105 protein-coding genes, 1 pseudogene and 1 riboswitch (1 of these 107 only partly in view) are annotated in these 113,265 nt (G+C 70.6%); of the genes and pseudogenes, 59 read left to right on the plus strand and 47 right to left on the minus strand.

The genetic code is table 11. The features are described from left to right. Positions 1–122 precede the first annotated feature (122 nt). On the minus strand, positions 123–2,306 hold the full coding sequence (locus ACTWQA_RS18090; RefSeq protein WP_443160360.1) for an MMPL family transporter: 2,184 nt from the start codon (positions 2,304–2,306) through the stop codon (positions 123–125). Between the two features lie 93 nt (positions 2,307–2,399). Here ACTWQA_RS18090 and ACTWQA_RS18095 point away from each other — a divergent pair, with 93 nt between their 5' ends. Continuing rightward, positions 2,400–2,993: a TetR/AcrR family transcriptional regulator gene (locus ACTWQA_RS18095; protein WP_443160361.1), complete on the plus strand. Its 594-nt coding sequence runs from the start codon at positions 2,400–2,402 to the stop codon at positions 2,991–2,993. Between the two features lie 37 nt (positions 2,994–3,030). Here ACTWQA_RS18095 and ACTWQA_RS18100 read toward each other — a convergent pair whose 3' ends face one another. Together ACTWQA_RS18100 and ACTWQA_RS18105 are read right to left on the minus strand one after the other, a co-directional pair. After that, entirely contained in the window at positions 3,031–4,053 is a 1,023-nt protein-coding gene (locus ACTWQA_RS18100; RefSeq protein WP_443160362.1) for an alkaline phosphatase PhoX, read from the minus strand. A gap of 262 nt (positions 4,054–4,315) precedes the next feature. Beyond that, positions 4,316–4,783: a Dps family protein gene (locus tag ACTWQA_RS18105; RefSeq protein ID WP_443160363.1), complete on the minus strand. Its 468-nt coding sequence runs from the start codon at positions 4,781–4,783 to the stop codon at positions 4,316–4,318. Between the two features lie 120 nt (positions 4,784–4,903). Between ACTWQA_RS18105 and ACTWQA_RS18110 the strand changes: the two genes are divergently transcribed. The 5 genes from ACTWQA_RS18110 to mmuM all read left to right on the plus strand — a co-directional run bounded on the left by ACTWQA_RS18110 (position 4,904) and on the right by mmuM (position 10,582). Next, positions 4,904–5,725: a helix-turn-helix domain-containing protein gene (locus ACTWQA_RS18110; protein WP_443160364.1), complete on the plus strand. Its 822-nt coding sequence runs from the start codon at positions 4,904–4,906 to the stop codon at positions 5,723–5,725. Beyond that, complete coding sequence (locus tag ACTWQA_RS18115) at positions 5,722–8,139, plus strand: VIT domain-containing protein (RefSeq protein WP_443160365.1); 2,418 nt, start codon at positions 5,722–5,724, stop codon at positions 8,137–8,139. The genes ACTWQA_RS18110 and ACTWQA_RS18115 overlap by 4 nt, the downstream gene beginning before the upstream one ends. Before the next feature lie 445 nt (positions 8,140–8,584). Further along, complete coding sequence (locus ACTWQA_RS18120; protein ID WP_443160366.1) at positions 8,585–8,788, plus strand: hypothetical protein; 204 nt, start codon at positions 8,585–8,587, stop codon at positions 8,786–8,788. Between the two features lie 97 nt (positions 8,789–8,885). Further along, positions 8,886–9,719, plus strand: a complete 834-nt coding sequence (otsB, locus tag ACTWQA_RS18125) for a trehalose-phosphatase (protein ID WP_443160367.1) — start codon at positions 8,886–8,888, stop codon at positions 9,717–9,719. After that, positions 9,716–10,582 (plus strand): homocysteine S-methyltransferase, encoded by an 867-nt coding sequence (gene mmuM, locus ACTWQA_RS18130; protein WP_443160368.1) that lies wholly within the window; start codon positions 9,716–9,718, stop codon positions 10,580–10,582. The genes otsB and mmuM overlap by 4 nt, the downstream gene beginning before the upstream one ends. Before the next feature lie 97 nt (positions 10,583–10,679). Here mmuM and ACTWQA_RS18135 read toward each other — a convergent pair whose 3' ends face one another. Further along, positions 10,680–11,108, minus strand: a complete 429-nt coding sequence (locus ACTWQA_RS18135; protein WP_443160369.1) for a DoxX family protein — start codon at positions 11,106–11,108, stop codon at positions 10,680–10,682. 91 nt (positions 11,109–11,199) lie between these two features. On the opposite strand from ACTWQA_RS18135, the gene ACTWQA_RS18140 reads away from it, so the two are divergent. Further along, entirely contained in the window at positions 11,200–11,667 is a 468-nt protein-coding gene (locus ACTWQA_RS18140) for a MarR family winged helix-turn-helix transcriptional regulator (RefSeq protein ID WP_443160370.1), read from the plus strand. Here ACTWQA_RS18140 and ACTWQA_RS18145 read toward each other — a convergent pair. Beyond that, complete coding sequence (locus tag ACTWQA_RS18145; RefSeq protein WP_443160371.1) at positions 11,664–12,368, minus strand: lysophospholipid acyltransferase family protein; 705 nt, start codon at positions 12,366–12,368, stop codon at positions 11,664–11,666. The genes ACTWQA_RS18140 and ACTWQA_RS18145 overlap by 4 nt on opposite strands. A gap of 169 nt (positions 12,369–12,537) precedes the next feature. Here ACTWQA_RS18145 and ACTWQA_RS18150 point away from each other — a divergent pair, with 169 nt between their 5' ends. Both ACTWQA_RS18150 and ACTWQA_RS18155 read left to right on the plus strand, forming a co-directional pair. Then, positions 12,538–13,296 (plus strand): alpha/beta hydrolase, encoded by a 759-nt coding sequence (locus ACTWQA_RS18150; RefSeq protein WP_443160372.1) that lies wholly within the window; start codon positions 12,538–12,540, stop codon positions 13,294–13,296. Between the two features lie 46 nt (positions 13,297–13,342). Then, positions 13,343–13,804, plus strand: coding sequence for a hypothetical protein (locus ACTWQA_RS18155; RefSeq protein ID WP_443160373.1), 462 nt, complete (start codon positions 13,343–13,345; stop codon positions 13,802–13,804). A 21-nt stretch (positions 13,805–13,825) separates the two neighbouring features. Here ACTWQA_RS18155 and ACTWQA_RS18160 read toward each other — a convergent pair whose 3' ends face one another. The 7 genes from ACTWQA_RS18160 to ACTWQA_RS18190 are packed head-to-tail and all read right to left on the minus strand — an operon-like array spanning position 13,826 to position 19,504. After that, a complete protein-coding gene (locus ACTWQA_RS18160; RefSeq protein ID WP_443160374.1) occupies positions 13,826–14,938 on the minus strand; it encodes a hypothetical protein in 1,113 nt (370 codons plus the stop codon). Positions 14,939–14,976: 38 nt separating this feature from the next. Beyond that, on the minus strand, positions 14,977–15,672 hold the full coding sequence (locus tag ACTWQA_RS18165) for an endonuclease/exonuclease/phosphatase family protein (RefSeq protein ID WP_443160375.1): 696 nt from the start codon (positions 15,670–15,672) through the stop codon (positions 14,977–14,979). A gap of 6 nt (positions 15,673–15,678) precedes the next feature. Beyond that, positions 15,679–16,611 (minus strand): ROK family glucokinase, encoded by a 933-nt coding sequence (locus ACTWQA_RS18170; RefSeq protein ID WP_443160376.1) that lies wholly within the window; start codon positions 16,609–16,611, stop codon positions 15,679–15,681. Positions 16,612–16,657: 46 nt separating this feature from the next. Then, a complete protein-coding gene (locus ACTWQA_RS18175) occupies positions 16,658–17,056 on the minus strand; it encodes a DUF5304 family protein (protein ID WP_305919912.1) in 399 nt (132 codons plus the stop codon). Positions 17,057–17,086: 30 nt separating this feature from the next. Continuing rightward, positions 17,087–18,238, minus strand: coding sequence for an ArsA family ATPase (locus ACTWQA_RS18180; RefSeq protein WP_443160377.1), 1,152 nt, complete (start codon positions 18,236–18,238; stop codon positions 17,087–17,089). A gap of 1 nt (position 18,239) precedes the next feature. Further along, the gene (locus tag ACTWQA_RS18185; RefSeq protein WP_327583261.1) at positions 18,240–18,677 is read right to left on the minus strand and encodes an SRPBCC family protein; all 438 of its coding nucleotides are present in this window, start codon (positions 18,675–18,677) and stop codon (positions 18,240–18,242) included. A 59-nt stretch (positions 18,678–18,736) separates the two neighbouring features. Next, positions 18,737–19,504 (minus strand): metallophosphoesterase family protein, encoded by a 768-nt coding sequence (locus ACTWQA_RS18190; RefSeq protein WP_443160378.1) that lies wholly within the window; start codon positions 19,502–19,504, stop codon positions 18,737–18,739. Positions 19,505–19,632: 128 nt separating this feature from the next. On the opposite strand from ACTWQA_RS18190, the gene ACTWQA_RS18195 reads away from it, so the two are divergent. Then, the gene (locus ACTWQA_RS18195) at positions 19,633–21,381 is read left to right on the plus strand and encodes an AMP-dependent synthetase/ligase (protein ID WP_443160379.1); all 1,749 of its coding nucleotides are present in this window, start codon (positions 19,633–19,635) and stop codon (positions 21,379–21,381) included. A gap of 237 nt (positions 21,382–21,618) precedes the next feature. Here the strand turns inward: ACTWQA_RS18195 and ACTWQA_RS18200 are convergent. After that, positions 21,619–22,737, minus strand: a pseudogene (locus ACTWQA_RS18200) (ATP-binding cassette domain-containing protein); the annotation flags it as partial. 243 nt (positions 22,738–22,980) lie between these two features. After that, positions 22,981–23,751: a DeoR/GlpR family DNA-binding transcription regulator gene (locus tag ACTWQA_RS18205; protein WP_305919906.1), complete on the minus strand. Its 771-nt coding sequence runs from the start codon at positions 23,749–23,751 to the stop codon at positions 22,981–22,983. 184 nt (positions 23,752–23,935) lie between these two features. Between ACTWQA_RS18205 and ACTWQA_RS18210 the strand changes: the two genes are divergently transcribed. From ACTWQA_RS18210 to ACTWQA_RS18220, 3 genes are read left to right on the plus strand one after another with little or no spacing between them, the layout of a single operon-like run. Next, positions 23,936–25,225 carry an ABC transporter substrate-binding protein gene (locus ACTWQA_RS18210; RefSeq protein ID WP_443160380.1) on the plus strand — a complete coding sequence of 430 codons (1,290 nt, stop codon included), beginning with the start codon at positions 23,936–23,938 and terminating at the stop codon, positions 25,223–25,225. Next, complete coding sequence (locus ACTWQA_RS18215) at positions 25,225–26,100, plus strand: carbohydrate ABC transporter permease (RefSeq protein ID WP_327583267.1); 876 nt, start codon at positions 25,225–25,227, stop codon at positions 26,098–26,100. The genes ACTWQA_RS18210 and ACTWQA_RS18215 overlap by 1 nt, the downstream gene beginning before the upstream one ends. Beyond that, a complete protein-coding gene (locus tag ACTWQA_RS18220) occupies positions 26,097–27,014 on the plus strand; it encodes a carbohydrate ABC transporter permease (protein WP_327583268.1) in 918 nt (305 codons plus the stop codon). The genes ACTWQA_RS18215 and ACTWQA_RS18220 overlap by 4 nt, the downstream gene beginning before the upstream one ends. Here the strand turns inward: ACTWQA_RS18220 and ACTWQA_RS18225 are convergent. The 5 genes from ACTWQA_RS18225 to ACTWQA_RS18245 form a co-directional block, all read right to left on the minus strand. After that, entirely contained in the window at positions 27,011–28,096 is a 1,086-nt protein-coding gene (locus tag ACTWQA_RS18225; protein ID WP_443160381.1) for a glycosyltransferase family 4 protein, read from the minus strand. The two genes, ACTWQA_RS18220 and ACTWQA_RS18225, sit on opposite strands and share 4 nt — an antisense overlap. After that, positions 28,093–29,511: a M48 family metallopeptidase gene (locus ACTWQA_RS18230; protein ID WP_443160382.1), complete on the minus strand. Its 1,419-nt coding sequence runs from the start codon at positions 29,509–29,511 to the stop codon at positions 28,093–28,095. Before ACTWQA_RS18230 ends, ACTWQA_RS18225 begins: the two co-directional genes overlap by 4 nt. A gap of 13 nt (positions 29,512–29,524) precedes the next feature. After that, positions 29,525–30,337 (minus strand): hypothetical protein, encoded by an 813-nt coding sequence (locus ACTWQA_RS18235; protein ID WP_443160383.1) that lies wholly within the window; start codon positions 30,335–30,337, stop codon positions 29,525–29,527. A gap of 289 nt (positions 30,338–30,626) precedes the next feature. Then, positions 30,627–31,136 carry a C40 family peptidase gene (locus ACTWQA_RS18240; protein ID WP_443160384.1) on the minus strand — a complete coding sequence of 170 codons (510 nt, stop codon included), beginning with the start codon at positions 31,134–31,136 and terminating at the stop codon, positions 30,627–30,629. 73 nt (positions 31,137–31,209) lie between these two features. Then, positions 31,210–31,366: riboswitch (cyclic di-AMP (ydaO/yuaA leader) on the minus strand. Positions 31,367–31,652: 286 nt separating this feature from the next. Then, on the minus strand, positions 31,653–32,405 hold the full coding sequence (locus ACTWQA_RS18245) for a class I SAM-dependent methyltransferase (protein ID WP_443160385.1): 753 nt from the start codon (positions 32,403–32,405) through the stop codon (positions 31,653–31,655). A 71-nt stretch (positions 32,406–32,476) separates the two neighbouring features. Between ACTWQA_RS18245 and ACTWQA_RS18250 the strand changes: the two genes are divergently transcribed. Beyond that, positions 32,477–33,397, plus strand: coding sequence for a LysR family transcriptional regulator (locus tag ACTWQA_RS18250; protein WP_443160386.1), 921 nt, complete (start codon positions 32,477–32,479; stop codon positions 33,395–33,397). 47 nt (positions 33,398–33,444) lie between these two features. On the opposite strand, the gene ACTWQA_RS18255 is transcribed toward ACTWQA_RS18250, so the two are convergent. Both ACTWQA_RS18255 and ACTWQA_RS18260 read right to left on the minus strand, forming a co-directional pair. Beyond that, positions 33,445–34,392, minus strand: a complete 948-nt coding sequence (locus tag ACTWQA_RS18255; RefSeq protein WP_443160387.1) for an NlpC/P60 family protein — start codon at positions 34,390–34,392, stop codon at positions 33,445–33,447. 111 nt (positions 34,393–34,503) lie between these two features. Beyond that, on the minus strand, positions 34,504–35,826 hold the full coding sequence (locus ACTWQA_RS18260; RefSeq protein WP_443160388.1) for an NYN domain-containing protein: 1,323 nt from the start codon (positions 35,824–35,826) through the stop codon (positions 34,504–34,506). Positions 35,827–35,970: 144 nt separating this feature from the next. Between ACTWQA_RS18260 and ACTWQA_RS18265 the strand changes: the two genes are divergently transcribed. Beyond that, positions 35,971–37,032 (plus strand): phosphotransferase family protein, encoded by a 1,062-nt coding sequence (locus ACTWQA_RS18265; protein ID WP_443160389.1) that lies wholly within the window; start codon positions 35,971–35,973, stop codon positions 37,030–37,032. Here ACTWQA_RS18265 and ACTWQA_RS18270 read toward each other — a convergent pair. Further along, the gene (locus ACTWQA_RS18270) at positions 37,022–37,678 is read right to left on the minus strand and encodes a response regulator (RefSeq protein ID WP_443160390.1); all 657 of its coding nucleotides are present in this window, start codon (positions 37,676–37,678) and stop codon (positions 37,022–37,024) included. The genes ACTWQA_RS18265 and ACTWQA_RS18270 overlap by 11 nt on opposite strands. Then, positions 37,675–38,913: a sensor histidine kinase gene (locus ACTWQA_RS18275; RefSeq protein WP_443160391.1), complete on the minus strand. Its 1,239-nt coding sequence runs from the start codon at positions 38,911–38,913 to the stop codon at positions 37,675–37,677. Before ACTWQA_RS18275 ends, ACTWQA_RS18270 begins: the two co-directional genes overlap by 4 nt. A gap of 110 nt (positions 38,914–39,023) precedes the next feature. Between ACTWQA_RS18275 and ACTWQA_RS18280 the strand changes: the two genes are divergently transcribed. From ACTWQA_RS18280 to ACTWQA_RS18290, 3 genes are read left to right on the plus strand one after another with little or no spacing between them, the layout of a single operon-like run. Continuing rightward, positions 39,024–39,251, plus strand: coding sequence for a hypothetical protein (locus tag ACTWQA_RS18280; protein ID WP_305919891.1), 228 nt, complete (start codon positions 39,024–39,026; stop codon positions 39,249–39,251). Beyond that, on the plus strand, positions 39,248–39,739 hold the full coding sequence (locus ACTWQA_RS18285) for a PH domain-containing protein (RefSeq protein WP_443160392.1): 492 nt from the start codon (positions 39,248–39,250) through the stop codon (positions 39,737–39,739). Before ACTWQA_RS18280 ends, ACTWQA_RS18285 begins: the two co-directional genes overlap by 4 nt. Beyond that, positions 39,736–41,274: a PH domain-containing protein gene (locus ACTWQA_RS18290; protein WP_443160393.1), complete on the plus strand. Its 1,539-nt coding sequence runs from the start codon at positions 39,736–39,738 to the stop codon at positions 41,272–41,274. The genes ACTWQA_RS18285 and ACTWQA_RS18290 overlap by 4 nt, the downstream gene beginning before the upstream one ends. A 190-nt stretch (positions 41,275–41,464) precedes the next feature. Here ACTWQA_RS18290 and ACTWQA_RS18295 read toward each other — a convergent pair whose 3' ends face one another. The 3 genes from ACTWQA_RS18295 to ACTWQA_RS18305 all read right to left on the minus strand — a co-directional run bounded on the left by ACTWQA_RS18295 (position 41,465) and on the right by ACTWQA_RS18305 (position 46,017). Next, positions 41,465–43,018 carry a hypothetical protein gene (locus ACTWQA_RS18295; RefSeq protein WP_443160394.1) on the minus strand — a complete coding sequence of 518 codons (1,554 nt, stop codon included), beginning with the start codon at positions 43,016–43,018 and terminating at the stop codon, positions 41,465–41,467. Positions 43,019–43,100: 82 nt separating this feature from the next. Then, positions 43,101–44,528 (minus strand): serine/threonine-protein kinase, encoded by a 1,428-nt coding sequence (locus ACTWQA_RS18300; protein WP_443160395.1) that lies wholly within the window; start codon positions 44,526–44,528, stop codon positions 43,101–43,103. Beyond that, positions 44,518–46,017 (minus strand): serine/threonine-protein kinase, encoded by a 1,500-nt coding sequence (locus tag ACTWQA_RS18305; protein WP_443160396.1) that lies wholly within the window; start codon positions 46,015–46,017, stop codon positions 44,518–44,520. Before ACTWQA_RS18305 ends, ACTWQA_RS18300 begins: the two co-directional genes overlap by 11 nt. Positions 46,018–46,092: 75 nt before the next feature. Between ACTWQA_RS18305 and ACTWQA_RS18310 the strand changes: the two genes are divergently transcribed. Both ACTWQA_RS18310 and ACTWQA_RS18315 read left to right on the plus strand, forming a co-directional pair. Then, positions 46,093–47,817, plus strand: a complete 1,725-nt coding sequence (locus ACTWQA_RS18310) for a DEDD exonuclease domain-containing protein (protein WP_443160397.1) — start codon at positions 46,093–46,095, stop codon at positions 47,815–47,817. A 17-nt stretch (positions 47,818–47,834) separates the two neighbouring features. Further along, positions 47,835–48,122 (plus strand): Lrp/AsnC family transcriptional regulator, encoded by a 288-nt coding sequence (locus ACTWQA_RS18315; RefSeq protein WP_305919884.1) that lies wholly within the window; start codon positions 47,835–47,837, stop codon positions 48,120–48,122. Positions 48,123–48,375: 253 nt separating this feature from the next. On the opposite strand, the gene qcrB is transcribed toward ACTWQA_RS18315, so the two are convergent. Genes qcrB through ctaE form a run of 4 tightly spaced genes read right to left on the minus strand, consistent with a single transcriptional unit; the run spans position 48,376 to position 52,617 of the window. Further along, positions 48,376–50,025, minus strand: a complete 1,650-nt coding sequence (gene qcrB / locus ACTWQA_RS18320) for a cytochrome bc1 complex cytochrome b subunit (protein ID WP_443160398.1) — start codon at positions 50,023–50,025, stop codon at positions 48,376–48,378. Continuing rightward, positions 50,022–51,137 (minus strand): cytochrome bc1 complex Rieske iron-sulfur subunit, encoded by a 1,116-nt coding sequence (qcrA, locus tag ACTWQA_RS18325; protein ID WP_443160399.1) that lies wholly within the window; start codon positions 51,135–51,137, stop codon positions 50,022–50,024. The genes qcrB and qcrA overlap by 4 nt, the downstream gene beginning before the upstream one ends. Next, positions 51,134–51,946: a cytochrome bc1 complex diheme cytochrome c subunit gene (qcrC, locus tag ACTWQA_RS18330; protein WP_305919881.1), complete on the minus strand. Its 813-nt coding sequence runs from the start codon at positions 51,944–51,946 to the stop codon at positions 51,134–51,136. The genes qcrA and qcrC overlap by 4 nt, the downstream gene beginning before the upstream one ends. A 14-nt stretch (positions 51,947–51,960) precedes the next feature. Then, positions 51,961–52,617, minus strand: a complete 657-nt coding sequence (gene ctaE, locus ACTWQA_RS18335; RefSeq protein ID WP_443160400.1) for an aa3-type cytochrome oxidase subunit III — start codon at positions 52,615–52,617, stop codon at positions 51,961–51,963. A gap of 208 nt (positions 52,618–52,825) precedes the next feature. Here ctaE and ACTWQA_RS18340 point away from each other — a divergent pair, with 208 nt between their 5' ends. Together ACTWQA_RS18340 and trpD are read left to right on the plus strand one after the other, a co-directional pair. Next, positions 52,826–53,224 (plus strand): hypothetical protein, encoded by a 399-nt coding sequence (locus ACTWQA_RS18340; protein ID WP_127940564.1) that lies wholly within the window; start codon positions 52,826–52,828, stop codon positions 53,222–53,224. Between the two features lie 7 nt (positions 53,225–53,231). After that, positions 53,232–54,278: an anthranilate phosphoribosyltransferase gene (trpD, locus tag ACTWQA_RS18345; RefSeq protein WP_305919879.1), complete on the plus strand. Its 1,047-nt coding sequence runs from the start codon at positions 53,232–53,234 to the stop codon at positions 54,276–54,278. Positions 54,279–54,342: 64 nt separating this feature from the next. Here the strand turns inward: trpD and ACTWQA_RS18350 are convergent, their stop codons facing one another. From ACTWQA_RS18350 to ctaC, 4 genes are all read right to left on the minus strand, one after another. Beyond that, positions 54,343–55,536, minus strand: coding sequence for an Ig-like domain-containing protein (locus ACTWQA_RS18350; RefSeq protein ID WP_443160401.1), 1,194 nt, complete (start codon positions 55,534–55,536; stop codon positions 54,343–54,345). 151 nt (positions 55,537–55,687) lie between these two features. Beyond that, complete coding sequence (locus tag ACTWQA_RS18355) at positions 55,688–56,101, minus strand: cytochrome c oxidase subunit 4 (protein ID WP_443160402.1); 414 nt, start codon at positions 56,099–56,101, stop codon at positions 55,688–55,690. Beyond that, positions 56,101–57,765, minus strand: coding sequence for an aa3-type cytochrome oxidase subunit I (gene ctaD / locus ACTWQA_RS18360; protein WP_443160403.1), 1,665 nt, complete (start codon positions 57,763–57,765; stop codon positions 56,101–56,103). Before ctaD ends, ACTWQA_RS18355 begins: the two co-directional genes overlap by 1 nt. Further along, positions 57,762–58,589 carry an aa3-type cytochrome oxidase subunit II gene (gene ctaC / locus ACTWQA_RS18365; RefSeq protein WP_443160404.1) on the minus strand — a complete coding sequence of 276 codons (828 nt, stop codon included), beginning with the start codon at positions 58,587–58,589 and terminating at the stop codon, positions 57,762–57,764. The genes ctaD and ctaC overlap by 4 nt, the downstream gene beginning before the upstream one ends. A gap of 160 nt (positions 58,590–58,749) precedes the next feature. Between ctaC and ACTWQA_RS18370 the strand changes: the two genes are divergently transcribed. Together ACTWQA_RS18370 and ACTWQA_RS18375 are read left to right on the plus strand one after the other, a co-directional pair. Continuing rightward, positions 58,750–59,883 carry a cysteine desulfurase family protein gene (locus ACTWQA_RS18370; protein WP_371825850.1) on the plus strand — a complete coding sequence of 378 codons (1,134 nt, stop codon included), beginning with the start codon at positions 58,750–58,752 and terminating at the stop codon, positions 59,881–59,883. Continuing rightward, positions 59,880–60,125, plus strand: coding sequence for a sulfurtransferase TusA family protein (locus ACTWQA_RS18375; RefSeq protein WP_043638353.1), 246 nt, complete (start codon positions 59,880–59,882; stop codon positions 60,123–60,125). The genes ACTWQA_RS18370 and ACTWQA_RS18375 overlap by 4 nt, the downstream gene beginning before the upstream one ends. A gap of 119 nt (positions 60,126–60,244) precedes the next feature. Here the strand turns inward: ACTWQA_RS18375 and ACTWQA_RS18380 are convergent, their stop codons facing one another. Next, a complete protein-coding gene (locus ACTWQA_RS18380; protein WP_443160405.1) occupies positions 60,245–61,231 on the minus strand; it encodes a carbohydrate kinase family protein in 987 nt (328 codons plus the stop codon). Between the two features lie 116 nt (positions 61,232–61,347). After that, positions 61,348–61,701, minus strand: coding sequence for an iron-sulfur cluster insertion protein ErpA (gene erpA / locus ACTWQA_RS18385; protein WP_443160406.1), 354 nt, complete (start codon positions 61,699–61,701; stop codon positions 61,348–61,350). Between the two features lie 168 nt (positions 61,702–61,869). Here erpA and nadA point away from each other — a divergent pair, with 168 nt between their 5' ends. Both nadA and ACTWQA_RS18395 read left to right on the plus strand, forming a co-directional pair. Next, the gene (nadA, locus tag ACTWQA_RS18390) at positions 61,870–63,027 is read left to right on the plus strand and encodes a quinolinate synthase NadA (RefSeq protein WP_443160407.1); all 1,158 of its coding nucleotides are present in this window, start codon (positions 61,870–61,872) and stop codon (positions 63,025–63,027) included. Positions 63,028–63,262: 235 nt separating this feature from the next. Further along, a complete protein-coding gene (locus tag ACTWQA_RS18395; protein ID WP_443160408.1) occupies positions 63,263–63,922 on the plus strand; it encodes a rhomboid family intramembrane serine protease in 660 nt (219 codons plus the stop codon). A gap of 372 nt (positions 63,923–64,294) precedes the next feature. Here the strand turns inward: ACTWQA_RS18395 and ACTWQA_RS18400 are convergent, their stop codons facing one another. Then, positions 64,295–64,921: an alpha/beta fold hydrolase gene (locus ACTWQA_RS18400; protein ID WP_443160409.1), complete on the minus strand. Its 627-nt coding sequence runs from the start codon at positions 64,919–64,921 to the stop codon at positions 64,295–64,297. Between the two features lie 93 nt (positions 64,922–65,014). On the opposite strand from ACTWQA_RS18400, the gene ACTWQA_RS18405 reads away from it, so the two are divergent. The 9 genes from ACTWQA_RS18405 to ACTWQA_RS18445 all read left to right on the plus strand — a co-directional run bounded on the left by ACTWQA_RS18405 (position 65,015) and on the right by ACTWQA_RS18445 (position 76,590). After that, a complete protein-coding gene (locus tag ACTWQA_RS18405; protein WP_443160410.1) occupies positions 65,015–65,416 on the plus strand; it encodes a winged helix-turn-helix transcriptional regulator in 402 nt (133 codons plus the stop codon). Positions 65,417–65,608: 192 nt separating this feature from the next. Further along, complete coding sequence (locus tag ACTWQA_RS18410; RefSeq protein WP_443160411.1) at positions 65,609–66,976, plus strand: ATP-binding protein; 1,368 nt, start codon at positions 65,609–65,611, stop codon at positions 66,974–66,976. Positions 66,977–67,142: 166 nt separating this feature from the next. Next, positions 67,143–68,438 (plus strand): Dyp-type peroxidase, encoded by a 1,296-nt coding sequence (locus tag ACTWQA_RS18415; protein ID WP_443160412.1) that lies wholly within the window; start codon positions 67,143–67,145, stop codon positions 68,436–68,438. Between the two features lie 13 nt (positions 68,439–68,451). Continuing rightward, positions 68,452–70,071, plus strand: a complete 1,620-nt coding sequence (locus ACTWQA_RS18420; protein ID WP_443160413.1) for an FAD-binding oxidoreductase — start codon at positions 68,452–68,454, stop codon at positions 70,069–70,071. 120 nt (positions 70,072–70,191) lie between these two features. Continuing rightward, a complete protein-coding gene (locus tag ACTWQA_RS18425) occupies positions 70,192–70,884 on the plus strand; it encodes an EthD domain-containing protein (RefSeq protein ID WP_443160414.1) in 693 nt (230 codons plus the stop codon). Continuing rightward, positions 70,884–72,377, plus strand: a complete 1,494-nt coding sequence (locus ACTWQA_RS18430; RefSeq protein ID WP_443160415.1) for a GMC family oxidoreductase — start codon at positions 70,884–70,886, stop codon at positions 72,375–72,377. Before ACTWQA_RS18425 ends, ACTWQA_RS18430 begins: the two co-directional genes overlap by 1 nt. A gap of 13 nt (positions 72,378–72,390) precedes the next feature. Next, positions 72,391–73,983, plus strand: coding sequence for a GMC family oxidoreductase (locus tag ACTWQA_RS18435; protein WP_443160416.1), 1,593 nt, complete (start codon positions 72,391–72,393; stop codon positions 73,981–73,983). Positions 73,984–74,086: 103 nt separating this feature from the next. After that, entirely contained in the window at positions 74,087–75,163 is a 1,077-nt protein-coding gene (locus ACTWQA_RS18440) for an IS701 family transposase (RefSeq protein WP_443160417.1), read from the plus strand. Then, the gene (locus ACTWQA_RS18445; protein WP_443160418.1) at positions 75,142–76,590 is read left to right on the plus strand and encodes an ATP-binding protein; all 1,449 of its coding nucleotides are present in this window, start codon (positions 75,142–75,144) and stop codon (positions 76,588–76,590) included. Before ACTWQA_RS18440 ends, ACTWQA_RS18445 begins: the two co-directional genes overlap by 22 nt. Here the strand turns inward: ACTWQA_RS18445 and ACTWQA_RS18450 are convergent. Beyond that, the gene (locus ACTWQA_RS18450; protein WP_443160419.1) at positions 76,575–78,203 is read right to left on the minus strand and encodes an FAD-dependent oxidoreductase; all 1,629 of its coding nucleotides are present in this window, start codon (positions 78,201–78,203) and stop codon (positions 76,575–76,577) included. The two genes, ACTWQA_RS18445 and ACTWQA_RS18450, sit on opposite strands and share 16 nt — an antisense overlap. A gap of 151 nt (positions 78,204–78,354) precedes the next feature. Between ACTWQA_RS18450 and ACTWQA_RS18455 the strand changes: the two genes are divergently transcribed. The 8 genes from ACTWQA_RS18455 to ACTWQA_RS18490 are packed head-to-tail and all read left to right on the plus strand — an operon-like array spanning position 78,355 to position 87,521. Continuing rightward, a complete protein-coding gene (locus tag ACTWQA_RS18455) occupies positions 78,355–79,179 on the plus strand; it encodes a type 1 glutamine amidotransferase domain-containing protein (RefSeq protein WP_443160420.1) in 825 nt (274 codons plus the stop codon). A gap of 3 nt (positions 79,180–79,182) precedes the next feature. Beyond that, a complete protein-coding gene (locus ACTWQA_RS18460) occupies positions 79,183–80,772 on the plus strand; it encodes a thiamine pyrophosphate-binding protein (protein WP_443160421.1) in 1,590 nt (529 codons plus the stop codon). Between the two features lie 10 nt (positions 80,773–80,782). Continuing rightward, positions 80,783–83,179, plus strand: coding sequence for an AGE family epimerase/isomerase (locus ACTWQA_RS18465; protein ID WP_443160422.1), 2,397 nt, complete (start codon positions 80,783–80,785; stop codon positions 83,177–83,179). A 1-nt stretch (position 83,180) separates the two neighbouring features. After that, positions 83,181–83,522, plus strand: coding sequence for an STAS domain-containing protein (locus ACTWQA_RS18470; protein ID WP_305919858.1), 342 nt, complete (start codon positions 83,181–83,183; stop codon positions 83,520–83,522). Beyond that, on the plus strand, positions 83,519–85,534 hold the full coding sequence (locus tag ACTWQA_RS18475) for a glycogen debranching protein (RefSeq protein ID WP_443160423.1): 2,016 nt from the start codon (positions 83,519–83,521) through the stop codon (positions 85,532–85,534). Before ACTWQA_RS18470 ends, ACTWQA_RS18475 begins: the two co-directional genes overlap by 4 nt. A 16-nt stretch (positions 85,535–85,550) precedes the next feature. Further along, positions 85,551–85,856: an anti-sigma factor antagonist gene (locus ACTWQA_RS18480; RefSeq protein WP_443160424.1), complete on the plus strand. Its 306-nt coding sequence runs from the start codon at positions 85,551–85,553 to the stop codon at positions 85,854–85,856. Next, complete coding sequence (locus ACTWQA_RS18485; RefSeq protein ID WP_305920061.1) at positions 85,856–86,326, plus strand: ATP-binding protein; 471 nt, start codon at positions 85,856–85,858, stop codon at positions 86,324–86,326. Before ACTWQA_RS18480 ends, ACTWQA_RS18485 begins: the two co-directional genes overlap by 1 nt. Then, complete coding sequence (locus ACTWQA_RS18490) at positions 86,292–87,521, plus strand: PP2C family protein-serine/threonine phosphatase (protein WP_443160425.1); 1,230 nt, start codon at positions 86,292–86,294, stop codon at positions 87,519–87,521. Before ACTWQA_RS18485 ends, ACTWQA_RS18490 begins: the two co-directional genes overlap by 35 nt. Positions 87,522–87,547: 26 nt before the next feature. Here ACTWQA_RS18490 and ACTWQA_RS18495 read toward each other — a convergent pair whose 3' ends face one another. Further along, positions 87,548–88,876 carry a hypothetical protein gene (locus ACTWQA_RS18495; protein WP_443160426.1) on the minus strand — a complete coding sequence of 443 codons (1,329 nt, stop codon included), beginning with the start codon at positions 88,874–88,876 and terminating at the stop codon, positions 87,548–87,550. 174 nt (positions 88,877–89,050) lie between these two features. On the opposite strand from ACTWQA_RS18495, the gene ACTWQA_RS18500 reads away from it, so the two are divergent. The 11 genes from ACTWQA_RS18500 to ACTWQA_RS18550 all read left to right on the plus strand — a co-directional run bounded on the left by ACTWQA_RS18500 (position 89,051) and on the right by ACTWQA_RS18550 (position 100,994). Beyond that, entirely contained in the window at positions 89,051–89,860 is an 810-nt protein-coding gene (locus ACTWQA_RS18500) for a helix-turn-helix transcriptional regulator (protein WP_443160427.1), read from the plus strand. A 165-nt stretch (positions 89,861–90,025) separates the two neighbouring features. Then, positions 90,026–93,019 (plus strand): type I polyketide synthase, encoded by a 2,994-nt coding sequence (locus tag ACTWQA_RS18505; protein ID WP_443160428.1) that lies wholly within the window; start codon positions 90,026–90,028, stop codon positions 93,017–93,019. Positions 93,020–93,161: 142 nt separating this feature from the next. Continuing rightward, positions 93,162–94,097 (plus strand): hypothetical protein, encoded by a 936-nt coding sequence (locus tag ACTWQA_RS18510; RefSeq protein WP_443160429.1) that lies wholly within the window; start codon positions 93,162–93,164, stop codon positions 94,095–94,097. Positions 94,098–94,298: 201 nt separating this feature from the next. Next, positions 94,299–95,297: an alcohol dehydrogenase catalytic domain-containing protein gene (locus ACTWQA_RS18515; RefSeq protein ID WP_443160430.1), complete on the plus strand. Its 999-nt coding sequence runs from the start codon at positions 94,299–94,301 to the stop codon at positions 95,295–95,297. Between the two features lie 13 nt (positions 95,298–95,310). Next, on the plus strand, positions 95,311–96,594 hold the full coding sequence (locus ACTWQA_RS18520; RefSeq protein WP_443160431.1) for a ferritin-like domain-containing protein: 1,284 nt from the start codon (positions 95,311–95,313) through the stop codon (positions 96,592–96,594). A 195-nt stretch (positions 96,595–96,789) separates the two neighbouring features. After that, positions 96,790–97,365: a hypothetical protein gene (locus ACTWQA_RS18525; RefSeq protein WP_443160432.1), complete on the plus strand. Its 576-nt coding sequence runs from the start codon at positions 96,790–96,792 to the stop codon at positions 97,363–97,365. After that, positions 97,362–98,471: an NAD(P)-dependent alcohol dehydrogenase gene (locus ACTWQA_RS18530; RefSeq protein ID WP_305919847.1), complete on the plus strand. Its 1,110-nt coding sequence runs from the start codon at positions 97,362–97,364 to the stop codon at positions 98,469–98,471. The genes ACTWQA_RS18525 and ACTWQA_RS18530 overlap by 4 nt, the downstream gene beginning before the upstream one ends. Before the next feature lie 18 nt (positions 98,472–98,489). Continuing rightward, the gene (locus ACTWQA_RS18535; RefSeq protein ID WP_443160433.1) at positions 98,490–99,485 is read left to right on the plus strand and encodes an alpha/beta fold hydrolase; all 996 of its coding nucleotides are present in this window, start codon (positions 98,490–98,492) and stop codon (positions 99,483–99,485) included. Positions 99,486–99,487: 2 nt separating this feature from the next. After that, on the plus strand, positions 99,488–99,790 hold the full coding sequence (locus tag ACTWQA_RS18540) for a Nif11-like leader peptide family natural product precursor (protein ID WP_443160434.1): 303 nt from the start codon (positions 99,488–99,490) through the stop codon (positions 99,788–99,790). Further along, positions 99,787–100,107, plus strand: coding sequence for a Nif11 family protein (locus ACTWQA_RS18545; RefSeq protein WP_443160435.1), 321 nt, complete (start codon positions 99,787–99,789; stop codon positions 100,105–100,107). The genes ACTWQA_RS18540 and ACTWQA_RS18545 overlap by 4 nt, the downstream gene beginning before the upstream one ends. Then, positions 100,104–100,994, plus strand: a complete 891-nt coding sequence (locus tag ACTWQA_RS18550) for an alpha/beta fold hydrolase (RefSeq protein WP_443160436.1) — start codon at positions 100,104–100,106, stop codon at positions 100,992–100,994. Before ACTWQA_RS18545 ends, ACTWQA_RS18550 begins: the two co-directional genes overlap by 4 nt. 57 nt (positions 100,995–101,051) lie before the next feature. On the opposite strand, the gene ACTWQA_RS18555 is transcribed toward ACTWQA_RS18550, so the two are convergent. The 5 genes from ACTWQA_RS18555 to ACTWQA_RS18575 form a co-directional block, all read right to left on the minus strand. Further along, positions 101,052–101,654 (minus strand): SIMPL domain-containing protein, encoded by a 603-nt coding sequence (locus ACTWQA_RS18555; protein WP_443160437.1) that lies wholly within the window; start codon positions 101,652–101,654, stop codon positions 101,052–101,054. A gap of 61 nt (positions 101,655–101,715) precedes the next feature. Next, positions 101,716–103,797: a protein kinase domain-containing protein gene (locus tag ACTWQA_RS18560; protein WP_443160438.1), complete on the minus strand. Its 2,082-nt coding sequence runs from the start codon at positions 103,795–103,797 to the stop codon at positions 101,716–101,718. Positions 103,798–103,913: 116 nt separating this feature from the next. Beyond that, positions 103,914–105,263 (minus strand): alpha/beta fold hydrolase, encoded by a 1,350-nt coding sequence (locus ACTWQA_RS18565; protein ID WP_443160439.1) that lies wholly within the window; start codon positions 105,261–105,263, stop codon positions 103,914–103,916. Positions 105,264–105,480: 217 nt separating this feature from the next. Next, positions 105,481–105,759: a PspA-associated protein PspAA gene (gene pspAA, locus ACTWQA_RS18570; RefSeq protein WP_443160440.1), complete on the minus strand. Its 279-nt coding sequence runs from the start codon at positions 105,757–105,759 to the stop codon at positions 105,481–105,483. Further along, positions 105,756–106,580: a PspA/IM30 family protein gene (locus ACTWQA_RS18575; RefSeq protein ID WP_443160441.1), complete on the minus strand. Its 825-nt coding sequence runs from the start codon at positions 106,578–106,580 to the stop codon at positions 105,756–105,758. Before ACTWQA_RS18575 ends, pspAA begins: the two co-directional genes overlap by 4 nt. 152 nt (positions 106,581–106,732) lie before the next feature. Here ACTWQA_RS18575 and ACTWQA_RS18580 point away from each other — a divergent pair, with 152 nt between their 5' ends. Beyond that, positions 106,733–107,317 (plus strand): DUF3043 domain-containing protein, encoded by a 585-nt coding sequence (locus ACTWQA_RS18580; protein WP_443160442.1) that lies wholly within the window; start codon positions 106,733–106,735, stop codon positions 107,315–107,317. 15 nt (positions 107,318–107,332) lie between these two features. On the opposite strand, the gene ACTWQA_RS18585 is transcribed toward ACTWQA_RS18580, so the two are convergent. Further along, the gene (locus ACTWQA_RS18585; protein ID WP_443160443.1) at positions 107,333–108,346 is read right to left on the minus strand and encodes an SMI1/KNR4 family protein; all 1,014 of its coding nucleotides are present in this window, start codon (positions 108,344–108,346) and stop codon (positions 107,333–107,335) included. 57 nt (positions 108,347–108,403) lie between these two features. On the opposite strand from ACTWQA_RS18585, the gene ACTWQA_RS18590 reads away from it, so the two are divergent. Further along, complete coding sequence (locus tag ACTWQA_RS18590) at positions 108,404–109,402, plus strand: aldo/keto reductase family protein (protein ID WP_443160444.1); 999 nt, start codon at positions 108,404–108,406, stop codon at positions 109,400–109,402. A gap of 65 nt (positions 109,403–109,467) precedes the next feature. Here ACTWQA_RS18590 and ACTWQA_RS18595 read toward each other — a convergent pair whose 3' ends face one another. Continuing rightward, positions 109,468–109,674, minus strand: coding sequence for a hypothetical protein (locus tag ACTWQA_RS18595; protein WP_305919833.1), 207 nt, complete (start codon positions 109,672–109,674; stop codon positions 109,468–109,470). An 82-nt stretch (positions 109,675–109,756) separates the two neighbouring features. Here ACTWQA_RS18595 and ACTWQA_RS18600 point away from each other — a divergent pair, with 82 nt between their 5' ends. Both ACTWQA_RS18600 and ACTWQA_RS18605 read left to right on the plus strand, forming a co-directional pair. Beyond that, entirely contained in the window at positions 109,757–110,455 is a 699-nt protein-coding gene (locus ACTWQA_RS18600) for an SCO2322 family protein (protein ID WP_443160445.1), read from the plus strand. A 105-nt stretch (positions 110,456–110,560) separates the two neighbouring features. Further along, on the plus strand, positions 110,561–111,616 hold the full coding sequence (locus ACTWQA_RS18605; protein WP_443160446.1) for a bifunctional adenosylcobinamide kinase/adenosylcobinamide-phosphate guanylyltransferase: 1,056 nt from the start codon (positions 110,561–110,563) through the stop codon (positions 111,614–111,616). Positions 111,617–111,654: 38 nt separating this feature from the next. Here the strand turns inward: ACTWQA_RS18605 and ACTWQA_RS18610 are convergent, their stop codons facing one another. Then, positions 111,655–112,455: an ABC transporter ATP-binding protein gene (locus ACTWQA_RS18610; protein WP_443160447.1), complete on the minus strand. Its 801-nt coding sequence runs from the start codon at positions 112,453–112,455 to the stop codon at positions 111,655–111,657. 33 nt (positions 112,456–112,488) lie between these two features. On the opposite strand from ACTWQA_RS18610, the gene ACTWQA_RS18615 reads away from it, so the two are divergent. Continuing rightward, positions 112,489–113,265, plus strand: partial view of an adenosylcobinamide-GDP ribazoletransferase gene (locus tag ACTWQA_RS18615; protein ID WP_443160448.1) — the 5' portion only. 171 nt of this gene lie beyond the right edge of the window; 777 of the gene's 948 nt are visible here — the first part of the coding sequence; its start codon is at positions 112,489–112,491; its stop codon lies beyond the right edge, outside the window.

A 113,265-nucleotide genomic window follows, 5' to 3' on the forward strand; every position in this document is an offset into this window, starting at 1 on the left:
CGCGATCGACGACCTCGCCCAACAGGCAGGCCTCGCCGCCTAAACCCCGCCTAAACCAGCCCGTTCGAGCTCATTCGAACAAACTCCGGCTCACCATGACCGCCTCCGGGCGGCTAAGCCTTCTAGCCGGCCACACCGCTTTCGCCGCGCCGAGACCTCTCGGGCCACCAGTTGAGGGGTCCGGCCAGGCGCATGAGAGCCGGCACGAGCACCGCCCTGATCACGGTGGCGTCCACCAGCACGGCCACGGCCATGCCGACGCCCAGCATCTGCACGAACGTCACCTGCGCGGTGGCGTACGCGGCGAAGGTGAGCGCCAGGATGCCGCCGGCCGCCGTGATCAGGGGCGCGCCCCGCTGCAGGCCGGTGGCCACGGCCTCCTCGGTGTCGCCGGTCCTGTCGTACTCCTCCTTGATGCGCGACAGCAGGAACACCTCGTAGTCCATGGACAGGCCGTAGGCCACGCAGAGCATGAGGATGGGGATGCTCGGGTCGAGCGTGCCCGTCGGGGTGAAGCCGAGCAGGCCTGACAGGTTGCCGTCCTGGAAGATCCAGACGATGGCGCCGAACATGACGCCGAGGCTGAGGACGTTCAACAGGGTCGCCTTGATCGGAAGGATCAGACTGCGCGTCATGAGGAGCAGGACGACGAACGTCACGCCCAGCATGAGCGCGAGCACCAGCGGCAGCCGGTCCACGACCGAGGCGCGGTAGTCGGACAGCTCGGCGGGGTAGCCGCCGACCAGCACGCCGAAGGGCGCTTCCACCGCGCGGACGGCCTCGACGAGCCGTACAGGGTCGTCGGCCAGCGCCGCGGCGGACGGGACCACCGACAGCCACGTGCCCTCCCCCTGGAACCTGGACGGGTCCCCGTCGCCCACCCGCTGGCCGTTCGCGAACGACCCGGCGGCGGAGTCGACCTGGGCCACGCCGGGCAGCCTGGACAGGCTCGCCGCGTACGCCGTGACCTCGCCCACCGCGGCCTCACGCGAGACCAGCTGGATGGCGTCGGTCTCCTCAGCGGGGAACTCCTGGCGGATGACCTCCTGAGTCTGCCGGGAGGGCGCCTCCAGCGGCAGGATGCGGTCGTCGGCCACACCGAAGCGCAGGCCCAGGAACGGCGAGGCGAGCACCAGCAGCAGCGCGGTCGCCACTCCCCCGAACACCAGCGGCCGGCGCATCACGCGGGTGGCCAGCGCATGCCAGAATCCCGCCGCCCGCTCCGGCCGCTCCCGCTTGGGCAGCATCGTGCCGCCGATGGAGGCGAGCACGGCAGGCAGCACCAGCACCGCCGCGACCAGGCCGCCGATGACGACGGCGATGCCGGAGTAGGCGAAGGAGCGCAGGAAGTCGAACGGCAGCGCGAACAACACCGCGAGCGACGCGGCCACGGTCGCGCCGCTGAACAACACCGTCCGGCCCGCGTGCTCGACCGCCCCGGCGACGGCCGCCGCCCGGTCCTTGCCGTTTCGTGTCTCCTCGCGGAAGCGCTGGATCACGAACAGGCAGTAGTCGATGCCGAGGCCGAGCCCCATGGCCAGGGTGAGGTTCAGGGCGAACGTCGAAATCTCGGTGAATGTCAGGACGGCACTCAGGAGGGCCAGTCCGATCACCATCGCGAACAGCCCGGCCAGGATCGGCACCAGGGCCGCCATCGCGCGCCGCTGGTAGAGCCAGAGCAGCACGAACGCCAGCGGGAAGATGACGAGCTCGGCCCGGACGAAGTCCTGCCTGGCCAGCGGCACGGTCTCGCGGAAGACCTCCTCCCCTCCCCCGGCCCGCACCCGCAGCAGGTCCGTGCCCCGGGTGATCTCGGGGACCAGCCTGGGCAGCACCCGCGCCCGCACATGATCGGCGTCCCCCGGAATGCGGACGACGATCAGCGCGTGCCTGCCGTCCTCACTGCGCATCGTGGCCGGCTTGCCGCGAGTCCAGTACGAGGCCGCCTCGGCGACGTCGGCCTCGCGTCCGACCCGGGCGGTCAGCTCCCTGCCCGCAGCCTCGATGGCCGGATCGTCCACCGTGCCGCTCTTCGCGGTCACCAGGAAGATCATGTCGGGGCTTCCCGTGCCGAACCGCTCGGCCAGCTCGGCCTGCGCCCGGTCGGACTCCGAGCCCGGGGCCTCGAATCTGGCCAGCGACAGCCGGGGCACCGCGCCCGCGGCGAGGACTCCGGCGGCGATCAGTCCGAGCAGGGCCAGCGTGAGGACAAGCCTGCGGCGGCGTACCAGGAGGAAGCCGAGCCTGCGCAGCGGCGGGCCCGTGGTCGCCGCGGCGGCGGGCCGCAGGCGCGTGTCCACCGTCATGGGAACTCCGATCAAAACTCGGTAAACTACTCGTGTTTGCTGTTCCCAACCAGAAATACAAGTAAATGCTCGCATTTGTCAACGAGGTGCCGCATGGCTGAACGCACGGTGCGCCGGCAGGCGCGCGGCCTGAAGCGCATGGAGGAGATCCTCGACGCCGCCGAGCTGGTGATCGCCGAGGTCGGCTTCCCGGACCTGACGACGAACCAGGTCGCCGCGCGGGCGGGGATGTCGCCGGGGTCGCTGTATCAGTTCTTCCGCAACAAGGAGGAGATCCTGGACGGGCTGGTGTCCCGCTACACCGACGACCGCCAGGAGTTCTGGGCCGCCCGCCTGGCCGAGGTCACGCCGGACGTCCCGCTGGAGGTGCTGGTCGGGCAGCTCGTGGACGAGAGCGTGCGGTTCAAGAGCCGCTCACCGGCCTACTGGTCGCTGCTGTACGGATCCGCCACCGGCGACCGGTTCGCCGCGGCCTCACAGCGGCTGCACGAGGACATCTCCCGGCAGCTCGCGGCCATGCTGCGCCGTCTCAGGCCCGAGCTCGCCGAGGACCGGGCCCGGCTCATGGGCACGATGGTGTTGTCCATGGTGAAGACGGTGATGCCGATGATCACCACGGCCACACCCGAGCACAGCGCCGAACTGGTGGACGAGCTCAAGCTCATGCTCGTCCGCTATTTGACCTAGCCGCGGGAGGCGCCGGTTACGTGTGGCCCTCCCCGAGCTAGCCGCGGAAGGGGCCCGTCACTTCGAATGTGTGGCCCTCCGCGCGGCCGCGCCTGGCCGAGAAGTAGAGCCGGTCGCCGCGCGGCGAGAACGCCAGCCCGGTCAGCTCGGCCCCCTCGTGCCCCTCCAGCCGGAGGAACGGCGTGACCGCGCGGTCCGGCGCGATGACGTCGATCTGCATCGTCTCCCTGGCGACATAGAGGTCGCCGGACGGCGCGGCGGTGATGGCGCGCACGCCCTCGCAGAGCCGGTCGAGTGTGGAGGTCTGCGCGTCATAGGCCCACAGGCCCGTGTCGCCCTTGGTGGTGAAGTAGCAGACCCCGCCCGCGTAGTGGCAGGCATCGCCGCCGTCGAAGTGGCGGGCGTCCTCGACCTGGTGGCGGGTCTCCTGGAGCAGCGCCGCCGGCGACGGCACCACCCGCCAGCGACCGGAGGAGCACAGCACCTCCAGCGTGCCCTCGGTCAGATCGCCCCAGTCGCCCGGCCTGAACCGATAGAAGCAGCCGTCGGGCTCGTCCTCGGTCATGTAGACCACGGCGCGCTCGGGGTCGCAGGCCGCGGCCTCGTGTTTGAAGCGGCCCATGGACAGGCGCGGGCGGGCGGCGCGGGCGCCGTAGGGGTCGCACTCGAAGACACGGCCGCGGTGGCCGAGCTCGCACGACAACCAGCTGTGCCAGGGCGTGGCGCCACCCGCGCAGTTGAGGTCGGTGCCCGACAGGATGCGGTAGGCGTCGCCGACGCTGCCGTCGGCGCGGAACCGCAGCGCGGAGGCGCCGCCGAGCAGGGGCAGCTCGGAGTTGGACACGTAGATCCAGCCGTCGCCGTCGGGGAAGCAGGCGCCGCCGTCGGGCGCCGCGTGCCAGGTGAGGCCGGCGATCTTGTGACCCGAGCGGGCCACGACCCGGCCGGTGAACCCCGAGGGCAGCGCGAGTCCGCCGGCGCCCGGCAGGCCGAGCGGTCCGTAGGGGCTGGCGCCGCCCGGCAAGAGCGGGCCCGTGCGGAGGAGAGTCTTGTGGGACATCGTGGGGCCTCCCTCTAGGTGCCACGCTAGTCGACCGCACCGACATGAATGGGAGGGACTCGCGACATCAAACTCTGCGCAAACCCCATGGGCCCGTCCCGCGATCATCAGGTTGCGGTGACGTTGCCCCTTCCTGCCGGGTCAGCCGTACGGCGTGCGGGAGCGACTCCTCGTCGAGCGGTCCGATCACCTGACCGCGTGCCGCTTACGGCATACGAAAGCCCGGGGCCGATGCGGCTCCCGGACTCCCGTCGTGCCTTGGTCACCTCATGGCCTGGAACATCCAGTGCTGCTTGTCGATGTCCTGCGCCACGGAGATGAGCAGGTCCTGGCTGACCGGGTCGGGCTGGTCGGTGGCCCGGACACGCTCGTGCATGCGCCTGCTGATGCCGTCCAGGACGTCGATGATCGTCGCGAGGACCTTTCCGTCCTCCACCCAGCCGCTCTCCAGCTGCGCGAGCTTGGTCGACTTGGCGACCGTGGCGGCCCGGCCGTCCGGGTTGGCCCCGAGGGCGACCGCACGCTCGGCGATGGTGTCCATGTGCGTCCGCGCCATGTCCGTGACCTTGTCGAGCTGGAGGTGGATGGAGCGGAAGTGCGAGCCGATCAGGTTCCAGTGTGCCTGCTTGGCGACCAGTGACAGGTCTATGAGATCGACCAGGGCGCCCTGCAGGGCGTCCGTGACCGTGTTCTTGGCGTCTCCCGATAGCGGACCAGTGATCTTCGCCATGTTGTAATTCCTCCCCGTTCGATGAGCTTTGTCCGCTTATTTCCGTATAGGCATCCTCATGCCCAAACTTCCGAGCCCTTAACGTTGACACTGTAATAATGACAGTGTCATTGTGGAGGTATGAGCGACACCTGGACCATCGGCGAGCTGGCCGAGCACGCGGCCCGCGCGCTGCGCGCCGGCGCCGCGCCGGCCAACGGCCGGGTCCGTGACGTGCCAGGAGAGCGGCTGATCAGGTGGTATACGACCATCGGCCTCGTCGACCCGCCCCTGACCCGACGCGGCCGGATCGCCCAGTACGGACGGCGGCACCTGCTGCAACTGCTGGCCATCAAGCGACTGCAGGCGGCCGGCCACTCGATCGCCGAGATCCAGGCGGCCCTGGCGGGCGCCACGGATCGGATGCTCGAGGACACGGCGAGTGCTGCGCGTGCCATGGGTCTGGAGGACGCGGACGGCTCAGTTCGTGACGAAGCGGGGCGCGAGCGGTTCTGGACCGAGCGGCCCGACGGGGACGGCGTGCATCGTGCAGCCGAGGCGCCGCCCTATGCCGCCGCGCCCGGCCAGGGGAGCGCCGGCGCCGTCATGCCCGGCAGCGGTGCGGATGCCGTCATGCCCGGCAGCGGTGCAGATCTCGCCCTGCCCCACGGCCGCGTGGGCGTCGAGGCGGCAGGTAATCCCGATGTTGAGAGGCAATCCTCGAGGCGAACGCGTCCCGGGATGTCCGGGTGGCGGACGGGAGAGCGCGCCGACGTGGCCGGGCGGCGGACGGGAGCGGAGGGGCGCGGCGGCGCCGGGGCGGTGGTCGCCGGGGTCAGGTTGGGTGATGGGGTGAGGCTGGTGCTGGATGGCGGGCGCGCCCTGTCCGAGGAGGACGTTCAGGCGGTGCTGGCGGCGGCGGGACCGCTGCTCGCGGTGCTCGAAGAAAGGGAGCTGATATGAAGATCACTTCGTTGGAGCCCGCCCGGTGCCTGCCGGTGCCGGACGCCGGGTTCGGCGCGCTGCTGACCGAGCGCGGCAACCTGCCGCTGGAGAGCGTGGACGTGAGCGCGGACATCTCGGGCCTCATCGCCGGGGTCGAGGTCACGCAGGGGTTCAGGAACCCGTTCGACGTCACGCTGGAGGCCACGTACGTCTTCCCGCTGCCCGACCGGGCGGCCGTGACCGCGTTCCGGATGGAGGCCGACGACCGGGTGGTCGAGGGCGTGCTGAAGGAGCGCGGCCAGGCCAGGGCGGACTACGACCGCGCCCTGCGAGAGGGCAGGCGGGCCGCCATCGCCGAGGAGGACCGGCCGGACGTGTTCACGATCCGGGTGGGCAACATCCTGCCCGGCGAGCAGGTCTCGGTCAGGCTGACGATGAGCCAGCCGCTGCCGTACGAGGACGGGGCGGCCACGTTCCGCTTCCCGCTGGTGGTGGCGCCGCGTTACATCCCGGGCACGCCCATCGACGGCCGGCCCGCGGGTGACGGCGTCGTGCCCGACACCGACGCCGTGCCGGACGCGTCCAGGATCAGCCCGCCCGTGCTGCTGCCCGGCTTCCCCAACCCGGTGCGCCTGTCGCTCGCCGCGACCGTGGACGCCGCCGGTCTGGAGCTGCGTGAGCTGGCCTCCAGCCTGCACGTGGTCGAGGAGGAGGGCCACACGGTGCGGCTGCGTCCGGGAGAGCGGCTGGACCGGGACTTCATCCTGCGGATGTCGTTCGACGCCTCCACATCGTTGCAGCTCGACAGCCCGGCCGGGCAAGGGGGGACGTTCGCGCTCACCGTCGTGCCGCCGCCGCTGCAGGCCACGCGCACGCCGCGGGATCTGGTGGTGCTGCTCGACCGCTCGGGCAGCATGGGCGGCTGGAAGATGGTGGCCGCGCGCCGGGCCGCCGCGCGCATCGTCGACACGCTGACACCGCAGGACCGCTTCGCGGTGCTGACGTTCGACTCAGTGGTGGAGCGGGCGTTCGAGGGGCTCGTGGAGGCGTCGGACCGCAACCGGTACCGCGCCGTGGAGCACCTCGCCCGGGTCGACGCCCGCGGCGGCACCGAGCTGCTCGAGCCGCTGCGCCAGGCCATCGCCCTGCTGGGCGCCCCGGCCGAGCGGGAGCGGGTCGTGGTGCTGGTCACCGACGGCCAGGTGGGCAACGAGGACCAGATCCTGGAGCAGGCGGGCGGCGCGCTGTCGGCCATGCGCGTGCACACGGTCGGCATCGACCGTGCCGTGAACGCCGGCTTCCTCGGCAGGCTCGCCGGGCTCGGCGCGGGCCGGTGTGAGCTGGTCGAGTCGGAGGACCGGCTCGACGCGGCCATGGACCACATCCACCGCAGGATCGGCGCGCCCCTGGTGACCGACCTCTCGCTCAAGGGGCTGGAGGTAGAGCCCGGTACGGTCACGCATCTCGGGTCGATCTTCCCGGGTGTCCCGCTGCGCGTGTACGGGCGCTACCGCGAAGGGTCCTCGGTGACCGTACGCGGGATGGCCACCGGCGGCCCGTGGGAGGAGCAGGTCACGGGCGTCACAGTCGACAATCCGGCCGTCCGCGCCGTGTGGGCCCGCGCGCACCTGCGGGAGCTCGAGGACCGTTATGCCATGGGCGAGCACGAGCTGGAGTCGCGCATCGTCCGCACGTCGCTCGAGCACGGCGTGCTCTGCCGCTTCACCGCGTACGTGGCGGTCGACACCAGGCAGGTCGCCGACGGCGGGCCCGAGCACCGCGTCATCCAGCCGGTCGAGCCGCCGAGCGGCTGGGAGCCGCCGCAGGCCGCGCCGATGATGGGCGGCGGCTTCACAGCGCACGCCGCGATGATGGCCATGCCCGCGGCCGCGCCGCGGATGCGGCGGCCTGAGCCTGGGTTCGGCGCCGCCGAGATGGCCGGTGACGACGAGGGGTTCCTGGCCCGTGGCGGCGGGCCCAAGCCCGGTCCCCGGCCCAGTCAGCCTGGGCGGCTCGGGGGCGGGCCGAGGTTCGCTCCGGGGCCGCGTCCCGCGGGCCGGCTGGAGTCGGTCCGGCCGCAGCTGGTGGCCGAGCTGGATCGGCTCACGGCGCTGCCTGCGCCCGATCTGCTGTACCTGGCCGACCTGGGGTCGCGGCTGGCGGCGCTCGCGGAATACCTGGGCGGCGACGAGCAGCTGGTGAGGCTGGCTCGCGAGCTGGAAGCGGCCGAGCGGCCGGGCGCTGACGCCCAGGCGCTGCACGACCACGCCATCGCGGTCCTCAGGGCCCTGATCGGCGGCTCCGCACCGCCGCCCCGACCCACGCCGGGCCGCGGACACCTCGGCGACGAGGGCGGGCAACCCGGTGGTGGGCATCCCGGTGGCCCGCTGCCCGGCGGCGACCGTCGCACGCCCTTCTGGAAGCGTCACTGACCGCCCGCTCCGGCCCTGCCCAGGCATCGGGCGGGGCCGGGGCTGCAGCGCCCCGCTGTCGTCCGCCCACGGCCCGGCGCTCACCAGCCGCCCCTCCTCCTTGAGCCGCCGCAGGTGCTCCCGGTGTGCGGGGCGGGCCGTGAGCCGTCGTGGGTCGCCGTCGAAGGCCAGTTGCAACACGTATCTCGCCATGTCCCCGCACGCTAGGGGGCGATGGGGCCCTCGCTCTGCATCGCGGGGCACCGGCGGGGTGTATACGGGGATACATGACGTATACGCTGGCCGATCTGCCGATGTTGGGTGGGCTTGGCGAGGAGCGGCTGCGGGCGCTGGCGGCCCTGACCCGGCGCAGGCGCTATCCGGCCGGGCAGGTCACCGAGGGCGACCCGGCCGATCAGCTGATCGTGTTGCTCGGCGGCCGGGTGAAGGCGGGCCGCGTACGGCGGTGCTCGAGCTCGTCGCCACCGAGCCGTCCGTCGCGGCGCGGCTGCTGCGCACGCTGGCCGCGACCGTGCGCGACCTCGACGACCGGCTCACCGACGCGACGGTGCGTGACGTGCCGGCACGCGTGGCCACCTGGCTGGTACGCCGGATCACGGACGGCCGGGTGCCGCTGCACGCCGGCCAGGCAGGGCTGGGCGCTGAATGACGACCCCGCCCTCGCCCGCGAAGCCGCCGTCTGAACCGCGGCCGAATATCGGACGAGCGTCTATCCGAGCCGGTCAGGCTGTTCTATCGTCACGACCATGGCGACCCCTCGCGCCCCGCTCCGCTTCGCCGAAGCAGTGTCGGCCACCGTTTCCGAGAGCAGGAAATCCGGCTTCTTCTTCGACTTCGACGGCACGATCGCCCCGATCATGCGAGATCCCGGCGCCGTGCTCCCCGTTCCGGGGGCGGTGGAGCGCTTGCAGGCGCTGACGAGCCTGGTCGGCAGGGTCGCCGTGGTCTCGGCCCGCCCGGCCGCGTTCCTGTGCGAGCGGTTCTCGCGCGCGCCGCAGGTCGCCCTGTTCGGCCTCTACGGGATGCAGACCGTCGTCGACGGCCGGGTGCACACCGATGCGGCGGCCGAGCCGTGGGCCCCGATCATGCGCCGGTTGGCCGCGGACGCCGCCCGCGATCTGCCGGGCGAGGTCCTGATCGAGGACAAGGCGCTGGTGGTGTCGCTGCACTACCGCGCGGTCCCGGCGCTGCGTGGCGCGGTGGAGCGGTGGGCCTCGGGCAAGGCGGCGGAGCTGGGCCTGCGCGAGCAGCACGGCCGCATGGTGGTGGAGCTCCGGCCGCCGGTGGAGTGCGACAAGGGTACGGTCATCGCCCAGGAGGCGGAGACGCTGACCCGCGCCTGGTATTTCGGCGACGACATCTCCGACGGCCGCGCGTTCGACGCGTTGCGCTGCAGGGAGGAGCGGGATCCCGGGTTCATGGGCGTCCGGGTCGCGGTGGCCAACCGGGAGACGGGCGACGAGCTGGCGCGCCGGGCCGACTTCACGCTGGACTCCCCCGAAGACGCGCCGGTCCTGCTCGAGCAGGTGATCAGCGCCTTTCCCGGCCATCCTCCGCCTGCTCTTACCCTGGATGGGTGACCACACTTGTCCTGGACGGGGGCCTGTCCACCCACCTCGAACGGCTCGGCGCCGACCTCAGCGACGACCTCTGGTCGGCGCGGTTGCTGCTGGAGCAGCCGGAGCTGATCCGGCAGGCGCACGCCGACTACTTCACCGCGGGGGCCGACGTGGCCATCACCGCGAGCTACCAGGCCACGATCCCGGGCTTCATGCGGCGCGGCCTGGGAGCGGCACAGGCGGAGGCGCTGATCAGGCTGTCGGTGGTGCTGGCCGGGCAGGCGCGCGACCAGGCCGGCCGCGGGCTGGTGGCGGCCTCGGTCGGCCCGTACGGCGCGTTCCTGGCCAACGGCGCTGAATACACCGGCGACTACGACCTCGACGAGGACGGCCTCTACTCCTGGCACCTGCCGCGCTGGGAGATCCTGGCCACGGCCGGCGCCGACCTGCTGGCCTGCGAGACGATTCCGTCCTATCTGGAGGCGCGGGCTCTGGCCAGGCTGCTGGAGCGCACGCCGGGGGTCAAGGCGTGGGTGAGCTTCTCCTGCCGGGACGGCGAGCGGCTCAACGACGGCACGCCGATCCGTGAGGCGGCCGCCCTGTTCAGCGGGAATCCGCAGGTGGTGGCCGTCGGCGCGAATTGCACGGCGCCCCGCCACATCCCCGGGCTCATCGCGTGCCTGTCCGGCGGGCTGCCCGTCGTGGTCTACCCCAACTCGGGTGAGAGCTGGGACGCCGGGCATCGGCGCTGGCTGGGCCTGGCCGATCCGGTGGAGTTCGGGCAGGCCGCCAAGGAGTGGCAGCTGGCGGGCGCGTCGCTGATCGGCGGCTGCTGCCGGACGACTCCCGAGCACATCACGCAGATCCGCGCCCATCTGTCGTAGGACGCAGCCGGGGCCGGTCCGAGGGACCGGCCTACGACGCCGACCCCGCGCACGCCTGGCTCTGGAAGCGGGTGCGCGGGGTCCTCGGCGGCCGAAGTCAGACGGAGACCGACTCGGCGGTGCGGCGGCGGCCGAAGACGCGGTCGAGCGCCAGCGCGCCGCCGCCGGTGAAGCCGATGGCCAGGCTCGCCGCGGCCAGCGCCAGGACGAGCTCATAGCCACCTTCGGCGGCGCCGAAGCCGTTGGCGGCGTGGACGAAGACGATCGCGCCGATCATGTCGAGGGCCAGCAGCGTGCCGACGATCGGCAGCGCGGCGCCGAGGATCAGCGCCAGGCCGCCGGCCACCTCCAGCACCGCGACGGCCGGAGCGGCCACGCCGGCCAGCGGGATGCCGATGGACTCGAAGAACTTGGTCGTGCCCGCGATGCCCATGGTCGCGAACTTCTGGTAGCCGTGCACGAGGAAGATCACCCCGAGGGCGATTCTCGCGAGCAGCAGGACGACGGGACGGGCCTGGTCGACCATGCGACCTCCTAGTGAGATAGTTGTTCAGTTTTGAACGAGAGCACTGTAGCAGGGAAAGTTAAAATCTGAACAAACGCGGTAGACTGTGCCGGTGACGGAACCCCGATGGCTCGACTCGATGGAGATGGCGGCCTGGCGCGCCTTCCTGTCGACTTCCCACTTGCTCGACAGGCGCATTGAAGAGCAGCTCAAGGCCGCGGCGGGGCTGACGCACCCGCAGTTCGAGATCCTGGTGCGGCTCGCCGAGGCCCCCGGCCGCCAGGAGCGGATGACGGAGCTGGCCAAGGGTGTCGTGGTGTCGAAGAGCGCGCTGACGTACCAGATCACTCAGCTGGAGAAGGCGGGGCTGGTGGAGCGTGCCACGTGTCCGTCGGACGAGCGCGGTGTGCTGGCGGTGATCACCGAGGCGGGCCTGCGGTGCCTGGAGCGGGTGGCGCCGGGGCACGTGGAGGTCGTCAGGAGATATCTGATCGACCGGCTCAGCCGGGAGGAGCTGCACACGATGACGGCCGCCCTGCGGAAGACGGAGGAGGCACTACGCTCCTCGGACGGCCGCTAGTCCCTGGCGGCGGCGCGGGCGGCGCGCTCCATCTCGACACGGGCGCTGGCGGCGTATTTGTCGACGTATTCCTGCTCGGACAGCTCCATCAGCGCATACATGATCTCGTCGGTCACCGCGCGCAGCACCAGGCGGTCGTCCTCCATCCCGTAGTAGCGGGAGAAGTCGAGCGGCTTGCCGAACCGGACGCCCGGCCGGATCCCGAGCTTGGGGAACACCCGCCCCGGCGGCATCATCTCGTACGTGTTGATCATCGCCCACGGGATGACCGGGGCCCGCGACTCCAGGGCCAGCCGGGCCACACCGGTCTTGCCCTTGTAGAGCCGGCCGTCGGGCGAGCGGGTGCCCTCCGGGTAGATGCCCAGGACGTTGCCCTCGCGCAGGATGCGCAGGCCGGTGCGGAGCGCCGCCTCGCTGGCCTTGCCCCCGGAGCGGTCGATCGGCACGGTGCCGACGCCGCTGAAGAACAGCCGGGTGAAGAAGCCCTTCACGCCGCGGCCGGTGAAGTAGTCGGACTTGCCGAGCGAGATGACCTTGCGGCGCAGCTGGAGCGGGCCGAAGAAATGATCGGCGAACGACAGGTGGTTGCCGGCCAGGATCGCCGGCCCTTCCTTCGGCACGTTTTCCGCGCCCTCCGTCCACGGCCTGAACACAAGGTGGAGGATCGGCCCCAAGATGGCCTTGACCACCCAGTAGAACACCGCGGCACCTCTTCTCCAGCACGTCGTCGGCAGGCAGAGTCATCTTCCCATCTCGACGGCCATGCTCCTACACCAGCGCTCGCACAATCACCCCTGAACGTGCGACGATCGGGCCGTTCCTGGATGAACGCCCCGGTCCCCCGGAATGAAATCGCATGGAGGAGCTGTTATGCCGCTCATGCCAGGCGCGGAGCCCTACAACCATGACGCAGGCGAGGTCGGCGTGCTGCTCTGCCATGGGTTCACGGGCACCCCGCAATCGTTACGACCCTGGGGCCAGTTCCTGGCCGGGCACGGGGTCAGCGTTTCGCTGCCCCGCCAGCCGGGGCACGGCACCAGATGGCAGGAGATGAACCGCACGCGGTGGGAGGACTGGTACGCCGAGGTGGAGAAGGCGTTCGCGGACCTGCAGGGCCGCTGTGCGGACGTGTTCGTGGCGGGGTTGTCGCTGGGCGGCTGCCTGGCGCTGCGGCTGGCCGAGGTGCACGGCCCGGCGATCAGGGGCCTGGTGCTGGTCAACCCGTCCATCGCCAACGACGTGCCGCTGATGAAGCTGGCGCCGCTGCTGAAGTGGTTCGTGCCGTCCGTGCCCGGCGTCGCCAATGACGTCAAGAAGCCCGGCGTGACCGAGCTGGCCTACTCCCGCACCCCGGTGAAGGCGGCCGCGTCGCTGCCGGGACTGTGGTCGCTGGTGCAGGCCGACCTGGTGAAGGTGACGCAGCCGCTGCTGGTCTTCCATAGCGTGGACGACCATGTGGTGAAGCCGACGAGTGTGGCGATCATTCGCCAAAGGGTCCCGCAGGCCACGATCGAGGAGCTTACCGATAGCTACCATGTTGCGACGCTCGACAATGATGCCGACAGGATCTTTGCCGGTAGCCTCGACTTCATCCGGACACATGCCTCGGTACCCTTGCAGAGGGACTGATCGCACCCAGGGGGAAGTCGCGATCGCTGCGGAGAGGCCCATCTAGGTGACGCCCCAGAGTGACGAGGACGAGGTCTGGCGGCAGATCGTCGCGTCCTTCAACGACACAGCCGAGCGCGACTCGGCCGACCAGCCATGGCCGGACAGCGAAAACGTCCCTGCTGAGCCCACCCGGCGGGTGGTCAAGCCCTCGGAGGAGCTCGAGGAGGATCTCGACGAGCCCGAGGACAAGCAGGACGACGACGAGGAAGAAGAAGGGGAGGGGCACTTCGTGCCGCCTCCGCCCCCGCCGTTGCCGAAGCTCGACCTGCCGGCCAAGCTGGCGTGGGTGGCGCTGTTCGGCGGCCCGGCCTACCTCCTGGTCGCGGCGATGGCGAGCTGGCAGATGGACGGGTGGGCGCTGTTCACGGCGGTGGCGGCGTTCATCGGCGGGTTCGTGGCCCTGGTGGTGCGCATGGGCGACGGCCCGCCGAACGACTCCGGCTGGGACGACGGCGCGGTCCTTTAGGACCCGCTCTCCATCGCCCCTTTAGGACTTGCCCTCCATCGCCTTGGGTGCGAACGACTCCACGACGTCGGTGTAGCGGTCGCGGGTGTCGACCGCGTGCCCGACCGCCCACACCGTGCTCTTGCCCGCGAGATAGGCCACGGCCTGCAGACGCACGGTGCTCCTGCCCCGCTCGGCCTCGCCGCGGATGATCTCGCACGCGGCCTTCTCGCAGCGCATCATGAACGGCTCGGCCGCCCGCGCCGGGTCATAGCCGGCCATCCAGTAGCGGCCCTTGCCGTCGCCGGTCACGCCGTAGAGGCGGGCGTCTGACTCGGGCAGCGCCAGCTGCTTCCACCGCTTGCCGTTCCAGGTGAGCACGAGCGGGGAGATGTCGCCCGGGCCCCGGTAGACGCCGCCGACGGCCACCGCCCGCTTGGCGCTGTCGGCCTGGACGTCGCGCAGGTAGCCGCCGGGGATGGAGGGCAGCGGCATCGACTTCCACGAGCCACCCGAGTAGTGCACGACCAGCGGCTCGGTGCCGGTGTCGCCGACGGCGAACCCGCCCGCCACCGCGTAGAGAGCGCCTTCTTCCTTGGTCTGCTGGGCGCTCCAGGTGTTGCCCTGCCCGGTGAGGATGAGCCCCTGCTTGTCGCGGCTGCCGACCGCCACCACCTTGCCCTGCTTGGCGTCGACGCCGGCGAGCCAGTCGCCGGCCCGCAGCCCCGGCGGCCTGACCCGGTCGAATCCGGCCAGGTCGCCGTGCGCGAGGTAGGGCAGCCCGTCGTGCCCGTCGCCGACCGCCCACACGTCGGACGACCCGGCGGCGGCCAGGCTGCGCAGGTTGCCCGCGGCCGTGGCGTCGCGGATGGCCACCTCGGTCCACCGGGCGCCGTTCCAGTGGCGGATGGTGCCACGGTTCTTCCACACGTCCCAGATCTCCTGCTGCCCGACCGCCCAGACGTCGCTGGAGGACAGCGCCAGCACGTCGGAGAGCGAGCCGTCGGCCTGCAGGCGCACGCTGGTCGACTGCTGCCACGCCTCGATCGTGGTGGGGCGGCGAGGATCGGCATGCGCGGCGAGCGTGACCTGCGGCAAGGCCACGGACGTCGCCAAGATCAAGGAGAGCGCACGCCGCTGAGAGCGACGAGTCATGGTGCAAATGCTACGGGCTGACCGGCCCCTCTTGCCCTTTAGTGCCCAAGTCGCAACTCTGCGATAACAGGAAGATGGTCACTGGCCCCGGCCAGATCGGCGATCTCGGCGTCCACTCCCCCGCACGACACCACACGCGCCTCGCGCGCGGCGAACACCCCGTCGATGCGTACGGCGGGCCGCGCCGCCGGGAACGTCAGCCCGTCGCCCTTGGGCGCCACCGCGTAGCAGTCGGCCAGCCGCCCGGCCAGATACCGCCAGGCCGGCTGGTGCGGCTGCTCGTTGACGTCGCCGCCGAGCACGATCGCCGCGCCGAACGGGGCGGCCGCCCGCTCCATCAGCGCCACCGCCTCGGCCGCGTGGTGCACCCTGGCCGGGTCGTTGAGGTCGAGGTGGAGCGAGCCGACGGCCAGCCGCGCCCCGTCGGCCTCGACGACGGCCACGGCCAACCCGCGTAGCTCCAGTCCGAGGAAGGCCCGCAGCGCGTGGCTCTCGGCCCGCAGCACCCGGACGCGCCGGCCGACGAGCACGGCCACGCCGCCGAGCCTGCCGGGGGTGGCCAGGCGCAGCCCCGCGGCGGCGGCCAGCGCCCGGCGTCTGGCCCGCCAGCGGTAGAACCTGGGGGCCTCCTGCACGCACAGCACGTCGGCGCGCATGGCGGTGATGACCCTGGTCAGCGCGGGCGCGCTGTCGCGCAGCCCGTGCACGTTGTAGGTGCCGACCCTGATCGTCACGCGGCCCTAGCGCAGCCTGGCCAGGTCGGCGGCGCCCACCACCCCGGCCGAGGCGCCGAGCTCGGCCAGCCTGATCTCGGCGAGCGGCCGGTGCCCGTGCCCGGTGAGCCGCTCGGCGTAGGTCACGCGGGCCTGGTCGATGAACAGGTCGGCGGCCATGGAGAAGCCGCCGCCGACGATGAAGCAGCCGGGGTCGAGCACGGCCGCCAGGTCGGCCATCCCCTGGCCGAGCCAGTCGGCAAAGGCGGCGAACGCGGCCAGCGAGACCTGGTCGCCCAGCCGCGCCGCCTCGGTGACCTCCTCGCCCTCGATCTTGCCGCCGGCCAGCCCGAGCAGGATCTCCGCCTGCTCCGGCCGGGCCGCGGCCAATTCCCTGGCCTCCTTGACGAGGCCCTGGCCGCTGGCATATTGCTCCCAGCAGCCGACGTTGCCGCAGCCGCACGGCCGCCCGCCGGGCTGGACCTGCATGTGGCCGAACTCGGCGCCCGCTCCCCAGCGGCCGCGGTAGAGCGCGCCGTCGAAGACGAGCCCGCCGCCGATGCCGGTGCCGAGCGTGATGCAGACCACGTGGGACTGGCCGCGCCCGGCGCCGAACCTGGTCTCGCCCCAGGCCATGGCGTTGGCGTCGTTCTCGATCACGACCGGCAGGCCGACCAGGCCGCTGATCTTCTTCTGCAGCGGCTCATCGCGCCAGGCGAGGTTGGGCGCGAAGCGCACCATCGACCGGGTCTCGTCGACGAACCCGGCCGCGCCCACCCCGACGGCCTCGATCTCCCGGTCCGCGGACAGCTCGCGAACGACGTCAGCCACCGTCTCGGCCACCACGTCAGGGCGGTCGGCGGCGGTGGGCCGCAACGTATGGGCGACGATCTTCCCTTGGTCGTCGACCACACCCGCGGCGACCTTGGTCCCGCCGATGTCGACACCGATCGTGAGCATGCCCCTGTGTCACTCCTCTTATCGCCCGGGAGCTCCGCTCCCGTTGTCATCCCAGATCTATGTGTTCCACGTCCTCGCGACGATCACGATTATCGCGCTCCCGCTGCTGTGTGCCAGGGGCGGGCCTGCTCAGCACGTCCAGCGCCCCGCGGAACGCGGCGAACAGCTCCCCGCCCGCGGCCATGAGGTGCCCGGTCACGTCGGCGCCCGACTCGCGCCGTGCCGCGATCGCCCGGCAGAGCGGGCAGGCGCGGCAGATGTATTCGTCGTGGGGCTCGGACACCGCTTCTTCCCACACGTCCCGGTCCCTGCGCCCACCGCCGGTGAACGAGTTGAGCACCGTCTTGCCGACCTGGCGCGTGGCGCGTCCCTGGATCGACTCGAACAGCTTGCGTGCCTCGTCGGCGACGGTCCCGATCGGGTCTCTGTCGTTGCTCTCCGTCATCTGGCCCTCCCTGCGTGCCGGGTCCCCGCGTTATGGGGTCCCCGAAATGAACCGTACTCGGAGCACGCCGTCGCGGAGCGCGGCTGCGCTGATCTTCCTGCGGGCCAGCGCCGCGGGCAGCGCCAGGATCCTCCGGTACGGCCCCGCGGTGATGATCAGCTCGTCCCCCTTGCGCGCCAGGTCCACGTCGCCGCGGTCCGCGCCGGGCAGGGCCAGGGTCAGCTCGTCGGCGCTCATCCGCAGCGGCGGGTCGACGGCGGGGGCGGTGAACGGGTCGTGCTCGCCGTAGAGCTTGGCTCCCACCGCGGCCAGCGCGTCCTTGCCGACGGGCTCGGCGGGCAGGTAGGGGACGATGTGGATGGGCAGCGGGGCGAACGACTGCTCCGCCTCGGCCAGCAGTCGCGACTGCGCCGCCACCCACTGGGCGCGCCACGCGTCGGCGTCGTCCGAGGGGAAGACCCGGTTGGCGATCACCGCGTCGACGCGGTAGCCGTAAAGGTTGAGCGAGGTGAGGGTGCGCCTGGCCTCGGCCAGCACCACCGACTCCGGGGTGAGCACGAGCCGCACGGAGGCGCGGTCGCCGGTGAGCAGCTCGCGCACCTCCATGAGGCCACGGTGGAAACGCTCGGCGGCGTTCATGACGCCTTCGCCGGGCGCGCTGACGTGGGCAACGCTGCGCACGAACGGCGAGACCAGCCGCACGAGCTTGCGTCCGACCGGCATGAGCCTGCCGACGTGCCAGTCGAGCGCCTCGGGCAGGGCCAGCAGGCGCAGCGTCTCGGCGGTCGGCGCGCAGTCGACGACGATCACGTCCCAGCGGCCCTCGCGGGCGTGCTCGCGCAGCTCCAGCAGGGCGATGACCTCCTCGGCGCCCGGCAGCACCGTGATCTCCTCGGAGGTGATCTCGTCCAGGCCCAGCTCGCCCAGCAGGCCGCGGGCGTAGTCCTGCAGCTCGCCCCAGTGGCGCTCCAGCGTCTTCTGCGTGTCGACCTGGTGCAGGTGGAGGCCCGGCGCGACCTCGCCCGGCTCGACGGCGAGCGCGTCGGCCAGCGAGTGTGCCGTGTCGGTGGAGACGATGAGCGTCTTGAGGCCGCGCCGCGCGGCGAGCGTGGCCGTCGCGGCGGCAGCCGTGGTCTTGCCGACGCCGCCCTTGCCGGTGAAGAGCAGGACCCGCGGGGTCACCTCAGCGGCCTTCTACGCGCTTCTTGAGACCCTTGAGTGCGGTGTCCACGATCACCTTCTCCGCCTTGCGCTTGATCATGCCGATCATGGGCACGCTCAGATCGACTGTCAGCTCATATGTCACATCGGTGCCACTGCCCTTGTCGGTGAGCTGGTAACTCCCTCTGAGGTCGGAGACCATCTTCCCCGGCTCGACCACCTGCCAGCTCACGCTCTGGTCGTCCTGCCAGGTGTAGCCGAGGGTGTAGGTGTCGCTGATCATCCCGGCGTCGAGGACGAACCGCACCGTCCGCGGCCTGCCGTCGTCGCCGGTGCTGAGGACCTCCGCGTTCTTGATCGACCCGGCCCATTCGGGGTAGGACGGGAAGTCCGCGATGACCGCCATGACGTCGGCGCGCCCGGCGTCGATGGTGGTGCTGGAAGTGGTGCGATCAGCCATGCGACCACGGTAGTGCACAATCCGCTCCTGGCGGTGGAGCGGCCTCCGCGACCTGCTGGTCACCATTCGATGACGAAGGGGACGCCCCTTCCGCGGAAGTGCCCGACGTTCAGGCACTCGGTGCGGCCGACGCGGATCCGGTCGTGGAGGGGGTTGTGCACGTGGCCGAACAGGGCGTAGCGCGGCTGGGTGCGCCTGATCGCCTCCAGCGTGGCCTCGCTGCCGCGCTCGAACCTCCTGGCGACCACGTCGTACAGCAACTCGGGCACGGCGGGCGGGATGTGGCAGCACAGCACGTCCACCTCGCCGATGGCCTCGACCTTGGCGGCGTACTCCTCGTCGCTGATCTCGTAGGGGGTGCGGTAGGGGGTCCTGAGCCCGCCCCCCACGAAGCCGAACCGCAGCCCGCCGATCTCCGCCACCTGCCCGTCGAGCACGTGGTGGCCGGGCTGCGCGAACTCCGGCCACAGACGTGGGATGTCCACGTTGCCATAGGTGAGGTAGGCGGGCGCCGGCATGGCCGCGAAGAGGGCGGCGTACTGGGCGCGGACGTTGCGCTCGATGTGCTCGCGCGGGTCGCCGTCGAGCGTGGCCCACAGCGCCGCCGACATTTCCCTGGCCTCGTCGAACCGCTTGGCCGTGCGCAGCGCGACGTACTCGGCGGCCCTCTGCGCGCCGAACAGGGCGGGGAAGATGCCCTGCGCGTGGTCGGCGTAGTCGATGAAGAGGATCAGGTCGCCCAGGCAGATCAGCGCGTCCGCGCCGTCACCCGCTCTGGCCAGCGCGTCGGCTCTGCCGTGGACGTCGCTCACCACATGGATCCTCATGGTGGGAAATCCTATGAGCGACGGCTGCTAGCGTGATGAATGCCCTTCATAACGCCTCAATGACAGGGCTACCGACGCGTAACTTAACGCGGTAGCGTCACGGCGTCACCCGAAGAGGAGTTGAGTTCGTGCGCGAGTACAGCGTCCCGGTCCTGGTCGACGTGCCCGCCTCGGCGAGCCTGGCCGACACCGTCTTCCGACGGGCCGAGCAGGAGCCCGGCGCCGTCATCATGCGCCGCAAGAGCGACGCGGGGTGGCCGGTGGTCACCGCGTCGGAGTTCCGCGACCAGGTGGTCGCAGTGGCCAAGGGCCTGATCGCGGCAGGCGTCGAGCACGGCGACAGGGTGGCGCTGATGTCGCGCACCCGCTACGAGTGGACGCTCGTCGACTACGCGATCTGGTCCATCGGGGCGGTCACCGTGCCGATCTACGAGACCTCGTCGGCCGATCAGGTCGGCTGGATCATGTCCGACAGCGAGGCCAAGGCGGCCTTCGTCGAGCTGGAGGGGCACGAGGAGACCGTACGCGCGGCGGTGCCCGGCCTGAAGGCGCTCTGGCGGATCGACGGCACACCGGAGGCCGGTGCCGTCACGGACGCCGACGTGGACGAGCGGCGCGCCCGGGTGACGGGCGGCGACCTGGCCACGATCGTCTACACCTCCGGCACCACGGGCCGGCCCAAGGGCTGCCGCATCACCCACGACAACCTGCTGTTCACCGCGCTCAACGTGCTGCGGGGGCCGCTGGAGCCGCTGTTCGCCCGCAAGGACCCAGCCGCGCTGCTGTTCCTGCCGCTGGCGCACATCTTCGCGCGGATGATCCAGGTGGTGCTGCTCGAGGCGGGCGCGGTCATCGCGCACACGCCGAACATGAAGAACGTCGCCCCGGACCTGCAGGACTTCCAGCCCACGTTCCTGCTGGGCGTGCCGCGGGTGTTCGAGAAGGTCTACAACGCGGCCGAGCAGAAGGCCATCGCGGGCGGCAAGGGCAAGATCTTCGCCCGCGCCGTGGACGTGGCGGTGGCCTGGAGCCGCGCGGAGAGCTCGGGCGGCGCGCCGCTGGGGCTGCGGCTGCAGCGGGCGGTGTTCGACAAGCTGGTCTACGGCAAGCTGCGGGCCGCCACCGGCGGGCGGCTGTCGGCCGCCGTGTCCGGCGGCTCGGCGCTGGGCGAGCGGCTCGGCCACTTCTTCAGGGGCGTCGGCATCGAGGTCTTCGAGGGCTACGGCCTGACCGAGACCTCCGCCCCGTGCTCGGTCAACATGCCGGGCGCCAACAAGATCGGCACCGTGGGCAAGCCGCTGCCCGGCGTCACGCTGCGCATCGCCGACGACGGCGAGGTCCTGGCCAAGGGCAGAAACGTCTTCGCCGGCTACTGGAAGAACGACGAGGCCACGGCCGAGGTGATCGACGACGGCGGCTGGTTCCACACGGGTGACGTGGGCGAGCTGGACGCCGACGGCTACCTGCGCATCACGGGACGCAAGAAGGAGATCCTGGTGACCGCGGCGGGCAAGAACGTCGCACCGGGGCCGCTGGAGGACGCGCTGCGCGCCCACCCGCTGGTCTCGCAGGCCATGATCATCGGCGATGGCCGGCCGTTCGTGGCGGCCCTCGTCACACTGGATCCCGAGGCCTTGCCCGCCGGGTCGTCGGTGTCGGAGCTGCGGGCGGACCCGAAGATGCAGGCGGAGATCCAGGAGGCGGTGGACCGGGCGAACCAGTCGGTGTCGAAGGCCGAGCAGATCAAGAAGTTCTTGATCCTGGACCGGGACATCACCGAGGACAGCGGGCATCTGACGCCGACGCTGAAGGTCAAGCGCGGCCTCGTCATGCGCGACTTCGCCAAGGAGATCGACGAGCTCTACAGCAGCCGTTAGGGCAGGTCGGGCGGCCTCGGGAGCGGCAGCGCGCCGGGGAAGCCGTCCGGGAGGGCGCCGGGACCGGGGCTCCGCCTCGCGTACCGCGTTGAGCCGGTGCGAGATCAGCAGGCTCGTCCGGTCGGCCCGGTAGCGGCGCATCCGCTGGTGCACGTCGTGCTCCGCCTCCAGCCCCGAGCTGGGCTCGTCCAGGATCATGAAGTCGGCGTGGTCCCGCAGGAACGCCCTGGCCAGCGCCACCCGCTGCCACTGGCCACCGGACAGCGTGACGCCCGTCGACGGCTGCTTGCCACGCTTGAGGGTGAAGACGAACATCCTCGTCAGCGCCGTGTCGTAGCCGTCGGGCAGCGCCCTGATCGCCTCGTCCACGCCGGCGTGGACGGCCGCCCGCTTGATGCGGTCGAGGTCGTCGAGCACCCTCAGGTCGCCGACCGCGATGTTGTCGCGGGCGCTGAAGTCGTACGTCATGTGGTCCTGGAACACCGCGCCGAGCCGGGCCTGCAGCTCGGCCGGATCCAGCTCGCGCAGGTCCACGCCGTCCCAGTGGATGGACCCGCGCGTCGGGTCGTACAAGCGGCACAGCAGCTTGGCGAGGGTGCTCTTGCCGGCGCCGTTGAGCCCGACGACGACCGCCTTGCCGTACGGGAGGGTGAGCGTGACGCCCCGCAGGGTCCACGGCAGGTCGTCGGCGTAGCGGAACCACACGTCGCGCAGCTCGATGCCCTGCCGCAGCGGCGGCGTGGGGCGGGGGTCGGCAGCGACGGGCAGGTCGGGCTCGATGTGCACGACGTCGGCGTAGTGGCCGAACAGCAGCAACTGGTGGTGCGTGGAGGCGATGCCGCGCACCAGCGACGACAGCCCGCCCTGCAGCCCGGCCACGGCGGCGATGAACATCGACACGTCGCCGACCGTCAGCGTGCCACTGCCGGCGGCGAGCACCGCCCAGACCAGGCCGCCGCCGGCGATCAGTGCGCCCAGCAGCTCGAGGCCGCTCTCGATGAGCAGGTCCCTGCGCTCCAGGGTCCGGTTGGCCACGTCGGCGGTGCGGCGCTCGGCCAGCATCCGTGCACGCATGAACGCGCCGAGCCCGAACAGCCGCACCTCCTTGGCCGCCTCGACGCTGCTGAGCAGGTGGGAGTAGAAGAACTCGCGGCGCTGCACGGGCGCGAGCTCCAGCATCAGCTTGGCCCGCCTCCTGGCCAGTGCGATCTGCGCGATCAGCGCCGGGATGCCCGCGACCATGACGACGCCGGCCATCACCGGGGAGAGCAGCACGACGGAGCCGATGAACCCGCCGATGGTGAGCATGGTGCTGCCCAGTCCGAAGGCGCTGCCGACGAAGACGGGCGCCATCATGCCGCCTTGCGAGGCCAGCCGGAGCCGGTCCAGGAACGCGGGCGTCTCGAACGGGCCGAGGCCGATGATGCGCTCGAGGGCAACGTACAGCCGGTCGAGGGCGTAGGTCGACACGCGCCTGCCCAGCTCCGTCCCAACGTACGCGCCGAGCTGGGGCAACGCGGCGATCACCACGCCGACGGCCACCAGCGGCACGAGGAGGGCGGCCAGCTCCGCGACCGTGGCGCGTCGAGCTCATGACCGTCAGGCTACGTCCGCGATGACGAGTTCGCCGACCTGCTCCGACAGCGCCTCCCGCGCCGAGCGGGGCAGCCCGGCGTCGGAGACGAGCACGTCGGCCTCGCCGAGCTTGGCGATGGTGCTGATGCCGACCGTTCCCCACTTGGTGTGGTCGGCGAGCACGACCAGCCGGCCGGCGGCCTCCACGAGCGCGCGGTCGGTCTCCGCCTCCATCATGTTCGGGGTGGTGAAGCCGGCCCGGACGGTCATGCCGTGCACGCCGAGGAAGAGCAGGTCCACGTTGAGCTGGCGGATCGCCGTCACGGCGACCGGTCCGACCAGGGCGTCGGAGGGGGTGCGCACGCCACCGGTGAGCACGACCGTCTGGTCGGTCCGTCCCGAGCGCTGGAAGACGTCGGCGACGCGCACCGAGTTCGTCACGATGGTCAGGGCGGGGACGGCGGCCAGGCGGTGGGCGAGCGCCCACGTGGTGGTGCCCGCCGACAGCGCGACCGCGGTGCCCGCGTCCACCAGGGCGGCGGCGTGCCGGGCGATGGCCCGTTTCTCCTCCTCCTGGCGTACGGACTTGGCGGCGAAGCCGGGCTCGTCGGTGGAGCCGACAGCGGTGGCGCCGCCGTGTACCTTGGCCAGCAGGCCGCGCTCGGCCAGCATCTCCAGGTCGCGGCGGATGGTGATGTCGGAGACGCCGAACGCGCGCACCAGCTCGATCACCCGGACGCCGCCGTGCTGCCTGACGAGCTCGACAATCGCCTGCTGTCGCTGCGGGGCGAGCATCGCACCACCAGATCCCAACAGATTCCGTCATCGTTCTCGATCGCATGATGACACGATCGTGACGTCGGGACTGTGGCTGATTCGTCATGAAACCGGGCGTTGACAGTCCGAAATATGAGCTTTTCGATGAATGAAGGTGAGCGAACTCGGGGGAATCTGAAGGGTCCGGCTAGGAGGAACCCCCATGGCCCAACGACTGCCGATATCCCGCCGCAATCTGCTGCTCGGAGCCGCCGCGCTCGGCGTCCCCGCCGCGCTCGTCGGATGCGGATCCGACACCCCCTCCCCCGCCCCCGGCGGCGGTACGGCCGCAGGCAACCTCGGCACGGTCACCATCGGCTCGAACGCCTCCGACGAGATCCCGAAGAAGTCCCTCGACACCCAGGTCAAGGCCTTCACCCAGGCCACGGTAAAGATCAACACCGTCGACCACAACACGTTCCAGGAGAACATCAACCGTTACCTCAGGGGCACGCCCGACGACGTGTTCACCTGGTTCGCGGGCTACCGCATGCAGTTCTTCGCCGAGCAGGGGCTGGCCATCGACATCTCGGACGTGTGGCGGGAGATCGGCGGCGACTACACGCAGGCGTTCAAGGACCAGTCGACGGGCGTCGACGGCAAGCAGTACTTCATCCCGTCCACGTACTATCCGTGGGCGGTCTTCTACCGCAAGAGCGTCTGGCAGGAGAAGGGGTACGAGCCGCCCGCGACGCTGGACGAGTTCACCGCGCTGGCCAAGAAGATGAAGGCCGACGGGATCATCCCCATCGCGTTCGCCGACAAGGACGGCTGGCCGGCCATGGGCACGTTCGACATCCTCAACATGCGCACGAACGGCTACGACTTCCACATCTCGCTGATGGGCGGCAAGGAGTCGTGGACGGACCCGAGGGTCAGGCAGGTGTTCGACACCTGGCGGGGGCTGATGGAGTATCACCAGCCCGCGGCGCTGGGGCGTACGTGGCAGGAGGCCGGGCAGTCGCTGGCGCAGAAGAAGACCGGGATGTATGTGCTCGGCATGTTCGTCGCCCAGCAGTTCCCCGAGGCCGACCGCGACGACCTCGACTTCTTCACCTTCCCGGAGATCAACCCGCAGTATGGCACCGACTCGATCGACGCCCCCATCGACGGCTACATGATCTCCGCCAAGGCCAAGAACGTGGACGGCGCCAAGGCCCTGCTCAAGCACCTGGCCCAGGCCTCTTCGCAGAACATCGCCACCAAGCTGGACCCGGGCACGCTCGCGGCCAGCTCCAAGGCCGACACCTCCGGCTACAGCGCCCTGCAGAAGCGCGGCGCCGAGCTGGTGTCGAAGGCCACGCACATCGCGCAGTTCCTCGACCGCGACACGCGGCCGGACTTCGCCTCCACCGTGATGATCCCGTCGCTGCAGTCGTTCGTGAGCAAGCCCAACGAGATCGACTCCCTGCTGGCGAGCATCGAGAAGCAGAAGGCCAACATCTTCCGCTGATGGCTGTCAAGACCCGTCGCTACTCCGCCCGCGACGTGACCGTTCTGGTCATCGGGCTGGGGATGGCCGTCATCGTCAACGTGGGCTTCATCTGGGGGCCCACGCTGGCCTCCGCCGGGCTGTCCGCCACCGACTGGGGCGGCATCGGGCCCATCGAGTGGATCGGCGGACAGAACTACCACGACCTGGCCGCCGAGTATCCGCCGTTCTGGTCGGCCATCCGCAACAACGTGTTGTGGCTGGCCTTCCTCGGGCTGGTCGCGACGCCGTTCGGCCTGTTCTGCGCGGTGCTGCTGGATCGGCGGCTGCGGCTGTCGCGGGTCTACCAGAGCGCGCTCTACATGCCGGTCGTGTTGTCCCTGGCCGTCGTCGGCTTCATCGCGCAGCTGGTCTACTCCTCCGACTACGGCGTGCTGAACGCGGTGACCGGGCTGAGCGTGGACTGGCTCGGCGACAGCTCGATCAACATCTGGGTCGTCGTGGTCGCGGCCGCGTGGCGGCACGTCGGCTACGTCATGATCATCTATCTGGCGGGGCTGAAGGCGGTCGATCCGGCACTGAAGGAGGCGGCGGCCATCGACGGGGCCAACGAGCGGCAGGCGTTCTTCCGCGTGGTGTTCCCGACGCTGCGGCCGATCAACGTGATCGTGCTGGTGATCACGGTGATCGAGGCGCTGCGGGCGTTCGACATCGTCTACGCCATCAACAAGGGCAGGAACGGGCTCGAACTGCTGTCCGTGCTGGTCACCGAGAACATCGTGGGCGAGGCCAGCAGGATCGGGTTCGGCTCGGCGATCGCCGTGGTGCTGCTGGTGATCTCGCTGGGGTTCATCGTCACGTACCTGTCGCAGCTGTTCAAGGGGGAGGAGCGATGACGCTCACCGCACCGGCCGCCGCTCCCCCGGCCGAGTCGCAGCGGTCGCCGTCACGGCGGCCGGTCCGGCCGTTGCGGATCCTGCTGCACGCGTTCCTGGTGCTGGTGGCGCTGGGGTGGCTGCTGCCGCTCGTCTTGGCGGTGTACGCGTCGCTGCGTCCGTACGAGGAGACCGCCCGGCTCGGCTACTTCTCACTGCCCGAGCACCTCACGCTCGACTACTACGGACAGGCGTGGAGCCAGGCCGAGCTGCCCCGCTACTACCTCAACACGTTGATCATCGTGATCCCCGGCGTGCTGATCACGTTGTTCATGGCGTCGTTCACGGCGTTCGCGATCGCACGGCTGCGCATCCCCGGCCGCAAGACGCTGCTGATCGTGTTCACCGCCGGAAACCTGCTGCCGCCGCAGGTCCTCATCACCCCGCTCTACACCCTCTACACGCTCATCCCGCTGCCCGCGTGGCTGTCGGACTCGCAGTCGCTCTACGACTCCTACCTCGGGCTGATCCTCATCCACGTGGCCTTCCAGTTCGGCTTCTGCGTCTTCGTCATGGCCAACTTCATGCGCACGATCCCCGAGGAGATCAGCGAGGCGGCGCTGGTGGACGGGGCCGGGGTGTGGAAACGCTACTGGCGGCTGACGTTGCCGCTGTGCCGGCCGGTGCTGGCGGCGCTGTCCACGCTGCAGTTCACCTGGATGTACAACGACTTCCTGTGGGCGCTGGTGCTGATGTCGTCGGGCGACAAGCTGCCCGTCACCTCGGCGCTGAACAACCTGCGCGGCCAGTTCTTCACCGACTACAACCTGCTGGCCGCCGGGTCGATGCTGGTGGCGCTGCCGACGCTGATCGTGTTCCAGATGTTGCACAAGCAGTTCGTGGCCGGGCTCACGCTCGGCTCCACCAAAGGTTAGAGGAGGCTCTGGAAGCGGGCCGCGACGTGGTCCCACGACCAATCGCCGGCGATCCAGTCGCGGCCGCCCGCGCCCATCTTGCGGGCCTTGTCCGGGTCACTCAGCAGCTCGACGATCGCCTGCGCGATCTCCTCCGGGTCCGTGCCGTCCACCACGAGCCCGGTCTCGCCGTGCTTGACCGCGTCGGGGGCGCCGCCCGACGCGCCGGCTACCACCGGCAGGCCGGTGGCCGACGCCTCCAGGAACACGATCCCGAGCCCTTCCACGTCCACCCCGCCCCACCGGGTACGGCAGGGCATCGCGAACACGTCGGCGGCCGCGTAATAGCCGGGCAGGCTCGCGGCCGGCACCGTACCGGTGAACCTGATCGACTCGTCCCCGGCCGCCAGCCGCTCCAGCGTGCGCCGGTAGGGTCCGCCGCCCACCAGCAGCAGGACGGCGTCGGGCACCGCCCGCAGCACCCGGGGCCAGGCCCTGATGAGCTGGTCCTGGCCCTTGCGTGGCACCAGCCGGGACACGCATGCCACGACCGGCCTGCCCTGCAGGCCCAGCTCGGCCTTGGGCGTGCCGGGGTGGAACAGGCCGGCGTCGACGCCCGGCGCGAGCCGTACGAGCTTGGCCGGCGGGATGGCCGCGACGAGCCGCCGCCGCGTGTACTCCCCCAGATACGTGACCACGTCGGCGTGCTCGCCGATCCTGCGCAGCACGGCGCGGAAGCCAGGTGCGCTCGCCCACGACGCCTCGTGGCCGTGGGTGAGCATCACCACGCGCCGCGCGCCCGCCCTGCGCACGTGCGGCGCGAGCAGGCCGAGCGGCGCCGCCGCCCCGAACACGACGGTGCCCGCCTCGTGCTCGGCCACCAGCCGGGCCGCGCGGCGTGCCACGGCCGGGGTCGGCAGCATGAGCCGTGTCGGATGCCGCACCACCCGGAACGGCTGCCGCCGGTCGAACTCGGCGCAGCCCGGCCAGGCGGGTGCGTAGACGGCCACTCCCGGTGTGCGCAGCGCGAGCCCGTGCACGAACGACTGGATGCCGCCCGGCCTGGGCGGGAAGTCGTTCGTGACGATGACCACATGGGTCACGGCACCGGGATGCCGTTCAGCTTCGCCCATGCGCGGGCCATGGCGATGCGCTCGGGGCTGGTGGGATGGGAGGCATAGAGCACATATTCCACCGCATCCGGCGACAAGTCGGAAATATTGGTTACTGCCAGACGTTTCTGCATTTTTATGAATGTGGCGGGATCTCTGGTGAGGTCGAGGGCGTGGACGTCGGCCCGGGCCTCGACGCGGCGGCTGACCAGGTTCTCCGCCGGTCCCAGGAGCAGTGAGCCCAGGGTCATCAGGCCCAGCACCGCGCCCACCGCGCGAGGGTCGGCGATCGAGGTGACGCCGGTGCGGCGGCGTACCGGATCGAACACCAGGAACAGCAGCACGGCGCCCAGCCCGGCGCCCAGGCCGCCGATGAGCGTACCGGTGAGCACGTCGTTGTCCTTGGCGTGGCCCAGCTCGTGCGCCACGACCAGCTCCACCTCCGGCTGCGGGGCCTTGAGCAGCGTGTCGTAGACGACGATGCGGCGCGTGGCGCCGAAGCCGGACACGTAGGCGTTGAGCGCCGTCGTCCGGCGCGAGGCGTCGGCCACCAGCACGTCCTTAACCGGCACGCCGTCGCGTTCGGCCATGGCCAGCAGGTTCGTGCGCAGCGGGCCCTGCGGCATGGACCTGAAGTCGTTGAACAGCGGCTCGAACAGCACCGGATACACGAACGACGCCACCACTGTCAGCGCGAACGCCCCGACGGCCGCCGGGATCCACCAGCGCCGCACCTTGCGGGCCAAGGCCACGAGCACGACCAGCATCAGGCAGAGGATGGCCGTCTGCACGCCCATGTTCTTGAGCCGGTCGCCGGCCCAGGACGCCCAGTCCTGGGTGGACAGGCCGAAGGCGCGCAGCAGCGTCTCGAACCACATCCCGAGCGGCCAGCGGATCAGCTCGGTGAGCGCGGTGATGACGACGACGCCCAGGATCACCCGCAGCCACCAGGGGCCCCTCAGCCAGCCCACGGCCTTCGCGCCGATCGGGGTGGCCACCAGGAGGCCCGCGATGATGATCGACAGGGCCAGTGACAGGTAGCTCGGGAGGGTGGTGGCCGCGTCGAACGCCTGCGCTCTGGCGATCTGGGCGGCGGTGAAGTCGCGGGCCGGGTCGGGCGGGCCCCCGGCCAGCACCCGCCAGGGGGTGGCGAAGGCGGCCACGGCCAGGATCACCACCCCCAGCGCCACGGCCGCGACCGCCGCCTCTCGCCGCAACCGCCTCCCGTCCGCATCCGGAGCCCCGCCCTTGCCGGCACGCCGATCGCCGCCCACGGCCCGGCCGCCGTCGCCGCCGCCACCCGGGCTCCGAGCGTCGCCGACGGCGGTGGGATCGCCGGTCGAGACCTCGGTTCGGGGCTTCCTCGTCCCTGGTCCTGCGTCGTCCGTGTCGTGCCGTTCGCTCATCGGCCTCCCCCTCTTACGTGAGCTGCTCCCGGACGTACACGCGCCACCGTGCCGTCAGCGTCGCCACGGACAGCCCCAGCGAGGAGAGCGCCCGATCGACGCCGGACGCCTGGGCATCACGGTAGAACCTCACCAGGGTCTCCTCACCGAACCGGTCGGCGAGGAAGCGACACGCCAGCCACGCCTCCTGGTACGCCCGTGCGAGCCGCACGGGATCCCGGCCATCCGCCGCGAACGCCGCAGGCCCGGGCAATTCGCTCGGCACTCGCCCGGCCCGCACCTCGTCGGCCAGCTCGGCGGCGGCCGTCCGCACGGGCAGCCCCGCGTCCCGGTAGCCCACGTAGTCGGCGAACCCCTCGTAGAGCCAGACGGGCAGGTCGCCGGTGCCCGCCACGACGTGGGTGAGCTCGTGCGCGAGCACCACGTCCTTCCCCGTGGAGTTGAGCCTGGCGAAGACCTCCGGGACGACGATCACCCGGCCGCCGTCGGCCACCGCGGCCAGCCCGTCGACCCGCTCGACCCCGGCCAGCCCTGCCGCCTCGCGGGCGGACCCAGGCACGACGACGAGCGGCCGCACAGGCCTGCCGAGGACGTCCAACACCCGGCGTCCCGCCGTGTCAGCCCGCCGCGCCAGCTCGTCGAGCGTGCCGGGCGGGGTGTGGTGGCCGACGACGAGGGAACGCCCTGCGCGGGCCAGGACGACGCCGTCGCGCCACAGATCACGTGCTTCCGGGGGAAGAAGGGGGGACTCGGGGACCGGGGCGCTGGCGGGGGCGAGGAGCAGGAGTCCGGCCACCACGGCTCGTCGACTCACCTGCTCGGACACGATGTCCGATCGTAGCCGGGCCGGATCATAGCCGGGCCCGACCGTCACCGGGCCCGACCGTCACCGGGCCGATCGTCGCCGGGCCCCGATGTGCCACGGCAGGCGGCCCACATCGCGTCGTAACGGCGGCCCGCTTGTGAAGGGATCAGACACCGTCTCCCTGGAGGGCCATCAGCCCCGTACGGCGGGTGGGGGACGGTGGCTCGCCGTACAAGAAAGAGGGTGTGCATGAAGAACAAAAAGCGGGTGTGCATGGAGAAAGGGCCCCGATGGGATCGGAGCCCTTTCCTCACAAGCCGGGACGGACAGCGCCGACGAAAGACGCCTTGCGCCAGCTGCTCAGCTTGTCGATACGCACCCGCTCGCCTGTCCGCGGGGAGTGGAGCATCTTGCCGTTGCCGACGTAGATGCCCACGTGACCGAGCCCTCTGAAGAACATCAGGTCGCCTGGCTGGAGATTCTTCCAGGAGACCTTCTTCCTGATGCCGGCGAACTGGCTGGCCGCCACGCGGGGGATCTTCACACCGGCCTTCTTCCAGGCGTACTGGGTCAGGCCGGAGCAGTCGAACGAACCAGGGCCCGTGGCACCGTACCGGTAAGGGTCACCGATCTGGTCCTTGGCCACGGCGACGGCCTTGAGGGCCTTCGCCTCCTGCCGGGCGATCCTGAGAGCCTTGGCCGACGTCGCGGAGCTAACCGCCGTATTGGCCTTGGTCGTGGAGGCACCGGCTGAATCGCTGGTCGTCGCCGCCTGCGCCGTCGGGGCATGGAGGATCAGACCTCCGGCCGTCACGGTCATGGTGAGCGCTACGCCACTCAGGGCAATGCGGGACAGACGGGGGTTCTGCGGGGAGGTAGACAGGATTTCTCCTTGGGTCTTCCACGAACGCCTACCGGGTTAGCTGACGGATTCGGGCCTGGAAGTCGCCCTACAGCGCGATACGCGCCGATTCACCCCTGATCCCGGGAAGGGATCGATGGTTCCCCGGCTCCGTGCTCCTGGCTGCACGGACTCGGCAGGTCGCCGTCCGGTGTCGTGTTCGACAAGGGGACGTACGGCGGCGACCGGCGGATCTCTATCTGGCTCACATCGGGGGACCGATGCGGATTCGCGGCGACATGGCTTGTCGCTGCGACGCCAGAAGCTACGCCGAAACGTCAAGGATCGGCAAAGCGCCAGTCAGGTTGTAAAGATCCAACAACTGGTTCTGTCAGGTCCGAAACCCCTGTTGGAACGCCAGGTTCAGTTATGGAAATGTGACCCTTCTCACAAACTGCGGCACACTGTCGTGTAAGGTCCCAATTGTCACTTTCGTCACATGCTTCGCGCCGTCATCCTGAAGCCGGTGGGCGGGAGCGTTCCCGCGGCAATACGGTCCCGTTCGATGCGCCATAGCTCGTTGAGGACGTCGGTGCTGCCATTCGTCACCTTTCCGCCGATATATCGCGACAAGTACGGTTCTTGCCGCATGCTCGTGACCTGGAACCGTTCGGCAAGGGCGGCGAGCATGACGTCCGCGGGGGCGTGATCCCCATGCGCCTCGCGCCATCGCTCGAGCGGGTCACGTCCGGGACCGCCGGGCTCGCGGGTGACATCCGCCACTCCCGCGGCGGCAAGCAACGATCCGGCATCGTAGAACCAGGTGGCTGCGGCCCGGTCGGCCCAATCCCACCCGAACTCGTCCACCACCAGCAGCCCGCCCGGCCGGAGCAGCGACCGCACGCGGTCCAGCGCCGCCTGGAGCGGATGCACGTGGTGCAGCGAGAGCGACATGACGACCGCATCGAACAACGATCCACCGTCGTAGTGGCGCGCGAGCGCCGGGTCGTTGTCGGCCGAGTCGGGATAGGTCACGACATCGGCCTGCACCGCCGGCACCCCGGCCGCCCGCGCCGCTCCGACGGCCTCCGGCGAGATGTCGATCGCGGTGACCAAGTGACCGCGCCGCATCAACTCGGAGGCCAGCGCGCCCCGCCCGCAGCCGACGTCGAGGATCCGCTGCGGCTGCCGGGAAAGCACCTGACTCAGCCACGCGTACTGGTGGTTGTCCACCGTTTCTGTCTCCATGCGACCGAGCATGACCGCTCGCAGCCATGCACACCACTGCAGGTTCGGCATGGAAGCCATAAGCTCTATGCATGCTTGATGTGTGGTCGCTGAAGGTGCTGGTGGAGGTGGGGAGGCTGGGATCGTTCTCGGCGGCGGCCGAGGAGCTGTCGATGACGCAGCCCGCCGTGTCCCGGCAGATCGCCACGCTGGAGCGGCACACCCGCGTTCGGCTGTTCGAACGGCTGCCGCGTGGCGTCCGGCCGACGGACGCCGGGCGGGCGGCACTGGAGCAGGCCGATGAGGTGCTGCGGGGGTTGAGGCTGTTCGAAACGCGGATGCGGGCCTTCGCGACGGCGGAGGCGGGGCGGGTCCGGGTGTCGGCCTTCCCGAGCGCCGCGACCAGCTACCTTCCCGACCGGTTCCGTTCGTTCGCGGCCAGGCACCCGGACGTGGAGCTCTCCCTCACGGTCCGCTCCGGCGAACACGACCGGTGCGCCGCCGTCCTGGACGGTGAGACCGACATCGCCCTCCTGACCTCCTGGGACATGAGCGGCCCTTCGGGAACCGCGGGCATGCCCGGGGTGGCGCTGACACCGCTGCACGAGGACGAGCTGCTGGTCGCACTGGCGGTCAGCCATCCGCTGGCGAAGCGAAGCCGGGTGCGGCTGCGGGATCTCGCGGCGGATCCGTGGATCGACGGCACCCATCCCGACTGCCTCGGTCCCATCGCCCAGCTCGCGGCGGCTCTGGGCCGGGCGCCACGGATCAGTCACGTGTGCGACGACTGGAACGGCAGGCAGGGGTTGGTCGCCGCCGGGGTGGGGGTGATGCTCTATCCGTCGATCGCGGGCTACTCGACCGCTCGCCCGGACATCCGGCTCCTGCGCCCCTCACCGCCCCTGCCGTCGCGCACCATCCTCGCCGCCACCCTGCCCCCGACCGACCGCCCTCCGGCCGTCTCCGCCTTCCTGAGCACGCTCACCTCCCGGCCCACCGACCCGGTGCGGTAGACGGAGAAGATGCTGCGGCGGCGAGGGCGTGATGGGCAGGCGCCGCCTTACGGGCGGACGGCGCCGGCGAGGGTGCGGCCGTAGTCGGAGAGCTGGACGACCTTGATGACGTCACCGGTCTGCGGCGCGTGCACGATCTCCCCGTTCCCGGCATAGATGCTGACGTGCCCCAGCCCTTCGCTGAAGATGAGGTCACCGGGCTGGAGGTCGTCCAGAGACACCTTGCGGTCGGCCCCCCACGCCCACTGCTGCCACGTCGTGCGGGGAAGCGACACCCCTCCGGCCTGCCACGCCGCCTGCGTCAGCCCCGAGCAGTCGAACCCGCCGGGCCCCGTACCCCCGTAGACATACGGCTTGCCGACCTGCGCGTACGCGAACCGCAGCACCGCCGCCGCGTTCCCCGACGCCGATCCTGTGTACTTGATGCCGGCGCTGCTGGGATTTCCAGGATTGTAGGCGCCCAGCTTCTTCAGGAGCTTCTTCTGCTCGGCGATCAGCTTGAGGATCTCCGAGCGCTCCTCCTCCACCCCGTCGCGTTCCCTGTCCGCCGCTTCCAGCGCCTCCTGCGCCTTGTCACGCTCGGCCTTCAGCCCGCGGTTCTCCCGGTCGAAAGCGGCGAGCTTCTGCGCCCGCTCTTGCGACATCTGCCCCGCGACCGCCAGCCGCGACAGGAAGTCCTCGGGATTGCCCGCGCCGATCAGCCCGGGAAGGGAGATGACGTCGCCACCGAGCCGGTAGCTGTCCACGGCCATGTTGATCACCTGGGCCCGCAGGTCGGCGACCGTCTCCAGCTTGCGCTTGTAGCTGTCGTTCAGCTTGACGTAGGTGCTCTTGGCCTTCTTGTAGCGTTCCGTCGCCGTGTTGTACTGGTCGACGACCTTGTCGGCCTTGTCGTTGAGCTTCTCGAGCTTGGCCTTCGCCTGGCTGATCGTGGGCTTGGGATCAGCGACGGCGGCTCCCATGGGGGACAGCACCAGCCCGAACGCGATACCCACGGACACCGGCACCCGGCCAAACCTCACTGTGTCGCCTCCCAGGGATAACACCTGGGGCGAAATAGTACAGAAGTGGCGGCTGGGGTTACCCCCAAACAGTCAATTCGTAACCTAGGCCCGGCCCAGCCGGCGCAGCAGCAAGGCAGACGGAACGGGTCTGGCTCCCATCCGCCTGACGGACTCGGCCACCTCGCGGTCCGACGACACCACGGCCATGGCCCGGCCGGGCGGCTCCGCGCGTACGAGCTGGCGGATCAGGTCGTCCGCGGTCTCCCCCGGCGCGCTGAACAGCACCCGCACCCCGCGCGGCGCGACCACCTGGACGGGGGCGTTGAGCTCGGCGCCGTCGAACACCACGGTCACCTCGACCCTGGTCTGCGCGACCAGCCCGCCGAGCCCGGTCATCAGCCGGTTGCGCTGGTCGGCGAGCGTGAGCGTGCCGTAGCCGGTCTTCGTGACGTTGTAACCGTCGATGACCAGGTGCACCTGCGGCACCGCCAGCAGCTGGTCGAGCAGCTGCGGGTCGTCGTCGGCGAGGGCGCGCGCGGGCACCGCGCGCACGCCGGGCCGCTCGCCCGTGACGGCGGCGACCGAGTCCGCGGGCCGGCTGATCGTCGTGGGCAGGGCGAGCTCCCTGCGCAGCCCCGCCGAGGCGTCCTGCAGCGCGTCGAGCAGCACCCTGATGCGGGCGTCCTCGATGCTCCTGCCCTCGCGGGCGGCCCGGCGCGAGGCCTCCAGCTGCTTCTCGACGTCGGCCAGCCGCTCACGCAACCGCCGCAGCTCGGACTCGCCGGCGCTGCCCGCGGCCACGGCGGCCGACCTGGCGTCCTCGGCCGCGCGCTCCATTTCCTCGGCCCGCGCGACCGCGGCCTTGGCGCGCTCGCGGGCGTCGTGGAGTTTGCGCCGCAGGTCGGAATTCTCGGCGCGGGCGAGCTTGACCTGCTCGCGCAGCCGATCGGCCTCCTCCTTGGCGGCGCTCTTCTGTGCGGCGAGCTGCTCACGCAGCCGCGAGACCGCCTCTTCGCGCTCCGACCCCTCGGCCGCCGCGGCCGACTGCTCCAGGTCGGTGCGGGCGAGCTCGATCATCTCCTCCCAGCCGGGCGGCCGGATGAGGTAAGCCGCCGCGGCCACGAGCACGGGATCGGCGGCCGGCGGCACCTGGCCCTCGGCCAGGGAGGCCACCAGCTCGGGCCATCCGGCGGCCACCGACTCGGCGACCAGCTCGCGGAACTTCTTGTCGTTCTCCAGCTGCGCGGCGATGGGCGCGCTGCCGAGTTTGGCCCGCTTACGCGGGTCGAATTTGGCGATGCCGCGCAACGGCGGTGGAATGGAGGCACCGGGCATCGTCCCGAGGACTTGAGCCGCCAGGTCGACGACATTGAGCCGCACCTGCTCGGGAAGCGGGCGAGACAGGCCTTCACCCGCTGAACTCATCCCACTTGTCCCTTCGTGACATGCCCTTTCAGACAAGGGTACGGCTGCCGCGTACCTGACCGTAACGGCCACCTGCATATGGACGAGCGCTTGGTTGGGGGTGTACGACTGTGCCGGGGCGCCTGTTGAGCCGGGAGGCCGGTCATGACCGAGCAGATGCGTACGTCCACCCGCGACCTGGAACAACTACGTGATCAGCTGACCGCCTGGCTCCGCGGCAGGGTCGGCAGGGACGCCTCGGTGTCCGGACTGTCCAGACCGACGAGTAACGGCATGTCGAGCGAGACCCTGTTCTTCACCGCCGCCTGGGATGAGCAGCGAACGCGCTGCGTAGCACGGCTCGCACCGGCGGCAGAATCCGTTCCGGTCTTCCCTTCGTACGATGTGCGGGCGCAGTTCGACGTGATGCGCCTGGCCAGGGAAATAGCTGGAATTCCAGCGCCCAGGACCCTCTGGCTCGAGCCGGATCCCGGCCCGCTCGGCACGCCGTTCTTCGTCATGGAATGCGCCGAGGGCGAGGTGCCGCCGGACGTGATGCCGTACACGTTCGGCGGGTGGCTGTGCGACGCCGCACCCGAGGACCAGCGCAGGCTGCAGGACGCCAGCGTCGGGATCGTGGCGGCGCTGCACCAGGCGCCGTTCACGTCGCGGGAGTTGTCCGTGATCGGGACCGGCGGGCTGCGGGCGCACGTCGAGGCGCAGCAGGCGTACTACCAGTGGGCGCACGGCAAGCGGCGCATCCCCCTGCTGGAGCGGGCCTTCGGCTGGCTGGAGTCGCACTGGCCGGAGGATCCCGGGCCCGACGTGCTGTGCTGGGGCGACGCCAGGATCGGCAACCTGATGTTCCAGGACTTCACCCCGGTCGCGGTCCTCGACTGGGAGATGGCCGCCTTGGGGCCGCGTGAGCTGGATCTGTCCTGGATGATCTTCCTGCACCGGTTCTTCCAGGACCTCACCGTCAGCGCGGGCTTCCCCGGTATGCCTGGATTCATGCGGCGTGACGACGTATGCCAGAAATATCGGGAGCTGACCGGCTACCAGCCCCGCGACATGGACTTCTACGAGATGTATGCCGCCCTCCGGCACGGGATCATCATGGCCCGGGTGTGGCAGCGCAGGATCCACTTCGGCGAGCAGCCCGACCCGGCCGACCCCGACGACCTGGTCCTGCACCGGGCCACGATCGAGCAGCTGCTCAGTCGTTAGCGTCGTAGACCAGCAGCGCCACCTGGACCCGGTTGTTGAGGTCCAGCTTGGTCAGGATCCGCGAGACGTGCGCCTTGACCGTGGGCACGCTCATGTAGAGCTCCCGCGCGATCTCGGCGTTGGACCTGCCCCGGCCCACGGCCAGCGCCACCTCGCGCTCGCGCTCGCTGAGCCGGCCGAGCAGCTTCCTGGCCCGGTCCGTACGCTGCCCCGCGCCGCCGTCCGACACGTGCGTGATCAGCTGCCGGGTCACCGCCGGCGACAGGATCGGCTCCCCCGCGGCCACCTTCCTGATGGCCTGGACGAGGTCGCCGGGCGCGATGTCCTTCAGCAGGAACCCGGCCGCCCCCGCCCGCAACGCCCGCAGCACCTGCGCGTCGGCGTGGAACGTGGTCAGCACCACCACCTCGGGCGGCGACGACGTGCCCCGCAGCGCCTCGGTGGCGGTGAGACCGTCGACGCCCGGCATGCGGATGTCCATCAGCACCACATCGGGCCGGTGCTCGGCCACCATCGGCGGCACCTCGGAACCGTCGCCGGCCTCGGCCACGATCTCGATGTCGGCCACGCCGCCCAGGATCATCGACAGCCCGGCCCGCACCATGGCGTCGTCGTCCACGATCAACAGCCGGATCGGCCCCGTCATGCGTCCTCCAAGGTCGTCTCCACCGGCCACGGCAGCCAGGCGCGTACCACGAACTCCCCCTCGGGCGTCGGGCCGTGCTCGAGTGTGCCGCCGGCGAGCTCCGCCCGCTCCGTCAGCCCGATGAGTCCCGCCCTCGCCCCGGGCAGGCGCAGGGGGCGGCGGGACCACAGCGGGTTGCATACCTCCGCCGACAGCCCCTTGCCGCGCGTGCCCGCCACGGTCACGGTCACCGGCGCGCCGCCCGCGTGTTTGCGCGCGTTGGTGAGCGTCTCCTGGACGATGCGGTAGACGTTGCGGCCCAACCCTTCCGGCACGTCGTCCGCCCGCAGGTCGAGCCGCACGTCCATGCCCGCCTGCCGGCACTCCTCGACCAGCGTCGGCAGGTCGGCCAGAGTGGGCTGCGGACGGTCCGGCACGGTGTCGTCCCCCGTATCGTCCGCGCCCGGTCGCGCGTGCCGCAGCACGCCGATCACCTCACGCAGATCCTGCAGCGCCAGGTGGGCGTTGGTCCTGATGGCCCCGGCCGCCTTGGCGATCTCGCCGGGGGGCGCGTCGGGCCGGAACTCCAGCGCGCCGGCGTGCAGGCTGAGCATCGAGATGCGGTGCGCGAGCACATCGTGCATCTCCCTGGCGATCCGCTCGCGTTCGAGCCGCTTGGCCTCCTCGGCGGCGCTGTCGGCGCGCTGCCTGAGCGACCAGATGAGCTGCCGCCTGGCCCTGATCACGATGCCCCACGCGTACACGGTCAGCACGAGGGCCACGCCGATCAGGCCCCATGTCAGCGGGTCGATGTCCTCCTGTGGCCGGAGGGCGACGTACGGCACCAGGGTGATGAGGGCCAGCAGCGTGATCGGCCCGGAGATCTTGAACGGCCGGTGCACCGCCACGGTGAACAACGCCACGATGGACGCGCCGCCGACGAGCTCCAGATAGGACGACAGCACCCCGGTCACCAGCGCGAGCGCAACCGGCCAGCGGCGCCGCAACCAGACCGCGACGCACGCCAGGGCCCCCGTCACCTGCTCGATCGCGATGACCGGCTCCGGCTGCTTCTCGATCTCCGGCAGCCCCAGGAGCGTGATGCCGCAGGCGATCAGGAACATCGTGATGTCGACGATCCAGTCGCGCAGCGAGCGCCGCACCCGGCGGCCCTCGCGGCCGTCGCCGAGCAGCACGGACGGCAGCGCCCACCGGTATTCGGGGACGTGACCGTCCTCGCCTCGCACTGCCGTCACGTACACCGAGGTTAGGCCCTCCATCGGCGCGGTGACACCGACCAAAGTCGATGCCTGCCGAGACCTCCGGCCGACGCGGGCGCCGCCGGCCGGACAGGACGCTTGTGCGTATGGAAGCGGTATTGAAGGTGTTCGGCTGGCTGCTGCTCCTGCAAGGGGTGGCCGGCCTGGTGAACGCCGTGCTCGGGTGGTGGCGGTGGGCCGAGAGCCTGATCGTGGTCAACCATGTGGCGTTCCTCGACGGGTACGAGGTGTTCGCGGGCGTCGTGATCGGCGTGCTCGGCTTCGTGTTGCTGGCGGTCGCCGACTCGGCGAAGAAGGCGGAGGCGGGCGAATGAGCCCGACGTCGCTGCGGCCGCCACGCCACCAGGCCGATCCGCGGGCGATCCCGTGGTGGACCGTGCAGTGGCTGATCCTCATGGTGCCGGTCGCCGCCGGGGCGGTGGTGTCGTACTGGGTGTTCACCGACCGGCCGGTCTGGCTGGGGATGGTGGTCGCGGCGTTCGCCGTGGGCTGCCTGGTGCTCGCGGTGGTCGCGCCGCGGGCCTCCTACCGGGTGGAGCGGTGGGAGGTCACCGACGAGGCGGTCTACACGCGCAAGGGCTGGCTGACGCACACCTGGAAGGTGGCGCCGATGTCACGGATCCAGCGGATCGACACCGCGCGGGGGCCGGTGCAGCGATGGTTCGGGCTGGCGGACGTCACGGTCACCACGGCGTCGTCGGCGGGCGCCGTCAAGATCGAGGCTCTGGACCACGCGCTGGCCGCCGACCTGGCCGAACGCCTGACTGCCATCACTCAGGCCACCCCCGGTGACGCCACATGAGCGAGATCTCCGTACGGCGCGCGCAGGATGCGAGCCGAAGCCAGGACTGGCAGCGACTGGCGCGCCGCAGCCTGGGGGCGTCGGCGGTCAAGTCATCGGCGTTCGTGGTGCCCGCCGTGCTCGGGCTCGTCCGGTTCCTCACCACCCGGGATTGGCCGGTCGCCGGCGTCGTGGCGGTGTGTGCGGGGGCCGCGGTGCTGATCGTCGCCGGGGTGCTGGCGTACGACGTGATCAGGTTGCGCACGACCCGCTGGCGCCTGACCGGCGACCGGCTCGAACTGCGCTCGGGCATCGCCGTGCGGCAGCGCCGCTCGATCCCGCGCGATCGGGTGCGGAGCGTGGACCTGCGGGCCGATCCGGTGCTGCGAGCGTTCGGGCTGACCGCGGTCAAGGTGGGCACGGGCGAGCGCTCGGCCGGGGACGACGAGCTCCGCCTGGATCCGCTGACCAGGCACGACGCCGAGACGTTGCGCCGTGCGCTGCTGCCCGGCGCCGTCGCGGGGCCGCAGGCGGACGCGCCTCTGGCGGAGCTCAAGTGGTCGTGGATCACCTACGCGCCGCTGTCAGTGTGGACGTTCACGGGCGCGGCGGTCGTGCTGGGCCTGGCCTACAAAGGGCTCAACACGATCGGCGTCAAGGTGCTCACCACGGAGGTCGCCGAGGGACTGTGGAGCTGGGTGACCGCGCGGCCGCTGGTGACCGTCCCGCTGCTGATCGTCGCGAACGCCGCCGTAGGGGTGCTGGGGGCCGTACTGCTGTTCGCCGAGTCGTGGGGGCGTTACCGGCTGGAACGTGAGCCGGGGCGGCTCCGGCTACGCCGCGGCCTGCTGACCGCCCGGTCGCTCACGATGGAGGAGCGTCGCCTGCGGGGTGTGGAGATCAGCGAGCCGCTGCTGCTCCGGCTGGGCGGCGGGGCGCGCGTCAAGGCCATCGCCACCGGGCTCGGCAAGGCCGGCGAGAACGAGACCGAGGACGTCGCCGCCCTGACCCCGCCACTCCCCCGCGCCGTCGCCGGCCACCTCGCCGCCGAGATCGCGCGCACGAACCTCCCCGCCCCGGCGGGGCTCGCGGCACATCCTAGGGCGGCCAGGCGCAGGCGGATCAGGCGGGCTCTGGTGACCGTGCTCGTTCTGGCGGCAGGCGCGGCCGCCGTGTCGTCGCTGGTGCCGTGGGCGTGGGTGCGGGCCTGGGTCTGGGCGGCGCCCGCCGTGGCTCTGCCGCTCGGGTTATGGCTGGCCGCGGAGAGCGCCAGGAGCCTCGGGCATGCGCTCGGCGGACGGCACCTGATCACGCGGACCGGCGCCGTGGTCCGGCGTACGGTGGCGCTCGACCGCGCCGGCATCTCCGGCTGGACCATCACCGAGTCGCTCTTCCAGCGGCGCCACGGCCTGTTGACGGTGTCGGCCACCACCGCCGCCGGCGACGGGCGCTACGACGTCGTGGACGTCGGCCGCGGCGACGGTCTGGACCTGGCCTCGCGCGCGGTGCCGGGCCTGCTGGAGCCCTTCCTGGACCGCACAGCACGCAACGCGTGACGGAAAAGAAGCGAGCCGCGTGATCCCTTTGGTTTGCCCATGCCCCTGTACTGGACAAACGCGGATCGCGCGGCTCAAGTGCTTGCAGACATAACGGTATTTGTCTCACTTGCAACCCGGTTGCAGCCTCATTAACCGCTGACGCGGATCACGGGTCAGGAGGACGATCGGCGAGGGGCGCCGCCCCCGCCTAGCTGCCGGCCGGCTGCTTGTCCAGCTCCGCCATGTACGCCCTGGCCAGGGTGAGCGCGCCGCCCAGCGCGTCCTTCTCGGTCATGAGCTTGACCTTGGGCGAGTTCGTCGCCTCACCCTCGGGCCGCTGGTGCCCCGAGTAGTCGACCCGCACGACGACGGCGCCCTTGCGCATCAGCACCGTCCCAGAAGAGGCCGAGACCTCGCCCCGCCCCCTGGTCTGGACGAACTGCCGGTATGCCTGCTCACCCAGCCCTTCGACGTCGGCGACCTTGCTCCAGGTGATGCCACCCATCGAACTCTCCGCCATATGGCGGTCGCCGCCGCGCTGGCTGGCGTAGTAGCCCTTGGCCGAGGCCTCGTCGACGCCGCCCGCCCGGTTGGTGAACCGGTGCACGGTGATCAGCGCGCTGCGGATCTTGATGATCCCCTCGCCGCCGGACAGATTCTTGTTGAGCCAGCGGCACTCGGTCTGGTTGTCGGCCCCGATCGTGGTGCCGCGGGCCCGCGTTTCCGGATCGGGCACCAGCCGGGTGGCCACCTCCGTCAAGGCGCCGCAGTCGGCGGGGAACGAGGGCAGGACGGACGGCGAGGGCGTCGGCGGAGCGCTCGTCGCGCTCGGGGTCTGCGACGGCTCCGGCTGGGCCAGCACGTCGGGGTTCTTCGCCTGCCAGGCGGCCGCGCCCTTGGCGAAGTGCGCGATCAGGCCGCTCACCTCGCGGATCGCGTTTTCCTCGGTGATCGCCTGCACGGTGTCGTTGGACAGCATCTGCGCGTCCTTGCGCTGCTGACTCGCCTGGTATCGGAGCTCGATCGTCATGTCACCGACCCGGGCGTGCGCCTTGCCGAAGGCGTACCAGCTCAGCTTCTTGTCCCGGGTCCAGGTGTATTGGGCGAATGCGCCCTCGCCCACGCCCGGGATGTCCTTGACCGGGGAGTTGTACATTTTCTCGCCGGGGTCCAGGGTCGGCTTGGCGGTCTCGGCGTATTTGCCGCCGCCGTAGTCGATCTCGTAGGAGTTCTGGGCGAGCGACCTGCCGGTCCTGGCGCCCTCACCCTTCCACTGATCGATCTTGACGTCGATCTCCCGCTCGCGCCGGAACTCCCCGAACGAAATGTTTCGGTTCACCCAGTTGCAGGAGAACGTCACCGTGGTGTCGGACTCTCTGGAGGACTTGGTCACGGTCGCCTCGGGCACGAGCCGGTCGACCTCCTCCTTGGGCAGCATGGCGCACACGTCCGGCCCCTTCGCTCCGCCCGCCGCGGACTGGGACGACGACGGCTGCCCGGTCTTGGCGGGAAACCACGAGCCGGAGACCTTGCCGTACACCAGATAGGCGCCCACACCGCCGGCCGCGACCAACACCACCAGCGCGGCGGCCAGCGTGGGCAGCAGCCAGGCCGGCCGACGCCGCGTCGGCGGCGGAGGCGGGAACGACGGCGGCAGGTACGGCGCACTCGGCATGGTCGGAGGCGGTCCCTGCGGCTCGAACGGCCTGCCCGGCACCTGGTAGGGGGTGGTCGGCGGCTGGTGCTCGCTACCGGGATTCACGAAGACTCCTGGGGTTGCCCTGACTTGCGGGAGAACATGCTAGTCACGCCCCTTGCAAGGTGCTTGCGGCCCATGGTCGGCATCACTTCGGGATGGCCGCGGCCACCAGGCGGGCGGCGGCGATGGCCGTCTCCTTGTCCGCCGGCTTCGAGGCCGGCACGTCCTCGCGATGCCAGACCACTTCGCCCAGCAGGTTACTCGTCCGGAAGAGCACGATGCTGTCGGATCGGCCGCTTTCCGCGGAGTTCAGATAGAAAGTGAACGAGCTCTGGATGAACGCCGACTCCCCCGCGCCCTTGACGTCGGTGACGTCCCCCCGGTTCTCTCTGCCGTTCGTGCCCTCCGCGGCGGCGCGCGTGACCTTCTCGCTGGCGAAGCGCCGCTCGGCCACTTGAGGGCCGCCGAGATCGCCGTCGGGACGCTCCGCCCAGACCCGCACGATGAGGCGGCGTTGGGGCTTGTCGCGAATGACCCACTCGCACTCGCCCGCCCTGCTCGCACCACGCTTGGGCGTGCCCTTCACGAGCCGGGCGGCCTGGGCGTCGCTCACGAGCTTGCACGGGTCGGGCGCCTGGGCGAATCTGCCGGTCTCCGGCTCGACGCGGAGCGCGGCGGCGGCGTACCAGCCGCCCGCGCCCAGCGTCACGACGGCGGCGAGCACAGCGACGGCCGGCCACCAGCGGCGGCGCCGGGGTGCCGTGGTGGCAGGCTGGGCGCCCAGCGCCTGGCGGATCTGCGGCGCGGTGGGCCGCGCGGCGGGGTCCTTGGCGAGCATGGCCATCAGCAGGCCGCCCAGGTGACGGCCCGCCCGCATCGGGAACGGCGGCTCGTGGAGCAGCACCGCCGCCGCCACCGCGGCCGGCAGATCCCGCTCGAACGGCGCCCGGCCCTCCACTGCGGTGTACAGGCTCGCGCCGAGCGACCACAGGTCGGACGCCGGGCCCGAAGGCTGCTCATTGAGCCGCTCGGGGGCCATGTAGCCGGGCGAGCCGCCGCTGCCGAACTGGCCCCGCCCGCCCATCGGGGCCGCGATGCCGAAGTCGGTGAGCATGGCCGAGCCGTCGGAGTCGAGCAGGATGTTCGCGGGCTTGACGTCCTGGTGCAGCATGCCGTGCGCGTGCGCGACCTCCAGCGCCGACAGCACCTGCAGCCCCACCCTGGCCACGAACTCGGGCGGCAACGGCCCCCGCTCCTTGATCAGCTTGTCGAGCGAACGGCCGGTGACCAGGTCCATGATGATCCACGGCTGGTCGCCTTCGAGCACCACGTCGTGGACCAGGACGATGGCCGGGTCGCGCAGCCGCCCCGCCGACCTGGCCTCGTGGATGGCCCGGTCGGTGAACTGCGCACGCTCGGCCGGGTTGAGTCCCTCCGGCACGCGCACCTGTTTGACGGCGACCTGCCGGTCCAGGATCTCGTCGATGGCCCGCCACACGGTGCCCGCGCCGCCCTGTCCGAGCCGCTCGATCAGCCGGTAACGGCCTGCCAGCAGGTAGAGGTCATGCGGCATGGCGCAACGCCTGCTCGCTCGCCTGTGCCGCTTTCAGGGCCGACTGCTTGATGTCCTCGTCGGTGGGCCGGTCGGCGATGGTGGAGTATTCGACGCTCACCACGAGGTTGGCCAGCCGGTAGTAGACGTAGGCCGAGAGCATCCGCCCGGTCGGGCCCGTCAGCTCGAAGGCGAACGCCTCCTCCCCCACGCCGGTGATCTGGCGCACCGGCGTGCGTTTGGCCTTCATGGAGTCCTTCACCCCGATCTCCGGCCATTTCCACTGCAGCTCGTCGAACTTCGACCAGTAGCGCTTCTGGTTCTGGAACAGCCTGCGGGCGCTGACCGGGGTCATCGACCAGGGGTCCACCGTGTCGGAGTCCTTCTGCACCTGCAGGCCCACGCCGGTGCGGGAGATCGGCCAGCCGCACTTCGGGCCCACGCTGTCGGCGCCCGGCTGGCCCTTGGGCGGGCTCTGCGTGCGCAGGAGCAGGCCGACCTCCTCCCGGTTGATCAGCGTGCACACGTCCATCGGGACGGTGAACGCCGCCGGCGCCCCGCTGTCCATGCTCCTCAGAACGAAGAAGCCACCGGCCGCCACGACCACGACGGCGGCCGCCGCGGCGATCCACGCCACGGACCGGCCGCGCTTCCTGACCGGACTGGGCGCGGTCGTCTCCTGGCCGGCCGACACATGGGGCAGCGGACCGCCGGCGGCGACCTGCCTGAGCGCGGCCACGATCATGCGCGGGTCCGGCCGGGCCTCCGGGTGCTGCGCCATCATGGCGCTGATCAGCGGCCCCAGCGGGCCGGGCGCGACGGGCGGCGGCTGTGTCAGCGTGTCGCGTACGCGCTGGGCCGCCGACCCCTCGTAGGCGGCGGCGCCCGTCACCGCGGTGTAGAGCGTGGCCCCGAGCGACCACAGATCGCTGGCCGGGCCGCCGGGGTGGCCCTCCAGCCGCTCGGGCGCGATGAACCCGGGGGAACCGATCATCAGCCCCTGCTCGGTGAGCGTGGCCTGGCCCTCCTGCCGGGCGATGCCGAAGTCGGTGAGCACCACCCTGCCGCTCTCGGTCAGGAACACGTTGCCGGGCTTGACGTCGCGATGCTGCATGCCCTGCGCGTGCGCGACGGACAGCGCCTCCAGCACGTCCGCCCCGACCCGCGCGGCGTAGTCGGACGGCATGGGCCCGAACTCGCGCACGGTGTCGGCGAGCGTGCGGCCCCGCAGCAGCTCCATGACCAGCCACGGCCGCTCGTGCTCGACCACCACGTCGTGCAGGGCCACGATGCCCGGGTGGCGCAGCCGGGCGGTGGCCTGCGCCTCGCGCACGGACCGCTTCACCGAGTCGGCCCGCTCCTTGGGCGACATGCCCTCGGGCAGCATGAGCTCCTTGACCGCGACGTCGCGGTCAAGCATCTCATCCCTGGCCAGCCACACCGTTCCCATGCCACCAGCGCCGAGGGGGCGCTGGAGTGCGTAGCGGCCGGCAAGTCTTCCCGTGGACACAAAGGGAAGGGTAACTAATGATCAAGGGGGTTGGTTATTCGATCCTGTCGGTCGGTCTCTCTATGGTCTTGGTTCGTGGACGCGGTACAAGGCACTCTCGACGAACTCGGCACTCCGCTCAACGAGGTCATGTTCGTCGTGTTCGACCTGGAGACGACCGGCGGCGCCCCCAATGAGGACGCCATCACCGAGATCGGGGCAGTCAAGGTGCGGGCGGGCGAGGTGCTGGGCGAGTTCTCCACGCTGATCGATCCCGGGGGGCCGATACCGCCGTTCATCTCCGTGCTGACCGGGATCACCGACGCCATGGTCATGGCCGCGCCGCGGATCGAGGCGGTGCTGCCGAGCTTCCTGGAGTTCATCCGCGGGGCCGTGCTGGTGGCGCACAACGCCGGGTTCGACACCCGTTTCCTCAAGGCGGCCTGTGCCGCGCACGGCTATCCCCCGCCCGCCAACCCGGTCGTCGACACCGTGGACCTGGCGCGGCGCGTGCTGACCCGCGACGAGACGCCCAACGCCAAGCTGGCCACGCTGGCCAGATTCTTCCGCAGCCCGGTCGAGCCGTGCCACCGGGCCCTGCAGGACGCCAGGGCCACCGTGGACGTGCTGCACGGGCTGATCGGGCGGGCCGGCTCGTTCCAGGTGCACACGCTGGAGGAGCTGAAGTCGTTCGTCCGCGCCCCCACGCCCGAGCAGCAGCGCAAGCGCCACCTGGCCGAGTCCGTGCCGCACGCGCCCGGCGTCTACCTCTTCGAGGACGAGCGGGGCGAGGTCCTCTACATCGGCAAGAGCACCAACCTGCGCAACCGCGTGCGCTCCTACTTCACCGCCAGCGAGACCCGGCCGCGCATCCGCGAGATGATCGGCATCGCCGAGCGGGTGCGCCACATCGTCTGCTCCACCTCCCTGGAGGCCGAGGTCAGGGAGCTGCGCCTGATCGGCGGCGCCAAGCCCCGCTACAACCGGCGTTCCCGCTTCCCCGAGAAGGTGCTCTGGCTCAAGCTCACCGCCGAGCCCTTTCCCCGCCTGTCGATCGTGCGCGAACTGAAGGACGACGAGGCCACCTACCTCGGCCCGTTCACCAGTGCCCGGCTGGCCGACGACGCCCGCATCGCGCTGCACGAGGCCGTGCCACTACGCCAGTGCACCCAGCCGATCAGCCTGCGCACCCGGCGCGCGGCCTGTGTGCTGCACGAGATGGGCCGCTGCGGCGCGCCGTGCGAGGGCCGGGAGAGCCCGGAGGAATACGCCGTCCACGTCGAGAGCGCCCGCCGCGCCATGACGCTCGACGCCACGCCCGTCTTCACCGCCGTTCAGGCCCGCATGGAGCGCCTGTCGGTCGAGCAGCGCTACGAGGAGGCGTCCGTGGACCGCGACCGGCTGGCCGCGTTCGTCCGCACGGCGGCCCGCATGCAGCGGCTGAGCTCCCTCACCCGCATCCCGCAATTGGTCGCCGCCAGCCCGGCGTTCGGCGGCGGCTGGGACGTCCACGTCGTCAGATTCGGCAGGCTCGCCGCCGCCGGTGTCCTGCAGAAGGGCGTCCACCCCGCCCCTTTCGTGGCCTCCCTGACGGCCACGGCCGAGGTCGTCATCCCCGGTCCTGGCCCGGTCCACGCCGCCAGCGCCGAGGAGACCGAGTGCATCCTGCGCTGGCTGGAATCGCCGGGCGTGCGGCTGGTGGAGGTGGACGGCGTGTGGAGCCTGCCCGCCCGGGGCGCCGCCCGCCACAAGGCCCGCATCGACCTCGCCTACCGCCATCTCGACCAGGGACGTGGCCGCGAGGGGCGGCCTTTGCGGTAACCCGCTAGAGTTGCTCCATGGTCACGGCTATCGTCCACATCAACGCCGAGGTAGACCGGATCACGGAGGTCGCCGAGACGATCGCCGAGATCGACGGCGTCAGCGAGGTCTACTCCATCACCGGCGAATACGACCTCCTCGCCATGGTCCGCGTCCCGGCCTATGAACAAATCGCCGAGGTCGTCCCAGGAAAGATCAACAAGGTCCAGGGCGTCCTGCACACGGAAACGCACATCGCCTTCCGCGCCTTCAGCAAACACGACCTGGACGCGGCCTTCTCCATCGGCTTCCCGGAAGCCGACTGACCGCCTGCCTCCTGGTGCCGCATTGACCACGGAGCAGGCCCAGAACGCGCTCCGTCACGGCGAGCAACCCGTGAGCCTTCACGACCGGCCATGACGGGCGGCAAGGGGCTACGGCGCGTGCGGTGACGCTGGGCTACCGTAAAAGAAGATCATGAGCGTCTACGGCGCGTGCGGTTGGGCGACCGTAAAGATGAAAAACACCGGCCCCGGACGGAAAGATCCGTCCGGGGCCGGTGTCATCAGCGGGCTGATGTCATCGGGTGAGCGTGTGATCGTCGCCGCCGCTGATGGCGGCGTGCTCTTCTTCGTGCTCGTGGCCCTCGTCCAGCGGGATCTTCTCCCCGCCGTACGCCTTGGACATGCGTGCGCGCAGCTTGCCGAGCGGCCCGCGCATGCCCTTGGGCGGGATGCCGGCGGTGTCCTCGGCCACCGGCAGCATCAGCACCGGCTCCTTGCCGCGCACGTGCGCCTCGAGGTCGTCCGCCGGCGGCGTGTGGACCTCGATGAACTCACCGTGCGGCAGCCTCTTGATCACACCGGACTCCACGCCGTGCGAGACGACGGCCGAGTCCTGGCGCTGCAGGCCGAGGCAGATGCGGTAGGTGATCAGGTAGGCCAGCGCCGGCGCCACGACGATCAGGAACCGGCCGGCGTACGTCGTCCAGTTGAGGCTGACGTGGAAGTTCGCCGAGATCTCGTCGTTGGCACCGAGCAGCCAGAGGACGCCGTAGAACGTCACGGCCGAGATGCCGATCGAGGTGCGGTGCGGGTTGTTGCGCGGCCGGTCCGCGACGTGGTGCTCGCGGTTGTCGCCCGTCACCCAGCGTTCCAGGAACGGATAGAGCGCCAGACCGGTCATGATGATGCCCATCGGCACCAGCGCCGGGATGATCACGCTCAGCGGCAACGTGCCCGCGTGGGTCGTGCCGAAGAGGTTGATCTCCCACGGCGGCATGATGCGCAGCGCGCCCTCCAGGAAGCCCATGTACCAGTCGGGCTGCGAGCCGGCCGACACGTCCGCCGGCGTGTAGGGGCCGAACAACCAGATCGGGTTGATCTGGGCGAAGGTCGCCAGGCCCGCGATCACTCCGAGGGTGAACAGGAAGTAGGCGCCCGCCTTGGCCATGAAGGCCGGGTAGAACGGCGCGCCCACCACATTCTGGTTGGTGCGGCTCTTGCCGGGCATCTGGGTGTGCTTCTGGACCCACATGAGCACCATGTGGGCCGAGATCAACGCCAGGAGGATGCCCGGGATGAGCAGGATGTGCAGCGAGTAGAACCGGGGGATGACATCCTCACCCGGATATTCCCCGCCGAACAGGAAGAACGTGATGAACGTGCCGACCAGCGGCAGCGAGATCGCCACGCCCTCGGTGATCCGCAGACCGGCGCCGGACAGCAGGTCGTCGGGCAGGGAGTAGCCGGTCAGACCCTCGAGCAGCGCCAGCGTCAGCAGCAGCACGCCGATGATCCAGTTGAGCTCGCGCGGCTTGCGGTAGGCGCCGGTGAAGAACACCCGCAGCATGTGCACGGTCATGCCGGCCACGAAGAGCAGGGCCGCCCAGTGGTGCATCTGCCGCATGAGCAGACCACCCCGGACTTCGAAGCTGATCTCCATCGTCGAGGCGTACGCCGCGGACATCCCCACGCCCTTGAGCGGCTCATAGACGCCGTCATAGATGACGTGCTCCATGCTGGGCTTGAACCAGAACGTCAGGAACGTGCCGGTCAGCAGCAGGATGATGAACGAGTAGAGCGCGATCTCACCCAGCAGGAACGACCAGTGGTCCGGGAAGATCTTGCGCAGGTTGCGCTTGAGGAAGTTGGCCCCGCCGAGCCGGTCGTCGAGGAAGGTCGACGGGCCGGAGATCGCCTTGGGAACCGTCTTCAGTTCGGTGGTCATGCCTGGCCTCCCTGCTCCCGGGCCGCCTTCTCGGCGTCACCGCGCTCCCAGTAGCTGGGACCGACGGGCACGTCGAAGTCGCCCTGAGCGATGAGGTAGCCCTGCTCGTCCACGGCGATCGGCAGCTGCGGCAGCGGCCGCGCGGCCGGGCCGAAGATCACCTTGGCGCCGTCCGCGGCGTCGAACGTCGACTGGTGGCACGGGCAGAGGATGTGGTGGGTGTTCTGCTCGTAGAGCGCCGCCGGGCAGCCCACGTGGGTGCAGATCTTGGAGTAGGCGACGATGCCGTCGTGCGTCCAGTTTTTCCGCACCCCGGACTTGAGCTCCTCCGGGCGGAACTTGATGAGAATGAGCGTGGCCTTGGCCAGGGCGTTGAGGTCGTGCTCGTAGCCCTCGGGGACCACCGACAGGATGCCGCCGGGCGAGTTGAAGTCGGCGGCCCTGATCGGCTGTCCGGTGCCCTCGACGACGAGCTTGAGCGGCTTGCCTTCCTTGTTCTTCTCGCCCCAGACGGTGTGGCGCAGCTCCTCGTTGAACTTGGAGCCCGGCATCTTCGAGTTGTCCAGGTCGCGCAGCAGCACCAGCGGCACCAGGCCGAGCGGCGCCGCCGCCAGCAGCAGCGTGCGGCGCAGCAGCTTGCGCTTGACGAAGCCGCTCTCGTTGGCGCCCTGGACGAAGGTGTCGGCCACGACCTCGCGGTCGGGCTCGTCGGAGGCCATCGCGTGGCGCTCCTGGATCAGCGAGTATTTCGGCATGATCTGGCGGACCCAGACCACGATGCCGACCGCCAGGCCCAGGATCGCGATCGTCAGCGTGCTGCCCAGCGCCAGGTTGGACGTCCCGGTCGCCTCCGGGCTGCCCACCTGGAACACCACATAGGAGACGATGAACGCGATGGACGCGAGGAAGGTGATCGTGAAGCAGAGCGCCACGATCTTCTCCGCCTTGCGGGCCTTGGCCTCGTCCTGCAGCGTCACGCCGGGGACCTCTTCGGCGGCGGGCTCCGCCGCTTCCACGGTGCCGAGCATCGAGGTGCCCGGCGCGGGGGTGCCGATGACGCGCTTGGGTACGCGTTCGTCCGGCTGCTCGATCTCGTGCTCGTTGTCTGTCATGACTTCTGTCGCTTCTTCGCGGTGATCCAGATGGCGGCGAGTGCCAGGGCGCTGAGTCCCACAACAAACGCTACGAGACCTTCGGTGACCGGGCCAATACGCCCGAGGCCGAAACCTCCCGGGTCCTTCTGCGAACGCACCTGGGTGATGTAGGCGATCATGTCACGCTTCTCTTCCGGCGTGATCGTCGTGTCGTTGAACACCGGCATGGCCTGCGGGCCCGTGACCATCGCCTCGTAGATCTGCGTGGGGGACGCCTCATTGAGGTTGGGGGCGTACTTGCCCTGGGTCAGGGCGCCACCGGCGCCGACCCAGTTGTGGCACTGGATGCAGTTGGCGCGGAACAGCTCGCCGCCCCGGCCGGCGTCGCCGAGCTTCGCGTCGACCTGCTCGGCTCCGGGAACCTGCGGGCCGCCGCCGAGCGACTGCACGTAGGCCGCGATCTGGCGGGTCGTCGTCTCGTTGACCCAGGGCGCCGGAGGCTTGCGCGGGACCTGAGGGCCTGGCGCGCCCGCGGGCATGCGTCCGGTGCTCATCTGGAAGTCGACGGCCGCGGCGCCGACGCCGATGAGCGTGGGCGCCTTGTCGTTGATGCCCTCGGCGTTCATGCCATGGCAGCTCGAGCAATGCTGGACGAACAGGCTCTTGCCCTCGGCCACGTCATCGACCTTGCCTGCCGCGAGTGCCGCGTCGGCAGGCTTACCCGCCTGGACAAAGGCGGCGTATACCATCCCGACCAGCGCCAGCGCCAAAATCAGGACGGCATATCTCGCGAGGGGATGCCGCCGCCAAGCGGTGATCCTAGTCACAGAGATCCCGTTCCTTAACGAATGATGTAGATGGTCGCGAAAAGGCCGATCCAGACGACGTCGACGAAGTGCCAGTAGTAGGACACGACGATCGCGCTGGTGGCCTGCTCATGCGTGAAGCGCTTCGCGGCGTACGTGCGTCCCAGCATGAACAGGAACGCGATCAGGCCACCGGTCACGTGCAGGCCATGGAAGCCCGTCGTCAGGTAGAACACCGAGGTGTAGGCGTTGGCGGACAGGGTCGCGCCCTCTGACGCCAGCTTGGAGTACTCGAACAGCTGGCCCGCGATGAAGACCGCGCCCATGAGGAAGCTGACGATGTACCAGAAGCGGAGCCTGCTGACCTGCCCCTTCTCTGCGGCCCACACGCCGAGCTGGCACGTCACACTCGACAGCACCAGGATGATCGTGTTGGCCGTTGCGAACGGGATGTCCAGGTGAGCGACGCCCTCAGCGGCTTGCGCGCCTGCGGGAAGTAGCGCGGGGCTCCATTCGAGACCCTTGCCCTCGCTCACCGACCGGATGGTGAAGTACATCGCGAACAGCGCCGCGAAGAACATGAGCTCAGAGGACAGCCACACGATCGTCCCGACGCTGACCAGATTGGGTCTGCGGTACGACGGTGCTGTCGTCGTCGAAGTTATTGCGGATGCTGTCGCCACGGGCAGCATTATTGCGGCTCCAGTGGCCGGTCCCGCGCACGACCCCCCGTTAGCAGGTACAAACCGGCCACCAACCTGGGATAATTGCCGCAAAACGCCCCCAACGGGCGGCAACCTGGGTTTGCACCCCGGCACACCGGTACGATCCAGGGTGACCCTACCGCTACGACCGATAGTGAGCGCGACAGTGACGTCATCTGGGAGCACCGACGACACGATGAAGGTTCTCGTTTACAGCGACGACGCCGCCACGAGGGCCGAGGTGATCCAGGCCATCGGCAGACGGCCCGCGGCGGACGTGCCTTTCGTCGAGATCGTGGAGTGCGCCACCGAGCCCAAGGTCCACCAGTGGCTGGGCTCGGGCGAGATCGACGTGGCCGTCCTCGACGGCGAGACGCAGCCCGCGGGCGGCATGGGCGTCTCGCGCCAGGCCAAGGACGAGGTCTATGACTGCCCGCCCATCTGCCTGATCATCGCCCGGCGCGACGACCGGTGGCTGGCCGAATGGTCCAAGGCCGATGCCGTGGTGTCCCAGCCGCTGGAGCCCATGGTCGTGGCCGACACGGTGGCCGACCTGATGCGCCGCCGTTCCTCCACCCGACTCAACGCTAAGTAGGTGCCCCATGGACTCCCGGACGACCTGGCCTGCCCTGCTTTCCGCTCTCCTGGCCGGAGAGCATTTGACATCAGACGAGACGGCCTGGGCGATGCGGGAGATCATGTCCGGCTCCGCGACGCCGTCTCAGATCGCGGGCTTCGTGATCGCCTTGCGCGCCAAGGGTGAGACGGTGTCCGAGGTGGTGGGCCTGGCCCGCACCATGCTCGACCTGGCCACGCCGCTCAGCGTGGAGGGCCGCGTGGTCGACATCGTCGGCACCGGGGGTGACCGCGCCCACACCGTCAACGTCTCGACGATGGCGGCCATCGTCGTCGCCGCGACCGGCGCGCGCGTGGTCAAGCACGGCAACCGCGCCGCCTCCTCCTCGTGCGGCGCCGCCGACGTCCTGGAGCACCTGGGCATCCGCCTCGATCTCACGCCCGAGCAGACGGCGCAGGTGGCGCAAGACGCCGGCATCGCGTTCTGCTTCGCCCCCGTCTACCACCCCGCGCTGCGCTTCGCCGGGCCGACGCGCAAGGAGATCGGCGTACCCACGATCTTCAACTTCCTCGGCCCGCTCACCAATCCGGCCCGCCCGGCGGCCCAGGCCATCGGCGTCTTCGACGCCAGGATGCTGCCCGTGCTCGCGGGCGTCTTCGCCGAGCGCGGGGTGTCCGCCCTGGTGTTCCGCGGTGACGACGGCCTGGACGAGCTGACCATTTCCAGCACCTCGACGGTGTGGGTGGTCAAGGACGGCACCGCCACGCAGACGACGTTCGACCCCGCGGCCCTCGGGATCCCGCGCGCCGACGCGGGCGCGCTGCGCGGCGGCGATGTGGCGTTCAACTCCCAGGCCGTGCACGACCTGCTGCGCGGCAAGACCGGGCCGGTGCGCGACGCGGTGCTGCTCAACGCGGCCGCCGCGCTGGTGGCCTACGACGGCCCCGGCGACGATCTCGACTCCGCCATGACCGAGGGGTATGCCCGCGCGGTGCAGGCCGTGGACTCCGGCGCCGCCGCGGCCCTCCTGGACCGGTGGGTGGAGGTCAGCCGCTCCCTGCGCCCCGCCTGACGGCGGGGCTCCCGGCACGGAGCTGCCGGTCCTCAAGGCATCGCCTGAGGCCGGTGCCGGTCGGCTACGACAGGCTGATCGTGGGGCCCGCCTTGAGCGAGCTCCACTTCAGCCATTGCCGCCAGTTCTCCTGCCAGTGCCCCCACCCGTTCGTGGGCTCCAGCTTCCGCGGCGACCCGGTGATGATGATCGGGTCGCCGATCAGGGTGTTGTTGATGAACCACTTGGCGTTGTCCGGGCTGATGTTCACGCATCCGTGGCTGACGTTCGAGTTGCCCTGCGAGCCGACCGACCAGGGCGCGCTGTGCACGTACTCGCCGCTGTTGGAGATGCGCACGGTGTTGTAGACCGTCAGCCGGTAGTAGCCTGCCTGGCCGGGCCCGATCCCGGGGGAGGTCATGACGGTGACGGGCTCGCGCGACATCGCCAAGTGGATGCCCGAGGTCGTGTAGTACTTCCACTGCCCGCCCTGGCCGGCGCTCATCGGCATGGTGCGGACCTTCTTGCCGTCGCGGCGGACCGTGAGCACGTGCTCGTCGGTGCTCCCCTTGGTGATCTGCGATCGGCCGATCTTGAAGTTGACCGTGACGTCGCGCTTGCCGTACATGGCCGGTCCCCCGCGCACCCCCGCCAGCCGCGCCTCCACCTGCACTCGGGTACGGGCGGGCCAGTACTTCTGCGGCCGGAAGTCGATGTGCTGGTCGTCGAACCAGTGCCAGGCGCCCTCCACCGGCTTGGAGCTGCGGACGGTGAGGTTGCGCTCGATGGACACCCGGTCGGTGACCGGCTTGTCGAAGGCGATCATGATGGGCATGCCGACGCCCACTGTCAGCCCGGTGTCGTCCTTGTTCGGGGTGATGGTCTCGATGTCGAACGTCTCTTTGCCCTTGACCGTTGTGAACGTGCTGCTGGTCGTGCTCTGCTTGCCCGCGGCGTCCTCGGTGACGGCGGTGACCGTGTAGGCGGTGCCGGGGCGGGCGGTGCCGACGCTGCGCCAGCGGCTGCCGTCACCGCTCAGCACGCCCTTGAGGGCGGACTTGCCGCCGTCCACCCGTACGCTCCTGAGCTTGCCGCTGTTGGCCGCCACGACCACGGGCTGGTCGGTGGGCACGTCCTTGGTCTTGTCCTGAGGAGAGAACGACACTGCGGGACCCCGCGCGCCGCCGACCATGGCGACCGGCGCCGGGTCGTTCGCCGAGCACGCGGTCACCAGCACCAAGACCAGCAGACCGGCGGATCCATACGTTACGCGCTCCACGGTGACTCCCTCGCCCAAGATCGAACCGCTTCTGCCTCCTTTATTACCCTGAGTGATCGAATCACCACATCCGACCACTGGTAAAGAACCTGAAAAAGCGGGCGTCCTCCCCCAAGGAAGGACACCCGCTCCGGTTTCGCTCAGCTTTCGCTCAGTGCGAGAAGTTGCCCCGGTAGTACTGGAACACGAACCCGATCATGGCCATGAGGATCAGGAAGACCCCGATCAGGAACATCCAGAAGCCGAACACGAACCCGGCGAAGGCGAAGGCCGCCGCCAGGCACACGAACAGCGGCCACCAGCTGCTCGGGCTGAAGAACCCGATCTCACCGGCTCCCTCGCTGATGTCGGCCTGCTTGTTGTCCTCCGGCTGCGGGCCGATGCGCCGCGCGGTGAACATCAGGTAGTAGCCCACCATGAACGCGAACCCGACCGAGATGGCCATGGCCGTGGTGCCGACCGGTTCGCCCTGGCCGGTCTCGGCCTTGGTCCAGAACCAGTAGGCGACGTCGACGCCGGCGAAGAACAGGCCGCACCCGAGGAAAAGCCACCCTTGAATCCTCATCAGGCCTCGACCTCCTGGACCGGCTTGGCGGACACGTGCGGATAGTGCAGGTCGAACGCGGGGCGCTCGGACCGGATGCGCGGCAGTGAGGTGAAGTTGTGCCGCGGCGGCGGGCAGGAGGTCGCCCACTCGAGCGAGCCGCCGTAACCCCACGGGTCGTCGACTGTGACCTTGGGCGCGCTGCGCCACGTCTTCCACACGTTGTAGAGGAACGGCAGCGTGGACAGGCCCAGGACGAACGCGCCCACCGACGACAGCATGTTGAGGTCGGTGAAGCCGTCGGCCGCGCTGTAGTCGGCGTAGCGGCGCGGGAAGCCCGCCATGCCGAGCCAGTGCTGCACCAGGAACGTGGTGTGGAAGCCGATGAACAGCAGCCAGAAGTGAACCTTGCCCAGCTTGTCGTCGAGCATCCTGCCGGTGAACTTGGGCCACCAGAAGTAGAAGCCGGCGAACATGGCGAACACGACGGTGCCGAAGACCACGTAGTGGAAGTGGGCGACGACGAAGTAGGTGTCGCTGATGTGGAAGTCGAGCGGCGGCGAGGCCAGGATGACACCCGTCAGACCGCCCAGGAGGAAGGTGATGAGGAAGCCGACCGCGAACAACATCGGTGACTCGAAGCTCAGATGCCCTCGCCACATGGTGCCGACCCAGTTGAAGAACTTCACACCTGTCGGCACCGCGATGAGGAACGTCATGAACGAGAAGAACGGCAACAACACCTGCCCGGTCGGGAACATGTGGTGCGCCCAGACCGTGATGGACAGACCGGCGATCGAGATCGTCGCGATCACGAGGCTGATGTAGCCGAAGATCGGCTTGCGGCTGAAGACCGGCAGCACCTCGGTCACGATGCCGAAGAACGGCAGCGCGATGATGTAGACCTCGGGATGGCCGAAGAACCAGAACAGGTGCTGCCAAAGCAGCGCGCCGCCGTTCCCCGGGTCGAAGATGTGGGTGCCGAGCTTGCGGTCGGCCTCCAGGGCCAGCAGCGCGGCGGCCAGCACCGGGAACGCCATCAGCACGAGCATGCTGGTGAGCAGGATGTTCCAGGTGAAGATCGGCATGCGGAACATGGTCATGCCGGGGGCGCGCATGCAGATGATCGTGGTGATGAAGTTCACCGAGCCGAGGATCGTGCCCAGACCGGACAGGGCCAGGCCCATGATCCACAGGTCGCCGCCGATGCCGGGCGAGTTGATCGCGTTCGACAGCGGCGTGTAGGCGAACCAGCCGAATGACGCGGCGCCGCCCGGGGTGAAGAAGCCGGAGACGGCGATGATGCTGCCGAACAGGTAGAGCCAGTAGCTCACCATGTTGAGGCGCGGGAACGCCACGTCGGGGGCGCCGATCTGCAGCGGCATCAGCTCATTGGCGAAGCCGGCGAACAGCGGCGTCGCGAACATCAGCAGCATGATCGTGCCGTGCATGGTGAACAGCTGGTTGAACTGCTCGTTGCTGGTGAACTGCAGCCCCGGCTGCGCCAGCTCCGCCCGCATGATCAGCGCCATGACGCCGCCGATCAGGAAGAAGATGAACGACGTGATCAGGTAAAGGTGCCCGATGATCTTGTGGTCGGTGGAGGACAGCCACTTGGCGATCACCTGGCCCTTGGTGGTGGGCCGCCCGACCGGCGCGCGAAGTGGTTCTTGAATGGCGGTCACTGGGCACTCCCAGCCTGTGTAGCGATGTACTGGTTCCACTCGGTGTCGTTGACGAGCTTCACCGAGAAGAGCATCTTGCTGTGGTCGACACCGCACAGCTCGGCGCAGCGGCCCGCGTAGACGCCCGGCTTGTCAAGTGTCTTGATCTCGAACTTGCGGCCCGGGTTGCCCTCCGGGATGCCGGGGATCACGTCACGCTTGAACAGGAACGCCGGCACCCAGAACGAGTGGATGACGTCGTCCGTCGACAGGTCGAACTCGACCCTCTTGTTCACGGGCAGGACGAGCTGGGGGCCCTGCCTGTAGTCGTTCACCGGCAGGCCGGCGACGGGCTGCAGCGTCTTGCCGCCGACATTCGTGGTGAAGCGCCAGCTCCACTGGAAGGCCTCGACCTTGACCCGCACATCCGGGTTGTTCGACATGCGGGTGAGATATTCGCTGTCGCGGGCGGTGAAGAAGAAGAACACCGACACCATGACCAGCGGAATCAAGGTGTAAAGCATCTCGATCGGCAGGTTGTAGCGGACCTGCGGCGGGAGATCGGCCTTCGCCTTGCGCTTGCGGTGGAAAATGGCCGCCCACACGATCAGGACGATCACGACGGCGCCCGTGGCGAGTGCGGCGATCCAGGCCCCGTTCCACAGAGTCTGGATCGGGCCACCCTGCTCGGTGATGTGTTCGGGAAGAAGGCCGCGAGACCAGTCGGCCTCGGGGACGTCATTAGCACACGCCGTAGCAGTGGCCAGCAGCAACGCCAAAGCGGCGGCGCGTGGCACCCTGCGCCGGGCCAACGAACGCCGCGTCGTACGGCGAGTCGGACTCACGGATCGCCTACCCCACAGATGAAGCCCAAGAGTCTTTCCCTTGGGCGCTCGTATTACTGTTCTGATCAATGCACAACTGACAAGCAGACACATTAGCGTGCAGGTGCCTTGCCCCACCGCGCGACCCCTCGATGGCCCCGCAAGTGGGACGATGAGTCTCGTGGCGTATTTCGACGCGGCTTCGAGCGAGCCGCTCCACCCGCAGGCGCGTGAGGCGCTGCTGGCGGCGATCGACGTCGGCTGGGCCGATCCCGCGAGACTCTATGGCCAGGCCCGCCGTGCGCATCTGCTGCTCGAGCAGGCCCGCACGGAGGTGGCCGAGGCGCTCGGCGCGCGCCCGGACGAGGTGTCGTTCACCTCTTCCGGCACGCAGGCCGTGCATCTCGGCGTGCTCGGCACCCTACACGGCAGGCGCAGGGCCGGGCGCCATCTGGTGACGAGCGCGGTCGAGCACTCCAGCGTGCTGCACGCCGGCGGCGTGCACGAACGCGACGGGGGCACGGTGGAGACGGTGGGAGTGGATCTGACCGGCCGGGTGGACCTCGACGCGTTCGCCGAGGCCGTGGCGCGGCCCGGCACCGCGCTGGCCTGCCTGCAGACGGCCAACCACGAGGTCGGCACCCTGCAGCCGGTGGCGGAGGCGGCCGCGGCGTGCCGGGCGCACGGCGTTCCGCTCCTGGTGGACGCGGCGCAGACGGCCGGCCGGATGCCGATGCCGCCCGGCTGGGCAGTGCTCACCGCCAGCGCACACAAGTGGGGTGGCCCGGCCGGGGTGGGCGTGCTGGTGGTGCGCAAGGGCACCCGGTTCCGCTCGTTCCTGCCGGAGGACGAGCGGGAGCGGCGGCGGGTGCCGGGCTTCGAGAACGTGCCCGGCATCGTGGCCGCGGCGGCCGCCCTGCGCGCGATGAGCGCGGAGGCCGCACAGGAGCAGGCGCGGATCTCCGAACTCGTCGGGAAGATCAGGGAGACGGTGCCGAAGATCGTCCCGGACGTGGAGGTGATCGGCGACCCCGAGGAGCGGGCGCCGCACATCGTGACCTTCTCGTGCCTCTATGTCGACGGCGAGGCCCTGCTCACCGAGCTGGACAAGGCGGGATTCGCCGTATCGTCCGGAAGTTCGTGCACCGCTAGTACGCTTCGTCCATCGCACGTTCTTGAAGCGATGGGCGTGCTGACGCATGGGAATGTCCGGGTGTCGCTGCCCAGGGGCGTCTCCGCGGCGGAGGTCGACAGGTTCCTCGCCGTGCTGCCCGAGATGGTGCGCCGCATCCGCCAGGACGCAGGAGTCGCATGACCGAGGTTACTCAGCCGGCTTTGACGATCGACGCACTCGGGAAGAAGTGCCCGATTCCGATCATCATGCTCGCCGAGCAGATCAACTACGTCCCGCTGAACGCCGTGGTGGCCGTGCTGGCCGACGATCCGGCGGCCTATACGGACGTGCCGGCGTGGTGCAGGTTGAAGTCGCATCGCCATGTCGGCTCGTACGAGCTGCCGGAGGGCGGCTGGGCCATCCACGTCAGACGTAACTACTGACGCCCCGCCCCGGCGCGTCGGCCGAGGACGGGGCGGTCTGAAGCGCGCCTCTTGGCGCCGGCTCAAGCGTGGTGGCAGCTTGGGAGCCGGCTCAGAAGCGGCAGCAGCTCGGAGTCGGCTCAGGGGTGGTAGCAGCGCACGTGCTCGGCGATCTCCGCGGCCGCCTCGACGCCATACGCGGCGGTGAACCGCTCGAGGAAGCCCTGCTGCCCGAGCTCGTATTCCTGCCCGCCGACCCGCTCCAGCACGTGCGTGGCGGTGAGGTTGCCGATCTGCCCGCACCGCTCCAGCGGCAGCGCCCAGGCCAGCCCGGACATGAACCCGGCCCGGAAGGCGTCACCGACGCCCGTGGGGTCGGCCTTGCCCAGCTCGGGAGCGGGCGCTACCTGGATGGACGGCTCGCCCTTGCGGTCGATGACGGCGCCCTTGGGCCCCAGCGTGGTGACCCGCACGCCGACCCGGCCCAGGATCTCCTCATCCGACCAGCCGGTCTTCTGCTCGATGAGCCCCTTCTCGTAGTCGTTGGAGAAGAGATAGGCGGCGCCGTCGACGAGCTGGCGGATCTGCTCGTCCTCCATGCGGGCCAGCTGCTGGGAGATGTCGGCGGCGAAAGGGATGCCGCGCTGGCGGCACTCGTCGGTGTGCCGCAACATCGCGTCGGGGTCGTTGGGGCTGATGAGCACCAGGTCGAGGCCGCCGACGCGGTCGGAGACGGGCTGCAGCTCGATGAGCCGGGCCTCGGCCATGGCGCCGGTGTAGAACGAGGCGATCTGGTTGTGGTGCTCGTCAGTGGTGCACAGGAAACGCGCGGTGTGCTGGGTCTCGGAGATGTGCACGGAGCCGCAGTCCACGCCGTGGCGCTCCAGCCAGGACCGGTAGTCGGCGAAGTCGTTGCCGACGGCTCCCACGAGAATCGGCTTCAGGCCGAGGCAGCCCATGCCGAATGCGATGTTCGCGGCGCACCCGCCGCGACGAATCTGCAGATCGTCGACCAGGAACGAGAGTGACACCCGGTCGAGCTGCTCGGCGATGAGCTGATCGCCGAAGCTTCCTGGGAAGGTCATCAGGTGGTCTGTCGCGATGGAGCCGGTGACGGCGATGCGCACGGGATTCTTCTTCCTCGTTGTCAGCAGGCCAATGAGCCCCACGAGAATACGCGAAGGTCCCGCGCGCACAAAGGCGGACGGGACCTCGCTGCCGACCTTCGACCAGTTGCCGACGACTAGTTGAACGAGTCGCCACAGGCGCAGGAGCCGGTGGCGTTCGGGTTGTCGATGGTGAAGCCCTGCTTCTCGATGGTGTCGACGAAGTCGATGCTGGCGCCCATCAGGTAAGGAGCGCTCATCCGGTCGGTGACCACGCTGACGCCGCCGAAGTCCGTCACGACGTCGCCGTCCATCGTACGATCGTCGAAGAAGAGCTGGTAGCGCAGGCCGGAGCAACCACCCGGCTGCACGGCGACCCGCAGCTGCAGACCCTCTTCACCCTGCTGCTCCAGCAGGCTCTTGACCTTGGCGGCGGCCGCGTCAGTCAGGATCAGACCCTGCGTCGTGGTCTCGCTGCTCTCAACCGTCATCTGCTGACTCCCTAACCCGGCTGTCTGTTTTCGACGTCCTACCAATGACGCTACCAACACCTGGACGATGCCACACATTCCCGGGCCGCCTGCCGACCGTCCGGCCCCGGAATAACCATGGATGCCCGTGTGTCATGATGAGTATCGTCAATTCGACGATAAGGGGGTATGGCCATGGCCACCCAGACTGGGCTGCCGCTCTTCGTCCTCGGCCGGAGCGCCGATCCGCACAGCGAGAAGGGGGTCGACTGCCCCGGCGAGCTGCCACCCGCTTCCGACCCCGGCCTGGTGGAACGTGCCCGCAAGGCCAAGGAGGCGCTCGGCGACCGCCTGTTCGTGCTCGGCCACCACTACCAGCGCGACGAGGTCATCCAGTTCGCCGATGTGACGGGCGACTCGTTCAAGCTCGCCCAGCAGGCCGCGGCACGGCCGGAGGCGGAGTACATCGTCTTCTGCGGCGTGCACTTCATGGCCGAGTCGGCCGACATCCTCACCGGCAATGACCAAAAGGTGATACTTCCGGACATGGCGGCCGGGTGCTCGATGGCCGACATGGCCACGTTCGACCAGGTCGAGGAGTGCTGGGAAGCCCTGGAGGACGCCGGCCTGGCCGATCAGGTGATCCCGGTCACATACATGAACTCCAGCGCCGACATCAAGGCGTTCTGCGGCCGCAACGGCGGCGCCGTCTGCACCTCCTCCAACGCCCGCCGGGCCCTGGACTGGGCGTTCGAGCAGGGCCAGAAGGTGCTGTTCCTGCCCGACCAGCACCTGGGCCGCAACACGGCGGTGCTGGAAATGGGCATGTCCCTGGACGACTGCGTGGTGTGGAACCCCCACCGCCCGAACGGCGGCCTCACCCAGGAGCAGCTGGAGCGGGCCAGGATGATCCTGTGGCGCGGCCACTGCTCGGTGCACGGCCGCTTCACGGCCGACTCGGTGGACGACGTACGCGCCCGCATCCCCGGCGTGAACGTCCTCGTGCATCCGGAGTGCCGCCACGAGGTCGTGCTCAAGGCCGACCACGTGGGCTCGACGGAATACATCATCAAGAAGATGGAGGCGGCCCCCGCCGGCTCGAGCTGGGCGATCGGCACCGAACTCAACCTGGTCAAGCGCCTGGCCCAGAGGTTCCCCGACAAGAACGTCTCGTTCCTGGACCGGACGGTCTGCTACTGCTCCACGATGAACAGGATCGACCTGCCGCACCTGGTGTGGGCCCTGGAATCGCTGGTCCTGGGTGAGGTCGTCAACCAGATCACGGTGGACGAGGACACGACCTACTGGGCCAAGGTCGCGCTGGACCGCATGCTCGCCCTCCCATAGGCCGATTTATCCCCATATCCCCCGCCCAACCGCATGGACCTCCGCAGGGGACGCGCTACGCGCGACTGGGCTCCTCTCACGGGGGCGCCCAGCTCCCCCGAGCCCACTGACAGAATTCCTGTGATCGAACCGGCCGAGACGTCGACTGAAATTCCGGCCGCTGCTGCTACATTCGTGATCTTTTGCCCGGATACTTGTTCTCCATACCAGGCGCGGACAGCCATGGAGGAACCAGGTGGACGCCAAAGGCCGCACGGCCGAGATCATGATCGCCGAAGCCCGCAAGGCGTTCTGGGTGATGGTCGGGTTCCTGGCTGTCATCTGGGTCGTGCAGATCGTCAACTGGGCATCGGGCTATGCGCTGAGCTATGAGTTCGGCGTACAGGCATGGAACCCCGCGAGCCTGCCCGACATCGTTTCATCGCCGTTCCTGCACTGGAGCTGGGAACACATCGAGGCCAATTCAGGGCCGTTATTCATTTTCGGCTTCCTGTCCGCCTACCGGGGCGTCGCCAAATTCCTCGGCGTGACGGGACTCATCATCGTGGTCAGCGGCCTCGGCGCCTGGTTCACTTCTCAGCCGATGAGCGTCGGCGCGGGCGCGAGCGGCGTCGTCTTCGGGTACTTCGGCTATGTACTGGTGCGCGGCGCGTTCGACCGGCATCTCATCGACATCGTGGTCGGCGTGGTCATGGCGCTGTGCTTCGCCTATCAGTTCGCCGGATTGCTGCCCCAGGAGGGCATCGGCTGGCAGGCTCACTTGTTCGGCTTCCTCGGGGGTCTGCTGGGCGGCTGGTTGTTCCGCGACCGCGGCCGCCCCCGGCCCACAACGGCGTCCCCTGACCCGAACTCTCGGGCCACGCTTCTGAAGGAATTGGACGGTCTCGGGCTCTGACGGCGCGCGGGACACTAGCTGGTGCCGCGGCAGAGCCGACAAGCAGGCACACCGCACCGAGGGCCGCGCCCGCGGCAACTGCGAAGATTCGCACGTCACGAGGTCGCCCTGCCGAGACCGCTCGCCCCACAGCCATGCCAGCGGCAGGAAGAGCCACGGCCGCGATGCCGCCTCGGTTGATCAGCTCCGTGGTTAGCCACTCCAACTTCCAGAGACTCCAAGCCAACAGCCCGTAGCCGGTGAGGACCGCCACACATGCGACGCTGAAGCCGAAAGCACCGAACAGGCGGGTGCCCCGATCAGGGAAGGACGTCATGGCGCAGATGATCGCATGTCATCGCAACTGCTGTCCTGGGGCTAGATAGTGCGTGGTCAGGTGTTGGCGGCCAGGAATGGCAGCACCTGGGGAAGCACATCCCCGGACCTGTCCCAGCCCCCCTTGTGATCGGCATCGGGCAAGGAGAAGAAGGCCGCAACACCGGTGCGGTCGGCGAAGGTGCGCATCGGGTCGTGCCAGGGATCCGCCGCGCCCGCGTACAGCATCATGGGCACGCCGGAGGCGGCGAGCTCGGCGTGCAGGGCCGATTGCCGCAGTGTGGGCTCGATGGCCAAGCGGAAGCCGCCGATGGGGTCCCAGGCGCCGGCCACCAGGCAGGTCAGGCGGTCCGGGGCGAGCGCGGCGACCGCGTAACCGGTCATTGCGCCCAGCGAGTAGCCCCAGAACGCGGCGCGGTCGGCGCCCACGTCGTCGAGCACGGCCGTCACGTACGCGACACGCCGTTCCAGCGCGTACGCCTCGACCTCGCGCGGCGCGTCGCCGGCGCCCAGTCCCGGAGTGTCGACGGCGATCACCGTGTAGGCGGGCGTCAGGGACGACGTGTAACCGCTGTGGGTCCAATGTGCTCCGTCCTGGAACATCCCAGGGTGGAGCACCAGCGGCGGGCCGTCCCCCGAAACCTCGTAGGAGATCTTGAAACCGTTGCTGCGTGCGAGGGGCACACGTCCTCCAAATGGCTTGTACGCAGGAACGTTACGACTTGTAACGGGACCCATCGTGGAGCATGATCGGACGGGCCGGAAGGAGGCACTTTCTTGTCGCAACGGAACACCGGGGTAACGGACCAGCTCGCGGCCGGGAGCGAGGCGGGCGGTCCCGACGACGAATGTCCCTTGCCTGAGGTGCTGGCCTTGATCGGCGGCAAGTGGAGTGCCCAGGTGCTGGTGGAACTGGGCGACGGCCCGCGCAGGTTCACCCAGCTGGAGCGGGCCATCCCGGGGATCAGCCGCCGCATGCTGACGGTGAGCCTGCGCGACCTGGAACGCAACGGCCTCGTCACGCGCACCGTCTATCCGGACTCGCCGCCGCGCGTCGAGTACGCCACCACGCCGTTGATCGAGGACATCCGCGAGCCGTTGGAGGCGCTCACGGCCTGGGCCCGCCGTGCCGCGCCGGTCATCACGGCGGCCCGCCGGGAGTACGACAACCGTCAGTGAGCGGGCCGCACGCCCATCACAGCCGGTCTGTCAGGAACGCGCTCACCGCCGTACGGAAGCCGTCCGGTCATCGGCCCAGGGCACGTGGCCGGCCTGTGGAAGGACCACACGGGACACGCGGGCCAGCGCCCACCGTGGTGCACTCGCTCCGTCGATCCACTCTCCAGCGCCTGGACTGGTGTCTTCGGCAGTATGTCGGCTCACCCTTCCGCAGAATGTCGGTCCAATGGCTCAACTATGTCGGTTACGAGAGCCGTGAAATGTCGGTGCTCCGTCCGTAGAATGTCGGTTCTACAGATGGGGGTGCTCGTGGAGCTGGTGCCAAGACACATCGTCGATCATGCGGTCGAGTTCCTGGCGGCCTTCAGAGTGGTGATCATCAACGGGCCTCGCCAGTCCGGGAAGACCACACTCCTGCGGCAACTTGAGGCCTGTCGTGGCGGCACGTACCTGACATTGGACGATGGCACGCTACGCGCCGCCGCGCATGCCGATCCGGAGGTGTTCGTAGCCGACGGGCCCAAGCCGATGATGATCGACGAGATCCAACGTGGCGGTGACGACCTTGTGCTCGCTATCAAATCGGCCGTGGACCGCTCGGCGGAACGCGGGCAGTTCGTGCTCGCAGGCTCGACCAGGTTTCTTGCGACTCCGTCGCTGAGCGAATCTCTGGCCGGACGTGCGAGCATCATTGAGGTCTGGCCCTTCGCGCAACAAGAGCTCTCGGGCGGCAGCACATCCTTTCTCGAGAGAGCATTCCATGAGCCGGAGTCCTTCAGGACGACGACACCGAGTTCGTGCGACAGGGAGGACTACTTCGATCTCATCGCCCGGGGCTTCTACCCCGAAGTCATGGCGATGCGGTCGGAGCTCGCCCGCGGCGAGTGGTACAGGGCCTACGTGCAGTCCATCATCGACACCGACATTCGAGAGATGGCGAAGATCGATGAGCCCAGCAACCTCCGGCACCTTTTGAGACTTGTCGCGGCCTCCACCGCTCAGGAGCTCAACGTCGTCAAGACCGCCGGCGATCTCGGGCTCCACCGCACCACGATCAGTCGCTACCTCGGCCTGCTGGAAACCGTTTTCCTCGTGCAGTCGCTGCCTGCCTGGTCGCGCAATCTCAACGCCAGGGCCGTACGGCGTCCCAAGGTGCACATCACCGACACCGGGCTGGCCGCACACTTGCTGTCGGTGGACGCCGAAGGGTTGTCAGCACGCGTGGCGCCCGCCCGTGGGGCGCTCGTGGAGACCTTCATCGCCAATGAGCTGGCCAAGCAAGCGACATGGGCACCGTACCGGATGAATCTTTTTCACTGGCGTATCAGTCAGGGTGCCGAGGTCGACCTGGTGATCGAGCGGACCAACGGCCGGGTGGTCGGCGTGGAGGCCAAATCCACCGATGCCGTGGACCTCAAGGACTTCAAGGGCTTGACGACCCTCAGGGACGCTCTCGGCGATCAATTCGTCCACGGATTCGTGCTCTACACCGGGAAGCGCTCACTCGCCTTCGGCGACCGGCTGACCGCGCTGCCGATCAGCGCCCTGTGGGACCGCTAGGAGGGACGCGCGGGCTCGATCGCGGCGGCGGTACTTCGTGAGGTCGGACGCGCTCTTCGTGAGGCGGCCGCGCGGAGGTAACGGGGTCCGGCTCTTTTCGTCGCCGTCCGCGCCGGGGCCGGGACACCATGAGGGTGTTCTGACGATCACCTGGAGTGGATACGACATGTCTCCTCAGAACCGTACGGAAGGGGCGAACGGCGAGTGGGGGCGCGGTCCTTCGCGGCGGTCGTTCCTGGGTGTGGGGGCGGGGCTGGCCGCGGGCGCGGCCGGCGGCGCGGGGCTGGTGGCGGCCACGGACGGCGAGTCGCCCCGGCACGGCGCCGCCCCGCTCGCGCCCGGGAACGGCCAGGTCGTGCCGGCCTCGTTCAAGGCGGCCCACCAGCCGGGGATCCTCACCGGACCGGCCCTGGCCTGCCTGGTGGCGGCCTTTCACTGCCGCGATCGCGACCGCCGTGCGCTGGCCGGCACGTTACGCAGGCTGTCGGCCGAGATGGACGCGCTGATGGCCGGTCGCCAGCCCCAGGCCGTCCCCGCCGGGCAACCGCCCGCCGACAGCGCGATCCTGCTCGGCCAGGGCAGGCAGCCGGTGCTGGTCACGCTCAGCGTCGGCGCCTCCCTGTTCGACGAGCGGTACGGTCTGGCCGATCGCCGGCCCGCCGAGCTGGTGCCGATGGGCGTGCTGGCCAACGACCGGCTCGATCCCGCCCGTACTCACGGGGACCTGCTGGTGCTGATCCAGGCCGATCATCCGGACGTGTGCGTGCACGCCCTGCGCCGGCTCACGCGGGCGGCCGGCGGGTCGCTCGTGCCCGCCTGGTCGCAGGACGGATTCGCCCGGCCGGATCCGGTCGCCACGGCCGGCGCCACGGGCAACCGGAACCTGCTCGGCTTCAAGGACGGCACGGGCAACCCCGACGCGGCCGACCCGGCGCTGATGGATCAGGTGGTGTGGGTGGGGGCCGGCGACGGCGAGCCGGAGTGGGCCGTGGGCGGCACGTACGTCGCCGTCCGGCTGATCAGGCTCCTCGTGGAGCAATGGGACCGCACCTCGCTCGACGCCCAGGAACGGGTCATGGGGCGGCGCAAGCTGTCGGGAGCGCCGCTGGACGGCGAGAAGGAGACCGATGTGCCGAGGTACGCCGAAGACCCCGGCGGCGAGCGAACCCCGCTCGACTCCCACATCCGGCTGGCCAACCCGCGCACCGCCGGACCCGACAAGGGCATGCTGCGCAAGGGCTTCAACTACGCGCGCGGGCTCGACGCCGACGCCCTGCTCGACCAGGGGCTGGTGTTCGTCAGCTACCAGCGCAGGCTGGCCAACTTCCTGCAGGCCCAGGAGCGGCTGAAGGGCGAGCCGATGGAGGCGTTCACCCGGCCGGAGGGCGGCGGCTTCTACTACGCGCTGCCCGGAGCACCCGGCTCCGGCGGCTATCTGGGCCAGCGCCTCGTCGAATCCTAGAAAGGAAACGATCATGAACGGTCCGTCAAGGCGAGGATTACTGGGCGGCGCCGCGCTCGTCGCGGGGGCGGCGGCGGTGCCCGCCTCCTCCGCCCATGCCGCGGCGTCGATCACTGGGCCGGTCGCCGGCCCCGTCACCGTCTACCCCAGCGATCCCCGCTACCAGGAGCTGACCGTCGGCTACAACCAGCGCTGGGTCGGCTCCCCCGACTACGTCCGGGTGGTCAGCTCGACCGCCCAGGTCGTCGCCGCGGTCCAGGAGGCGGTGGACGCGGGCAAGCGCATCTCGGTGGTCTCCGGCGGCCATTGCCTGGCCCCGTTCGTCTTCAACGCCGACGTGGACGTCGTCATCGACCTGTCCGGGCTGGACGAGGTGTACTTCGACACGCAGCGCAACGCGTTCGCGGTCGAGGGCGGCGCCCGGCTGTCGGGCGTCTACGACACGCTGTACAAGAAGTGGGGCGTGACCATCCCCGGCGGCATGTGCCCGACGGTCGGCATCGGCGGCCACGCCACCGGCGGCGGCTACGGCTTCCTGTCCAGGCAGTTCGGGGCCGTGATCGACCATCTGGCGGCGGTCGAGGTCGTGGTCGTGGACCGCGCGGGCAGGGCGCGGGCCGTGCTCGCCTCGAGGGACCCGGCCGACCCCCACCACGACCTGTGGTGGGCCTGTGCCGGCGGTGGCGGCGGCAACTTCGGCGTCGTCACCCGGTTCTGGTTCCGCACCCCGGGCACGAGCGGCGCCGATCCGGGCCGCCTGCTCGTCAACCCGCCCAAGGACGTGCTGCTCAGCGCCGTCGGCATCCCGTGGAGCACGCTGGACCGGGCGAAGTTCGCCACGCTGGTCACCAACTGGGGCGCCTGGTACGAGCAGCACGCGGCCCCCACGTCGCCGGCCAGGATCCTGTCCGGCGTGGCCTCGCTGGCGCACCGCTCCAGCGGGAACGTCTTCCTGCTGACCCAGGTGGACGCCACCGCCTCCGGCGCGAGCGGGCTCCTCGACGACTACCTCCGCGCCCTGACCGCCGGACTCGGCGTCGACGCGGTAGTGGCCGCCCAGCCGCCGCAGAGGCTCCCGTGGCTGCGCGCGGTCAAACTGATCGCGGCCAGCATCCCGTCCTTCATCAACCCGACCCTGCGCGGCTCGTCCAAGTCGGCATACCTGCGCCGCTCGTACACGGCCGAGCAGGCGGGCGCGATGTACGACGCGCTCACCCGCACGGACTTCGCCAACCCGGCCGCCGCGGTGACGCTGGCCGGGTTCAGCGGCGGCGCGATCAACGCCGTCCCACCCGCCCGGACCGCGCTCGCCCACCGCGACGCCGCGTTCTGGACGCTGTTCGAGACCCAGTGGCAGGATCCGGCCGCCGACGCCGCCAACATCGGCTGGCTCCGCGACCTGTACGCCTCGGTGTGGTCGGCCACCGGCGGCTACCCGGTGCCCGGTGACCAGGCCGACGGCTGCTACGTCAACAATCCGGACCCCGACATCACCGACCCCGCGTTCAACCGGTCGGGCGTGCCCTGGCACACCCTGTACTACAAGGGCAACTACCCCCGGCTCCAGCGCGTCAAGGCGGCGTACGACCCGCGCGAGGTCTTCCGGCACGCCCAGTCCGTCTCCCTGCCGTAGGGGCACCTGGCCAAGTGCCGCCCCCTACTTGACTTTGTCACCGCGACGCCGCCGTGCTCCCTTCTCGCCGCGGGCCCCCGTTCTTAGCGTCGAACACACCGAGTGACGGAGGAGAACACCGTGATCCATCAACTCATCTTCGCCGCGCCCAAGCCGGGCATGACGGAGGAGGAATTCCAGCAGTACTGGCTGAACGTGCACGCCGTCAGGTACGCCAGCAAGATCCCGCAGATCAGGAAGTACCTCATCGACACCAGGATCCCGTTCTGGCCCGACGAGGGCGAGCCGCTGTGGAGCGGCGTCGCGGAGATCTGGCTGCGTGATGAGAAGGAGCAGCTGGAGTCGCTGCAGACGCCCGAGTTCCTGGACGGCGCCCGGATGGACGAGCCGCGCTGGGCGGCGTTCTGGCGCACGGTCGTGCTCGACACGGACGCGCACGAGCTGGTCGCGGCGCCCGAGCTCGCGCCCGAGGGGGGCGTGAAGCTCATCGTGCTGGCCAAGCGGAAGGAAGGGCTGCCCCTGCCGGACTTCCGCAGCGCGAGCCTCGGCGCCCACGCCGAGCTCGTCGCGCAGGTGCCGGGTCTGCGCCGCTACTTGCAGTGCCACGTCAAGGACGGCGCCTACGCCATCGGGGAGGCCGTGCTCGACGCCGCCCACCTGCTGTGGTTCGACGGCCGGGACGCACTGGCCGCGGCGCTCGCCTCACCGGAGTTCGCCAAGGTCAAGGCCCACATGGAGGAGCTGGCCGAGCCGCGGTACCTGCACCGGCTGGTCGTCACCGAACACTGGGTCATCGGACCGGAGAGCCGCTGATGTCCGGCCACGACTACGTCGTCGTGGGCGGCGGCGCGGCCGGCGCGGTGGTCGCCGCCCGGCTGGTCGAGCGCACCACGGCACGCGTGCTCCTGCTGGAGGCCGGCGGCGAGGCCGACCTCCCCGCGATCCGCCAGACCGGCATCCCGGGCATGGCCTCGCTGTGGCAGGACCCGGCCGTCACCTGGCCGCACGTCACGGCCCCGCAGGCCGGGCTGAACGGGCGGACGATCCCGCTGCCGCAGGGCAAGGTGCTGGGCGGCGGCAGCTCGGTCAACGCCATGCTCTACGTCCGGGGCAACCGCCGCGACTACGACGGCTGGGCCGCCCCGGGCAACGAGGGCTGGGCGTACGAGCAGGTGCTGCCGTGCTTCAAGCGGGCCGAGGACTACGAGGACGGCGCGGGGACGTACCACGGGGCGGGCGGCCCGCTCAAGGTCGCCCGCCTGTCGGCGATGTCGGAGGTGTCGCGCGCCTTCCTCGAGGCGGCCCGCGAGCTGGGCTTCCCCGGCGGCGAGGACTGGGACTACAACGGCGCCGCGCAGGAGGGCGCGTTCGCCTACCAGTCCTTCCGCACCAAGGACGACCAGCGGTCCAGCACCGCGTCCGCGTACCTCGACCCCCTGCGCGGTCATCCCCGGCTCACCGTCGTGACCGGCGCGACGGCCACCCGCGTGCTGATGGACGGCACGACGGCGACGGGCGTCGCGTACGTGCGCGACGGCGCCGTCCACCGCGCCGAGGCGAGCACCGAGGTGATCGTCTCCTGCGGCGCGCTGGCCACGCCCAAGCTGCTGCAGCTGTCCGGCATCGGCCCGGCCGCCGCTCTGCGCGAGCACGCGATCCCGGTCGTCGCCGACCTGCCCGGCGTCGGCGCCAACCTGCACGACCACGTCATCCTCGGCGTGGCCTACCGCGCGCGGTCCGAGCTGCCGCTGCCGGAGCTCCTGGCCGAGGTGGGGATGTTCCCGCCGGAGGACACCGACCTGCAGCTGCTGTTCGGGCCGGTGCAGTTCGTGGCCGACGAGTACCGCGTGGACGGCCCGGTCTTCACCTTCGCCCCGGTGCTCGCCCGGCCGCGCAGCAGGGGAACGCTGGCCCTTCGCTCGAGCGACCCGGCGGACCCGCCCCTGGTCGATCCCCGCTACCTGGGGGAGCAGGCCGATCTGGCGGCGCTGGTGCGCGGGATCGAGCTGTGCAGGGAGCTCGCGCACACCGGCGCGCTGGGCTCCTTCCACGACCGCGAGAGCGCACCGGGGCGCGAGGCCGACCTGGCCTCCTACGTCCGCTCCACCGCGACCACCGTGTGGCATCCGGTGGGCACCTGCCGGATGGGGCGCGACCCGCTGGCCGTGGTCGATCCGGCGCTGCGCGTGAACGGCATCGACCGGCTGCGGGTGGCCGACGCCTCGATCATGCCGTCCATCCCCGCGGGCAACACCGCCGCCGCCAGCATCATGATCGGTGAGCGCGCGGCCGACCTGCTCACCTGAAGGGAAGCCCATCGTGGCAGACAGCTACAGGTATATCGTCATCGGCGCGGGCGCGGCAGGATCGGTGCTCGCGGCCCGGCTCAGCGAGGATCCCGGCGCCTCCGTGCTCCTTCTGGAGGCCGGCGACGCGCCCGTGACCGACGCTGTCACGACGCCGTGGCGGTGGAACGAGGTCCTGCTGACCGACCTGGACTGGGCGTACATGAGCGAGCCGCAGCCGGGCCTGGACGGCACGCGCGTCTACTCGGCCGCCGGCCGGGGCCTGGGCGGCACCTCGAACATCTACCACATGATGCACACCAGAGGCCGCCCGCAGGACTACGACGGCTGGGCCCGCGAGGGCTGTCCCGGCTGGTCCTTCGACGACGTGCTGCCCTACCTGCAACGACTGGAGGACCAGCGGGACGGGCACAACCCGCTGGCCGGCAAGGGCGGCCCGATGACCGTGGCCGACGCGGCCGAGACGGGCAACCCGGTCTCGCAGACGTTCATCGAGGCCTGCGCCGAACTCGGTTACCCGCGCCTGGACGACTTCAACGCGGGCCTGTCCGGCGCCGGCTGGCATCACGTGAACATCAAGGACGGGCGGCGCTGGGGCGCCCGCGAGGCCTATCTCGATCCCGCGCTCGGCCGGCCGAACCTCACCGTGCTGACCGCCGCCATGGCCACCCGGCTGTTGTTCGAGGGGACGCGCTGCGTCGGTGTGGAGTTCGTGCGCGACGGCGCCACCCGCACGGCGCGGGCCGAGGCCGAGGTCGTGGTGTGCGCGGGCGCGATCCAGTCGCCCAAGCTCCTGCTGCTGTCCGGTCTGGGGCCGGCCGGCGATCTGGCCGGCCTGGGCATCCCCGTCGTGGCCGACCTGCCCGGCGTCGGGGCGAACTTCCACGACCACCCGCTGGTCATCGGGCCGATCGGCTACATGGCCAAGCCCGGCGACGACCCGCGCGGCCAGGTGACCGAGGTCGCGTTGTTCTGCGGGTCGCAGGAGGGGCTGCAGGTGCCCGACCTGGAGATCGCGCTGGTGCACCGGGCCCCGTTCGGCGAGAAGTTCTTCGCCAACGTCATCCGCCGCGTGCAGACCGGCCAGCCGGTCGCACCGGTGCGTGAGCTGGTGGACCCGCACGTGATCCTGAGCCTGTCCGGCCTCATCGGACCGGTCTCACGAGGATGGGTACGCCTGGCGGGGACCGACCCCACCGCCTATCCGAGGATCAACGCCAACTACTACGGCGACCCGTACGACCTGGAGCGCACGGTCACGGTCGTGGAGATCGCCAGGGAGCTCTACCGCACCAAGGCGTTCGCCGACGCCTGGGGGCTGTCCGAGGTGGCGCCGGGGCCGGACGTGACCACCCGCGACGAGCTGCGCGGCTGGGTGAAGGCCAACACCGGGTCGTACTACCACTTCGCCGGCTCCTGCCGGATGGGCACGGACGACGCGGCCGTGGTCGACCCCAGGCTGCGCGTGCGCGGCGTCGAGGGGCTGCGCGTGGCCGACGCCTCGGTCATGCCCTCCCTGGTCAGCGCGCATCCGCACACCACGGTCGTGATGATCGGCGAGCGTGCGGCCGACTTCGTCACGGGCGCGGCCGGCCCGTCCTCATAAATAGTACTGAGAGTGCCAGCATAAACTGCTCCTGTTCATCTCATCAGATGCATTTCCATAATTAGGGAAAGGGGGACGTTCCGATTTTCTAGGGGTTGGTCATATGGCCATCTACGCAGATTTGGATGCACGGGAGATTTGGCTCTCTCCTTTCTGTGACGATCTATTCTCATCCTTCCTCCGCTCCGACCAGCGCCGATGGGGCGAGGTCTACGTCCAGGGACTGATCTCGGTCCCCGGCCGCAAGTCGATCCGCCGGATCTCCACCCAGGTGGTGGGGCAGCCCGTCGACCAGTGCCTGCAACAGTTCATCAACCAGAGTCCGTGGGACTGGGCGCCGGTGCGGCAGCGCCTGGCCCAGTCCCTCGTCGAGGCGATCCGCCCGAAGGCTTGGGTGCTGGAAGAGGTGGTCTTCCCGAAGAACGGCTCGAAGTCGGTGGGCGTGGCGCGGCAGTTCGTCCCCTCCGCCGGGCGGCTCATGAACTGCCAGCTCGGCCTGGCCGTCGTGATGGTGGGAGACGAGGGCGGCTGCCCCGTGAACTGGCGGCTGCTGCTCCCCCGCTCGTGGGACGACGACGCCGGTCTGCGGAGCCGGACCCGGCTTCCGGAGCACGAGCGCAGCAGGCCGCACTGGCGCCACCTGCTCCAGGCCGTCGACGAGATGGTGCTCGACTGGGGGCTGCCGCCCGCGCCCATCGTGGTGGACGGCAGGGCGATGCCCGGCGTGGAGCTCCTGATCGCCGGGCTCGCCGAGCGCGGACTGCCCTATCTCGTACGGGTCTCGCCCGGCACCATGCCGGCCGCCGGGCCTGGCCTGCCAGCGCGCCCGGTGCCGGAGCCGGCCAGACCGCGGCTGCACGTGGTGCCGGCGCAGGCGGGCCCGCGCCCGCACGGGCCGGGCCAGCACTGGCGTCCCCGATCGGGCACCCGGACGATGTGGCTCACCGATCTCGGCCGCAACCGGGTCCCAGACCTGGCCGGACTGGTCAGGATGCGCAACAGGGCGGCGTCCGCGATGAACACGGTCGCCGCAGAGTCGGGTCTGCAGCACTTCGAAGGCCGCTCCTATCGGGGGTGGCATCACCACGTCACGCTGGTGTCGGTGGCCCACGGCTACCGGCTGCTGCGCGGCCTGGCCGGACAGGAGGCGGAGGACCTGTGCCTGCGCCCGCATGGCTGAGCGACCGGCTCGCCGGCGTCGAGCTGTTCGCCGGGTTGTCCCGGGAGCAGCTCGACTGGCTCGCGCGCACGGGGACGGTCAAGGACCTCTCCGACGGTGAGGTGCTCTTCGTCGAGGGCGCGCCGGCGGACGCCTTCTTCGTCCTGCTGGACGGCGAGATCGTGGTCTCCAAGCTGGTCGGCGGCCGCGAGCAGGTGCTCGCCCGGCACGTCGGCGACACGCTGGAGCACGAGTTCATCGGCGAGCTGCCGCTGCTCACCAGCGACGAGTACCTGGCCACCGCGCTGGCCGTGGGGCACGCGCGGGTGGTGGTCTACGGCAAGGGCGCGTTCTTCGACATGCTGGAGCGCTGTCCGCAGGTCTGCCGGATGCTGCTGCCCGTGCTGGCCGGGCGCATCAACGCCATGGAGCGTCAGGCCGGCCGCAGCCGCATGCTAGAAGGGCTGGGCATGCTGGCGGCGGGCCTGGCCCACGAGCTGAACAACCCCGCCGCGGCCGCGGTGCGGGCCACGCGTGAGCTACGCGGCCTCGCGCCCCGGCTGGCCGCCGCCGCGGTCGAGTGGGGCCGCACCGCCGAGCACTCCGAGCTGCTGCTCCTGGAGCGGTTCCAGGAGCGGCTCGACCCTGCTGAGCCGGATCCGCGCAGCGAGGACGTCCGTCTCGGCCCGCCGGCCAGGCGCGGGCGGGACCCGCTGGCCGAGGCGGAGGCGGCCGACGACGTCGCGGACTGGCTACGCGAACGCGGCCTCGGCGAGCTCGCCGAGCTGTGCGACGACCTGGCCGAGCACGGCGTGGACCGCGCCGCGCTCGACGAGCTCGCCGCCGGGCTGCGGCCCGGCGTCCTGGTCGCGGCGCTGGCGTACCTGGCGCCGGCGCTGCGGGCCGGGACGCTCGCCGGTGACGCCGCCGAGGCGGCCGAGCGGGTGGTGGAGCTGGTACGGCGCACCTCCGCCTACACCAACCTGGACCGCGCCCCCGAGCGGGAGGCCGATCTCCGCGAGGGGCTGGAGGCCACGCTCGCCCTCATGGCGCCCAAGCTGCGCAACGTCCGCGTGCGCCGCGAGTACGGTGGCCTGCCCGACTTCCGGGCCTTTCCCAGCGAGCTCAACCAGGTCTGGACCAACCTCATCGACAACGCCGTGGACGCCATGGACGGCGAGGGCGAGCTGACGATCAGCACCAGGCGCGAGGGCGACCACGCCGTGGTGGAGTTCCGGGACAGCGGCCCCGGCATCCCCGCCGACGTGCTGCCGATGGTGTTCCAGCCCTTCTTCACCACCAAGGACCTGGGCAAGGGAACCGGCCTCGGGCTGCACGTCAGCATGGACATCGTGGCGCAGCAACACGGCGGCTCGATGGAGGTGACCTCGCGGCCCGGCGACACGCGCTTCGTGGTCCGGCTCCCGCTGTCTCAGCTCTCCGAGTGATAGCGGTGGATCATCGACACCGCCATCGCGCCCTCACCGACGCCCGACGCCAGCCGCTTGATCGAGCCGGCGCGCGCGTCTCCGGCCGCGAACACGCCGGGCACGCTCGTCTCCAGCAGCAGCGGCGGCCGCGGCAGGTCCCAGGCGGGCAGCTCGGTGGCCGGACCGAGGTCCGGGCCGGTCAGCAGGAACCCGCGACTGTCCCTGCGCACCAGGCCGTCCAGCCACTCGGTGCGCGGGCGGGCGCCGATGAAGACGAAGACGTGCTCGGCGTCGTGCGTGGTCAGCCTCCCTGTCGCGGTGTCGCAGAGCGTGATGCGCTTCAGCCGGTCCGAGCCGTCGGCCGCGACCACGCGGGTGGTGGTCATGACCGTGATGTCGCCGTTCGCGGCGATCTCGTCCACGAGGTAGGCGGACATGCCGCTGTCCAGGCTGCCGGCGCGCACCACCATGGTGACGTGGCTGGCGTGGCGGGCGAAGTGCAGTGCCGCCTGGCCCGCGGAGTTGGCGCCGCCGACGATCCACACGTGCCGCCCGGCGCAGGACTCGGTCTCCGTCAGCGCCGCGCCGTAGTAGATGCCCGCCCCCTCGAAGCGGCTCGCGCCCTCGGCGTCGAGGCTGCGGTAGGAAAGCCCGGTGGACAGCAGCACGGTGGCCGCGGTGATCTCCTTGCCGTCGGACAGGCGCAGCACGCAGGCCCGCCCGTCCCGGCTCAGCCGCTCGGCCTCGACGGGCGCGAGCACGTCCACGCCGAACCTGCGTGCCTGGGCCATGGCGCGGCTGGTCAGATCGACGCCGGAGATGCCGGAGGGGAAGCCCAGGTAGTTTTCGATCCTGCTGGACGTGCCGGCCTGGCCGCCCGGCACGTACGCCTCGATCAGCAACGTCGTCATGCCCTCGGAGGAGGCGTAGACCGACGCGGCCAGCCCCGTCGGGCCTCCGCCGACGATCGCCACGTCGTAGTGCGGGTGGCTGAGCTCCATGGCCAGGCCGAGCGCCTCCACCACGTCTCCGTGCCCCGGGCGGGCCAGGCGTCGCCCGTCGGGCAGCACCACCTCGGGCAGCGCGGCGTCGCCCGGCGTGCCCTCCTCGAACCTGAACGGCAGCCGGTAGCGGGTGAGCAGGTCGCGCAGCCGGTGCGTGGCCGGTGCGAACCGGTGGCCGACCAGCCGGATGCCCTGGTAGGGCGGCTCGTAGGCGGACTCCCAGTCCGACAGCAGGTCGTCGAGCACGGGATAGAGCCGCTCCTCCGGCGGCTCCCACGGCTTGACCAGGTAGTGGTCGAGCCGCACCTCGTTGATCGCCGAGATGGCGACACTGGTGTCGGCGTAGGCGGTCAGCAGCACGCGGCGGGCCGCGGGGAAGCGCCGGCCGGCCTCCACCAGGAATTCGATCCCGGTCATCTCGGGCATCCGCTGGTCGGACAGGATCAGCGCGGCCTCCTCGCCGCGCTCACGCAGCGCGTCAAGGACGTGCAGGGCCTCGATCGGCGAACTCGACGCGAGCACCCGGTAGCGCTCCTGGTAGGCGCGCGACAGATCGCGCCGCACCGCGCGGAGCACGTGGTCGTCGTCGTCGACGGCCAGCAGAACAGGCCGGCGCTGCTCGGGCATCACAAGCCTCCAGAATCGGCTGCCAGCCATTCTGCCGCCATTTCCGGGGCCGTGCCCCGGCACCTGACGAAGTGCGGGTGAATTTCATTGACTTGACGGAATAGCGAGGCCGCCCTTGTCCGCGAATCCCGCCTATTGCTCCAATTAACGCATGACGCGCACCATTCTTATTATTCTCTCCGAGTACGGATATTGGGGAGAGGAACTCGTCGGCCCGCTGGCCGCCTTCGACCGGCAGGGCTACCGGAGCGTGTTCGCCACCCCCACCGGCAAGCGGGCGCGGGCGCTGCCGCCCAGCCTCGACCCGGGCTACATCGACCCGCCGCTGGGCCGCTCGGTGACCACCCCCGAAGTGGCCGTGGCGGCCAGGCAGCTGGACGAGTCCGACCGGCTGGACGCCCCGCTCAGCCTGGCCGACTGGATCCCCGAGCGGCCCTACAACAGCGAGGACGGATATCTCAGGAAGGTCGAGGCCTACTACCGGGAGCTCGGCCGGCTGGACCGGGACGTCGAGCAGTACGACGCGCTGGTCATCGTGGGCGGCAGCGGCCCGATCGTGGACCTGGCCAACAACGGGCGGGTGCACGACCTGATCCTCGCCTTCGTGCGGACCGGCAAGCCGGTGCTCGCCGAGTGCTACGGCATCGCCTGCCTGGCCTTCGCCCGCGACTGGGAGGACCGCACGAGCATCCTGCGGGGCAAGCACGTGACGGGCCACTGCAAGGAGTACGACTACAAGGACGGCACCGGCTTCCTGGGCGTCGACTTCAACATGGGGCCGCCGCCGTATCCGCTGGAGTACATCCTGCGCGACGCCACCGCTCCCGACGGCCGCTACCACGGCAACGTGGGCAAGGAGACGTCGGTGATCGTGGACTATCCCTTCGTGACGGGCCGGTCGACCCCGGACTCCTACCTGTCCGGCGAGAAGCTGGTCGAGGTGCTCGAGTCCGGCCTGCGCCGCTACGGCTGGTGAGCCGTGGCCGCCCGTCCCGCCAAGAAGGCGATCTTCGAGCAGTTCGCGGCCGACGGCCTCACGCTGATGGTCGGCAACCCGGGCACGGTGGAGCAGGGCTTCCTGGACGTGCTGGAGGAGACGCCGGGCTTCCGGTATGTGCTGGCCCTGCAGGAGTCCGCCGCGGTCGGCATCGCCGACGGCTACGCGCGGGCCACCGGTGGCCCGGCGCTGGTCCAGCTGCACAGCGGGGTCGGCCTCGGCAACGGCGTCGGCATGCTCTACCAGGCCAAGCGCGGCCACTCGCCGCTGGTGGTGATCGCCGGCGAGGCCGGTGTGCGGTATGAGGCGCTGGACGGCCAGATGGCGGTGGACCTGGTGGCGATGGCCCGTCCGGTCACCAAGCAGGCCATGAGGGTGACGCATCCGGGCTCGGTGCTCCGGGTGCTGCGCCGCGCGATCAAGACCGCGATGACGCCGCCGCGCGGGCCGGTCTTCGTGGCCCTGCCGATGGACGTGCTCGACGAGGACACCGACGAGCCCGCCGTGCCCAGCACGATCCCCAGCCGGGCCACGCTGCCGGTCGCCGGGGAGCTGGAGCGGGCCGCGGCCGCGCTGCGTGGCGCCCGCCGGCCGGTGGTGCTGGCCGGCGACGGGGTGGCGGTGTCCGGCGCCCAGGAGGAGCTGGCCAGGACGGCCGAGGCGCTCGGCGCCCCGGTCTGGACGGTGAACTCCTCGGAGCTGACCATCGACACCACGCACCCGCTCTACCGGGGCGACCTGGGGCACATGTTCGGCGAGCACAGCGCCGCCGCGGTGGCCGGGGCCGACGCCGTGCTGGTCGTCGGGACGTACCTCTTCCCCGAGGTGTTCCCGCTGCTGACCAGCCCCTTCCCGGAGGGGGCCGCGATCGTCCACGTCGACCTGGACGACTACGAGATCGCCAAGAACTTCCCCGTCGACGTCGCGCTCGTCGCCGACCCCAAGCCGACCCTCGCGGCGCTGGCCTGCCTGCTCGGCCCGGCGCGCCCCGCGCCCGCCCGCGAGCCCGCCGAGCCGTACGGCGAGACGTTGATGGACGTGTTCGCGGCCGAGCTGGCGGCCCGAGCCCCGGACGAGCTGGTGATCTTCGACGAGGCGCTGACCGCCTCCCCCGCCCTGCTCAGGCAGCTGCCGCCGAGCCGCCCCGGCACCTACTTCCAGACCAGGGGCGGCTCACTGGGAGTCGGCATTCCCGGCGCGATCGGGATCAAGCTGGCGCGCCCCGAGGCCGAAGTGGTGGCCTTCACCGGCGACGGCGGCAGCATGTACACCATCCAGGCCCTGTGGTCCGCCGTCAGGTACGGCGTCGCGGCCCGGTTCGTGATCTGTGACAACCGCCGCTACCAGCTGCTCGACGACAACCTCGAGCAATATTGGCGCGAGCGGGGCATCGTCTCGCACCCCCATCCCGAGGGCTTCGACCTGTCCCACCCCGAGATCGACTTCGTGCGGCTGGCCGCGAGCCTGGGAGTCCCCGGCGTCAGGGTGAGCAAGCCCGCCCAGGTGGAGGCCGCGGTCCAGCGGATGCTGGCGGCGCCGGGGCCGTTCCTCGTTGATCTGATTACCACCTGAGAGGTACATCGTGCGTGAGAAGCGACTGGCCGGGCGCACTGTCGCGATCCTGATGGAGAGCGACTTCGTCGAGCAGGAGTTGCACTACTACCAGCGGCGCTTCGCCGAGGAGGGGGCGCGAGTCCGGTTCCTCACCCGGTTGTGGGGCCAGGACTCGCTGACCTTCCACGGCCACGAGTACAAGATGCCGTTCACCGTGACGGGCGACCTGGAGCGCGCCGATCTGAGCGAGATCGACGTGCTGATCGTGCCGTCCGGGATGGTGTCGGACCGGTTGCGCTACAGCGAGGACGTCCACGAGCTCGCCCCCGCGGTCCGGCTGCTGAAGGACGCCTTCGACGACCGCCGGATCATCAAGGGGATCATCTGCCACGGGCTCTGGCTGGCCGCGCCCATCGCCGGCGCGGTCGAGGGCCGGCGCGTGACCTGCCACAACAACCTGGTCGCGGACGCGCGCAACATGGGCGCCGTCTACACCGACCAGGACGTGGTGGTGGACCGCGACCTGGTGACCGGCCGTACCGCCGAGCACTGCGCCGCCTTCGCCCGCATGATCATCGACCTGGTGGCGGCCGAGGGACCCGCCGAGACGGCCTACCGGACCGACTTCACCTTCTCCGACCTGGTGGCCGGCTACGTCACCGGTTTCGAGCACGGCGAGATCAGCCTGCGCACCAACGACGGGCGGCCGATGCGGGTGCGCCTCACCGGCACCACCTCCGCCGAGTTCGTGCGTAACCTCGCCGAGCCGTACCTGGACGCCTCGGCGCACCTGGAGGAGCTGCTCACGCCGGGCACCTACGTGTTCGTCAAGGGGATCTTCTACTACGAGAACGGCTCCTACACGATCGAGGCCAAGGCGCTGACCTTCCTCGGCAGGCAGCCGGGACAGTACGCCTTCGAGCAGCCGGACTGGTGGGTCAAGCAGATTCGCGAGCTGGGCCGGTTCTACCGCAGGGCCCAGTTCGGGGCCGAGGGGCCGATCGACTACTCGGCCTACCGGACGATGCTGCGGCTGGGCGGCGACAAGGCCGACGGGCACGTGCAGGAGACCGACACGATCTCCCGCCTGGTGTACGGCATGTCCTCGGCGTACATGCTCACCGGCGAGGAGGACTTCCTGGAGGTGGCCGAGCAGGGCACCGCGTACCTGCGCGAGCACATGCGCTTCGTGGACCGCGACGAGGACGTCGTGTACTGGTACCACGGCATCGACGTGCGCGACGGGGCCGAGCGCAAGCTGTTCACCTCGGAGTTCGGCGACGACTACGACGCGATCCCGATGTACGAGCAGATCTACGCCCTGGCCGGCCCCACGCAGCTCTACCGGCTGACCGGCGACCCGCGCATCGCCGCCGACATCGACGGCACGCTGCGGCTGTTCGCCAAGTTCTTCCACGACCCCGACAAGGGCGGGTACTTCTCGCACATCGACCCGATCCTGCTCAGCCCGCACCACGAGTCGCTGGGCCCGAACCGGTCGAGGAAGAACTGGAACTCCGTCGGCGACCACGCGCCCGCCTACCTCATCAACCTGCTCCTGGCCACCGGCGATGAGCGGCACGCCGACATGCTCGAGGAGACGTTCGATCTCATCGTCGAGCACATGCCCAGGAAGGACAGCCCGTACGTGCAGGAGCGCTTCCACGCCGACTGGACGCCGGACACCACCTGGCACTGGCAGCAGGACCGGGCGGTGGTGGGACACAACCTCAAGATCGCCTGGAACCTCATGCGGATGATGTCCATCCGGCCCAAGGACCGCTACCGGACGCTGGCCACCGAGATCGGCGAGAAGATGCCGGCCCTCGGCAGCGACCCGCAGCGCGGCGGCTGGTACGACGTCGTCGAGCGCAGGCTCGCGCCGGGCCAGCACGTGCACCGATTCGTCTGGCACGACAGGAAGGCCTGGTGGCAGCAGGAGCAGGCGATCCTCGCCTACCAGATCCTGGCCGGGCTGAGCGGCGAGGAGGGGTTCCTGCGCAGGGCGCGGGAGTCGGCCGCCTTCTACAGCGCCTTCTTCCTCGACCACGACGAGGGCGGCGTGTACTTCAACGTGCTCGCCAACGGTTACCCGTACCTGCTCGGGACCGAGCGGTTCAAGGGCAGCCACTCCATGAGCATGTGCCACGCGGCCGAGCTGTGCTTCCTGGCGACCGTCTACCAGCGGCTCCTCATCGACAGGCTGCCGCTGACGCTGTGGTTCAAGCCGCGGCCGGACGGGTTCCGCGACCGGGTGCTGCGGGTCGCGCCCGACGCGCTGCCGCCCGGCCGGGTGCGGCTGGACTGGGTGGAGGTGGACGGCTCGCCATACCAGCTGTTCGACGCCGCAGCGATGACGGTCAAACTGCCCGACTCCGCCTCGGCGGTGACGGTGCGCGCTCACCTCGCTCCGGTGGAGGACTGACATGACCATGAACCTGCGAAAGCAGCTGCGCGGCGGGGTCACCGTCATCAGCATGGACGGCCGGTTGGACAGCGAGACCGCGCCCCGCGTCCAGCAGGAGCTGCAGGCGCTCTTCCCCGAGGAGGGCCAGGTGGTACTGGACCTGAGCCACACCCAGTACATGTCCAGCGCCGGGCTGCGGGTGCTGCTGCTGATCTATCGGCAGGCGCAGCGCAGCACCGTGCGCCTGGCGCTCACCGGGCTGGCTCCCGACGTGCGGGCGATCATGGACGCGACGGGCTTCCTCGGTTTCTTCACCGTGGTGGAGTCGGTCGAAGAGGGTGTGGAGGCGTTGACTGTATGACGATCCTGGAGCCGATCGACGCCTACCCCACGCAGCGGATCGCCGGGTTTCCCGTGCGCGCGGGGCGGTCGCTGCCGTTCGGCGCCACGCGGGTGCCCGGGGGCGTCAACTTCTCGGTCTACTCCAACCACGCCACGTCCATGACGCTGGTGCTCTACCGGGAGGGGGAGCCCGAGCCGACGGCCGAGCTGCCCTTCCCGGAGGCGTTCCGGGTGGGCAGCGTCTACGCGATGACCGTCTTCGGCCTCGACGTCGAGGGCCTGGAGTACGGCTACCGCGTGGACGGACCCCACCTGCCGTGGCGCGGCCACCGTTTCGACCCGGACCTCGTGCTCAGTGATCCGTACGCCAGGATGCTGACCGGCCACGGACCGTACCGGCACCGCTCGCGGGTCGCGCTCGACGACTTCGACTGGGAGGACGACCGCCCGCCGCACCTGGCGCATGAGGACCTGGTGATCTACGAGCTGCACGTGCGCGGGTTCACCAGGGATCCGTCCTCGGGGGTGTCGGCGCCCGGCACCTACGCGGGCCTGGTGGAGAAGATCCCGTACCTGCGGGAGCTGGGGGTCAACTGCGTCGAGCTGATGCCGGTGTTCGAGTTCGACGAGACCGACAACGTGTTCACGGGCGTCAACTACTGGGGGTACAGCCCGATCGGATTCTTCGCGCCGAAGGCGTCCTACGCGGTCACCGGCCGGGACCACATGCAGGTCGACGAGTTCAAGCACCTGGTCAAGGAGATGCACCGGGCGGGCATCGAGGTGCTGCTCGACGTGGTGTTCAACCACACGGCCGAGGGTGACGAGCGCGGGCCGTCGATCAGCTTCAAAGGGCTGGACAACGCCACGTACTACATGCTCACGCCGGACGGCTACTACTACAACTTCAGCGGCACCGGCAACACGCTCAACTGCAACCACCCGGTGGTGCGCGGGTTCGTGCTCGACTGCCTGCGTTACTGGGCCGCCGAGTGCCACGTGGACGGGTTCAGATTCGACCTGGCGGCGATACTCGGGCGGGGTGCCGACGGTGAGCTGCTGCACAACCCGCCGCTGCTGGAGTCGCTGGCCTACGACCCGGTGCTGCGCGACCGCAAGCTGATCGCGGAGGCCTGGGACGCGGCCGGGCTCTACCAGGTGGGCAGCTTCCCGCACTACAGCAGGTGGTCGGAGTGGAACGGCCGTTACCGCGACACGGTGCGCAGGTTCGTCAAAGGCGATCTCGGCGTCACCGGGGAGCTGGCCACCCGCATGATCGGCTCGCCCGACATGTACAGCCGCCGCGGCACGGCCGCCACGGTCAACTTCGTCACCTCGCACGACGGGTTCACCCTGCGGGACCTGGTCTCGTACGACCACAAGCACAACGAGGCCAACGGCGAGGGCAACAGGGACGGCGACGACGGCAACCACTCGTGGAACTGCGGGCAGGAGGGCGACACCGACGACCCGGCGGTGCTGGCGCTGCGCGCCCGGCAGCAGCGCAACGCGCTCCTGCTGCTGCTGGCCAGCAGGGGCGTGCCGATGCTGCTGGCCGGCGACGAGTTCGGGCGCACGCAGCGCGGCAACAACAACGCCTACTGCCACGACGGGCCGCTCACGTGGCTCGACTGGCGGCTGCTGGAGGACAACGCCGACCTGTTCCGCTTCACGCGGCGCGCCATCGCCTTCCGCCGGGCGCACCCGGTGCTGCGGGGCGGCTCGCCCGCCTCGGTGCACTGGCACGGCGTGCGCGCCTGGTCGCCGGACTGGTCGGCGCACTCGCGGGTGCTGGCCGCGATGTTCGACGGAGGCGGGGACGACTGCGTGTACGTGGCCGCCAACGCCCACTGGGAGCCGCACGCGCTGGAGCTCCCCGACCCGCCCCGCGGGCAGACCTGGCACCTGTTCGCCGACACCGCCGCCGCCCCGCCGTTGGACGCCTTCGAGCCGGGCGCCGAGCCGCCGCTGGCCAACCAGTCACACCTGGTGGCCGGCCCCAGAAGCGTCACGATCCTGGTCACGCACTAGTGAAGGGAAGCATGTCATGGCATTCAACATGAAGATGAACGTGGAGGGCGACACCGCCACGATCCGGCTGGCCGGCGAGCTCGACGGCAGCACCGCGCCCGAGCTCAACGACCTCGTGACCCAGGCCGTGGGGCGGCAGGTGGGAAAGCTGGTCCTGCTCCTCGACGAGTTGACGTACATGTCGTCGGCCGGTGTGCGCTGCCTGGTGTTCGCGCATCAGAAGCTGCCGCACGGCTCGGAGATCACTCTGGTGGGGACCAAGCCTGAGGTGGCGGAGACGATCCGGCTCACCGGCTTCGACCGCAGCATCGTGATGCAGTGATGCTCGACTGGCGGCTCAAGAAACGGCTCACGGTAGACGCTCAGCACACGTCCCTGCCGAGCGTGGTGGCCGATTTCATCGAGGCGCTGGCGGACGAGGTGGGACTGACCTCCCGCCAGGCCTACTGGCTGCGGCTGGCCACGGACGAGATCACCACGAACATCGCCCAGCACGGCTACCGCGGAGAAACGGGGATCGTGGACCTGTCCGCCGCGATCGAGCACGATCGGCTGCGGGTCAGCATCGAGGACGACGCGCCGCCGTTCGACCCCGCCTGCTACGACCCAGAGCCGCGGCTGGCGCTGCCGCCCGGCCAGCGCGAAGAAGGCGGTTACGGACTGCTCCTGGCCATGGGCAAGGTCGACGAATTCCACTACGAGTACGTCGGCGGCCGCAACCGTAACACTCTGATCATGCGATTGCTTGGAGGCTCGAATGCCCACGGCCCTGGTGGTCGCCGAACCGGGTAAGCCCGCGTCCCCGGCGGTGCTCGAATTGGACGGGGCGCTGCGCCAGGAGGGCTTCGAGGTCCAGCGCGTCATCCCGGACGACCTGGTGCTGCGGCACCCCCACCCCGATCTGCTGCTGATCTCGGCCGCCCTCGGGCTGCAGCGCATGGCGCTGGTGAGCCAGCGGTTCCTGGTCGACGGCCGGATGCCCACCATCGTGGCCTTCCCCGACGACGACCTCACCGCGCTGGAGGAGTGCGTACGCGGCGGCTTCGACTTCGTGACCCGGCCTTTCCTGCCCAGCCTGCTGCGCAGCAGGGCGAACACGTGCTGGGAGCGCTCGCAGCTGAGCACCACGGTCGAGGAGATGGCGGCCCTGGCCAGCCTGCGCGAATACGAGCGGGAGCTGCGCATCGCCCGCGACATCCAGGCGGGCTTCCTGCCGGAGTCGATGCCCCTGCTGGACGGCTGGGAGCTCGCGGCCAGCTTCCGTCCGGCCCGGCAGGTGGCCGGCGACTTCTACGACGTGTTCACCCTCGTCAACGGGCGCAAGCTGGCGCTGGTGGTGGCCGACGTGTGCGACAAGGGCGTGGGCGCGGCGCTGTTCATGGCCTTGATCAGGACCTTGCTGCGGCACACGGCCGAGCACACCGGGCTCGTGCAGGATCTCGGCGACGACACCGCCGTGGCCTTGAACGGCACCGCGGGCGACACGGCGCTGCCGCTGCTGTCGCTGGGCGCGGGGCCGCTCATTCAAGCGGTGGTCGGGACCAACCGGTACATGGCGCGCAACCACCTGAAGCAGGCGTACTTCGCCACGATGTTCTTCGGCGTGCTCGACCCGTGGTCCGGAGACCTGGTCTACATCAACGGGGGGCACAATCCGCCGATCGTGGTGCACGCCGACGGCCGGCAGACGTTGCTGCCGCCGACGGGACCGGCGGTCGGCATCCTGGCCGACAGCTCGTACACGCTGGGGCACGTGCGGCTCGGCCCTGGCGATGCGTTGTTCGCCTACACCGACGGCGTCGTGGAGGCGCGCAACGCCGCACACTCCCTGTACGGCACCGCCCGCCTTCAGGAGGTGCTGGCCGCCACGGGGCCGCACGCGCAGGACCTGCTCGCGGCGGTGGACACGGCCGTGCGCGGTTTCGTGGGCACCGCCGAGCAGTCCGACGACATCACGACCCTGGCCGTGACCAGGAACCTGGCCTGAGGCCGGAAGCGCCCCATCGCCCGGCGTCAGGCGGCCGCCAGCGACATCGCGAGGGCGACGTCCCAGCCGGAGCTGGGCTCGCCTCCGTGGAAGCCGGCCGCCAGCAGCGTCGCCTCACCCGCCCGGCCCGCCAGCAGCAGCGCGTCGATCAGGCACGCCGTCAGGTGCGGCCGCAGCCAGGGCGGGCCCACCTCCAGTCCCCCCGCGGTGAGGGCGAGCGCGCGCCGCAGGTGGAAGATCGCCTCGTCGGGGCGGGTCCGGAGGGTCGCCATGGCCTGCGCCGCGTGCACGAACAGGGCGGTCTCCCGGTCCGGCCGCTCGATCGCGCCGGCGTCCCCGGCGGACCGGCCGGTCAGCGCCAGGACCCACGCCCGGTAGGCGAGCAGAAGCGGTCGCGGCCTGGGCCCGGCGGCGACGGCGGCACGCAGCAGGAACTCGGCGGCGGCCGCCGGCCCGCCCGGCCCGCGGGTGAGGTTGACGGCGCGGGCGAGCGCCAGGTGCGGCGTGCTCCGCACGACGCCGTCCGGCAGCGAGTCCAGGAACGCCATGCTGTCGCGCCCCCTGCCGCGCAGGAGCAGCAGGTGGGCCAGCGGCACGGAGACGGCGTGCCCCTCACCGCACCAGACCGCCGCCTTGCACAGCTCGAAGGCCCGGTCGAAGGCCCGGGACGCCCACGCCTCCCGCGTCGCGTCCACCAGGCGCGGGGTGGCCGCGGCCGGATCCGGCGGGGGCGGCCACTCGGTGGCGCACTGGAACTCCCAACCGGCCGCGCCGCGGGTCAGGCGCTCGCTCAGCCCGCGCCCGACCAGGAACTCGCGCAGCAGGCCGGGATTGCCGCCGGTCGCCGCGTGCAGGGCATCGGCGGTGGCCTGCCGTACGTGCCCGCCGGCCAGCCCGCCCAGCAGTGCGCTCACCTCCTCGGCCGTGAGCGGGGGCACGTCGACGACGCGCGCGCCCGGCTCGAACCGGAGGCAGTCCACCGGATCCGGGCGCCGCGCCGCGGGGCCCGACACCGTGGTGACCAGCACCCTGGCGTGCGGGCTTCGGCCGGCGGCCGCACGCAGCGCGAGCAGGCTCTCGTCGTCGCTGTCCTGCGCGTCGTCCATGACCAGCAGCAACGGGCGATCCCCTGAGACCGCCCGCACGCGGGCGGCGAGCTCGCGGGCGCCGGCGCGGGGGTCCAGCGGGACGATCTCGTAGCGGGCCGCCTCGCCCGATTCGAGCACGTGCTCGACCAGCCGGGTGCGCCCGGCGCCCGGCTCACCCGTGACGATTAGGGGATCGCCGCCGGCGGCTCGAAGGACTGACCGAATCATGGCGAGCTGTTCACGTCGTCCGACAAAATGCCACTTCATGACGTTATTCCTTAAGAAAGAAGTCCGGAATTCATCTTTTTGGTACAGTGCCGTAATGTCAACGCCAAATTGACGAAATCATCCTCTCGTGACAAATAATCGTCAACACTCCTAGACTCAGGGGACAAACTGGCCGATCTGCAGGCCCAGCGGGGGCAATCCAGGGGGGCGCTTGTGTCAGGCGACATCTGGAGTCGTCAGGAGCTCGCGCGGTTCTTACGGAGCAGGCGAGCACGGGTGATGCCACGGAACGTGGGGCTCCCCGAGGGAGTGGGCCGCCGGACGAAGGGGCTGCGGCGCGAGGAGGTGGCGGTGCTCGCCGGCCTCAGCCCGACCTGGTACACCTACCTCGAGCAGGGCCGAGACATCAAACCCTCCATCCAGGTGCTCGACAGCCTGGCTCGGGTGCTCGACCTCACCGAGGACGAACGCCGTTACATCCACACGCTGGTGCACGGCCAGGTGACCAACCCGCAGCCGCTCGACGGGCAGCAATGGACGGGCGACGTGATGCGGCCGCTGATCAGCCTGATGGACGACAGCGAGTATCCGGTCTACGCCGCCGACATCCACTGCGACCTCACCGCCTGGAACGCCGCCGCCGCCGAATGGTACGACGACTGGGGCACGTACGACCCCGAGCACCGCAACATGCTGCGCTGGCTGCTGGTCTCACCGAAGGCCAAGGAGCGACTGCCCGACTGGGAGGACGTCACGAGCGATGTCATCGCCCGATGGCGCTCGGAGCTGGCCAGGTGGCCGCACGACGAGCGGCTGACGGAGAGGATCGCCGAGTTCAATCGGCTGAGCCCCCTGTTCGCCTCCCTGTGGCGCAGGCACGAGGTGCAGGAGCACCGTACCCTCACCCGCCGCTTCCGCCATCCCCGGCTGGGCCTGCGGACGCTGCGCATGGCCCTGATGGTGACCCCGGACGAGCCCTTGGTCGGGCTCGTCATTCATTTCCCGATGCCCGCGGCGGAATAGCGCCTTTCTCTGCCTGCGCATTCTCGTCCGCGTATTCCGTCATCTGTAAATTGACATCCGCATAGCGTGACCCGGACCTTAGGTCATGTCATGAAGCCATTCGACGAGTGCGCCCGGGCGTCACCGAATTGTTCGATGACGAGGGCGCGGACGGGGACGGGACTCATGCACGTGAATCGCGAGCGAGATCTCATAGCGATCGTGGGCGCCGCCTGCCGGCTGCCGGGCGCGGAGAGCCCGGCGGACCTCTGGCAGATCGTCAGCGGTGGCCGGGACGTGGTCGGCACGATCCCCCAGGACAGGTTCGACCTCGACGCGACCTCCGGCCGGCGGCCCGAGGTCCTGGAGGGCGCGGGCGGCTACCTGGACGACATCGCGGGGTTCGACTCCCGCTTCTTCGGCGTCACGCCGTTCGAGGCCCTGCGGATGGACCCGCAGCAGCGCATCCTCCTCGAGGTCACCTGGGAGGCGCTGGACGACGCGGGCCTCCCGGCCGAGAGCCTGGCCGGGAGCGCCACGGGCGTCTACACGAGCCTGCTGCCCTCGGGCTACTGGGACCTCCTGCGCAGCGCGGGGATGTACGACATGCACGCCGCGCTCGGGGCCGCCGTCAGCGGCATCTTCCCCGGGCGCATCTCTACCAAGCTCGACCTGCGCGGCCCCAGCATGGGAGTGGAGGCCGCGTGCGCGACGTCGTTGATGGCGGTGCACGTGGCCTGCCGGGCGCTGTGGTCGGGCGAGATCGACCTGGCCATCGTGGGTGGCGCCAACCTGCAGATCGTGCCGGACCTCTATTTCTCGCTCGGCGACGCCGGGGTGCTGTCCAGCTCGGGGCGGTGCCGGTTCGGCGACGTGTCCGGCGACGGGTACGTACGCAGCGAGGGCGTGCTGGCCGTGATCCTCAAGCCGCTGTCGCGCGCTCTGGCCGACGGCGACCGCCCGTACGCGGTGATCCTGGGCAGCGCCGCCACTCATGACGGCCGCACCGGCGGCTCCATGGTCGCCCCGGGGCTGGAGGGCCACGAGACGATGCTGCGCAGCGCGTACGCCGACGCCGGGGTCTCTCCCGGCGACGTCGACTACGTCGAGGCGCACGGGCCCGGCACCCATGTGGGCGACCCGACCGAGCTGGCGGCCCTGGACGTGGTCATGCGGGAGGGCCGCGATCCCGGGCAGCGCTGTCTGGTGGGGTCGGTCAAGTCCAACATCGGTCACACCGAGTTCGTGTCGGGGCTGGCGGGGCTGCTCAAGACGGCCCTGGCGCTCCGGCACCGCACCATACCGCCGACCCTGCACGTGGAGGAGCCGCACGCCGTCGTGCGGCAGCCGGCCGCGGCCGTCGAGCTCGCGCTGCGCGGGCGGGACTGGCCGGAGCGGGACAGGCCGGCCCTGGCGGGCGTCAGCTCCTTCGGCATGTCGGGCGCCAACATCCATCTCGTGCTCTCCGAGGCGCCCGGGCCGGCGCACCCGGCGCGCACGCCGGCCAGGCCGCACTACGTCCTGCCGCTGTCGGCGCGGGACCCGCAGGCGCTCGACGCGCTCGCCGGCGCCTACGCCGACCTGCTCGAGGCCGGACTCGACATCGGGGACGTGTGCTTCAGCGCGGGCGCCAGGCGTACGCACCACGAGTACCGGCTGGCCGCGGTCGGCGAGGACGGCCGCTCCCTGGCCGCCTGCCTGCGCGAGCTCCGCGCGAGCGCGCGGAGCTCGCGGGACGGCGGGGGCTCTCCGATCGTGAGCGAGCCGGGCGACGGGCGGTCCGGGCTCGTGAGCGGGCACCGCGTCACCAGGGAGCCGAAGGTCGTGTTCGTGTTCCCCGGCCAGGGCGGCCAATGGGCCGGCATGGGCCGGCAACTGCTCGCCGCCGAGCCCGTCTTCGCCCGGCGGCTGCGAGAGTGCGCCGACGCGGTGGAGGCGGAGCTCGGCTGGTCGCCCGTGGACGTCCTGGAGCGCGGGGAGCGCCTGGCGCGCGTGGACCAGATCCAGCCCACCCTGTGGGCGATGCAGGTGGCGCTGGCCGCCGTCTGGCATGAGTGGGGCATCGACCCCGACCTGCTCATCGGCCACAGCATGGGCGAGATCGCCGCGGCCGTCACCGCGGGGGCGCTCAGCGTGGCCGACGGCGCCGCCGTCGTGGCCAGGCGCAGCCGGCTGCTGCGCGAGCTGCCCGCCCCGGGCGCCATGTGGGCGGTCGGGCTGGGAGAGGAGGCGGCCCAGCAGGCCATCGGCGAGCACGCCGGCCGGGTGTGCGTGGGGGTGGTCAACAGCGGCCACGCCACGGTGCTGTCCGGCGATCCCGCCGCGCTGGAGCTCGTGGTCGAGCCGCTGCGCAGCCGCGGCGTGTTCTGCCGCCAGGTGGATGTGGACTACGCCTCACACGCGCCGCAGGTGGAGCCGGTGCGCGAGGCGCTGCTGGACGCGCTGTCCGGCATCCGGCCGTCCCCCGGCGCCGTGCCCATCCACTCCAGCGCGTGGGACCGGGTGATCGACGGCACGGAGCTGGACGCCGGCTACTGGTTCGAGAACCTGCGGCTGCCGGTCCGATTCGCCGACGCCGCCCGGGCCGCGCTCGCCGACGATCGTCCCACGGTGTTCATCGAGATGAGCCCGCACCCGGTGCTGCAGTCCTCCCTGGAGGACGAGGCCGAGGCGGCCGGCGCGACCGCCGCCGTCGTGTCCTGCCTGCGGCGCGACGATCAGGAGGCGGCCGCTCTGGCGACCGCGCTCGGCCGGGCGTACGTGCTGGGCTGCCGCCCCCGCTGGGAGCGCGTCTACCCCGGCGGCCAGTACGTCCGTCTGCCCCACTACCCCTGGCAGCGGCGGCGCTTCTGGCCCGGCTCGGCCACGACCGCGCTCCCGCCCGGGAGCGCCCGCGAGCCCGGCCCCGGGCGGGCGGAGCGCCCTGACCTGGCCGTTATGCCGGACTCCGAGCTGGCCGCGCTGGTCGCCGGCCTGGCGGCGCAGGTCCTGGCGGTGCCCGGGCACGAGATCGGCGTCGACGTGCCGCTCACGCTGCTCGGGCTGGACTCCGTGCTGGCCACCAGGTTCCGCGCGCGGATGCGCCGGGAGCTGGGCGTGGACGTGCCGGTCCGCCTCCTGCTCGGCCCCGGCACGCTGATCGACCTCACCACCGAATTACGCACGGCCGCGGTGCGCTGATCGGCGCGTTCGGAAAACGATATTCGCAAACGAGGCTCCGCCATCCGCGGAGCCTCGTTTCGCTCATCTGAAAGGTGGTATTCCGACTACTAGCACTAACTGATTCTGGGGTTTTCTTGTCAAGCGCCGGAGGATACGTGGCATGGTGACAGCCGTGGTGCAAACTCTGGCCGGCACCGCGCTCGTGGTGGTGGTGTGGCTGAGCGTGGTGCTGACCGTGTTCACCCCCCGGGGCAGGCCGACCCGGCTCGTCCGCTGCGTCCTGCGGACGTTCGCCGGCCCCCTTCTCGCGGTGGGCGGCCGGCTCCCGGCCGCGTTCCGCGAGCCGCTGCTCGACCTGTGCGGGCCCATGGCTGTCCTCGGTGTGGCCGGGATCTGGCTCGGGGTGTCGTCCGCCGGTTTCGCGCTGCTGGACGGCACGCCACTGCACGCGGCCGAGTGGACCTCCAGGCTCTTGCTGGTGGCGGCGATCACGACCTACCTGGTGGGCTTCGCCGCCGCCTACGGCCGCCGGGAGCGGCTCGTCGCCAGGCTGGCGGGCAGCGTGTGCAACCCGCGCGACGCCGAGACGCTGCTCGCGGTCTACCTCAAAACCGGCTCGCGCGACCATCTCGACACCCTCTTCGCCGAGTGGACGGGGTGGATGACCGAGGTGGAGCACTCCCACCTGGCCCACCCGGCGCTCACCTTCCGCCGCCCCGCGGGGGACCTGGACTGGCTCAAGGCCGCGGTCATCGTCCTGGACGTGGCCGCGCTCACCGAGGCGCTCGCGCCGAGCTGGGCCCCCGCGCACACCAAGGCCCTGCTCATGACCGGGACGCGCTGCATGCGCCGGCTGGCCGCGGGAATGTGCATCAGGCTGCCGCCCATCCCGGTGAGCCTGCAGGGGCGGGAGGAGCGCAACTTCTCCGACACGCTGCTGCTGGCGGGTGAGGCGGGGCTGCCGGCCGAGCGCGACCCGGCGGAGGCCTGGACGGTCTTCCAGGACCTCCGCACCGGCTACGCGCCCGCCGCCTACGCCATGGAGACCCGGCTGCGTTACGACCGGCCCGACGACCCGGACGACCTCGGCGACTGACGTTCACGGCGCCCGGCTCCTTGACGGCGATTGTCCCGGCCGCGCGGGAAATCGTTATTCCGGGGCCGTGGAATACCGCGGGGAGGCGTTCGGCCGAGAAAGTCAGGACTCGCTCTGACAAAGCGTTAAGTCGGGGTGCCCCGGGCGTGTTCCCGATATTTATCGTGGGCCTTCTCACCTGTCCGCGCGAAGGAGGAAACCATGCGCGCAGCAGTCATCACCGCACTCAATTCGGCATGGGAATTCAAGGACGTGGCCGATCCTGAGCCGGGGCCCGGCCAGGTCGTCGTACGCATCCACGCCTGCGGCATGTGCTTCAGCGACGTGCTGGTTCACCGCGGCCACTGGCCCGTCAGCCTGCCGATCGTGCCCGGGCACGAGCCGGTCGGCGAGGTCGTGGCCCTCGGGCCCGGCACCACCACGCTCCGAGTGGGCGACCGGGTGGGCGTGTCGTGGCTGCAGCGCGGCGAGGGTCGCTGCGTCCACTGCCAGCGCTGGCACCCGGTGGCCTGCGAGCACTACCAGACCTGGATGGACCTCGGCGGCGGCTACGCCGACATGATGCTGGCCTGGGAGTCCGGGTGCACGCTGCTGCCCGAGGGCCTGGACTACACCGACGCGGCCGTCGCCTTCTGCGCCGGGTTCACCTCGATGAGCGGCCTGCGCAACGCCGCGCCCCAGCCGGGCGAGCGCGTCTGCGTGCTCGGCGTCGGCGGGCTCGGGCACATGGCGGTGCAGCTGGCCGCCGCGATCGGCCTGGAGACGGTGGTGCTGACCACCTCGCCCGACAAGGCCGAGTACGCCAGGGAGCTGGGCGCGACGGAGGGCATCGTCGTGGGCGACGACCCCGGCAAGGCGCTGACCGACGCCGGCGGCGCCGACATCATCCTGGCCACGACCACCTCCGCCGACCTGGTCGCCCGCGTGCTGTCCGGCCTGCGCTACGGCGGCCGGCTGGTCACGATGGGCGTCACGGGACCGCTCAAGATCGACGACATGGCGACGCTGCTGTTCAAGCAGTGCTCCATCAAGGGCAGCACGCACAACAACCGCTCCGACCTGGTCGAGGTGCTCTCCCTCATGGCCGCGGGCAAGGTCACGCCCCGGGTGGAGACCTATCCGTTCGCCGAGATCAACGAGGTGCTCAAGCGCGTGGAGGCCGGCCAGGTGCGCTACCGCGCCGTGCTTCAGCCCAACTGAGGAGGTTTCCCGCATGTCCGAGCCCCCGATCGTCGTGGCGAACCGGGAGCACCTGTGGTGGCTGCTCAACGAGGCCTCACAGCTGGAACACATGATCCTTTGCCAGTACCTCTTCGCCGAGGCCAGCCTCAAGAGCGGGACGGAGGAGGGCCTGACGGCGGAGCAGGCGGACGCGGTCGCCGGCTGGCGCAAGGTCCTCAGCTCCATCGCCGTCGAGGAGATGCTGCACCTGGCGCTGGTGTCCAACCTGCTGGCCGCCATCGGCGCGGCGCCCACCTTCGGCCGCCCCAACTTCCCGCAACGCTCGGGATACTTTCCGTCCGGCATCCAGCTCGACCTGCTGCCGTTCGGCGAGCAGGCGCTGCGTCATTTCCTGTACCTGGAGCGGCCTGAGGGCATGCAGCTGCAGGACGCCGAGGCGTTCGAGCCGGTCCCGCCCACCCGGGCCCGGCTCGACCCCGCCGAGCTCATGCCCCGGGGCCAGGAGTACGAGACGATCGGCCACCTGTACCGCGGGCTGGAGGAGGGGCTGCGCGCCCTGTGCGACCAGCTCGGGGAGAACGCGGTGTTCGTGGGGTCCGCGCACGCCCAGGCCACCCCGGAGCTCTTCCGCTGGCCCCAGCTCATCGCCGTCACGGATCTGAAGTCCGCGCTCGCCGCGATCGAGGTGATCATCGAGCAGGGCGAGGGCGCGCGCGGCGACTGGCAGGAGGCCCACTACGGGCGTTTCCTGGCGATGTGGCGGCAGTACGGCGAGCTGCGTGAGCGGGATCCGGGCTTCGAGCCGGCGCGGCCGGCGCTGGCCGGCTACCTGCGGCAGCCGTACAACATCGCCGAGCCCCAGCCCCTGATCACCGATCCCGACGCCCGCCGGACGGCCGAGCTGGCGGCGGTGGCCTACGAGCTGGTCCTGCACATCCTGACCCGCTTCTTCACCCACACCGACGAGAGCGAGGAGCAGCTCGGCCTGCTCGTCGGCACGTCCATCAGCCTGATGGCCGGCGTGCTGCGCCCCCTGGCGGCCGCCATGGCGAGGCTGCCCATCGGCCCTGAGCACCCCGGCCGCACGGCGGGGTTCGCGTTCGAGATGTACTACGCCATGAGCAACTACGTGCCCTGGCGCGAGCCGTCGTGGGCGCTGCTGCACGAGCGGATGCGGATGCTCGAGGAGCGCTGCCGCGCCGCCGCGCGAGCCGGAGGGCCGGTGGCGGAGCTCGCCGCGGCGGCCGGCACACGGGTGGCGGAGCTGGCCGATCAGGTGGGCGCGCACGTGCCGCCGGGCCTGCGGCCGGCGTAGAACTGCACGCATTACCTCGCGCGGCCCGGCCGACTTGCCAATGTACGCGCCGCCTCTTTGACGCGGGCCGGGCCGCCGGAAAGAGAATCGATTATGCGAGGTGTCATGGATATCAGCGCCGATTTCACGGTCGGAGAGATTGCCGGCAGATGGCGCAGCCAGGAAGCCGCCGAAGTATTCCCTGGAATATTCGGCGTGGACGATTTCTGGCTGCACAGTCCTTTCTGGGCGATTCATTTCAACGCGTACAAGGACCCCGGCTGCGACGGCCGGCTCTTCGAGCTCATCATCATGGGCATGTTCGAGTTGCTCGGCCCGAGCCCGAACACGCCCGAGGCGCGGGATGCGGACTTCTCCCGGGTGAAGGTCTGCCTGCGCCTGTTCGACAGCGGTCTGGTGGCCCGCGCCGACGAGATCAAGGCCGGCGACGGCACCTGGCGGCCGGGCGAGTGGCAGGACGTCTCCCACGGCGGCTGTTCCATCATCGACCTGCCCGGCGTGGACGAGTGCCCGCTCGAGTACGACCTTCTCGGCCTGGCCCGCTCGGGCGCCGGGAACGGCGACGGCGACCGGCTCTACTTCGGTCAGCGCCACCACGACGAGCTCGGCTCGATCTGGACCCGCCGCGCCCCCGGCCTGCTGGACTACTCCGTCGTCCGCGTGGTCGGCGAGCCGCCCCAGGTCGGGCACGGCGCGGAGTGGGGGCCGGGAGAGTGGACCCGCGTCACGAGCACGTACACCCTCACCCCCGACGATCGGAGACACTCGTGACCATCACGCAAGCGGCAGTCGTCGAGTCGCCAGGAGCGCCCTTCACCGTGCGGGACGTCGAGCTGGACGCCCCACGTCCCGGGGAGGTCCTGGTCCGGATGAAGGCGGCCGGAATCTGCCACACAGACCTCACCGTCGCCGCAGGACATATCCCGTTCCCGCTGCCCGGAGTGCTCGGGCACGAGGGGGCGGGGGTCGTCGAGGAGACCGGCCCCGGCGTGACCAAGGTCCAGCCGGGCGACCACGTGGTGCTCACCTTCACCTCCTGCGGGGGCTGCCCCTCCTGCCGGACCGGCCACCCGGCCTACTGCACCACGTGGATCCCGCAGAACCTCATCGGCGGCAAGCGGCGCGACGGCAGCTCGCCGATCAGCAGGGACGGCGCCGCGCTCGGCGGCCGGTTCTTCGGCCAGTCGTCGTTCTCCCGGCACTCCATCGCCGACGAGCGCAGCGTGGTCAAGGTCGACCCCGACCTGCCGTTCGAGCTGCTGGCCCCGCTGGCCTGCAGCGTGCAGACCGGCTGCGGCGCGGTGTGGAACACGCTGCGCCCCGAGCCCGGCACGTCGATCGCGGTGATCGGCACGGGCGCGGTGGGCCTGGCGGCCATCATGGGCGCGGCGCTCACCCCGGTGAGTGAGATCATCGCCGTGGGCCGCCGCCCGGCGCAGCTCGAGCTGGCCGCCAAGATCGGCGCCACCCACACCATCGACGCCTCCGGCCTGGACGTGGCCGCCGAGCTGCGCAAAGTCACCGGCGGCGCGGGCGTCGACTACGTGGTCGAGGCGGTCGGCAACCCCGAGGTGCTGCGCGCGGGCATCGACGCCCTCGCGCCGCGCGGCGCCGTCGCCGTCGTGGGCGCTCCCCCGTACGGGGTGGAGGTCTCCATCGACGTGCACCGGCTGCTGCCCGGCCGCCGCGTGCTGGGCGTGTGCGAGGGCGACAGCGACCCGGACCGGCTGGTCCCGTTGCTGGCCCGGCTGATCCGGGGCGGCCGGCTGCCCGTGCAGCCGCTCATCAAGGAGTACGACTTCGCCGACATCCAGACGGCGGCGGAGGACTTCAGGTCCGGCAAGAACATCAAGACCATTCTGCGGTTCGACGCGTGACGACGTTTGGAGCCAGTGATGAACACCTTCGATCTCGGCGACTTCCGCCTCGCCTCCGGCGCCACGCTCCCCGGCGCTCGGCTGGCCTACCAGACCTTCGGTGAGCTCAACCCGGCCAAGGACAACGTGGTCGTCTTCCCGACCTTCCTCGGCGCCCCCGCCGAGGTGCTCAACGGCTGGATCGGCGAGAACCGGGCGCTGGACCCCCGCGACTACTTCATCGTGCTGCCCGGCCACTTCGGCCTCCCGCCGTCCTCCGCGCCGAGCAACACCCCGGCGCGTCCCTTCCCCGCCGTCTCCGTCGCCGACGACGTCATCGCCCAGCAGCGCCTGCTGGAGGAGGTGTTCGGGGTGCGCCAGATCCGGCTGGCGCTCGGCTGGTCGATCGGCGCCATCCAGGTGTACGAGTGGGCGCTGCGCTTCGGCGACCTCGTACGGAGCATCGCCCCCATCGCCGGGGCCCCGACCCCGCCGCCGTGGACCAAGCTCTGGCTGAAGACGGTCGTGGAGGAGCCCATCACCGCGGACCCGAACTACAACGACGGCGCCTACGAGGACGCGGCGAGCGTGCGCGGCGGCCTGGCCCGCGTGGCCCACGGCACCGCGCTTACCGCCCCGCCGCGCACGTTCTACTACGACAGCACCGAGGTGTGGCGCAACCTCGGCTTCGACAGCGTGGACGCGTTCGTCGCGGGCTTCTGGGAGGGCTTCTGGCTGCCGCAGGACCCCAACGACGTGGTCACCCAGGCCCGCAAGGCGTACGCGGCCTGGCCGGGCGCCGAGGGCGAATCGCTCCGTGAGGCCCTGGGCCGGATCACGGCCAAGACCACGATCGCCGCATTCACCGGCGACGCGCTGTTCCCGCCGGACGAGCTCAGGGAGTACGCCGGGTGGATCCCCGGCGCGACGTTCCGGCAGATCGACAGCGTCTTCGGCCACCTGGCCACGTTCGGGCTGGCCGAGCCCGACGTGAAGGCCATCGACGACGTGATCAGGAACGCGCTGGAGAGCTAGTCGTGTCCGAGGCGGAGTTCGTCAGATTCCTGGAGTCGGCCCGGTCGGATCCCGGCCTGCTGGCCCGCTATTCCCCCATGGACCTGCCCCAGGTCCTCTTCCACGCCCGCAACGAGGGGTTCGCCTTCACCCAGGCCGACGCCGAGCGGGTCATCGGCCGGCTGGAGGCCGGCGTCATCGTCGACAAGGACAAGGAGCCGTTCGACGGCGGCAGCACCCTGTGGCGGCACATGTGGGGCACCCGCTACCTGGACTATCTGGTCCACCACGTGGTGGCGCGGTTCACCGACGAGGAGCTGTCGTGAGTGAAACCAATCTCATCGACTTCCTGCGCGGCCTGGCCGAGCGGCCCGACCAGTGCGACCTGCTCAAGGACAAGTCCAAGGACGAGGTCATCGCGGCGGCGGCCGCGGCCGGGCTGCCGTTCACCCCGGCGGAGTTCGACGCGCTGATCTGGGCGCTGGAGGAGCGGCTGGCGCGCGAGCGCGGCGAGGAGTTCAACGAGCGGTTCCCGCTCTGGGACTTGCTGTGGGGCCGCTACTACCTGGAGTTCCTCGTCTTCGACCTCATGCCGAGCCTGGACGAGACCGGTCTCCTGGCCGGATTGGAGCACAAGCCATGATGCGAAACGCCCTGTACATCGGACGCGAATGGAACGTCGAGCATGACCGGCGGGCGCAGGTGAGCGACGCCGAGCTCAGGTACGCCGTGCTGGGCGAGGGCGAGCCCGTGCTGTTCATCCACGGCACCAGCATCGCCGACAGCCTCATCACGCCGATGCGGTTCCACCCGCCGCTGCTGAACGACTACCAGCTCATCAGCTACTACCGCGCCGGCTACAACGGCAGCACGCTGGACAAGCCCGAGCTGAGCATCGAGGGCGGCGCCCAGCACGCCCGCGAACTGCTCGATCACCTGGGCATCGAGAAGGCGCACATCATGGCCTTCTCCTTCGGCGGGGTGATCGCCTTCCAGTTCCTGCTGTCCTACCCCGAGCGGGCGCACAGCGCGATCCTGCTGGAGCCGTACCTGCCGCGCGAGGAGCCGGACGCGATCACCGCCAACGTCGACGCCTTCATGAGCGCGATGAAACTGTACGAGACGGGCGACAAGCTGGGCGCGGCCCAGCTGTACATGGAGGCGGTGTGCGGGCCGAGCTTCCTGCCCGCCGTCGAGATGACGGGGCCGCTCGACGTGTGGGACCGCGTCGAGCAGTGCGTCGACACGACCTTCACCGTCGACTTCCCGGCGATCTCGCAGTGGGGCTTCAAGCCGTCGGAGGCCGACCGGCTGGTCGCGCGGAAGCCGGACATGCCGGTGCTCGCGGCGATGGGCCTGGACAGCGAGTCCGTGATGCCCGGGTTCCGCGAGACGCAGCGGTTCCTCATGAACTGGCTGCCGCAGGCCGAGCGGGCCGGCATCCCCAACGCCACGCACGGAATGCAGAGCATGAACCCGGTGGCCGTGGGCGAGGCCGCCCACGCGTTCCTCAAGCGCCACCCCATGTGAGGTGACACACCCACCCCTGCCCCGTCCGGCGTCCCGCCGGGCGGGGCTCGGCGTCTCCTAGGCGAAGTCGTAGCCGACTTCGACGGTGACCGTGAGGGTCTGGCGGCCGGGGCTGATCGAGGCGCTGGTGTCGGCTGCCGCCGCGGCCAGGGTCATCAGCGGCTGGGGGCCGCCCTTGACGTCCTCGCTCACCGACACGACCCGGCCCAGCGGGCGGCCGGCCAGCTCGGCGTATTGCGCGGCCTTGGCGGCGGCGTCGCGGAACGCTCTGGTCCTGGCCTCCCGCAGCACGTCGGCGGGGCTCGACAGCTCGAAGGCCACGCCGTTGAGCCTGGCCTCCTCGCCGACCCCGGCCACCGTGTCGATGACGCGATCGGCCCGGGTCAGGTCGCGCACCACGACCTCCACGCCTTGAGCCGCGCGGTAGGCGGCCACCTTCGGGTAGGTCTCGTATTCCGGTCCCAGCGACAGCTCGACCGTCCGTACGTCCTCCGCGGCGATCCCCGCCTGGCGCAGCGCCTCCGCGAGGCGGGCGGCGGCGGCGCGGACGGCGGTGAAGGAATCCGCGGCGGACGCCCTGCGCACCTCGACGCCGGCGTGCAGGCGCAGGATGTCGGGCGCGGCCAGGACGCTGCCCTCGCCGATGACGGTGATGTCCACGCCAACCCCCTTGGATGGGTTCCGCCCTTGATCCTAGGACGCCTGCCCGGCGAGCCGAAGCTCATGCGGTGGTGCGGGTGAAGCGGAAGCCCATCGTGTCGAACTCGGCCTTGGCGGGGGCGGTCGCCAGCACCCGGCTGACCTGCCCAGACAGGTCGATCACCACGGCCTCGTACCCGGCCCCCTTGGTGCGCCACACCGCCAGGTGGTCGTCGTCCCACCAGCCGATGAGGCGGCTGCTGGCGAACGGGATGATGATCCGCTCCGGGTCGTCGCCCGAGGTGGAGCGGGCGCAGATCGCGGTGCCCGCCGGCGTGCAGTGAGCCAGGAATCGGGTGCCGTTCGGGGAGATGTCGTCGCCCTCCACCCACACCGGCGTGCCCACGTTCGCCAGGGTACGCAGCAGCTTGCCGTTCAGGTCGTAGAACCTCATCTGGCCGCCCACCCACGTGCCGACCGCCCGGCCGCCCGCGTCCCAGAAGAAGCGCCACTCCCCCGCGCCCGCTTCCTTGATCGGGAACGCGCGTCCCCGCTCGGCGGTGACGTCGACGATGCCGTACCCGTACTCGACGGTGTTGCCGCCGGCGTCCTTGTAGAGGGTCACCAGGCCATGCTTGCCGTCCGGCGACCAGCGGGGCGTGGTGGGGAAGACCGGTTTCCTGCTCACCTTGACGATCCGCTTGGCGCCGGTGACGTGGTTGATGATCGACACGGTGGCGTAGAGGTCGGTGCTGTAGTCCACGTCGGTGCCGAGGGCGAGGTTGGTCCTGGCGTCCAGGGCGTACTCGAAGTAGCGGGGGTCGGTGGAGAAGGCGTTGGTCGCGTGCTTGCGCACGTAGAGGCGCTTGCCGGTGCCGACGGTGTAAGAGGCGAGCTTGATGGGGTCGCCGTCGGCTTCCTCGACGCGGACGGAGGTGCCGGGGAGCGCGATCGAGCGGCTCGCCGGTTTTGGGGTGGACGAAGGCGTGGTGGAGGTCGTCACGGCGCCGCTGGAGGTGGGTAATGCGCTGGAGGTCGTCGCGGAAGGCGTGGTCGAGGTCGTCACCGCGCCGCCGGAGGCGAGTGGCGTGGTGGTCGTGCGGCGGCCGCCGGGCAGGTCGACGAGGCGGATGGCGACGAAGGCGGTGACCGCGATGAGCACGAGCGCGCCGACGGCGCTGCCGGCCACGATCCAGCCGGTGGCGCGGCGTGGAGCGGGCCTGTGGGGCGGGCCTTGGCCGGGGGGCCTGTGGTGGGCCGGTGCCTGCCAGGCCGGGCCGGCCACCCCGGGCACCGGTCCTGACGCGGCCGCGGCGCTGCCTTCCTGCAGGAGGGCGGGAGGCTGCGCGGCGGGGGCGTGGCCGAGCAGGCGCATGAGCGCCTCACTCGCCGCGGGTCGCCGGGCCGGGTCCTTGGCCAGGCAGTCCCGCACCAGCGCCCGCAGCCCCGGGTCCTCGATCGCCCCGACGTCCGGCTCGGTGTGCAGGATCCGGTTGACGACCGCGGGCAGGCTGTCGTGCCCGAACGGCGGCCGCCCCGACGCGGCGTACAGCAGCGTGCACGCCCAGGCGAACATGTCCGACTTCGGCCCGGGGCTCGACTCGGTGAGCTGCTCGGGCGCCATGTACGAGGGCGTCCCGATCGCCGTCCCGGTGAGCGTCGAGGACAGGTCGAGCGCCCTGGCGATGCCGAAGTCGATCACCCGGGGGCCGTCGGAGGCCAGCACCACGTTCGACGGCTTGAAGTCGCGGTGCACGATGCCGGCCTGGTGGATGGCGACCAGCGCGGTGACGGTGCCGATGGCCAGCCGGTGCAGGGAGGCGCCCGAGCGGGGTCCCTGCGTGCGGACGACGTCGGTCAGGGTGAGGCCGTCGATGTACTCGCTCACGATGTAGGGCCGGCCGCCGAACAACCCCGTCTCGATGACCTGCGCGGTGCAGAACGGCGCCACCCGCCTGGCCATCGCCACCTCGCGGACGAACCGCTCCGACGCCTCGGCGTCGCCAGCCAGGTCGGCCCGCAGCAGCTTGAGCGCGACCTTGGCGCCGTCCGGGGCCGTGGCGAGGTAGACGATGCCCTGCCCGCCCTCACCGAGGCGTCCGATCAGGGTGAAATCCCCCACCGACGCGGGATCCCCTGGTCTTGGGTCCGCGAGGTCCGGCATTGACGTCTCCCACGTTATGGCGTCTTTCTCGCCATTCTGGTGCGTCGCGCGCTTCCCCGTCACCCGTTATGGCGGGCTTGCGGGCACGGCTGTTATGGCGGGCCGGCGGGCACGGCTCAGACCGCGTCCACGACCGCTCCCGGGTCCTCGAGGTGGATCCGGCGCCCGGCCCGCGGCAGGCGGACGAGCTTGCCGCCGAGGTCGCCGGCCAGCCGCTCCGCGCAGCCGGCCCGCTCCCCCGCGCACAACACGGTCACCGGCACTTCGGGGAACGGCTTGTCCTCCCTGACACGGCGCAGGTCGGCGGCCATGTCGCGGCGGGCCAGCCACTCCCCCGCCACGGCCGCGGGCACCTTGCCCATGCGGTAGACGCCGAGCGGGTCGGGCAGACCGGCCAGTCTCCGATGCGCGGCCGGCCCCGCCAGGCGGGCCAGCGCGGTGGCGGCCCACGTGCCGCCCAGGGCGGGCAGCCACCTGCCCACCGCCCTGGCGACGGCCTGCGGCCTGCGGCCGTCCGGGCAGACGGGCTCCACCAGGACGAGCTTGGCCACGCGCAGCGGGTGCAGCCGGGCGAAGGCCTCCGCGTGCCAGCAGGCGACCCCGTGGGCCACGACGGTGACCTGCTCCGGGTGGGCGGGGGCCAGGGCGGCCAGGCGGGCGACCTCGGCGTAGAGGGTGGGCGGGGCCGGCGAGCGCGGGCTGAGGCCGAGCCCTGGCCGGTCGAAGCGGATGACGCGGCGGCTGCCGGCCAGTTCGCCGGCGACCGCCTCCCAGTGGAACCAGGCGCCCGCCGGTCCCGCCGTGATGAGCACCGCCGGTCCGTCGCCCTCCTCGACGACGTGCGGCCTGCCGTGCCCGGAGTGCCACAGGTCGGCGACGAGCAGGCGCAGCGCCACGTACACCAGCCAGACGGCGATGAGCGTGAGTTGCGCGCGGTGCGCGAGCCCCGCGCCACGCCCGGCGGCGAGCGCGGCCGCGGTGAGCGCCGTCGCGGCCAGCGTCGCCCAGGTGAGCAACCAGGCGATCCGGGTACGCCACCGCGCGGCCAGCAGCACCATTGCGGCCACCACGGCGCCGACCGCCAGCGCCCCGGCCAGGAGGTGCACGTGATGGGTGAGGGACAGGCCCTGCCGCCCGCAGGCGGGATCGCTCAGCGAGGCGCAGTCCAGGGGGAAGACCGCGGCGACGATGGTGAGGAGCGCGTACGCGGACAGCGCCAGCCAGCCCTGCCACTCGCGCTCCACCCGGGGCACGAGCGCCACACCGAGGAGGCAGACCAGACCGGACAGCGCGTCGCTGACCCGGAACAGGCGCGCCCAGGGCTGGTCGCGGGCGGCCAGTTCGGTGACGTAGCCGTGGGTCTTGTCGACTCCCGGTGTGGTGAACTGGCCGGTGATCCAGGCACTGCCCAGCACGGCCGCCACGATGAACGCGGAGGCCGCGAGCACGTACAACCTTCGCTCCACGTGATCATTAGACCACTTTGGGTGATCGCCGCACGGGAACCGCGGAAAAGCCGGTGGCGAACGCGTCGGGGACGTCGGAATCCGCGATCGCCACCCACGGCTTCGGACATGCGAGCACCAGCGCGGTCGGCGCCCGCACGCCCGGGGCCATCCGGGCGGTCAGGACGCCGGCGAACACGCCGTCGCCGGCCGGACGCGCATCGCGTCCGGCGGAGGCTCAGCCGGGGATGAGGCCCTGATCGCCGAGCATCTCCCGCACCTCATCGATCGAGGCGTCCGCCGGCGGAAGGATCAGCTCTGACGGCTCGAGACTGTCGTCGGGCAGCGCCTTGCCCACGTGACGCACCTTGTCGAGCAGCGCGTGCAGCTTGACGCGGAAAGCCTCCTCGTTGCCGACCTCGATGGCCGACTCGAGCTCGCTGTCCAGCTCATTGAGCACGGCGATGTCGTCGGCGGAGATCTCCACCTGGCCCTCGCCCATGATCCTGACGATCATGCGCCCTCCCCAGGCTGGCGCAGCTGCTGGGTCTGACCCTGGCCCTGCTGCTGAGGCTGCGACTGGGGCTGGGGCTGCTGCTGCGGCTGCCCCTGCTCGATGGCGGACTTCGGCGCCGGGCCCTGCCCGAGCTCGGCCTTCATTCTGGCGAGCTCCAGCTCCACGTCCATGCCGCCGCCCATGCGGTCGAGCTCGGCCTGGATGTCGTCGCCCTTGGTGCCGGTGAAGTCGTCGAGCGCGCCGCTGGCCAGCAGCTCGTCGATGGCGCCCGCGCGGGCCTGCATCTGCGCGGTCTTGTCCTCGGCCCGCTGGATCGCCAGGCCGACGTCGCCCATCTCCTCCGAGATGCCGGAGAACGCCTCGTTGATGCGCGTCTGCGCCTCGGCGGCGGTGTAGGTAGCCTTGATCGTCTCCTTCTTCGTGCGGAAGGAGTCGACCTTGGCCTGCAGCCGCTGGGAAGCCGTGGTCAGCTTCTCCTCCTCGGCCTGCAGATTGTCGTGCTGGACCTTGAGGTCGGCCATCTGCGTCTGCAGACTGGACCGCCGCTGCAGCGCCTCGCGGGCCAGGTCCTCACGCCCGACGGACAACGCCTTGCGGCCCTGCTCCTCCAGACGCCTGGAGGACTGCTCAAGACCGTTGATCTGCAGCTCCACCCGCTTGCGCGACGTGGCGACGTCCGCCACTCCCCGGCGCACCTTCTGCAGCAGCTCGAGTTGCCGCTGATAGGAGTAGTCCAGGGTCTCGCGCGGATCCTCCATCTTGTCCAAAGCCTTGTTGGCCTTGGACTTGAAGATCATCGAAAGTCTCTTCATCACGCTCATGCGCGTCGGCCGTCCCCTTCTAGGTCGTGCTGGTGGTCACCCAATGCAGCGCAGCCGCCTTGGGATTACCCTACGCATAACGCACGGGGGCGTCACTAAGTTGCAGTCCAGGTAGGGTTGACGTCGTGTTGCGACGCCGATCCCAAACCTCTGTGGACGACACCCCCGTCCCCGTTGACGATCCTAAGCCCCAGGGTAAAGGTCGTCCCACACCCAAGCGCCGGGAAGCCGAAGGCAAACGGCGCCAGCCGGTCAATGCGCCGAAAGACCGCAAAGAGGCCTATCGAGCGATGCGGGCCAAGCAGGCCGCCGAGCGCGACAAGGCCCGCAAGGGCATGCTCGCCGGTGACGAGCGGTATTTTCCCGCTCGCGACAAGGGTCAAGCGCGCAAGTTCGCGCGTGACTGGGTCGACTCGCGGCGGCTGCCGAGCCAGTATTTCCTGCCGTTCTCGCTAGTGATCCTGCTGGCCACATGGGTTCCGTGGCCCATCGAGATCCGGGCGATGGTGCTCAACCTGGTCATCGCGATCGGCTGGCCGGTCATGATGCTGGGCGTGCTCTTCACCTCGATCTACGTGGCGTGGAGGGTGAAGCGACTGGTGGCGGAGAAGCTGCCGGACGAGCCGCTCAAGGGCGTGGGCTTCTACGCCGCGATGCGGGCGCTGCAGATCCGCAGGCTGCGCTTCCCGCCGCCCATGGTGCTGCCCGGCGGCAAGCCGGTCCCGCCGAAGAAATAGCCGTCCACGGGACGGCTATTCCCTGACGTAGTCCCAGCGCAGCACGCCTCGCCTGACCGCGGGCCGCCAGCCGTCGACCTCCTTGCCTTGCTCCAGGGCGTCGGCGACGGCCCGCAGCAGCGCATGGGTGGACCGCAGGCGAGGCTCCATGCCCGAGACCGTGTCGTCCCATCCGACGGCACCGCCGGCGGAGTCGACCACGGCATACTCCGCCTCCAGCTCCTCCGGATCGCGCTCCGGGAAGTAGAGGAACGGGATCATCCGGCCGTTCCAGTATTCGGTGGCGGGATCGCTCCCGATGTCCGTGCGCTGCCACGAGCACATGTCGCGCCAGGTGTCCCTGATCTCCCGGATGCTGAGGGCGTAGGCGCCGTGGGACCAGAAGCCGAATACCGACGCTCCTCGCGAGCCGTTGTGGCGCAGGAGCGAGGCCCGCAGGTCGTCCGGGAAGTCCACGCCCATCTGCGACTCGGCCACGGCGATCGTGTGCGCCCTGCCGGGCCGGCCGAGCGCCTGGTACGTGCGAGGCGCGTTCACCTTGAGCCACCGCTCGATCCGCCGCCATTGCCGGTCCACGGCCCGCCTGATCTCCGGATCGATCGGCCGCACGGTGACCGCGCGCGGGGCGGGCGTGCAGTTGGGGTCGGGGATCTCGGCCGCCGGCGGCGTGTGCGTGACGGGCGGGCCGGTGGGAGCGGCCGTCGCCGGACCGGCGGGAGACGGTGTGGCCGGCCGTTCCGGCTCGGCGGGAAGCGCATGCTCTGCCGTGAGGGCCGCCTGCTCGACCTGATACGCGCGCCATGCCGCCGCGGCCGAGTGCTCGGCCTCCGTGGGGATCAGCGCGGCCGCCAGCGTCACCGCCACGATCGCCGCGATGGCGGCCCACACCGGTCCCATGCGCCGGCTCCGGTCCGGCCTGACCGCCGGGGACTCAGGCCGCTCCCCGGGCACGCGGGAGCGGCGGCGCAGCCGTATCGCTATCGCGGTGAGGATCGCCGCCGTCAGCGCCAGCCGTACGAGCTTCAGCACGTCGCGCACCCTATCCCGAAACAGATCACCCCATATGCCAGGACTAAGGTCGAACCCATGGAATTCCGACACCTCGGTCGCAGTGGTCTCAAGGTCAGCGAAATCAGCTACGGTAACTGGCTCACCCATGGCTCTCAGGTCGAGGAGGACGCCGCCAAACAGTGCGTTCAGGCGGCGCTCGACGAGGGCATCACCACGTTCGACACAGCGGACGTCTACGCCGGGACGAAGGCCGAGGAGGTCCTCGGCCGGGCGCTGAAGGGTGTGCGCAGGGAGTCGCTGGAGATCTTCACCAAGGTCTACTGGCCGACGGGCCCCGGCCAGAACGACCGCGGCCTGTCGCGCAAGCACATCACCGAGTCGATCAACGGCTCGCTGCGCCGGCTGCAGACCGACTACGTCGACCTGTACCAGGCGCACCGCTTCGACTACGAGACGCCGCTGGAGGAGACGCTCAAGACGTTCGACGACCTCGTACGCCAGGGCAAGGTCCTCTACATCGGCGTCAGCGAGTGGACGGCCGACCAGATCGCCCAGGCGTTGAAGATCGCCGACGAGATGGGTTTCGACCGGATCGTCTCCAGCCAGCCTCAGTACTCGATGTTGTGGCGGATCATCGAGGCCGAGGTCGTGCCGCTGAGCGAGAAGGAGGGCATCGGCCAGATCGTCTGGTCCCCGATCGCCCAGGGCGTGCTCACCGGCAAGTACGTGCCCGGCCAGCAGCCGCCCGATGGCTCGCGGGCCACCGACGCCAGCGGCAGCGCCATGATCGCCCGGTTCATGAACGACGACGTGCTGGCCCGCGTACAGGACCTCAAGCCGATCGCCGCCGACCTGGGGCTGAGCATGGCGCAGCTGGCGATCGCCTGGGTGCTGCAGAACCCCAACGTCTCCAGCGCCATCGTCGGCGCCAGCCGTCCCGAGCAGGTGCGTGACAACGTGAAGGCATCGGGCGTCACGCTGGAGGAGGACGTGCTGCGGCGGATCGACGACGTGCTCGGCCCGGTCGTCGAGCGCGACCCGGCCAAGACCGTGAGCCCCCGCACCCGACCATAACCTCATCACAGCAAAAACCCCTTGAGCCACAACAGGGCTCAAGGGGTTTTTCATTTATCTGAAATTCACTCCTGGCGCAATGACAAACCCGTGTATTCGACACGGTCCTCATCAAGCAGCGCCACCTGCTCGACACCCAATTCGACCAGGTCACGCCAGTTCTCGCCGATCCAGGACTCGGCGTCCGCCTGGCTCGGAAAAACCTCTCGCGGCAAAGGGCGATCTGTTACCTCACCACCATTTGCATTTTCATAACGCCACCGCCATGTCATGCCATACGCTCCTTTTCCGCGGGTTCGCCGGCGCACCTTCCGACGGCACTGGAACCCTACTCCCGAGCTTGGAGGTCAATCGATGCTGCGCGCATACCGTGTTGCGGCGGGGGTCGCCCTCGGGGCGGCCGCCTTCCTCTCCCTCCCCTCCTCCGCCCTCGCCTCTCCCTCGATCAATCCCAACGCCCCCCTGCCCGGTGTGGCGGATCCCCATGCCACGCGGCTGTGGAGCGTCTGGCAGAGCGACGGCACGGCCTGGCTCGCGACCGCGGCCGGGGACACGCCGGCGGACGGCTCCGTCATCGGCTGGCGCTTCTCCGCGGCGCCGGACGGGGCGGCGAGCGAGTCCCCCGGCGGGGACCTGCCCGCGTTCGAGACCGTGTGCGGCAAGGACGCCGCGGCGTCCGGGCACAAGCGGGTAGCGGTGGCGGTGGACTTCGGCGACGGCGACACCGACGCCTACCCCGGCGACCAGCCGCCCGCCCAAGGGGTGCTCACATGCGTGGCCGGGACCGAGGACGCCACCACGGCCCAGTTGCTCGCCACCGCGGCCAAGGTGCGGGTGAACGGCCAGGGTGACGTCGTGGCCGTCAACGACTACCCGGCCAAGGAGAAAGGCGGCACCCAGCTGACTGCCGCCGCGCCCGCCGCCGGCGGCGGGGGCGGTGGGGTGCCGGTCGCACTGATCGCAGGCGGCGCGGGCGCGCTCGCGCTGATCGCCGGCGGCGCCGTCGTGGCCACCCGCCGCCGCGCCAAACCCTCCACCCCGGCGGCCCGCTAGGCGCCCACGCGGCCGGACCGCCGACGACCCGGCCCGCCAGCCGCCCGCGCGGCCGGACCGCCGGCGAGTGCCCGCGGTCCGGCGCCCCTCTGTACGCTCGGCGCGGTGAAGGTCCTTCTCTCCGGTACGGCGGGCGGCGCGGGCCGGCCCGAGCCCGGCTGCCGGTGCGTCTCCTGTGCAGGGCTGCCGCCCGGACATCGCCATCCGTTCGAGCTGGTCGTGGACGGCGCCGTCCGTTTTCCGTTCGCCGAGGCGCCGCGCGGCTACCGCGTCTGCGGCGGCGGCCGCGGGCTGGTCGGCCCGGACGGGACGGCGCTGCTGTGCCTGCCGCCAAGCCTGGAACCGTCGCCCGACCCCGGCGTGGCCCCCCGGTACGACGACGAACCATCCCGGTACGACGTGGTGCTGATCGACCTGCTGGACCGGCCGGAGCGGCTCGGCGCGCTGCGACGGGCGGGACTGGTGGACGAGGCGACCCAGGTGGTGGCGATCGGGCTGGATCACCGAGTGCGGTCGGAGGACGAGCTGGCCAGGCGGCTTCGGCTGTGGGGCGCAGTGGCCGTCCCGGACGGCACCGCGCTGGAGACCCTGCCGATCGCACACCGGGCGCCCGTTGAGCGGCGGCGGGCGGCTCGCAGCCCGCAGGTGCGGCGGGCGTTGTTGCTGGGTGGGACGCGGTCAGGAAAGTCGGCGGAGGCCGAACTGCGGCTGGCGGCCGAGCCGTACGTGACCTATGTCGCCACCGGGCCGGACGGGGCGGGCGACGGCGAATGGGCCGCGCGGGTGCGGGCACACCGGTCCCGACGGCCCGCGCACTGGGACACGGTCGAGACCATCGACCTGGCCGCCACGATCGCGAACGCCACCACGCCGCTGTTGATCGACGGGCTCGGGACCTGGCTGGCAGCGGTGTTCGACGAGCATGGGGCCTGGGAGGGCGACCGTGCGCCGGTCCACGCACGGTGCGACGAGCTGGTGGCGGCCTGGCGGCAGGCTCCGGAGCCGATCGTGGCGGTGTCCGACGAGGTGGGGATGGGAGTGGTGCCCGCGACGGCCAGCGGACGGCTGTTCAGGGACGCGCTCGGCCGGCTCAACGAGCGCCTCGCCGCGGAGTCCGAGTACGTGGCACTGGTCGTGGCGGGACGGCTCCTGGAGCTGTGACCCGCGGAACGGACCGCACGCGCGACCGGGGTGCGCCGTTACGGGCGGACGGCGCGGGCGTACCAGCGGCCGTCGAGCCGATCCACGTGCAGGGGGCGGCCGAAGCAGTCGGAGAGGTTGGCCGGGGTCAGCACGTCCGCGATCGGCCCGGCGGCCAGCACGCCGGCCTCGCGCATGAGCATGGCGTGCGTGGTCGTCGCGGGCACCTCCTCCACGTGGTGCGTCACCGTCACGGTCGTGAGCACCGGCCTGGTCGCGGCCAGGTCCTCGACGGCGGTGATGAGGTCTTCCCGCGCCGGCAGATCGAGCCCCGCGAACGGCTCGTCGAGCAGCACCAGCGCAGGGTCCGCCATGAGCGCCCTGGCGATCCTGATCCTGGCCCGCTCACCCTGCGAGCACACGCGGAACGGCCGCTCCGCCAGGTCCTTGCAGCCCAGGTCGGCCAGGAGGCGGTAGGCCCGGTCCCGCTCGGCATCGCCGTATTTGTCCCACAGCGGAACGCTCGTCCCCGTGTGCCCGGTGAGCACCACGGTGTGCGCGGTCGCCCCTTCCTCCTCCATGAGCTCCTCGTCGATGAGCCGCTGGCTGGAGGCGACCAGGCCGATGTGGCGGCGCAACTCCCGCACGTCGACCCGCCCGAGCCGGTGGCCGAGCACCTTGACCGTGCCCTCGCTGGGGTGCCGTACGGCGCCGGCCAGCGACAACAACGTCGTCTTGCCCGCGCCGTTGGGGCCGAGGACCACCCAGTGGTCTCCGTAGTCCACCTGCCAGTCGACCGCGTCCAGCAGCGACTTGCCGACGACTCGGACGCCTACGCCTTCGAGTTCAACCACGTGCATCCCGCCACCCTAGTGGCCCTACGATCGTCGGATATGCCACTGATGCACGGGCTGCGGTTCGCGATCGGGACGCTCAGCGTCTTCCCCGTGCGGGTCGAGCACGTGGACCGGCAGGTCGCGGGGCAGGCGATGACGCTGGCACCCGTCGTCGGTCTGGCGCTCGGCGCGGTCGCCGGATTGCCCCTCGGTCTGCCCGTGCCCGCGCTGCTGAGCGCGGCGCTGGCGGTCGGGCTGCTGGCCCTGCTGACCCGGGGCCTGCACCTGGACGGGCTGGCCGACCTGGCGGACGGGCTGGGCAGCGGCAAGCCCGCCGATCAGGCGCTCGACATTATGAAAAAGTCGGACATCGGGCCGTTCGGCGTGATGGCTCTGGTCTTCACGCTGCTCGTCCAGGTGGCGGCACTGGCGGAGGCCGGGTTCGCGGCCCTGGTGGCCGCCTGCGTGGCGGGGCGGCTGGCCCTGACGTGGGCCTGCCGGCCGAGCGTCCCCGCCGCCCGGCCGGAAGGGTTGGGGGCGACGGTCGCCGGCACCGTACGCCCTTCCGCGCCGTGGCTCGTCACCCTGGCCGCTCTGCTCGCCTCCGCCGCCTTCGGCCTGTCCATCGACTCCCACGTCTGGGACGGCGGGCCGGCGTCCTTGGCCCGGGAAGCGACCGCGTGGTTCACCAGCTCGGACCCCCAGTACCTCACGCCTGGGCTGAGGTACGGCAGCTATGCGCCGAGCGACGGGATCATCCTCGAGGAGTGGAGCCCCGAGCTCGTAGCCCCTGGGTACTCGCTGGAGGGCGGGCCCGGGGCCACAGGGCTGCGG

Origin of the sequence: Nonomuraea sp. 10N515B, assembly GCF_052245915.1 — a bacterium.
GTDB lineage: Bacteria > Actinomycetota > Actinomycetes > Streptosporangiales > Streptosporangiaceae > Nonomuraea.

Coding starts and splice junctions, on each gene's coding strand:
- ACTWQA_RS18610 (WP_443160447.1), bottom strand. CDS start 112,455: ATGCACGTGGTTGAACTCGAAGGCGTAGGCGTCCGAGTCGTCGGCAAG.
- ACTWQA_RS18470 (WP_305919858.1), top strand. CDS start 83,181: ATGACCATGAACCTGCGAAAGCAGCTGCGCGGCGGGGTCACCGTCATC.
- ACTWQA_RS18575 (WP_443160441.1), bottom strand. CDS start 106,580: ATGAGCGTGATGAAGAGACTTTCGATGATCTTCAAGTCCAAGGCCAAC.
- nadA (WP_443160407.1), top strand. CDS start 61,870: ATGGCCATGGCCACCCAGACTGGGCTGCCGCTCTTCGTCCTCGGCCGG.
- ACTWQA_RS18485 (WP_305920061.1), top strand. CDS start 85,856: ATGCTCGACTGGCGGCTCAAGAAACGGCTCACGGTAGACGCTCAGCAC.
- ACTWQA_RS18535 (WP_443160433.1), top strand. CDS start 98,490: ATGAACACCTTCGATCTCGGCGACTTCCGCCTCGCCTCCGGCGCCACG.
- ACTWQA_RS18230 (WP_443160382.1), bottom strand. CDS start 29,511: ATGAGCGAACGGCACGACACGGACGACGCAGGACCAGGGACGAGGAAG.
- ACTWQA_RS18595 (WP_305919833.1), bottom strand. CDS start 109,674: ATGACATGGCGGTGGCGTTATGAAAATGCAAATGGTGGTGAGGTAACA.
- otsB (WP_443160367.1), top strand. CDS start 8,886: ATGGCGACCCCTCGCGCCCCGCTCCGCTTCGCCGAAGCAGTGTCGGCC.
- ACTWQA_RS18490 (WP_443160425.1), top strand. CDS start 86,292: ATGCCCACGGCCCTGGTGGTCGCCGAACCGGGTAAGCCCGCGTCCCCG.
- ACTWQA_RS18215 (WP_327583267.1), top strand. CDS start 25,225: ATGGCTGTCAAGACCCGTCGCTACTCCGCCCGCGACGTGACCGTTCTG.
- ACTWQA_RS18560 (WP_443160438.1), bottom strand. CDS start 103,797: ATGCCGGACCTCGCGGACCCAAGACCAGGGGATCCCGCGTCGGTGGGG.
- ACTWQA_RS18315 (WP_305919884.1), top strand. CDS start 47,835: ATGGTCACGGCTATCGTCCACATCAACGCCGAGGTAGACCGGATCACG.
- ACTWQA_RS18480 (WP_443160424.1), top strand. CDS start 85,551: ATGGCATTCAACATGAAGATGAACGTGGAGGGCGACACCGCCACGATC.
- qcrB (WP_443160398.1), bottom strand. CDS start 50,025: ATGACCACCGAACTGAAGACGGTTCCCAAGGCGATCTCCGGCCCGTCG.
- ACTWQA_RS18110 (WP_443160364.1), top strand. CDS start 4,904: ATGAGCGACACCTGGACCATCGGCGAGCTGGCCGAGCACGCGGCCCGC.
- ACTWQA_RS18205 (WP_305919906.1), bottom strand. CDS start 23,751: ATGCTCGCCCCGCAGCGACAGCAGGCGATTGTCGAGCTCGTCAGGCAG.
- ACTWQA_RS18100 (WP_443160362.1), bottom strand. CDS start 4,053: ATGTCCCACAAGACTCTCCTCCGCACGGGCCCGCTCTTGCCGGGCGGC.
- ACTWQA_RS18240 (WP_443160384.1), bottom strand. CDS start 31,136: ATGACCGTGACGGCCGGAGGTCTGATCCTCCATGCCCCGACGGCGCAG.
- ACTWQA_RS18590 (WP_443160444.1), top strand. CDS start 108,404: ATGGAATTCCGACACCTCGGTCGCAGTGGTCTCAAGGTCAGCGAAATC.
- ACTWQA_RS18265 (WP_443160389.1), top strand. CDS start 35,971: ATGACCGAGCAGATGCGTACGTCCACCCGCGACCTGGAACAACTACGT.
- ACTWQA_RS18495 (WP_443160426.1), bottom strand. CDS start 88,876: ATGAAGTGGCATTTTGTCGGACGACGTGAACAGCTCGCCATGATTCGG.
- ACTWQA_RS18410 (WP_443160411.1), top strand. CDS start 65,609: ATGTCGGCTCACCCTTCCGCAGAATGTCGGTCCAATGGCTCAACTATG.
- ACTWQA_RS18340 (WP_127940564.1), top strand. CDS start 52,826: ATGAAGGTTCTCGTTTACAGCGACGACGCCGCCACGAGGGCCGAGGTG.
- ACTWQA_RS18510 (WP_443160429.1), top strand. CDS start 93,162: ATGGTGACAGCCGTGGTGCAAACTCTGGCCGGCACCGCGCTCGTGGTG.
- qcrA (WP_443160399.1), bottom strand. CDS start 51,137: ATGACAGACAACGAGCACGAGATCGAGCAGCCGGACGAACGCGTACCC.
- ACTWQA_RS18290 (WP_443160393.1), top strand. CDS start 39,736: ATGAGCGAGATCTCCGTACGGCGCGCGCAGGATGCGAGCCGAAGCCAG.
- pspAA (WP_443160440.1), bottom strand. CDS start 105,759: ATGATCGTCAGGATCATGGGCGAGGGCCAGGTGGAGATCTCCGCCGAC.
- ACTWQA_RS18250 (WP_443160386.1), top strand. CDS start 32,477: ATGCTTGATGTGTGGTCGCTGAAGGTGCTGGTGGAGGTGGGGAGGCTG.
- ACTWQA_RS18300 (WP_443160395.1), bottom strand. CDS start 44,528: ATGCCGCATGACCTCTACCTGCTGGCAGGCCGTTACCGGCTGATCGAG.
- ACTWQA_RS18270 (WP_443160390.1), bottom strand. CDS start 37,678: ATGACGGGGCCGATCCGGCTGTTGATCGTGGACGACGACGCCATGGTG.
- ACTWQA_RS18090 (WP_443160360.1), bottom strand. CDS start 2,306: ATGACGGTGGACACGCGCCTGCGGCCCGCCGCCGCGGCGACCACGGGC.
- ACTWQA_RS18600 (WP_443160445.1), top strand. CDS start 109,757: ATGCTGCGCGCATACCGTGTTGCGGCGGGGGTCGCCCTCGGGGCGGCC.
- ACTWQA_RS18285 (WP_443160392.1), top strand. CDS start 39,248: ATGAGCCCGACGTCGCTGCGGCCGCCACGCCACCAGGCCGATCCGCGG.
- ACTWQA_RS18210 (WP_443160380.1), top strand. CDS start 23,936: ATGGCCCAACGACTGCCGATATCCCGCCGCAATCTGCTGCTCGGAGCC.
- ACTWQA_RS18185 (WP_327583261.1), bottom strand. CDS start 18,677: ATGGCTGATCGCACCACTTCCAGCACCACCATCGACGCCGGGCGCGCC.
- ACTWQA_RS18430 (WP_443160415.1), top strand. CDS start 70,884: ATGTCCGGCCACGACTACGTCGTCGTGGGCGGCGGCGCGGCCGGCGCG.
- erpA (WP_443160406.1), bottom strand. CDS start 61,701: ATGACGGTTGAGAGCAGCGAGACCACGACGCAGGGTCTGATCCTGACT.
- ACTWQA_RS18115 (WP_443160365.1), top strand. CDS start 5,722: ATGAAGATCACTTCGTTGGAGCCCGCCCGGTGCCTGCCGGTGCCGGAC.
- ACTWQA_RS18190 (WP_443160378.1), bottom strand. CDS start 19,504: ATGAGGATCCATGTGGTGAGCGACGTCCACGGCAGAGCCGACGCGCTG.
- ACTWQA_RS18520 (WP_443160431.1), top strand. CDS start 95,311: ATGTCCGAGCCCCCGATCGTCGTGGCGAACCGGGAGCACCTGTGGTGG.
- ACTWQA_RS18150 (WP_443160372.1), top strand. CDS start 12,538: ATGCCGCTCATGCCAGGCGCGGAGCCCTACAACCATGACGCAGGCGAG.
- ACTWQA_RS18260 (WP_443160388.1), bottom strand. CDS start 35,826: ATGAGTTCAGCGGGTGAAGGCCTGTCTCGCCCGCTTCCCGAGCAGGTG.
- ACTWQA_RS18220 (WP_327583268.1), top strand. CDS start 26,097: ATGACGCTCACCGCACCGGCCGCCGCTCCCCCGGCCGAGTCGCAGCGG.
- ACTWQA_RS18245 (WP_443160385.1), bottom strand. CDS start 32,405: ATGGAGACAGAAACGGTGGACAACCACCAGTACGCGTGGCTGAGTCAG.
- ACTWQA_RS18475 (WP_443160423.1), top strand. CDS start 83,519: ATGACGATCCTGGAGCCGATCGACGCCTACCCCACGCAGCGGATCGCC.
- ctaE (WP_443160400.1), bottom strand. CDS start 52,617: ATGCTGCCCGTGGCGACAGCATCCGCAATAACTTCGACGACGACAGCA.
- ACTWQA_RS18160 (WP_443160374.1), bottom strand. CDS start 14,938: ATGACTCGTCGCTCTCAGCGGCGTGCGCTCTCCTTGATCTTGGCGACG.
- ACTWQA_RS18455 (WP_443160420.1), top strand. CDS start 78,355: ATGACGCGCACCATTCTTATTATTCTCTCCGAGTACGGATATTGGGGA.
- ACTWQA_RS18105 (WP_443160363.1), bottom strand. CDS start 4,783: ATGGCGAAGATCACTGGTCCGCTATCGGGAGACGCCAAGAACACGGTC.
- ACTWQA_RS18415 (WP_443160412.1), top strand. CDS start 67,143: ATGTCTCCTCAGAACCGTACGGAAGGGGCGAACGGCGAGTGGGGGCGC.
- ACTWQA_RS18420 (WP_443160413.1), top strand. CDS start 68,452: ATGAACGGTCCGTCAAGGCGAGGATTACTGGGCGGCGCCGCGCTCGTC.
- ACTWQA_RS18095 (WP_443160361.1), top strand. CDS start 2,400: ATGGCTGAACGCACGGTGCGCCGGCAGGCGCGCGGCCTGAAGCGCATG.
- ACTWQA_RS18440 (WP_443160417.1), top strand. CDS start 74,087: ATGGCCATCTACGCAGATTTGGATGCACGGGAGATTTGGCTCTCTCCT.
- trpD (WP_305919879.1), top strand. CDS start 53,232: ATGGACTCCCGGACGACCTGGCCTGCCCTGCTTTCCGCTCTCCTGGCC.
- ACTWQA_RS18450 (WP_443160419.1), bottom strand. CDS start 78,203: ATGCCCGAGCAGCGCCGGCCTGTTCTGCTGGCCGTCGACGACGACGAC.
- ACTWQA_RS18505 (WP_443160428.1), top strand. CDS start 90,026: ATGCACGTGAATCGCGAGCGAGATCTCATAGCGATCGTGGGCGCCGCC.
- ACTWQA_RS18550 (WP_443160436.1), top strand. CDS start 100,104: ATGATGCGAAACGCCCTGTACATCGGACGCGAATGGAACGTCGAGCAT.
- ACTWQA_RS18175 (WP_305919912.1), bottom strand. CDS start 17,056: ATGACGGAGAGCAACGACAGAGACCCGATCGGGACCGTCGCCGACGAG.
- ACTWQA_RS18375 (WP_043638353.1), top strand. CDS start 59,880: ATGACCGAGGTTACTCAGCCGGCTTTGACGATCGACGCACTCGGGAAG.
- ACTWQA_RS18135 (WP_443160369.1), bottom strand. CDS start 11,108: ATGGTCGACCAGGCCCGTCCCGTCGTCCTGCTGCTCGCGAGAATCGCC.
- ACTWQA_RS18515 (WP_443160430.1), top strand. CDS start 94,299: ATGCGCGCAGCAGTCATCACCGCACTCAATTCGGCATGGGAATTCAAG.
- ACTWQA_RS18170 (WP_443160376.1), bottom strand. CDS start 16,611: ATGCTCACGATCGGTGTCGACATCGGCGGGACCAAGGTCGCCGCGGGT.
- ACTWQA_RS18355 (WP_443160402.1), bottom strand. CDS start 56,101: ATGAGGATTCAAGGGTGGCTTTTCCTCGGGTGCGGCCTGTTCTTCGCC.
- ACTWQA_RS18280 (WP_305919891.1), top strand. CDS start 39,024: ATGGAAGCGGTATTGAAGGTGTTCGGCTGGCTGCTGCTCCTGCAAGGG.